This window comes from Gracilibacillus salinarum, assembly GCF_022919575.1.
In the GTDB taxonomy this organism is placed as follows: domain Bacteria; phylum Bacillota; class Bacilli; order Bacillales; family Amphibacillaceae; genus Gracilibacillus; species Gracilibacillus salinarum.
The window spans coordinates 2710559-2825279 of sequence record NZ_CP095071.1 but is presented as its reverse complement, the minus strand read 5'-3'; the positions used below and the strand labels follow the sequence as shown (position 1 = coordinate 2825279).

Here is a 114721-nt window from a genome sequence, read left to right as displayed (position 1 = left end):
AACCGGGTACGATCTGTTCCATAAAATAATCCATTTGATCCTGTGGAATCGGAATTTGATTGGTTCCGGAAGCATCTAACAGCTGGATCAGGTTGGAAAGCTGTTCGTTTTGCTCGACAGCCATTTGGATCAGCTTTCCTTCATATATAACGATTCGATAGGTATTCATGACAATTAAGCGCTGAAGACCGTAAATAGTTAGTTGAAAGTCGCTGTCCATAGCAACAAAATCAAACCTTAGTGGCAGTCTTTGTTCGGACCAGTGAATTCCTTCATAGGTATCCCCGTCATATTCTAACTTCACCAGCGGTGCTCTTGTCAGAGAAGCAATCAGCCGATCAAAGGAGGATGGCGGAATCAATAATTGCTGAGACGTATTAGAACCAGACAGAAAGGTTTGCTCATCCTCGTTTATTTGCAGAAGCTGTTGAAGCACCTCGTCTGTCTCGATTGGAAAACAGTGAAGCTCGGCATCATATGTAAAGGATTTGGATAGAGGGATCAGAGTATGCTCTTTTACCTTTTGCAGAAAATCCCGGATGTCATTCACTTTAATCGGACCGATGTTGATTTCGATCCCGAGCATATATTGTCCTTTATTGATAAAAACAGGCTTACAGGTGAAAATTAGATGAAGCACCTGGCGAGTCTCAAAGTGATACTGATGACCGCTCGATCGTACCGGGTTCGTATTGAAAATGGACTTCAGCCCTTCGGTGAGCGCTGAAGCATCTGTCTCCACTACCGGTGTTGTCCCATGTTGCTTATGCTCCTTTATCGCTAATAAGACCGCTGCAATATGCTGACAATCATGCTTAAAAGAAGGCAAGGTGATACAGGTACAGGCTGTCTGAAACGTACCCTTTTCTTCTTTCTGAATGGTGACATGGAAATCCTCTGTCCCTTTCACGATTGCCTCTGAACGATCTTCTGTGTATGTTTGAAACGTCACTTTGTCCGTCTTCCAAAAAGTCGATCCTTTTTTGAAGGAGATAGAGCCACACATTTCTTTGATGATTTTTTCATTTAATTTTATCTGCATGTGTGTCCCCTCCATTCAACCAGTTATCATCATTATAGAGGATGTACAAAAAGTCACCAAATAATAAGTGGCGAACCTCTTCGTTATTTTTTAGTTTGGTATACGTGTGTTTCAGGATTATTTGTAGGGCCTTCCGGATGAAGATGTGTCAGGTTCAAGTGTTAGGCTGTGATTCGAGTCAGCTTTTGGCTGAAGATGAGCCGAATTCAAGCGATAGGTCCCGATTCAAGGCAGATTTCGCCTGAAGATATGCGGAGTTCAAGCGATAGGTCACGATTCAAGGTAGCTCCCGCCTGAAGATGTACCGATTTTCAATCGTTTGAGTATAAAACAAGTTGCCATCCACCTGAAACTCCGCGCCCTTTATGCGTGTGACCATCATTCAAACTACCTTCCACTTGAAAACCCCTCCACGCAACAGCACAGTCTTCTTACTCAAATCTCCACCGTCGCGACATTCTTGCTATTTACAAATTAATGCTTATCTTCTAATTCTACAATTTTGTTCGTGATCAAGTCCCGCTCTTTTTCCGCGACCTCACTGGAAATGATCTCTTCCCGTAACAAATGGCCAATGGCTTCATACTGGGCATAGAGCGAATGCTTTAATAAGGCGACTTCTTGTTTTTTTCGAAGTTCCGGGTGCTTCTCAAAAAGCTCGTCAATTTCCTCGTGCAAGGCGGTTCGTTGTTGCTCGTATTCCTCGATAATCCCTTTCGCTACCATTTCCGTAACGAACAGGTTCTTTTTAACTTTAATGATTTCCTGAATACCTGTCTCAAGCTGGTGGGCGCGTGCAATCAAGGATTCATATTCCTGATAGCCTTTGTCTTTTTTGTTGACACCTAACCAGGAAATAAGCGGTTTGATCGAAAGTCCTTGAACGACCAGGGAAAACAATACAACACTAAAGGCGAGCAGCAAAATTTCTTCGCGACCTTCAAAATCCCTTGGAAGACTGAGTACGAGCGCAATCGATAACGAACCTTTCAAGCCACCCCAGTTGAGAATATGCTTCCAGGAAAGCGGGATGTTTCTGATAAAGAAAAGACTGCTGTAAACCGCAACACTTCGAGCAATTAGCACGATCAAAATCGCGATGAAAATTAATCCCCAGTTCTCGGCAACGTTGATTCTGGTGATTTCTAAGCCGACCATTAAAAAGACGAGGGAATTGGCAAGCAATGTCGCCACATCCCAAAAGTTGCTAATATTCAATTTCGTTGCAGGACTCATGCCAATCTTGGAACCATAGTTGCCGAAGATCAATGCTGCAACGACAACGGCGATAACCCCTGAAGCATGAACGCTCTCCGCGAGTAAGAAAGCACCGTAAAAGAGAATAATACTGAAGATGATCTCCAGCGGATAATCATCGAAATATTTTGTCAGGCGGGAAAATCCATAGCCCAGTAAAGCCCCGATCATCAGACCTAATGCGACCACTTTAACAAATTCCCAAATGCCGTAACCTGCACCTAAAAGGCCAAGATCAAGATAGGAAATTAAAGAAAAAGCAGATATATTAAATAAGACGACTGCCAGCCCGTCATTAAATAAACTTTCCCCTTCAATGACAGTAGCCAGTCTTTTTTTGACACCGACGCTTTTAAAAATGGACAGCACACTGACCGGATCTGTCGCACTCATCAATGCTGCAAATACAAAGGCGGCAGGTATGGAAAATTGTAAAAGCCACATCGATGAAAAACCGATGATAATAAAGGACAAGAAGGTTCCGCCAAATGCCAGGGCGAGAATCGGCTTCTTATTATCATTCAGATGGGAAATCGGAAGCTTTAACGCTGCTTCCCCTAATAATGCAGGCAAGAACAACGTGATAATCACAAAATTAAAGACTTCTCCTTCGGTAATAAAATCCTTCAATGGTTCCAATACAGGAATGTTAATCAGCCCAATAACAGCCCCGACGATCACGAGCGCTATTGGGTAAGGCTGTTTAAATTTTTTTGCGATCGCTGTTATACCAGCGGCAATCATTACTAATATAAGTCCAAGCTGAAAAATATGATGTAGATCTAAATCATGCATATTTTGTTCCTCCCAAATATCCAGTTTCCTATACAATACTATTCATCATTCCCAATTTAAAGAAAAACTTTTCCTTTTGATTCCAATAAATAAAATCGATATTTTACAACATTTACTTGCGCCTCACGTAACGTTAGGTGATATGATGATAGTAATCAGTGGAAAGGGGCAGTAGTGATGGAGACGGAATGCTTTACGGTTAGTGTATTTGCGGCATATACCGGCGTTTCGATCCGGACCTTGCATTATTATGAGGAAAAGGGACTCATGAATCCCAAGCGGGATAGAATGACGGGTCACCGTATGTATGATAAGGACGATGCCATTCGGTTACATCAAATTGTTACGATGAAATTTCTCGGTCTTCCATTAAAGGAAATCAAATCGTATATACAATCAGACAATTTAGATATACGTTTTAAGGATACGTTAAGGCTGCAAGAGACGAAGCTGAAAGAGGAAAGAGAAAGGATCGACATCGCATTGGAAGCGATTCAACGAACTACCTATCTGATAGAGAAGGAGCAGGAGATAAACAGTAACCTGTTATTTAGCTTAATATCAGGAATGCAATCTGAGAAACAGCAAAAAGAAATGGCTAAGCCGATCATGAAGGATGACGTATTGTCGAAGCTTTTTGATGCTGCAATAACGGAGAAGGGGAGCGGAAGCTGCTTCAATTTTTCAAAGAGGTGAAGCGTTTGTCCGGTAAGCCTGCTGACGATCCTCAAGTAGAGGCGATGCTAGAGCATTTTCTTAACTACCTGCTGGAAAAATTAGATCTGCAAAGCTATCAGGAATTAGAACAAATCTTTAAAATGGATCTGGGACAAAAAGAGAACCAGGAGAAAATCGATCAATACTTGGAAGAGATGGATAAACTGTTCTATATTCCATTAACGACGAAAGAAGAAGCCTGGTTAGGTTACATCATAGAACAATATAATAGAGAAGGATAAGGAGCTATTCATTTATGAAAAATCAATCGGTCAAAGCTTTTCTGCAGCTAATGTTTTCATTAAAGTTACCAAAGTTTATTTTAATTCTCGGCTTAGCAGGCAGTGTGCTAACCACCTTGGTCGGTTTAACGATTCCCTTGCTGACACGGGAACTTGTCGATGGCTTTTCCTTCGCCTCGATCAGTGTAGGATTTATTGCCATGATTGTCGGCATTTTTATCCTGCACGCATTGGTGGATGGTCTGTCAGCCTATGCGCTCACCTATGTAGGGCAGAAGGTAGTTGCCGGCTTGCGTGAGGTGATTTGGACGAAGCTGATTCGGTTGCCTGTCCGGTATTTTGACCAGCAGCCGAGTGGCGAGTCAGTCAGTCGTGTGATAAATGATACCGGTATTGTCAAAAACCTGGTATCACAGCATTTTCCACAATTTATATCTGGTTTAATTTCGATTATAGGTGCAGTCATTATTTTGTTTATTATGGATTGGCGCATGACCTTAATTATGCTGGTGGCCGTCCCGATAACTGTATTGGTGATGGTGCCTCTCGGTTCCAGTATGTCGAAAGTATCCCGCAAGCTGCAGGATCAGACAGCAACGTTTCAAGGGGAAATCCAGCAGACGGTCAGTGAAATCAAGCTGATGAAATCATCCACAGCGGAAGGGGTAGAGCTGGAAAAAGGGAATAAAGGTATCCTTGCTTTACTGCAAACAGGCTTAAAGGAAGCGCGCATATTTGCCGTTGTTGGCCCATTTATGTATATGATTGTCATGTTTGTTATTGTCGTGATCATAGCATATGGCGGAATTCGAGTAGAGGAAGGCTCGATGTCAACCGGTTCATTGGTAGCGTTCCTGCTTTATTTATTCCAAATTGTTTTTCCGATCACGACGTTTGCGATGTTCTTTACGGAGCTCCAAAAAGCAAAAGGGGCGACAGGTCGCATTATGGAAATTCTTGAAGAAGATGTGGAAGAAAATCAGCAGGGGGTGGACCGTTCTATCGAAGGCTTGCCTGTAACCTTTGAGAACGTCGATTTCTCTTTTCAGGAAGGTGAACAAGTGATAAAAGGTGTTTCTTTTTCCGCTGCTTCGGGAGCGATGATTGCCTTTGCTGGGCCTAGTGGTGGAGGAAAAACAACCGTATTCGGCTTAATTGAACGCTACTATAACCCTACGAAAGGCCAGATAGCAGTTGGAGATCAGTCGATAGCGGAATTATCGATGCGCTCCTGGCGTTCACAGCTCGGTTATGTCTCCCAAGAAAGTTCGATGATGTCCGGGACGGTGCGTGAGAACCTAACCTATGGCTTGGATAATGCAGAAAAGGTAACCGATGAAGCACTTTGGGAAGTAGCAAAAATGGCATATGCCGAGCAATTTATTAAAGAGCTCCCGAAAGGATTAGATACCGAAGTGGGCGAAAGAGGGACCAAGCTGTCAGGTGGACAACGCCAGCGTATTAATATTGCCCGTGCCTTCCTGCGTAATCCGAAGCTGTTATTACTGGATGAGGCAACAGCAAGTCTGGACAGCCAATCAGAACAAGTCGTACAGAAAGCACTGCATCGTTTGATGGAAGGGAGAACGACCTTCGTCATTGCCCATCGATTATCCACTATCGTGCATGCTGATCAGATTGTTTTTATCGAAAATGGTGAGATTACCGGGAAAGGAACACATCAGGAACTGTTGGCGAATCATGCGTTGTACCGGTCGTTTGCGGAGCAGCAGTTGACATAAATGTTCGGAAATAATCAAAAGACAGGTATCTCCACCTGTCTTTTATATATGCTAATGGTTAAAAACCAATCCGAATCTGCACTAAATCCTGTATACTGCCGTCGCGTGGACTGCGAGTATAAACCCACAACTCTCCTGCTTGGGCAGTCGGTTGTTGATCAAAGGTAATGGCAGTGGAGAACATTCCATAAGCCGGTGCGCCTGCTGATGTTTGTATAGCTGTCTCCCTTTTTACCAGTTGGCCATTTTGATCGACTAGCTGATAGAGAATGGTTCCTTCAAAGGCACGTGCAATACCTCCAAACATCTGTCCTTCTTGCATAACCGTTCCCGGAAGCGGCTGAAACACAGCGATGTTATTGGAAGTGGGGAGCGGGATAATTAGCTGGTAACCAGGATAAATCACGTCAGGTGAGATGCCCGGACGTTGACGATTAGCTTCCAGCAGTGTGGATAATGAAACACCAAAGCGATAAGCAATCGTATTTTACGTATCCCCTTGTTCGATGACATAAATAAGAGCGGGAACTTGAAGAACCTGATGAGGATAAATAAGATCTGGATTCTCGATCTGATGATTGATTCCTTGGATTAAATCAACACTTGTTGCATATCGCCTGCTAATTTGATTTAATGTTTCTCCATTGCTAACAATGTGATTGACTTGTCTGTTGCCGGGTGTGGAGGTAACTAATACTTGACCGGGATAAATCAGGTAAGGATCGGTCACTGGTGGGTAGATCGCATTTGCTTCCACGAGTAAAGGAACCGTTCCACTTATACCGGTGGCGATCGAATATAACGTATCCCCTTGTTGAACTGTATAAATAAATGACGTCCCATTAACAATAGACATTACTATCACTCCTCCGTTCTATTTGTTGATCATAATCAGTGTATTCGCCTAATTTGGGAGTGGTGATTAATACCCTCATTTTGGCCCCGTTACCATAAGCCTTTCACGTTCATCCACTATTAACCCTATTTCAAAACATAGGTGCTTCCCGCTCCAGGCTACGAACCTCACTAGATGCTCATGTTCTTAATCTAAGGGACATGCGCCATCCAATAGAGACAAATATATCAAGACATCTACCTTTTTTTAAATAGATTAGGAGCAAGTCCAATCCGAATGCTTTATTTTTAATATAGTAAGTAGTGAAAGGTAGTGGAAAGGGGGAAAAAGCTTGGAAAGTATGAATAAAGAGTTGAATAAGTTATCAAAAAGCATAGCAGGATTTACTGTAAGAAATGTGTTACAGAAGCACAATATAACAAGTGATGAGTCTATTATAAATAAACTTTCAGGCGAGCAAAGAGAAGAATTAAGAAATATCGCCGAAAACTTAGACTCACTTGTTAATGATTTTGTTGCTAATAATAATCAAGAATCAGTGGAAAAAGGTGCGGAGTCTGTAGAAAGCCCTATCCGTGAATTGATGAAAAAAATCAATAAAAAGGAGAGTGGTAGATAATGAGTAAAAGAAAACGAGAAAGAGTAATCAATGAATTTTATGGCTGTGGTGGTTATAATAATTCCGCTGCCATTGAGAACACTGCTGATCAAAACTTCCAAAACCTCCAAGGTTCATTTGAATCAATTGAAGTAAGAGATTCATGTGATGTGAATATCACTTCTACTGATACGCAAGTAGCTGTATCTATTCAAGCTGCCTTACAAGTTGCAATCGCCCTTGTGGTAAACATTACTATCGCTGATAGTGATCGAGCGGAACTAGTTACACAAGAATTGTTGCAGCAAGCAGAAATTAATCAAGTCAATCAGCAAAGAATCTTAATTGAAGGGTCTAAGAACGTTGAAATTAGCACGTTGGATACAGATGTAGCTATTTCTCTGCAAGTACTGTTACAAATTCTATTGGCCCTTCTAATTCAACTAGATATCTTTTAAAATACGGAAGTTAATTTTAAAGACACTCCTTCAGATTTGGCCAACTCTGTGGCAGGGGTTGGCTTTTTAACTTACATAAGGAAACTTGCGCACAAAAGCTTTTCACGGATAAATCCTCTGTATGACCCGAGGATTTATCCGTGATGAATAGACTAAATACTTTATACAGCTTTCCGATTAAAATAAACATATCCACCAATGAAAAATAATAAAAAGCTTCCACCAACCACTGTTAGCAATTGATCCCATGGAACAAAAAAGACATCATTCGTACTGCCGCCTACATACATCATCGAAAATGGCTGTGCCCATGGATAGAAAGGACCGAACCGTTCTGAATTAACCGCCAGAATAGCTGGCAGTGTAAAGACAACATTGACGGCAAAAGGTGCGGCGAAGCTCTTGAACCAGATCGACATCCATAATTGTAAGGCAACAAGAGGTAACGTTGCCACCCATCCGCCAAAAATGCTTTTCCATAAAATATCTATTGGAAAGGGATCAGTAAAGCCTTGGATCACGCCAACGGCATACAACGAGCCAAGATACAGCAGCTGTATGATCATAACGAGCAGCATAAGCAGAAGATATTTTGCCACGAACACTCTTCCTCTTGTTACCGGTAAGGCTAATAGTTGCTTCCAGCCTCCAGCCTGGTGCTCATAACGGCAAATAACGCTGGCTAATACCCCTAATATTAATGGTAAAAATAATAAGGCATACGTCAGGTTCATCATCATGAAAGTGAGGTGCCATTCATTTGGAACACCTGATATCCCCATATTTGCTGTTAATCCAATAAGCAGTCCTACAAGTGGACCAACTAACAGTATGGGTAATATGTTTGATTTTTGCAGTTTAAACCATTCCGTCTGTAACAGCGCAAGCATTATTTCACGTCCCTTCTGGCAAAATCAAGCATGCCAATCAGATATAATAAGCACCCTGCACCAATGCCAAGCCCTACATTAATAAGGGGCTGATCCCACTGATTTGTTAAGGATGGCCATTTCCAAATCATCCAGTCTGGCAGGCTAAAAGAAGAATAGGCAAGAATCACCCCTAAAATACCGGTTGTGATCGGAATCCCCTGATTTTGACTCACCGTCGCTATCCAAAGCTGTAACGCCAAGACAGGTAAAACAGCAAAAAAGGGATAGATACTATGTTTCAATATTTCCACATAAGGAACATCACCTAAATCTAAAACCATCCCATAGGCAAGTGTGAAAACCATTAGTAGGATAGATGACACGAATAACAAGCTTGATAATACAGTGAATTTCGCCAAATAGACGCTTAGCTTCGAAACAGGAAGCGCAATAAGCTGCTTCCAGGCATTTGTTTCATTCTCAATGCTTGTCATAAACGAGGTCAGGATGGCGATCCCTAATACGAGTGCAAGCGGTATAAATACCGAAGTATTCATCAGAAAGTATTCCCAATCATTGTCGCTTTGCTGTAATAAATAATCTTTTCTTACCCCGTAATTTACCATTTGCAGTGCGATCACACCAAAGGGGCCTAAAAAAGTTAAAAACCAAAACCCTTTCCGTTTTATTTTCAAAAATTCGACAGTTAATAATTTTTTTATCATCCTGCTTGTTCCTCCTTCGTCATTTGCAGGAAGATGTCTTCGAGTGAACGCTTCTCTTCCTCTACTCGGTAAATCGCGATATCCTTATGGACGAGAAAGCGTATCGCTTCCGCTACTTGTTCGTCCGCGTATTCCGATAAGAAAATTAGGTCGTCTTGATAGTCTGCTTGGATGCCTTTCGCAAGTAAATAACGACATGCTTCTTTACTATTGCTAACCTTGATGGAGATTTTCTGTTTGGCAAGTTTGCGCATGACGTCAATGGAATCCTGAAAAATCATTTTTCCTTTTGTTACGATGCCAACAGTTGTTGCCATTTGGTCTATTTCGGATAATAAGTGACTGGAAATTAACACGGTCATCCCATGTTCAGCAGGTAATTGCTTAATTAATTGACGAATTTCAATAATCCCGGATGGATCAAGTCCATTCGTCGGTTCGTCCAATATTAACAGCTCGGGCTTGTTAAGTAAGGCCGCAGCTATGCCTAAGCGCTGCTTCATTCCTAGCGAAAATCCTTTTACTTTTTTGTTGGCTACGTCCGTTAAACGAACAATAGCTAACACCTCTTTGATTCTCGATTTAGGTACACCTAGAATTTTTCGCCAGGCTTCTAAGTTTTCATAGGCTGTTAAATGTGGATAATAAGAAGGGTTTTCTACTAAAGATCCCACTCGTGATAAGATACTGATACGTTCTTTCTTCAGGTCCTTTTGAAAAATTTGAACCGAACCGGATGAAGGTTTCATCAATCCGAGCAGCATCCGGATGGTCGTTGTTTTTCCTGCTCCATTCGGTCCTAGAAACCCATAAATTTCACCCTTTGGTATTTTCATATCCAAGCCTTCCACTGCTTTTTCTTTTCCAAATTTCTTTGTTAAATTAGTTGTGTTTACGATATATTCCATTATCCTCACCTCACTATCTATCTTATATAAGAAAGGTTAAATGCAGGTTAGGTGGAAGTTTAAATTTTGTTTAAAAATAACGCTGGGTCCGAAAATTTCAGGCAAAAGAGTGATACACGAGGCTCTAATGCATGAAGAGCAGTGGACTTCATGTGTTGGGTGATGCAATAGAACGCCGAGCGCATGAAGAGGGAGGAACTTCAGGCGGAAGGAATAGCAATAGAACGTCCAACGCATGAAGAAGGGGGAACTTCAAGCGTAAGGATTAGCGAGCGAACGCCCAACGCATGAAGAAGAGCAACCTTTATGCGAACTTAATAACATCACCAAACATCATCTGTCAGTACATAGAAAAAGCCTGAAGCTAATAAGCTTCAGGCCTTCCTTTTTTAAGTGAAAATATTCGCTTCGGCTGTAACTCAAGTTTTTACATAGTTTTGTTAGAGTCATCTTTTTTGTAACGCTTGATTTTAATAGTTGTCCCTTTATCGCTTGAATTGATGTCCCAATCCAGCTCCATGCCTTTCACCATCTTATCTACGATGGATAAACCGATGCCGGCGCCTTGCTGCTCAGAGTCATCTTTCATTCCTTTTCCACGATCTGAAATGATAATCGCATCATAAAGATTCGTCGATTCCGTGTGAATGGCTACGTATTTTCCGTGTTTAGCATGTCGTAACACGTTCTGAAAGAGATTATCATAGACTCGGTTTAGCCAAATGGGATCTATCAGCCATGTGTTATTCGCAAAATGCTGAATGTTAGCATCGATATCAAAGTCTTCCTTTTCAAAAACGGGATACCAGGAAGCGATAGATTCCCGCGTGAACCGGATGATATCTGTTTTTTGCAGGTCAAGTTTATACTTACTCGCCATCAATAAGGTATAGGACATTAAGTTTTCGATTAGCCGGTCTATATTGACTACCGAAGCCTTCAGTATTTTCATCGATTCTATCGAATCCCTCGGCAAATCTTTTTTGGCCAGCTTGAACGTTTGTGCATTGATTTTGGTTAAAGGAGTTCGGAGGTCGTGCGATAAATTCGCAATTAGCTCCTGACGCAATCGCTCTTCTTCTTGTTCACGTTCTCTGCTGTTTCTCAATTCCTCTACCATTTGATTAAAGGTTTGCTCCAGTTGCCCAATTTCATCCTTTTTTTTCACATCAATTTGTATCGGAAGACCATCGACATCACGTAATTCCATTGCCTCTTGTAATTGTAATAATCTCTTTCTAATGCCTCTGAAGAAAAGAAAGGAGATACATATAAAGATAAGGATTAATAGAACCATTCCTGCTAGCAAATAGACACCATACCGCTCATTTGCTTGTTGTGCAGGGGGTTGTAGAATTTCTCTGTTAATCTCAAAAACAATAAAACCATTAGACTGATTATTACCAAGAAAGGCGATGACGGTGAAAGGATCATTGTCGTATCTTTCTTTAATAAAATTTGCCGTATAAGCGGATGACCATTGATCCGGCAGCTCTTCACTCACATCCAATTGCTCACGGAGTTTATTTTCTCCATCTACCCAAAACATCGAAGCATCGGGATATTGTTCTTTCCATTCTGCGAAATGGGCAGCAATGTTATTGTCAGAAATAGACTTTATCTGATTTGCTTCCTGATGCCAATCCGCTTCTAATTTTTCAAAATCTGTATCTTCGTCTGTATAAGGGGAATCCATCGTATTCGACACACCTGTGATAAAAAGTGCAATAAACAAGTAGCCGATTTGTACGAGTGAGATGGCCAGAATGATAATCATCATATATTTAGCTAGTAAAGATCGAAAAAAAGGTTTCATTGTTTCACCCGATAGCCAATTCCGCGTATTGTTTCGATGATGGTTGGCTGCGCCGGATTTTCTTCCAGTTTTTCTCGCAAATAGCGAATGTGAACCATTAATGTCTTGTCCCCCTCTAGGTAGGGCTCACCCCAAACGCCTTCATAAAGCTGTTCTTTCGTAAGGATTTGATTTAGGTGACGAATAAAAAATTGGAGCAAATGAAACTGCTTGCCGGTCAATTTTATTTCTTCCTCATTATGTTGATTGATAATCATCATCGATTTTGTATCAATGCGTAAGTGACCAATGTGTATGGTATCCTGATTTTTTTGAAATCTTCTGAGCAAAACTGCCACACGTGCAGATAATTCCTCAGGGTGAAAAGGTTTCGTTAAATAATCATCAGCAAAGCTGAGCCCTTCTATTTTATCTTCCACAGCTGAACGAGCCGAAAGCATTAAAATCGGTAAGTCCTGTGCCTTCTGTTTAATCCGTTTACCGATGGAGAAGCCGTCCAATCCTGGCAGCATAATATCTAAAATAGCAATATCAATATTGTTTATATGCGATTCCAGCCGATCACCAGACTCCAGCCAGGTCACATCGTAGCCTCTTTCTGTCAAGTCCTCTGTTACCCAGCTGCCTATCTCTTTTTCATCTTCTATGTATAAGATTTTAACCAATGGTTGACCTCCTTTTAGCAAGGTTTTCATTCCATTATTTTACACGTTTTGTTTGTAAGATACTATGCTCTCTGTGAAAATTTTTAATAAGAATGTGATCATGAAGGGGGAAAAACTACCATGCATGTTTTCCATCAACATCATTCATACTAAGCAATAGACCATGATACGGAGGTTTGCCAGTTGAAATTAGTAGATGTGTATCGTGTCAAAACATATGTCATACTAGAACATGTCGATCGAGTAGTCGAGGGAATTCTGTCGATTGACGAGTTGAAAGTTGGCAATTACAGAAACGTTATGTGGCAGTCGAGAGATGGTATGGAGCAGTTTTTTCCATCAGAAGAGGCTGTTCCTGCTAAGGGAGCAGCGGGGGCGAAAACGACGCTTACTTCCATTCGTATTGAATTTTCCATTCCAAGAGATGAAGCATTATTGAGAAAGGTGATTGAAGAGGGGATTTACCCGAATCACCCGTGGGATGAACCGGTAGTGCAAGCTTCAGAGGAGAAAGAGGCTAGAAAGCACCAGTAAGAAAAGATAGGATCCTTTAATAAGTGATCCTATCTTTTCGCTTTAAACAGCTTTCGCACTGATTTCCACGTCCATATTGCCATTCGTCGCTCTAGAATAAGGGCACACTTTGTGCGCAGCTTCTACTAATGCAGACGCTTCTTCTTGTGTTACTCCTTCAATTTCTGCATAAAGTTTGGCAGATAAACCAAAACCTCCTGCATCTTTACCAATGCTTACCTCAGCCGTTACTTTAGATGTGATTTTTTTCTTTTGTTGCATCGCGACCATTTGTAAGGCGCTGTCGAAGCAAGCTGCATAACCAGCAGAGAATAATTGCTCTGGATTGGTGGTACCTTCTGCTTCTGTTCCTCCAAGTCCCTTTGGCATGGAAAGGGAAAGATCTAATGTTCCATCTGAAGAAGTAACCTTCCCTTGACGTCCACCCTCAGCAGTTGATTTCGCCGTATAAAGTGCGTTTCCCATTTAAACAACCTCCTAATTATTATTTAAGTTGTTCACAATTAAATTGTACACAACTTAAATGAAGAAGTCAAAAGAAATAATTTTTGCTATAATGGCGATAGGAGTGATGAACGATGACAGATCAGATCATAAAATTAGAAGATCAATTATGCTTTTCGCTATATGCCACCACACGAGAGATGACGAAGCGATACCGTCCATTATTAGAAGAACTGCAAATCACGTATCCACAATATTTGGTTTTATTAGTGCTTTGGGAAAAAGATGGTATTTCCGTAAAAGAATTAGGAACGCGGCTTTATTTAGATTCAGGCACCCTTACCCCGATGCTGAAGCGGATGGAGGAAAGTCAATTACTCGCCCGTAAGCGATCTGCCACAGATGAGCGTAGGGTAGTGGTCACCTTAACCGATAAAGGGCACGAGGCAAAAGAAAAAGCAGCCTGCATCCCAGCACGCTTATTAGAAAATGTCGACGGAGATCCAGCTGAGGTTGAGCAATTGAAGCAAACGTTAATGAAAATGTTGGCATCCTTGCATGAATTGAATGAGAAAGGGTTGTGATAGTAACGTATTTGATATATCTGAATTTTTTCGCTGGTAGCCTTTCCGCTATTCCACATGATTTGAGGAAAAGTTTGGGTGGAATGCTCAAACGGACAAAACGGGCTGTGAGAGTAGCATAAACGTCCGAAAGAAGCGTTCAATCGGACAAAACAGAGTGTGAAAGCCGCGTAAATGTCCAATAGAAATACATTATCGAACAATTATATAAGCAACACTTCCCTACCCCATTAAAGAAAGCCGAACATATCACGAATAGTATACAAACTATTCATGGAATGTTCGGCTTTGTAGAGGTAAATCCTTCAAATCGTTATGTCGTTATCTCGTTATTCACATGATATCGCCCAATTGGTACGACAGATGGAGATCCGGACACAGGGTCATCGATTACCGTACAATGAAGCCTGAAGATATCTTTAATCATGGTACGTGTGATTACCTCGGAAGGTGTTCCCTCTGCTACCAGTTTTCCTTCATGAAGCGCATAAATATGATCCGCATAGCGCGCCGACAAGTTGATATCATGGAGGACCATGACGATCGTTGTGCCGAACTTTCGATTAAGGTCGGTTAATAGATCAAGAATGTCAACTTGATAGGTAATATCCAGGAAGGTCGTCGGTTCATCAAGAAACAGAATATCTGTTTGCTGTGCCAGTGCCATGGCAATCCAGACACGCTGCCGTTGACCGCCAGACAACTCGTCAATATTATGATTGGCAAAACGGGTGATATCCATCAGATCCATCGCTTCTGCTACAGCCTCATAATCCTTTTTTGTCCATCCAGTCATTAAAGATTGGTGGGGGAATCTTCCCCGTCCGACCAAATCGGCAACAGATATGCCCTCCGGAACAATTGGAGATTGTGGTAATAATCCTAAGACACGTGCCAGCTGTTTGGGCGGAATTTTGTTAAGCTGCTTGTCATCCAGGGTAATGTCACCAGATATTGGCTTAATAAGTCGTGCCAGTGTTTTTAGCAAGGTTGACTTACCACAGCCATTTGCTCCGATAATCACACTTATTTTATTACTGGGGATTTCAAGGCTGATATCATGAATGATCGCTTTTTTGTCATAGCCGGCAACGATTTGATCTGCCTTGAAAGTATGTGTTTGTTTCATTATAAATCTCCCTTTCGATTCATTCGGATTAGCAAGTAGATCAGGTAGGGAGCTCCGAGTAACCCGGTTATGATTCCTACAGGATACCTGACTTCAAATGCAAATTGGCCAACCAGATCTGACGCCAGCACCAGATTCACCCCAACAAGCCCCGCTGGAATAATGTTTGAAAAGCCGACACCAACCAGTCTTTTGGCAATGGGTCCAGAAAGAAAAGCGACAAAAGCGATTGGACCGGTGATCGATGTAGCCAATGCAATCATACAGACAGAACTCAGAATCAGCGCAATTCTTGTTTTGTCCGTATGGACGCCTAGAGAAGCAGCTGTTTGTTCTCCAAGCTCCAGCATACTGAGATGTTTTCCGAGCAAAATAATGATCGGAGAAAAAATCAAGACGGTTAACAAAAGGGGCGGAAGCTCATCCATTTGCGATCCATTCAGACTGCCGTTCAGCCAGCGGAGTGCAGCAGGTATATCCTGTTGATCACCGATTAATAGAACATAAGAAATAAAGGCGTTAAGCATGGCCTGAATACCGATTCCGACTAAGATTAAGCGACCAATCGAAAAAGACTTTCCTTTTGATAACAAGTAAATAATCAGCACGGTAATCAGCCCAGCCACAACTGACGCAATCGATACGACCGCATTGCTCGTATGCAGAACGACAATGCAAAAAACCGCCGCCGCACTGGAGCCAGCTGTGATTCCAATTACGTTCGGATTTGCCAGCGGGTTACGTAACATTGTTTGGAAAGTGTTCCCGGCAATCCCGAAGGCAAATCCGGCAAAAAGCCCTGCCAGCATGCGTGGCAGACGTATCGTATTTACTGCAAAAGACGCACCTTGTATGTCCTCACCAGACAGTACGCGAATCACGTCCTGAATCGGATAAATCGTATTTCCAAGTAAAAGCATAGCACATGCGAGCGCACATGCGAGAACAGCTAGGAAACTAGTAACAAGTATCCATCGGCGTCGTCTTTGTCGTATCCCTGACATAATAAATGTAATAGATTCATTCTTCATATTGCACGCACTTTCGCTTTCATAGCTAGAATTATCAGTATGGGCGCTCCGATAAAGGCGGTCACTACACCGACTTCAAGTTCTCCCGGACTGCCGAGAAGTCTGCCGCATACATCTGAAATGGTCAAAATAATCGCCCCTGTGAAAGCAGACATCGGTATAATATAACGTTGATCGCTGCCGAGTATTAATCGAATCACATGTGTCGATAACAGTCCGATGAATCCAATCGGACCTGCCAGTGCCGTTGTTGCCCCACACAACAATACTCCCGCGAAAGCAGCGATTAATCTAAGTACTCCCGTTCTGACACCCAATCCTGTTGCTACCTCATCTCCCAGTGCCAATGCGTTAAGAGCGGCGGCAGATACAATCCCGATCGTAATGCCAATGACGAGAAAAGGAATAAAGGTAGAAATGTTGCTCCAGCTAGATGAACCAACACTGCCAACTTGCCAGAACCGAAACTGATCCATGACATATGAACGTGGAATCATAATCGCAACGACGAGTGAAGAGAGGGCGGCACTTGTTGCGGCACCTGCCAAAACAAGCTTAAGAGGCGTAGCACCGCCACGCCCCATTGAACCAATTCCGAATACAAAAATCGCCGTAATGACTGCACCAGCTAAGGCAAACCAAATGTATTGATTTGCCGTAGTGATGTTAAAAAAGGCAATACCGCACACAACGAACAATGATGCTCCAGTGTTTACGCCAAGTATACTTGGATCTGCAATCGGATTACGTGTGACTGCTTGCATAAGTGCTCCAGAAACACCAAGCGCTGCCCCGCAGAACAAACTGAAAATGGTACGGGTAATGCGCTGGCGCACCACGTTGGCATCATAGGTGTCGACTTCTAGATGAAATAAACCATCGATCAGTTCGTTAAACCCCACCAATCGCGATCCGAGAGCAAGTGATAATACGATGCAGAAAGCGAGTAAAACAAAGCATAAAACGAGAACCTTTGTGAAGTGTTTCGGAATATATCGATTCAGCTCTTTTCCTTTTGTTTCTACTAGATTATTCATCGATCTTACGGATAGCTTCTCCAATTAATTCAAGATATTGGTCAATGGTATACTCGATGGAAAGTGGATTCGGGTTTCCGGACGCTGCTAAAGGAGTACCATTACCAATAAATACAACAGAGCCGCGTTCAATCGCTGGAATTTTGCCAAGCAGCGGGTCCGCTTTTACTGCTTCATATAAGTCTTCGCCACCATATCCAATAATAATATCGGCATCGTTAAGCACATCTGCATTTTCTGCGCTTAATTTTAATGAATAGCTAGATTCATCTTCGATTTGATTTGTGACACTTTCAGGGTACTCCATGCCTAACTCAATTAGGAAAGCACCACGTGGATCTGTTGGTGTATAAAGGTGCAGTTGTGACATGTCATCGGCTGAGAAGTTCACCCAGACCACTTTCTTACCGTCGATTTCAGGATATTCACTTGCTTTTTCCTCGATTAATTGTTCGGTATCAGCAATAAGTTGCTCTCCTTCTTCTTCCATGCCCATACCTTTTGCGTTTAACAGTACTTGTTCACGCCATGTTGTTACCCAAGGACCAGATTGATAGGCAACTACAGGAGCGATTTCACTTAGAATATCATAATCTTCCTGTGTAATCCCTGAATATGCAGCAAGGATTACATCCGGGTTCGTATCGGCAATCGCTTCAAAATCAAGTCCATCTGTATCTTGGAATATGTTAGGGTCTTCTGCACCTAATTCATCCAGTTTTTCTTTTGTCCAAGGCAGAAGTCCACTATCGTCCTGAACCCCATAATTAGCTGCTGAGAAACCTACCGGTACTACGCCAAGTGCAAGCGCCACATCGTGGTTCGCCCATTGAATAGTAGCAACACGTTCAGGCTTTTCTTCAATAACTGTTTCACCAAAAGCATGCTCGATGACGATAGGATATTCAGAAGCCGCTTCTTCGGTATCAGTAGATTCTGTTTCCGTTTCTTCTGCATTTGCTGTATTATCATCAGAATTAGCAGTCTCCTCATTATCAGATGAACAGCCGATTAACAAGAACATCATCATTGTAAAAAGTAATAAAGAACTAAGTGCGAGTTTTCTTTTCATTTACATCCCAACCTTTTATGTAATTAAGTTTTATAAGAAGATAGTTCGAACGTCACAACAAAATAAATACTATGCATTTCCTCCTTGATAGTAGTTTTGAATTATTTGATAATGATTATCATTGTTAATAGTATGCGAGCGCTTTATATTTGTCAATGAGAAATATTGTAAATAAAGATAAGAAATTAGTAGATAGAGCCTATGCTTATTATGGTTATTAAAATAGTTTACTATTAAACTATTTAGCGTTAAACTATATGAAAAAGTAGAGAGAAGGTGTGTGTACAATGGGAAGAGTAGAAGGTAAAGTAGCATTAGTAACCGGCGGAGCATCCGGAATAGGTTTGTCGAGTGCACGTCTTTTGGCAAAAGAAGGGGCAAGAGTTGTCATCGGTGATTACAATGTGGAGGGGGCCAAGGCTGCTGCGAAGGAAATCGAAGAAAACGGTGGCAGTGCATCCGCTATTTTTCTCGATGCTTCTCAGCAAGCATCTATTAAAGAAGCGGTAGAGTTTACCGTTAAGACCTATGGAAAAATAAACGTGCTGTTTAACAATGTTGGATTAACAAACTTACAAAAAGACCTGGATGTCGTCCACATCGATTTAGAGGAATGGGACCGTCTGATGGATGTGAATCTAAAAAGTGTTTTATTAGGAAGCCGCTATGCTATTCCTTACATGAAAGAGGCTGGCGGAGGTTCGATTATTAATACGGCCTCGATGGCTGGTTTTGCATCAGATGCGATTCGTTCCGCATATGGTGCAACGAAAGCGGCAGTTGTCAATTTAACATCGTATATCTCGACTCAATATGGTAAAGACCACATTCGTTGTAATGCAGTAGCTCCGGGGTTAATTTTGACACCTGCTGCTGAGAAGAACCTGCCACAGGAAGTACAGGATATTTTTCTGAAATTCAACGCGCTTCCGTATAATGGAGAGCCAGATGATATTGGTTATACGGTCTTGTTTTTAGCTTCAGATGAGTCGAAATACATTACGGGACAAACGATAAAAGTAGAAGGTGGCCACTATATCGCGAATCCGTCTATTGCGGATTTTAATCAATATATGCAGCAGGGGGAATAGACATTAGGCTGAGGTAATAGCTGGACAATAAAAAGCCGAAGCTAACACGTCGAACAAGATTCGTGCTAGCATCGGCTTTTCGGTTATGCCTAGCTGAGAAAGTTTTGTGCTGTAGCGTCCATTCGATCAAAAGGACCGTATGAGAAGCGCGTAATGAACGAAAGCGCGCGCCATACATCCACTAATACGCTACCTCAAAATGCATCATGATCACAAAGGTCTGCAAATTACATGCACACGATTAAAGCCATAAACTAAGGGCAAACTGTCCAAGCTTCCCTTTTTCCGATTTTTTCATAACTTTAGTATCCCTGCATCGTCTGATTCAATTCATCCGCTAATTCTGCAACCTTTGAGCCAACTTCTCCAATTTCCTGGAGGATTTGAATGAAGTTCAGCATTTCCTGGTTGTTGCGTTCGTTTTGCTCTTTATTGGTTAAGCTCGATGCGAGAATATCTTCAAAGTTTTGAATCGTTTCTTGTACATATTCATTTACACTCAGTGACTTAGCGTTGATCTCATTGATTCGTCCAACGAGATCTGCAATATGATCGGTCGTCGAATGGATCATAGTCGTAATATTGCTGGATGATGCTTTGGTTTGTTCCGCGAGCTTTCGTACTTCAGAAGCTACTACAGAGAAACCTTTACCGTGTTCGCCAGCTCTTGCTGCTTCAATCGCTGCATTTAGTGCTAAAAGGTTGGTTTGTTCCGCAATTTCGGTAATGACGGCCACGATGTCACCTATTTCTCTGGAGTTCGCTTCTAAGGAACTGAACCTTGTTTTGATCTCGTTGACACTAGAAGTTAGTGAATCCGTTTCTGCCATGACCTGATCAAGCTGTTTTCTACCGGTTTCCGCGGTTTCCTGTGTCGCATTGGACGAGGCCAGGCCTTCGCTTAAATCATGCTGAATACTGCCCGAGCGGTCAACAGCATCCTCAACAGAGGCACCGACTTCTTCGGACATCCCTGCTAATTCTTCAGTAATGGAGCCAATCGAGTGTTTGACACCTTGCTTCGCCTGATTTTCCTTATCAGCAGCAGCTTCTTGCTGCAGTTCCTGCAAGGCAGATAGACATAGCTGTAATTCCAAATTGAGAACTTTACTTACTACTTTCGTTGCGAGGGAATAACTTTCTAAATCTTCCTTATATACCTCTTTTAAAATATCAAAAATATGATTGGCCATAATTTGATTCGTACAGATATACCATCTGACTTCCACGCCAACTTTTAAATAATAGCTGCTGATTCGATAACGTTTCTCAGCAAATGCATCATTAATAATACCATCGAAAAAACTGATCACATAGTTTTGGCAGCCTTCTAAATCAATGCCGATTGCTGTCATATCGACTACTTTTCGGATTCCTTCCGAGCGATGGTAATAAATCGGGTTATAGATGTCCGCGATATGCTCCTGAATCAGTGGCTGAAGCGTTCTTGCCACAGCTAGATCCTCAAGTGTTAACTCAATAATTTCCATTTGTTCGAGCAATTGAGTATCCTTTTGTATGTCTATCTTTACATGTGGTCTCTCTTTTTCTGCTGCTGCTAATAATGTGGTTGTTTTTTGCTTTTTGGTAAAAATACTCATGATAAACTCCTTCAGTTACATAATCTTGTAGTATGATTATCGGAAAAAAAGCAGTAAATCTGAAGAGTAAGCAAAAAATTTCTAATAATTGGATTTGTTCTCTTGTGTGGTCTTCGTTAGAAATAAAGTGATAATAAGTATTAACTCAAAACCGTTGGTAATCGCTGCACTATTAATGGGGATATTTACTATGCTGCCCATGGACATGAGCAATACACCAGCAAACATCCACGGCCAGCGTCGGCGCATCCAAATGACCAAACTGGTAATCAATAGAACCATCGTAACGATTAAAATCATGAGCGGTGGACCATTGGAGTCCTCTATTGGTGCATAACGTAATACACCATACTCCCATTGCGGCTGTATAGATAGATGGAGAACCTCAAATCGAATCTCAAACAGAATTAAACAGGTCGTAACAGCAAGGAAGGCAACAAACAAAATTGTCCTGAGCCTGCCCTTTATTTGCAAAATGCCAAAACAGTATAGCACCAGTGTTGGAGTAAACAATGCATGACTCCAATAGCGCAGAAGGTTTAAGTTTTCTAATATCGGTCCTTCCCCAATAAATTTTCCAAAAGCTAAGACGACATTATCGAATACAAGGCCAATTATAACCAGGAACAAAAAAGAGCCCCATGACCAAATGCGGGCAGTGGGTGTAACTAGCAATCCGTAGATGAATAAGGCGGCATATACAACAGCGTACAAAAGATAGAGGTAATTATCCATATTTTCTCTCCTTGCCAGACAGTATTAGTGGTCATCTAACCAGCTTAATAGTACTTCGGATATGATATCTTGCTGCTCGGACACTGAAATAGAGGCTTGCTCATCCCCTTTTTGGGGACCATAAATGCCAAATTGAGCATGATTACCACCCTCTATCTCAACCAGTTTCGCTTCCTTCGATAATAAATCCTGTGTTTCATTGATTTTTTCTATAGTGGTTAAGCCATCGTTTTCTGCATAAATAGATAACATTGGTACTGATGTATCTGAGAAATCATTACTATTTGCAGGATACGATCCGAGAAAAAAGATACCAGTAATGATATCAGGATTTTCATCTGCAAACTTCGCCGCTGCAACCCCACCCAATGAATGGCCACCAATAAACCAATTATCAATGGCCGGGTATTGTGCGACTAAATCCGCCGCTTTATTTGTTTCTAGAATCGGGAAATTGAGTCGTATTTTAGGTATAGCAACGAAATAGCCCTCATTAGATATTGTTTGTCCATAGTAACTGTATGCTTCCGGCTCTACCTTGGCACCAGGGTATATTATGATCCCTTTTCTTGCTTCCTTAGAGGTGGGTTCAAAAAGCAGCCAATCTTCATCATATTGCAAGGAAGTGGTGTCTACAAGTTCATCAAGTGTCTCAGAAGGTGAATAGGTTTGCTGGGACCAATAATAAAAAAATGCCAAACCTGTAATAACGAATAAGGCAAGTAAAATTAACATTCTTTTCAACCATTTTTTCATATGAAATTCTCTCTCCATTTTTATAGTATGAGTTATCTATTATATTATGGTTAAAGGCAGCAAAAGAAAAGAAAAACGCGATATCATGGGTACTTGCAAATGATATCGCGTTACTTATACAGAATTTTTTACTTAAAGTCTACTGTTTTTGGCGTATCCAGCTCATCATCATTTAATAATTTGATTTCATTCGGTGTCATCTTCAATACGATTAGTTCCGGATCGTCTTTCGATTTGAAATAGGTCTTATCTTGATTTTCCCAGATCCAGTCAATTGTTTCTTGGTCCTCTACTATTTCAGCTCTTCCGGCAAATTCCACAAAACTGTGATTTTTCGTTTCTTCGTAGCCTAACAAAATATGCACATGTGGATTGCTTTCGATTTCATCCACTTTGAGAGAATCTTTACTTGTCTTCGTGTATAACACCTCTTCATCATTATAAAACATCATATAACGACTGTTTGGAAGGTTATCATGAATGGTGGACAGCACGCCTACTTTCGAAATATCCAGCACATCTTTGATGGCTTTGATTGCTTTTTCTTTACTCATCTATATCACCTCTGTAAGGAGTATTCCCTGAGAAAAAAGAAAAAAACGTTCATCTGTTATGGACATTGAAATACTTAAGGAAAACCTTGCTGTATCAATAATATGTTGAAGTGCAACTTTATTAATTTTTTCCCTGTAGTCCAATTAAATAAGAAAAATTTGTTGACATCGTTTTCTTTCCTTGCTATTATCTTTTTTAGATACAACTTAGATCTAAGTTAGATTTTATGGTGGTGAGTGAGATGAAAAGACATATTTTAGGGTTTTATGGTGACGATTTCACTGGATCCACGGATGCAATGGAAGCACTTAGCCAATATGGTTTGAAAACGATTCTTTTTTTGAAAGTTCCTGATCAAGAAAGACTGAACCAATTTCAACATGTGGATTGTATTGGTGTAGCAGGAACAGCTAGGGCAAAGGGATTCAAAGGTATGGAGGAGGAAATTTCTCCAGTGTTTGAATTTCTTAAAAAATGCAATCCATATTTTGTTCATTACAAAGTTTGTTCTACATTCGACTCCTCCCCAGAGGTTGGAAATATAGGATTCGCAAGTGATCTGGCGAGAAAATACTTCGCGGATGGAAGTTATCCATTATTGGTAGCAGCACCTAATTTAGGTAGATACACCGTGTTTGGGAATCATTTTGCCAAGTTTAAAGATGAAATTTATCGATTAGACAGGCACCCCGTTATGGCGAAGCATCCTGTGACTCCTATGGATGAAGCAGATTTAGTGAAACATTTATCAACACAAACGAATCAAAGAATTACTAATGTAAGTGTAATGGATTTAGAAGCGAAGTCAGCGTCAGAAATTAACCAGCAAGAGGCTAATAATGCAGAGGTTGTCCTCTATGACGCATTGAACCATTCACATATGAAGAAAGTATCTGAAATATTGTGGGAAAAACGAAAGGAAACGACTCAATTTGTCATAGGTTCTTCCGGTGTAGAGTATGCACTAGGAGATGCTATGCAACGTCATGGCCACATTGAAAGAGTGGAGCAAGAAGCCAAGCCCAATAACGTAAATAAGATTTTTGCAGTTTCCGGCAGTGTATCTGAGGTTACGAAGCAACAGTTGGACAATGCAGAAGAGGCTGGTTTCCGTTTGTTGCGAATACCGTATGAATTATTTACAGACGAAGAGAAGGTACAACCATTTTTATTAAATATTGCAAAACAAGTGGATCAACATAAAAAAGTGATTATTTACACAGCCAGAGGCGCAGATGATCCACATATTGCAAGGACTAGGGAGCATTTGTTCAAAAATGGTGTAAAGAAACAAGATATTGGTATTTATATTGGGGAGAAACTAGGGCGATGGACAAAGCAAATGCTTGATTTAGTGGATCTGCAACGAGTAATCATTTCTGGTGGCGATACTTCTGGGTTTGTGACATCAAATCTTGACATTTATGGCTTAGAAGTGATCGATTCTATTGCGCCGGGAGCACCTTTATGTTTAGCATATTCAGAGAGAGCTAAATTTGATGGACTGGAAATTTCGTTAAAGAGTGGTCAGCTAGGTGGTCCAGCGTTTTTTGAAAAGGTCTATCAATCTGGCTCTAAATAAATCTAAAGGATGGACATGATTATGCTATTAAAAGATGTTGCCTACCAAAAAATAAAAGCCAAAATTCTAGAAGAACACTATGAAGCAGGACAATTCTTATCAGAACGTACCTTAATCGATGAATTAGGAATGAGTAAAACGCCGATAAAAAATGCACTTGTACGCTTAGAATCAGAAGGGTTTGTTACGGTTTCTTCTAAACAAGGAATTATTGTAAATGATATTTCTATTGAGAGAATAAATGATATATACAGCTTACGAATTGCTTTGGAGACGTTTAATTGCCAAGATATATACCAAAGAATTTCAGATGAACAATTAAAAGAGTTACAAGATATTGTAGATGCTACCGAAAAAGCAGCAGAAGAAAAAGATGTAAAGCTTTTCGCGACATTAGATCATGAATTTCATTTGGCGATTAGTGAGTTTGCTGGAAATAATGAGATAACAAGAGTGCTATTAAATTATCAAGATCATTTACGACGTATTACGCTACGTCATTTGAAAAAGGACCCTTCAAGGGTACAGAAATTTTACACAGAGCATATGGAAATTCTACATGCATTAAAAAATAGAGATGAAACCTGCTCTGACTTAATGAAACGACATCTATTGGAATCGAAGATGATGTATTTTCAATAACATCAGCAGGAGATAAGGGAGAGATTTAACATGAAAGCGGTATTTGTAGAGGCTGCAGAACAAATTAGCATCAAGGATATAGAAGTCCCAACATTAAAAGCAGATGAAATGCTTATTAAAGTAGCAGTAGCTGGAATTTGTGGCTCGGACATTCACACGTATAAAGGATTACATCCGTTCCGTAAACCCCCAGTCGTTATTGGACACGAAGTAGCTGGTGAAGTAGTGAAGATTGGCGACTCTGTTACAAAATTCAAAGTCGGGGATCGTGTTACCGTAGAACCACAAATCGGTACAGGTGAGAGTGAAGGTATTATGACAGGCAATGTCAATTATTCTGATCAACGCTTGGCTCCTGGAATGGGGGATTGGTTAGGAACAATGGCTGAGTATTTCGTTTCTCCAGAAGCACAGGCAGTGAAATTGCCTGATTCTGTTAGCTATGACCAAGGAGTATTAGTGGAGCCGTTAGCAGTTGGTGTACACGCTGCTTATAAAGCAGATATCAAACCTACTGATCGTGTAGCTATTTTAGGTGCTGGCCCAATTGGGTTACTTACACTTATCGCAGTAAAGGCAAAAGGCGTAACAGATGTCGTGGTGACAGATGTACTAGATTACTCTTTAGATGTAGCGAAAGATATGGGTGCATCAAACGTTATTAATAGTAAAGACAATGCAGATTGGATTAACGAAGCAAAACAGACATTAGACAAAGGGTCTTTCGACAAAGTATTCATAACGGCAGGTGTTCCTGGAATTATAAATGATTCTTTAAATTTATTAAGAAAAGGTGGACGTGTTGTAACAGTTGCTATGTTCCATGGCCAACAGTCTGTTGATATTGAACAATTGCAACAAAATGAAAAAGAAGTAGTGGGTTGCATGACTTATAATCGTCCAGATACGGAGGAAGCATTAGAGATTATTGCTAAGGGCGACTTAGATGTGGAGAAAGTTATCTCACATAAATTGCATTATGAGCAAGCAGGTGAAGGATTTACAATGGTCAACAAAAAGCAAGACAATTCTGTGAAAGTACTCGTTTCATTTGAATAGGGGGACCAAAAATGAAATCAAAAATCATTCTTTTACTTTTATCGATTGTCGCTTTGGTGTTAACTGCTTGTAATCAAGGTACAGCTAGTGCAGAAGATCCAACGGTGTTGCGTTTGGGACACATTCAGAGTGAATCAAACGCATGGCATAAAGGTTCTGTTAAATTTGCTGAATTAGTCGCAGAAAAAACAAACGGAACAGTCAAAGTAGAGGTTTATCCAAGCTCTACTTTGGGTTCCGACCGTGATCTTGTAGAAGGAATGCAAATAGGATCAGTGGACTTTGCGTTAGTTGCTGGTGTCATGTCGAATTTTTATAAACCATATTCCATTCTGGAACTGCCGTATTTATTTGAAGATTTAGATCACCTTGAAGAGTTTGTATACGGCCCTAATGGTAAGCGATTGCAGGAAGACATGTTAGAGGCTACAGGAGTCCGTGGTTTGGAATTTTGGTTGCGTGGTCCTCGTGAATTAACGACGAATAAGTTAGTAGAATCTCCAGAGGATCTAAAGGGTGTGAAGATCCGTGTACCCAATATAGAAGCCTCTGTGGAAGGGTGGACAGCTATGGGAGCTAGCCCGACACCAATGAATTTCGGAGAGGTGTACTCGTCACTGCAAACAGGTGTCATTGATGCACAAGAGAATCCGATTGCGTTTACGGCAAGTGCTCGTATCCATGAAGTGCAGGATTATCTGGTGAAGACCGATCATGTATTTGGTTATGTACAGCTATTAATGAGTGAAAAGACCTTTCAAGGTTTAACGGAGACTGAAAGAGATGCTGTATTAGAAGCTGCGAAAGAGGCCAGAGAATACCAAAATGAACTCGTTTTCGCAGAAGAGGAAGCAGCACTTCAGGATATGCTGGACGAAGGTGTGGAAGTGATTGAAGTAGATCAGGAGCCGTTTAGAGAAGCGGTGCAAGAAGTAAATGAAAAGTTAGCAAATAAGTATGGTAGAGAACTTTATGACACCATTAAGGAAATGAGGGAGTGAAGCCAATGAATACGTATTTAAAAATCATCGACAACGTTAATAATTGGGTAAAAGTGTTGGTTTCATTCTTGTTAGTTATTCTAGCGGTATTGGTTGTATTGCAGGTCACTACTCGTTTTGTCATTAATGTACCACTTAGCTGGACAGAAGAGCTGGCGAAGTATCTGATGATTTATATTGTGTTTTTAGGTTCGGGATTAGCCATGAGACATAATCAGCACATTGCAATTGATTTTTTATTTGAGATTGTTCATGCAGCAAATAAGCGAAGATTACAAAAAATAGTTTTATGGATAAGCGGAGTTTTCAGCCTCTTATTAGCCTATTATGGTGCACATTTAACCTATATCGTTATTGGACAATCAACACCAACTTTACAATATTCCATGGCTTGGGCTTATGCTGCCATCCCATTGGGCTCTGTACTCATGCTTTGCAATGTTATTGCAGTATTGCTGAGTCCAGACCAAGATGATCCGGAAGAAACGGCAGGTGAGATCCTATGATATTTGTGTTGCTCCTATCATTAGTTATTTTATTTCTAATAGGTGTACCAGTGGCTATTTCATTAGGGCTATCGTCAAGTTTAGCGCTATTAGTGGCGGGGGACATTCCTTTGCTTACTTTAGCACAGCGAGCATTTGTGTCACTTGATTCATTTCCATTGTTAGCGATTCCGCTTTTTATTCTGGCAGGAGCGTTAATGGAATATGGAGGAATATCTCAGCGACTAATAAATCTGGCGAATGCAATTACAGGACATGTTCCAGGTGGATTAGCAATTGTAACGGTTGTAACAACGATGTTTTTTGCTGCTATATCTGGCTCGAGTGTTGCGGCAACAGCTGCACTTGGTGCGATTTTAATACCAGCTATGACGAAGCGTGGATATGATAAAGAGGTTGCATCTGGAGTTCAAGCCGTATCGGGAACGTTAGGTATCATCATTCCACCTAGTATTCCGTTGATTTTATATGGTACAGCTGTTGGTGCTTCTATTGGGGATTTGTTTATAGCTGGAATGGTGCCAGGTGTAATTATTGGAATCGGTCTTATTATTACCGTAGTTATACTAGCTAAAAAGCGAAATTATTTAAAAGAGCAGAAGAAATCAGGGAAAGAAATTTGGAGTGCATTTATAGAAGCAATACCTGCCATTATTATGCCTGTCATAATATTAGGTGGTATATACAGTGGTGTTTTTACCGCGACAGAAGCGGCAGGTGTAGCTGTTGCCTATGCATTTTTAATTAGTATAGTATTCTATAAAGCTATTAATAGAGATAATATTAAAGAAATATTAACACAGGCGTCTGTTACGACATCTACTATTATGTTTATTCTTGCTACAGCAGGCTTGTTTAGTTGGATTCTAACGATTGAGAATATACCGCAACAAGTTGCTAGTCTAATTACATCATTTTCAGATAGTCCAATGGTATTCTTAGGAATTGTCGTGATTGTTCTGCTATTAGTAGGGATGTTTATGGAGACAAATGCTTCTATTATTATCTTAGCTCCAATTCTTGTACCAGTTGCTGTAGAGCTTGGATTGGATCCCGTGCACTTTGGTATCGTAATGATTGTCACGCTAGCTATCGGAATGGTAACACCACCGCTTGGGCTAAATCTTTTTGTCGTATCGAAGATCGGAAAAGTGAGAATCGATCATCTAACGAAAGGTTTAATCCCATTCTATATTGCAATTCTCATATGTTTAATTATTATTACCTTTATTCCTTCTGTAACAATGAGTCTTGTTAATTGGTTGAAATAAATAAACACAATAGGCAGGAGTGGACAAAAATGGATAAACAACTAGTAAAAGATCTTCAGCGAACAGGAAAGTTTATGATGGATAAAGATTTAGCCTGGGGCACTGCCGGCAATATTAGTGCTAGACATGAGGATGGCTATCTCATATCTGCCACGGGAACCTATTTAGGCGAGTTAGAGATGGAGGATTTTTCTTATTGTGTAAAGGGAGAGCATCTGGATGGTAAAAAGCCATCAAAAGAATTCTTAATGCATGAAGGCATTTATCAAGAACGACCAGAAATTAATGCGGTATTGCATGCTTCACCTTTTTACAGTACATTAATAGCTAATTCGAACTTAGAGCTTCCTTCCAATTACTTTGTGGAATCTATGTATTATTTAGAGCGTATTACCAGAATTCCTTTTTATAACCCTGGCAGTAAAGATCTTGCTATAGCGGTAAAGGAACAAGCCAAAGAGGCAAATGTATTCTTATTAGAGAATCATGGGATAATCGTTTGTGATGTGAATTTAAAAGAAGCTCGTACGGCATTGCAAACGTTAGAGTATACGGCAAAAATGCATATAACAGCACTGGAAAAGAATATTTCGATGAATGGACTTAGTGAAGAGACGGTCTATAACTTCATTCATCATTCAGGGTATAAACCAGTTCGTAACTGGCATAAATAATTGGTTAAACCAAATAATGAAAAGAAAAGCCACCTTTCTGCATGGTAATAAATGCTTTAGTTCAGAAAGGTGGTTTTTCTGTATAAGAAAAAAGGTTCACTACATTTATACTATCTTCCTATTCAATATATGAAAAATATGTCGAAATATATACCATAGGCAATATTTTATATTTGAAAGGGGAAACTATGTTAAAACTACTAAAAAAGCAAACCGTTAGAAAAAAAATGATGACAACCTCCTTATTGTTATTGATTCTGCCATTGGTGATATTAGGATATCTAACTTTCCATCAAAGCCAGCATGCATTAAATGAGCTTGGCGAAACCAACTTGAAGAATAGTGTTGTGTTAACGTTGGAGATGATAGATTCCCTGAATAAAGAAGTCGAAGAAGGAAATTTAGACCTGGAAGCGGCACAAGAGCAAGTGAAAGAATCTATTTTGGGTGAAATGCAGGGAGATGGCACAAGACCGATTAACACGGATATCGACCTAGGAGATAATGGTTATATATTTATAACGGATGAAGAAGCCACTATGCTTGCCCATCCGAATTTAGAAGGTCAAAATTTTTGGGAGTCAAAAGATTCGACTGGTAATTTCTTTACACAGGAATATACGGAAAAAGCGTTAAATGGTGGCGGGTATACGTATTATGAATGGCCGTTGCCGAATGATGAAAATCAGCTGGAGGAGAAAGTAGTGTATTCCGCTTATGACGAAAATTGGGGATGGGTTGTAAGTTCGAGTACTTATTTAATAGATTTTAATGCACCAGCAAACACATTACTCTATCAAATCATTTTTATTACGGTATTATTTATTATTATTGGCATTATTCTAACTTGGCTTTTCTCTAACAGTATTACCAAACCTTTAGCACAGGTTACCAATCGGATGCGAGAATTGTCTGAGGGGAATTTATCTAACGATCCGGTTCGCGTAAAAACAAAGGACGAATTAAAGACATTAGCGACAGAGATGAATCATATGCAGGACAATTTACGCAGTATGATTACAAATATATCGCAAGCTTCTGTATCATTAAGCAATCAAAGTAATGCATTGACTAACTCTTCTAATGAAGTAAGAGAAGGCTCCGAACAGGTAACAACCACTATGCAGGAATTAGCGTCAGGTGCAGAAGTGCAGGCAGATCATGTAAGTACGTTGTCAGAAATGATGGAAAACTTCAAAGATATTGTAGCAGAAACGAATCGAGAAGGGCTGAATGTTGGCAATGCATCTAGGCAAGTATTAGATCAAGCTGAATCTGGAAGTGGCTTAATGCAATCATCTGCTAATCAAATGAAGAAAATTGATGACATTGTAAAAAATGCCGTAGAAAAAGTAAGAAGCTTAGATGCACAATCACAAGAAATTGGCAGATTAGTAGCAGTGATTCATGATATTGCCGAACAAACCAATTTATTAGCATTAAACGCTGCAATTGAAGCAGCAAGAGCTGGGGAGCAAGGAAAGGGATTTGCCGTGGTAGCGGATGAAGTTCGTAAGTTAGCGGAGCAAGTGTCGGAATCTGTGTCAGATATTACAGGCATTGTATCAAGAATACAATCGGAATCGACCGGTGTTTCCGACTCACTTGAAGAAGGGTACCAGGAAGTAGAAAAAGGAACCTCCCAAATTCTTATGACACAGGACACTTTTACAGAAATTAATGATTCTGTGAAAGATATGGCAGATCGCATGGAAAATATATCGAATAATTTAGCGAATGTTTCAAATCGAACAGCGGAAATGAATGAATCGATTCAAGAAATAGCGTCTACTGCCGAAGAGTCTGCGGCTGGTATTGAAGAAACCTCAGCTTCAGCGGAGCAATCAAGCAGTTCAATGGAAGAAGTGTCCAATCAAGCGAGAAAATTGGACGGCTTATCGACAGAATTAAAGAATATCGTTCATCGTTTTCAGTTAAAACAATAATAAGAAAGCTCGTTCCTATCTACAGGTACGAGCTTTTTTGTACAGTAAGAAAACTAAAATGGTATCAGCGTAGTAATTTTTTAACAAAAATATAAAAGGGGTTGTTTCCAACTAAGTAGTTCCGATAATGTGGAGAAAACTTACAAAAACATTGGAAATAACATACCAAAAGGCATTGCAAATCACACTAAAAATCGCATACAAAAAAGCTCGTCATATCGACGAGCCTTTTTTTTTTTTATTATTTATTATTCCAGTCTTTTGCTAATAAACTATACGTCACCAAGTCTTCATAATGGTCATATATCCATTGTCCATCTCTTGTGATACCTTCCTTAGAAAATCCTAACCTTTCTGGAACAGCTATGCTCTTAACGTTATTTACAGCACATTGGATTTCCACACGATTGATATTCATTTGTTCAAATAGATAAGTTAATAGGGATGATACCGACCTTGTTATAATACCTTGACCTTGTGCTTCTTCAGAGAGAAAATACCCAACACTTGTAGTGCTGTTTTTCCAATCTATATAGTGGAGTCCAATCATACCAACTAATTTTCCATTAAATCGAATTCCAGCGTCAAAGCCATTATTATCAGCGTAGTTTCTTATCCAAATCGGTATGATAGGTTCGAAATCTTCTGCTGACTTCCTTTTATCTACCCACAGTAGCCATTTTCTTAGATGCTCACGATTTGTGTCTATGAGGTCGTATAATTCTTCCTTATGATGTTGCTGTAATAATTCGATGGATACTTCTTCGTCTACTTTGAATGAAAACATCTAATTACCCCCTTATATATTTACAAAATTATACCATAGTTTTCTGAACATTTAAGGCTTATTTTCACTTTTATCTAAGGTAGATTATATCTCTTAAATCAAAAACTTTATCAGTAATACCTAATCGTTGTGCAGGAGTAAGTTCTTTTCCATCGGCTGATTTATAAGTCTCACAGAAGTTATAGAATGTCCTTAATATGGTTAAAGCGTATTGAGCATATTTAGGGTTAAAATTGGCGTAGATATAGCTTTTCCCATCGCCTCTTGCGGTCATCAATGGTCTTTCAAGAATAGATAATCTTCTTCGTATCTGTTGAATGAAACTATTTGTTGCATTGTCATTAACATTCATAACCATTTTCGCAATTTCCTTTGGTTCGTAAGAAGATAAATCCGTTCTGCAATCCACTTTATGAAAACCTTTATCCCTCGAAGCCAACGGGTGGATTATAGGATTTTCAGCCCAATCTTTATAAGTTTGTTTTGGTGTTGATATTTCCTTATGAAATTTATGATTTTCAAAATGCTCTTTTAACATAAAGTAGGCTAACTTACGTAAATTCTTTGTTTCGTATCCTTTGTGAAATCCCCAATCTAATAAATCAAGTTTCGCATCCTCAAACTCTTCTAAACATTGCTTTCTACTCTTGTTCTTATCAACCGAACAAATGAAATGGTGTGCATCAGATAATCTTACTTCCTTCGAGAACACTCGGAAAAATGCCGATTTTATGGACGGGTCATTATCACTTATCATTCTCCACTCATTAGCATTGACCATTTTTTTAATTAACCAAAAGTGAGCCATTGTCGTATAAGTTGGATTAACGTGAAGTCCATCTACATACTGCATTCTCTTATTGAATTCATTTAATTCCTCTCGAAATTGGTGTAGTTTTTGATTATCTTTTGGTGATGGTTCTTGAGGGTAATATGAAAAGTCCAATCGGTTATTTTTCTTGCTGAAATCGTTCAAATGGTCTTCTTTATAGATGACAGTATCGTACTTTAAATCCTCGACTGTCATTTCCCAATCATATGCGACATCCACTCTGAACACGTATCTTGAAATTGCATCCGCTGAAACTACCACATAGGTCTGCACTTGATTATCTTCCAGTCCTGCATACTTTTTGCCACCTTGACCTTTCTTTCGAACGTTATTGAGGTTATAGTGCATTTTATCGGTGTTTAGCCACATTTCTTCGAAAGATTGGTTATTTAAATGGGGAGTTTCATACTTGTCCAAGAATTCCAAACAACATCGGTATAGCCATTCTAATTTATGATAATAAGTGCTAACCCCGATTTCTAAAATATCACAAGTACGGTTGATAGGCATTTTATTCAAAAGCAATTTTGCAAACATTGGGAGAATATCATTTCGTTTTTGACGATAGGTTGTTGATTGTCGTTTATTCGGAAGAACACTTGTCTTTTTCTTACAGACTTTACATTGCCAACGTTGAGCATTATTTAACGTCTTGCCTTGCTTGTAAAACCTATAAGGATTATCAAATGGAGTAAAGTGTCCAACAACACAAGTATCCTTATGAAAGCTATACTTTGGCTCTACATCTTGTGTCTGATTGATACGAATTAGTCTCGAAATTTCTTCTGCAACCGACCAATTCGAAACAGCAGTCGAATAACAATTTAATGTCATACCTCTATTTGGGTGGATAGGGTCTGGATTACACACAAGCGACTTCTTACTACTCGTTCCACTGATTTTATATCGTGATGGTTTCCCTTTAACTGTTTCAAATTTAACTTGTTCCTGACCACACCATTTGCAGAAGGGGTTAGTGCAGAAATTGTATTGGATTTTGTGAGACTTGTCGTTCCAAGTAAATTCAACGGGGAGATAAAGCATATGATTATATCGAGTAGCAAACTGTTTGTCTGACAGTAGTAGATATTGCTCTTTTCTATCTTTTAACTCTTCTTCATTAACTGGATTATGAACAACAACGATGCCATCTTCTCTTGTAGCTAATCGCTGTAATTTAGCCAATTTTTTAGTCCTCCATTCTTTCTTCTAATCCCATTTTTTTAATCATTCGTTTGTTGTTTCTTATTCCATTAACCCAATCAATAAATTTCTTATCATCTATTAGATTTTTTAAGAACTTATCAACAACTTCACTTTCATCATACTCACAGTATTCAGCATAATTCTTCACTATCTCTCTAACTTGTTCAGATATCAACCAATCAACTTTATCAGCGTTTTTGTTTTTAGGCTCTATGAACTGCATTTTATCGCCTCCCAAGAAAATAGTAAAATCATCATAGTAATTAACGCCTATTTTAACACTATAATTTACACCTTGACAACAGTTATTGTCACTCTGTTATTTATTTTGTTATTTATAATGCTATTTTATATGTTAATTTAATCAAATTGTTGATATAACAATAAAAATGGCATATCAATTTACTTTGCGATTTGGTATGCCATTTCATATGCTATTTATACTGTTTCTCCACAAAAACGGAACTACTTAGTTTCCAACGGCTTCTTTATTTTTGGGCATAGGTTATCCCCAATTCATAAGCCTTCTCCATCCAATAGTCTGCATATCCCGGCTATCAATAATTTCTGTTTGATGACCTGCATCACGAAGTCCTTTGACAAACTGATAGGCAATCTGGAAGGTTAACGAATCTTCTCTGGGGTGAGTGACAATGGTTAATACTTTCATCTGATTTGCTCCTTTTTCGTTGTATCATACATTTAGTTTATAATAGATATATAATTCAGTAAAATTGATATTTTAGATATGTTAGTTCAATAAAAATGATAATGAGGTGATCGAAATGGAGCTGCGGCATTTGATAACGTTTAGAACAATCGTGGAAAAGGATGGCTTTAAAAGAGCAGCAGACGCATTAGGCTATGCGCAATCATCTGTTACCGGACATATTAGGGAATTGGAAGAAGAGTTAGGACACCCTTTGTTTGATCGGTTAGGTCGAAGTATATCATTAACACAAGCTGGAAAGAGCTTTTACCCTTACGCGCTGGAAATCATTAAGTTGTATGCACAATCTAAAGAGGTGATGCATGCATCCAATGAGCCATCAGGTCAATTGATCATTGGTGCTAGTGAATCGGTTATGATTCATTGGCTGCCAGCGATTATGATGGAGCTAATCGAAGAATATCCGAAAGTAGAATTAATCCTAAAATCAGTCGATTATAAGAACTTATCTACCCAACTAAAAAACGGGGAAATAGATGTGGCTATGTTAGTAGAAGCATCCAATTGGGAAAGGGAGGATTTACACATAAGAAAAATTCAAGAGGAGAAGCTTTCTCTTGTCCAGCAAACAAATACAGGAACGAACCCTCACCATACCAAAATGCTGGTGACGGAGTATGCCTGCAGCTGGCGCCCGGCTATAGATCAATATTTAAAAGAACAGGGGAGCTACAATAACTCTGTAATTGAATTGCCAAGTGTCGAAGCCATCAAGAAATGTGTACTGTGTGGATTGGGACAATCAATTCTCCCTTCTTTTGTCATCAAGGATGAAATAGAAAAAGGCCTGGTAGAAGAAAAAACGTTTAACGCAGACGACTATTCATTAAGTCTGTTTACTGCGATCCATAAAGATAAATGGATGTCACCAAATTTAAGTCTATTTTTACAGGCAGTAGAAGATAGACCTTTCGACACAGTATCATCTCTAAATTAATTCGAAAGTAGCCTTTAAAATGATCATGATTGGTAATAAACATCTAAGTTTACCTTTATTAAACATTTTTACTGGATTTTTAGTGGGTGTTTTCTTTACAATAGATAGTTAGAGGTATATAACTTTGTTGGCAGAGATACTTAGTTTAATAGAGAAAAAAATCTAAGGAGGTAAATAAAATGAAAAGCACTGGAATTGTGAGAAAGATTGATGAACTAGGTAGAGTGGTTTTACCGAAAGAGTTAAGAAAATCATTGAACATTCAAGAAAAAGACCCTATTGAAATTTTTGTGGATCAGGAAAGAATTATCCTGAGAAAGTATTCCTCCGCTTCTGCTTGTATGGTTACAGGAGAAGTGACGGATGAGAACTTCACCCTATTTGATGGCAAAATTACGCTTAGTCCAGAAGGGGCAAAGCAGATTGTAGACGAACTTCAGCAAACGAGTAAGTAACATAATAAAAGAAGTGCCTGTCGCAGTAGGACAGGCACTTCTTTTTATCAGTCAGGAAAGTATAAAAGTACAGTCACGGGAGAAATCATATGGAACATGAAGTTGATTTCCTATAATATGGATTATGTAAACTAAGCATTACTAGCCAAGCAGCCATATTGAGATATTTAATGTGCTGGGATACCGCTTCAGCCAACCACTCCGCGTCCTGCGGGGCACGGCTGGAGCTAACTTTGTGAAGGAGGGCACTTCACAAAGTGGATCTCCAGCACCTGCCTGATCCCGCGGGAGTCTCCGTGGTTAGCCTACGCTAGGATGGGGCTCTACAAATTTTGGAATTGCTAGCATATTGAATGCACCATAAATATCAGCTTTTGAATAACATAATGCCTAGAACTACTGCTTTTTGCTGTTCCATACGTTGTAGCACTTCCCTCAAGCGTAGGAAATAGGCGGAGACTCCCGTGGAATCAGCGCGAGCTGAAGATCCACTTCATTTGTGCCTGTGTCTTCTAGTATCGCTTCGAGGTAAGCTTCCTCGGCACAAGGCAGCACAGATGTATTTCAAGTAGTAGCCTAGCTGATGCCGTTCCCACAGGACGCGGAGCCTATTTCCGGAGCTTTGCTAAGCAGATAAAATATATCAAAATTACCACTATGTCAGACAGTTCTACTTTACATAATCCATATTATAGGAAGTTGTTTATTAATTAAATCAAATAGAACCGGGCGGGTTATGCCCGGTTTTTCCTATTCTATTTCTTTTCTAACTGTTCGATTCCCTTGGTAATCAATTCTCTGCCTGCAACAACAGTACTTCGTTTGAAGCTGTCGGGGAAACTGCTTAAGAACTTTTCAGGGAATTCACCATTTCTTTTGACTGCTTCGTTAATTTCATCTGTAAATAAATTAGCTCCTGAATTGAGTGCAGATACAAATACAGGTGTGACTTGTTCTCTTAATTCTTGAACGACGGCTTTGATCGTCTCTTTAGACATAGATGCCACCTCCTTTCATGTATCTTTTCTAAAAGCGCTTCAATTCGTGTTCTGTCGCACGTAATGTTCGTTTTACCAAATAAGTCATGGGATTTTCGCTATCTGCTGTATATTCAATGGCCGGCTTGCCGGCCAATTCCTTTAATCTCAGTCTGAGAAGGTAACGAAAGTCATCGTCTTCTGTCTTTTTTTCTAGCGACTGAAAACAATGCCGCGCATCCTCATTGCGGCCAATCCGGTTATAGACATTGCCAATCTGATACGACATTTCTACATATTTATAAGGTGGAAGAAAATCCTCCTCGTCTTCACTGTGATTAATCAAATAGGTGAAATCCCCAATAGCTGTAGTTCCGCGGTGAAAGTGCTTTTCAGGCAGGGTATAGGCTACTTTCCCTCTTAGCAACCGAATTTTGCTATCCTCCGGCGAGGCAGTGACTGCTTCATCTAGCAGCTTTAAGCCTTCTTTTGCCCACTTTAATCGCTCCATTACCTTCGTCTCATTCCGTGAAAATATCATCATCGTACTGCCGTGGTAGGCAGTTAACAGTGCATTGTTGGGCTGATTACTTCGTGCGGTTTCCAATAGAGCTGGTGTAATGCATTCCCTGATGCATCGTCACCATCATATGCCTTCTGGTGTAATGTTTTGATATGAGTTAGTAATTGGATCATATTCTTATCTTCTTCTGTTAACAACGTCCATCCTCCTCTTACTTAACTGCCAATTCTTTTAATTGTTGCAGGACATGTTTCGCCTGATCGGACTGTTCGATTTGAGCAAAAGCATTACGCAATTCCTGATGCATTTCTTTTAGCTGTTGCTTCGATAAATAGTTGGGATTTTTCTTGTATTGCTGGAGTAAATAGCTGTAGTCTTCGATTGCGATAGGCGAGCACTGAAAGAAAGAATCTGGCAGGTGCAAACAAACATTGGCTCGTAATAAGCGAATCTCTTTGTGATTAGGGTCCATCGAAATCGCCTTATTCAACGAATCAAGTCCTTCTTGTGCGAAGTCAGCTTTTTCAATAGGTTTGGTTGCATCCCGTCCTAATAGTGCCAATGTACTGCCATAATAGGCTTCTATCAATGCATTGCCCGCCGCCTCTCCACGAAGCGAGGAGAAAATCTCATGAGCGCGTTTGACCGCTTTTTTATCGCCATCAACGCTCTTCAATAAATAGCTTCTTCCTTCTTCTAACTGTGTCATTAACGATACTCCTTTCAAACCGGTGTATAAGTCTAGTAAAGATAGTCATCTATATCGGATGTAAATTACATGAATCTCGGATGCTAATTACCATATGTTCTTTTAATAGAAATCGCATGGATAAAATACCTTATTTTCAAAAAAATACATGATTGTCCGAGTCAAATGCTAGTTTTTTTGCATTTCATAAAACATAAAGGAAGGAGGATAGCGATAACTAGTTATGATTGTCTGATAGAGAAATGCCTAGTAGAGATAGATCCACTAGAAAAAAGGAATGGAGGATAATAATGAAGATGTTTCAAACCCATAAGATGACTGTTTCCGTTGATGAGCATTCATCTCATCTTGAACAATTTCAAGCTTTTTATCAGCAATTAGATGATGAAGGAAAAACAATTGAAAAACTTCCTCGTGAATTAATTGACGACTACCAGCTTAAAGCTGTTAATGCCACACTCGCCCATGTGTGGAAAAATAATGCCTATTACCGTTCGATGATGGAAGAGAAAGGTTTCACAACCCCGGAATTGGCGAGCCTTGATCAATTAGCATCCGTACCCATGCTGCAAAAAGATGTGATCAGAGGCGATAAAGAAAAAATCTTGAGTGTTGATCCAAAAGAAATCGGTCAAGTTCACCTCACCAGCGGAACATCAGGCAAACCAATTTATACCGCGTATACGTTAGCAGATCAATATGTATACGATTTACTGCCGAAGTATTTGGAACTGTTTAAAGAAAAAGACGATGATGTAGCGGCCGTTGCTTTACCTTACGAGTTCGCACTTCCTGGTCTTGGCTTCCAGCGATTATTCCAATTTGCCTTCGGTACAGCGATTTTATCCCTTGGAAAAGGCGGGTACATGGCGCCCGTAGATAAATCGCTGGAATTAATGAAGGAATATCAGGCAACAGTGCTTGCCACAACTCCTTCCTATGCTGCACTCCTAGCAGAAGAGAGCGAAAAGTACGGTATCAAAATCGGAGAAGATATTCCGATGAAGAAAATCTGGCTGACTGGTGAAGGGTGTTCGGCAACCTTTCGTGAACGGTTAGAAAAATGGTGGGGATGTGAAGTTTCCTTTTTCTACGGTTCGACCGAATGCGGTGTTATCGGGGTAGAATGCAGTCAGCACAATGGTTATCACATCATGGAAGGTCACGTGAAAGTCGAGATCATTGAGCCAGAAACCGGGGGTGTTATGCCATACGGTCGTACCGGCGAAATTGTTGTCACCACACTATTACGTGAAGGTATGCCGATGGTACGATACAAAACCGGGGATCTTGGTGCCTTGCAAAAGTCACGATGCAGCTGTGGCTTGGTAATGGATGTACTTCAATTGCGCGGAAGAATGGAGCACATGCTTCACATTGATGGGGAAGCGTATTCACCATTCATGATCGAGCATTTTTTAATGGAATTGCCAGAGGTAGGTTTATGGTATCATTTCCTGCTTGATCAGGGTTCGTTAACGATCGAAGCGGAGAAATTCCGTACAGATCTGAGTGATGATGAATTGGCAGCCAAAATCAAAAAGCACATGGCGGATCGGATCGGTATTACGTGTGATGTTGTGATCAGAGACGACATTCCACGAACATTCGGAAAAGCACAACGAGTTTTCATGTAACCATCAAGCAGTAGAGAGAGGAGGTGCCATCATGAGTGACATCGACAGAGAAAAAGCAGAAAAGTTTGCAAATATGTATACACGTATACAAAAAGCGCCGTTATACAAGAAGAAATTAGCTTCCTTTTCTAGCGAAGAGATGAGAATCGATCAGCTTTCCACACTCCCATTTACAACGAAGCAGGATCTGCGGGAGGCTGGTATTTTTGGTCATCTTGCGGTTGATAAGAAAGAGGTAGCCCAGTACCATGAGTCTACCGGAACAACAGGGGAACCGGCTGCCTCCTGGTTTACCCAGGAAGATTTAATAACAGGAGGAAAGCAGTTGAAGGATTGCGGGGTGCAGCTGACAGCGGACGATCTTGTGCTGATCCGCTTTCCTTATGCACTAGCTCTGCCAGCCTTTCTTATGCAGCAGGCAGCTTGGCAGACAGGCGCAGGTGTAGTACCTGCCAGTGGACGTACGGTCGTCACGCCTTATCCGCGCGTCATCAGCCTGATCAGAAAGCTTTCTGTTACCGTTCTGGCAGGTTTGCCACGGGAAATGGAGCTGTTAGCGGAGGCTGCACGTTTAGAAGGAGCAGATCCAATTAAAGACTTACCATCGTTGCGCGCGATCTGTGTAGCAGGTGAATTGATGAGCGAGCAGCGAAGGAAGCATATCGAAAAGTTGTGGGGTGTTCCTGTTTTTAATATGTACGGTTCCACGGAAACAGCTAATATTGCAACAATGTGTGAGCATGGCGTTATGCATATTGTTGAGGAAGATTTTCTTGTAGAGGTAGTATCGGAAGACGGAACAGAGTCCGTGCCACAAGGGAAAAAGGGCTTCGCGACGATTACCACGTTAACACATCAGGCCTCACCGCTTTTGCGTTATTTTAATGAAGATATTATTGCGGTGGAGCATGTCAGCTGTCCGTGTGGTCGATCCGGCGCGAAGCTGACGCATTACGGTCGCAGCCGAGAGCGTATCTATTGTCGTGACCAAGTAATAGAAGCGAGTGATTTGCAGGAAGCGATTTATTCACTGTCCCCGGTTCCGACAGGATGGAAAGTAATAGAGCAGGAAGATGGATTACACGTATTACTTGATTCAGACCAGGCAGATCAATGGCCGGAGGATGACATCCCCTCTCAGCTATCCTCTCAACTGCAAGTACCAGTCACCGTGGAGATCGCGCGCCTGCTCGATCGTGCCAGACTGATCGATAATACACCATCGACAAAACCGGTCTATATCCAAAAAAGAAAGGATGGTTAGCCTTGAGTGACAAACAAAAGAAATCAGCATTGCTCGTGAGCCGTGACCATAAGAGTGAAGATACCGTGATTAAGGTGAAGCAGACCGAAATTGGAGGCAAAAGCCATACGTTGATTGCGGGGCCATGCTCGGTTGAATCCAAAGAGCAGCTCGAACAGGTAGCATCCACATTAAAAAAAGCGGGCGTATCGGTCATGCGTGGCGGAGCATTCAAACCAAGATCTTCTCCTTACAGTTTTCAAGGATTAGGAGAAGATGGTCTAAAATTAATGAAAGAGGTAGCGGACGATCATGAATTAGTAACGATTAGCGAAATCATGACACCGAGCCAAATCGAGATTGCAGCGCCTTATATTGATATCTTCCAGATTGGTGCACGTAATATGCAAAACTTCGATTTATTAAAAGCGATCGGGGAATCCGGTAAGCCAGTCTTACTAAAGCGCGGACTCTCTGCAACAATTAATGAATTTATTTATGCAGCTGAATATCTATTGCATCATGGCAATGACCAGGTCATGTTAATCGAACGTGGCATTCGCACGTTTGAAACAGCAACGCGTAATACACTGGATATATCAGCTGTCCCGATTTTGAAACAAGAGACACATCTTCCGGTGTTCGTGGATGTCAGTCACGCCACAGGCAGAAAGGATATTTTCTTACCATGTGCGAAAGCAGCTCTGGCAGCTGGTGCAGACGGGGTGATGGTCGAGATTCATCCAGACCCTTCCCATGCACTTTCTGATAAGGAACAGCAATTGAATATGGAGGAGTTTCAAGCATTTTGGGATAGCCTTACCGACTCAGGATGGTACCAATAGTCCGCCACATTAAGCCTGGCACTGGCAAAATGGCTTTAATGGAGGTGAGAGTATGATAGATTCCCCATTTGATAAGGAAGCATGCCAATTATTACAGGGCTTATTACTCGATCTACTGTTAGTAACAGACGGCCGGACTACCGACTTACTGGAAGTATTGGTTAACGAGAAGATAGTCGTAGAAGTGATTCAGCAGGAAAAAGTGAAAGAGACGTATTATATACGTGAATCCGTATTAATTGGAGAGAAGAGTGGTTTTATTGTCTCACACAACATCGCACTAGTTCATGCCGAGCATGTGCCTGCAGAATTATTTGAGAGTATGGCAAATCGACAGGAAGGCATCGGTAAAGCGATGAATTCCCTCGGCTTGCGCTCCTTTCGTAAGGTAGAAGATGGAGGGTTTCTCAATAAAGCGGATGCACGAGATGTATTCCAGAAGCCGGTTTCGCTTCGTTTCAGGGACACCGAGGATAAGGTACCATACAAAAGGTACAACATGTATTTTGGTAGTGAACCAGGCATCGAAATGATTGAATATTATCATCCAAATTTGATTGAGCATCGTTTAGAACAAGAAATAAATAAAGAGAAATTAAATGACTAAGCAATGACTGGCTCAAAGTATACCTTCGAGTCAGTCAGAGGCTGTTTTTTTACATATTATGATTTATTCTTATGCTTCGAGTCTTCGATCATCGCGATGCCGAATTGTATCATTTGCTCTGCTGCATGGAGTACACCAAGCATGATGGCACTGAATAATTTTTTTGCCATGAATTCAACCGGCTGTTCTCGATCTTTTGCAATAGCCAGAACTTCTTCTTCCGCAACTGCTGCGCCATTTTTGACCGCTCTTATATACGCTTCTGCAAAAATCCTGGCACCTTGATGGAATTTCTTCAACATTTTCGAAAACGCCGGATTTTTCTTTCTAGCCAATTAATTCTCCCCCTCCCAGAATGCCAATAATGCCACGCCAACTCCGGCAGTAAGCACAAACAATAGTACACCGCACAACGTCATACCAAGAATAAATAAGATCCATTCGGGAATATCCATGTGATTGTGTTTCATCTATTATTCACTCCTACTTTTGTAGACTAATTCAGTATATGACGAGCGTTCCGAGATTCTATAGGTCATAGACTTGCATTCTATAAAATCCACTACAGTCTACACGGATAATGTGCGATGACATATATATAGGAATAAAATGAATTTTGTAAGGAGGTTCGAGTCATGGACGACACTATCAGGAAAGTAGATTCAAATCAGATGGCATCTTCTCTTGGAACCTTTGTTGAGAGGAGACCGGTTGAAGATAGGATTAGTTCAACAGTGGAAATATTGAAGAAAAGAGCGGATATTGGTGATTATCGGAAAGAACAAAAGAAAAACGATCAACGAAAAAGCGTAAGGAAAGAACTTAATATATATAAGACGATGAAGAAAGAACGGCGAAAAGCATTATACCAGAATATTTACCGATAGGGATGAATACAGATGGCAGAAACCTTATGGCGAAAACTGATCGCGTTACTAATATTTTCGACCTTTTTCCTCGTTCTTGTTGTGGATTATGGATGGCTGATCGGTTTGTGGGCGTTAGCTGCAGGTGCGTGCTCTTTTGATAAAACGATGAGGGGGTTTGCCGTAACGGTGGCAAGCTTCGGACTGGGATTTTATCTGTATCACACTATACATGTTCACTTGATTGCTGACATCTCCATCGCTGAAGTGCGAATTTTGCTGCAAAGATTTTCGCTGGTTGTCGTCGTACTGAGCATGGCTACGGTGACGCGTCCTTTAAGGAGTTTTTTGAAAAGACCACTATGGCAAGCGTCGGTATGGGTTCCTTTGATTTGGGCAGGGTTCCGTGAAACGACTGTACGCAGTTATCTCTTTATTGCCTTGCTGATAAGCGGGCTTGCTTTTTTGCTGCCTTTTATTCTTTTGCAAAACGTTCACTTTTCCTGGGAAATAGTGGCGTTCACGCTGAGCTTCTCCTTGGTGAATGCTTTGTTGGAAGAAATCATCTGGAGGGGAGCCCTGCTGAGTCGCTTCGTGACGAGCTTCGGTACACGCTGGGCCGTGCTGCTGACAAGTATCGGATTCGGACTGCAACATGCCTTGCTCGGTATGTCCTGGCTGAGCTGCTTAGCCTTCAGCATAGGCGGCTTCTTCTTCAGCGCCATCACCATTAACGCCAAAAGCATCCTGCCAGCGGTAATCTGGCATGGGTTTTTTAATGTTTTGATGGTGTTGGGTGGGGGGATTTTGTAGGGGGAGGTTAAGAGGGTTATGGATCAGAGCAAACGCTTGATGATGGTGGAAGTTCAGGAGGAAGAGGATGTTAGAAGAGAGCAAACAACCGAAGATGATGCAAGTTCAACCATAAGAAAAACCAGTAGCAGAAAAAACACTAAACACACGGTTATCAGAGCTAAAGAAAGTAGCTTCACTCGATGTCCCATCTCCTGTAGCAGTCAGTTCATACCAAACGAAGCAGTTTTTAATTCTCTATCTTCCATTTCTAATTAATCGTAGCATATATCCCTATGATTCCATTGGAAAATATAGTATATTATAATATGTGAAAAAAATTTGAATTGGAGGAATAAATGATGATTGTCAAGGAGAGGCAAATGCCCAATGAGTTAGTTATGTTAGAACTGCTTTCAAGGCGCAAGAAGTTGAGTTCAGAGGAGTTCAAACGGTATCAAAATTTATCGCGTGGGTTTGAAGGCGAATTACAATTTGATTCGATTGTTAGAAATTATGGAAATAACTTAACGGTGATAAATGATTTGCGCTTGAAAAATAATAATAAAAACTTCCAGATTGACTCCACTGTAATAACAAACGATACTATTTACCTTTTCGAAATAAAAAATTTCCTGGGCCAATATTATTTTGATAATGAAATCCTCTTTAAGCTTCCTAATATTGAGATCGAAAATCCAATCTACCAGCGCGATCGTGCAACCTCGTTGTTCCGCAGATATCTTCACTTGAAAGGTTTTGATATAACGATCAAGTCATATATAGTTTTTATTCACCCCGAATGCATCGTTTACCAAACCCCTCTATCACAAAAAATTTTATTCCATGCAAACATACGAACATTAATTTCTCGGTTAAATGAAAATTCGCATAGCAGTAAAAATGGACAAAATGTAGTTAATACACTTCTAGCTTCTCATTCGCAAGAGTTGCCTGTGAGTACTACATATACCTTTGACGAATTAGAAAAAGGTATACCATGTTGTCAATGCGGTTCAATGTCCACTTACGTAGAGGGGCGAATCATTATTTGTAACGAGTGTCACGTATATGAAAAAGCAGATGCATCGATAATTAGAAATATTGAAGCATTCCATCTTTTATTCCCAAATGAAAAATTAACAACAAAAGGAATTGCAGAATGGTGTGGGAAAGGCATTTCTGAAGATAGATGTAAACGCCAGTTACTGAAGCATTTCGTCAAGCAAGGAGTAACGAGCAACACCTATTTCACCAACAAAAAAGAAGTAAAATAAGCATTTTACTTCTCCCTCACTAAATAATAAGCCGTCACCGCTGCGGCGATTGGAATTACCAGTGCAACCCCCATTCCTGCGGTCAAAATCGTGATCATCTCACCGCTGAACACTTTGGAATTAACAATCTCTCCCATGGAATAGGACAAGTCCTTGAACCAGATAATCAGTCCCATATAACCGCCGAAAAAGGCGAAGAACAGCGTGTTACTGCTGGTGCCGAGGATATCTCGCCCAATGCGCATGCCTGACTTAAATAGATCTTTCCGTGAAATATCCGGATTTTGTTCGCGAATTTCCTGCATCGGTGACGTGATCGAAATCGCGGCATCGACAATGGCCCCGATCGTACTCATAATGATCACGGAAGTAGCCACTTTGATAAAATCAATGCCGATATAGACCGAGAACGTCACCAGGCTGTCGGATTCCTCTTCACTGAAGCCTTGAATCATCGACTTTTCGGTGATGATGAAGATAAAGAATAACAGTGCCAATGTCGTCAAGATCGTCGCCAGGAAAGCCATCTTTGTTTTGCTGTTGATTTCATTGATATAGAAAAGACTGACAGCGCTGATGATGCCACAAGCCACCAGTGTGAGCACAATTGGATTGGCATTTGGGTCGTTCATCATCAGGACCGTTCCAATCACGACAACAAAATTGATCAGAATCGCGATAAATGACTTGATTCCCTCTTTTCCACCGACAACGGCCATCAGTATAAAAAGAATTGCTGCTAATAAAACTAATGCATTCATTGTCTCGCCTGCTTTCTTTTAATAAAGAAAATAGAAATGTAGAGTGTAATCGGAATGGTTATCACAATCCCGATTCCTCCCGCCAATGCCCTTGCCAATTCAAGCGAAAGATTCATCGATAGCGTGAATCCAAGTGGCATGGCATTCATGAAATATAATAATAATGCTGGGATGGTTCCACTTACGTAAGCAAAAAACAAGATATTCGTCATCGTACCCATAATATCTTTTCCAATCTCCAGCCCTGATTGCCTTAACGTACTTATTTTGATCTTATTGTTTTTATCAAATAATTCGAACATAGACGATGTCATCGTGATCGCGACATCCATTACAGCACCAAGCGATCCGATCAGCAATCCACCCATGAAAATGAGATGAGGATTTCTGGTCAAAAAGGACATTTCTTCATAGCGAAGTCCCTGCTCGTCAGTGACCAGAAGCGCCAGATAGGCAATCAGTAACGATGCGAACGTGGCAATCAGCGTCGCGATAATCGCGGTCAGTGTTTTCTCGTTCCAGCCACTCGCCATAATTAACGACAATATCGTAAAAAGAATGATACTGATGCAACAAATGATCAGTAAGCTGTTATCAGAATTTCGTATGTAAATATCCAATGCTACAGACAATATCACAGCATTAACAGCAAGACTGACAACAGACCAGGCCCCTTGCTTGCGCCCAACCCATAACAAAACAAGCACAAATAACCATGCTACAAAAAGTAAGTATTTGTCCCGTTTAATCGTTCCCACACTTTCTCCGTCATTAGCAAGAAAGAATTCGGTTCCCTCTTTCAAACGAAAATGGATCGACTGTGATCCCGAATATTGATTTTCAACTTCCATGGTCTCGCCCTTGTCCGCCCCATTCAAAATGCGGGCAGTAATTTGCTGCGTCACCATATAATCTTCGTTATCGTTCTGGTCTTTTACTTCTGATTTATCGGATTCGGTAACATCCGTTACTTGGACGATCGTGCGGTCATAGAGCTCGTGATTGTTGTTGACGAAGATAATCGAAGCAACAAAACTGACGAGCACGAGCAAATAGATTAGATATTTTTTCATATGTTTCACTCCAGAAATTCATTGCGGTATCTGTTGTAAAGTATAGAAGAGGAAAAGGCGATTGTCTATTAAAGGGCTGTGAAGAAAAACGCGCAACTGTCACATAAAAGAGTTGCGCGCTTGCGTTAGAGCTATTCTTGTGGAACTCGAACCCACCAGGCACTTTCATCCTCGGCAGGTGCAGGTGGAAATGTTTCCCCTTCTGCTAATTCGATCGTGGTATCGTTGAAGTAATCCTCACTTTGATAATCACTTGTTAATTTTTCAACTTTGTATATGCCTGCTTCAGGTGCTTTTTCTCCTGTTTTAAAACGTTGCGCGTCTGTCAATGGTAGTCCTCCTGTAGTTAAGATTATATTTTCTATATTCTCTCAAATGGTAAAATTAAAACATACGATTTAAAAAAAATGCAATTGACAACGGAGAGCTTCTCCATTATGATAAGAAAGAAATAAATACCTGTGCGGAAGAGGTTCATAGCTGATACCCTCTATAAAAAACTATGGATCAACCATGTCCATTGGATGTGGTTTTTTTTCGTTGCTATGACACCTCTTCCGTGAACAACTATAGAAGAGGTGTCATCTTATGTTAAGAGTATTTTTATATTTAATTTCCATTGTCACTGCCAATGTGGTCACAGCGGCTTTTATGCCATTACAAATAGGGATTTTCCTTATTCCGATGGGGACGCTTTTTATTGGGGCAACCTTCATTTTTCGTGATTTGGTACAAAATAAATATGGACGTGGCAAAACCTATGCCTTCATTCTGACAGCACTGATTTTATCAGCATTCGTTTCCTTTTTACTCGGGGATACCTTGATGATCGTGGCAGCATCCGCACTTTCCTTTATCCTGTCCGAATCCGCCGATACCGAAATATACACCCGTCTAAAACTGCCAATCGCCTGGCGCGTTTTTTACAGTGGATTAGCGGGAGGTTTTCTCGACTCTGTCGTCTTCGTGCTTATCGGTTTAAGCCCAATCGGAGCAGGCATGTTGCCATGGGAAGCCGTACCAGCCGCGATCCTGGGACAGATCATCGCAAAAACGATGATCCAGCTGCTTGGTGCATTGGTGTTGAATCAGGTCTATCTGGTGAAACAAAAACGAGTAGCGGTAGAATAAGAAGGAAGAAGCTATTTTCTTGGGAGGATAGCTTCTTTTTTATTGATTGGGGAGGAGGATTGCGGTTCAAACGGACAAAATCCTGGAGGAGAAGCGCCCCAATGTCCGATAGCCCCCAATCACCCCAACACAAAAGAACTGTGGCAAAATCATCTGCCACAGTTCGATCGCAAAACTTACTTACTATTAATAAACACTTCCTCGAGTGACTGTTGTTCCATGCTGATTTCGTATAATTGAAAGCCGGATTGCATCAATTGCTGCGATAATCGGGGCAGGTCATCCTCACTGCTAACATGGACGACGGTGTAGGGTTTTTTCGATGCAACAAATGTCACATTAAAATCCCACGCTGCTGATAGCTCTGTTAATTTATCTGAGGTTAAAGCAGGCGCTGTCCGAATCGCGACACTGATTTCATTCACTTTGTTCACTTTCAATTCAGCAGGTGTGCCAAGCCTCGTTATTTTTCCGTTACTGATGATACCGACACGGTCACTGACTTTATCAATCTCGTCCAAGTTATGAGAGGTGAGCAGAATCGTTTTTCCTTGCTGCTGTAAATCGGCAATCAACTTGCGAATGTTAATCGCTGATTCCGGGTCTAGACCTGATGTTGGTTCATCCAGGATAATGAAGCTCGGATTGCCTAAAAGGGCCTGGGCAATACTAATTTTCTTTTTCATCCCAAATGAATAGGATTTTATTTTTTTCTTCTCGGCACCTTCTAATCCGACATCTTTCATTAGAGCCGCGTACTCCTGCTTGCTGCGGTGATCCCCAGCCAGTTTTCCCATATAGCTTAAGAACTGAATCCCACGCATTTGATCATATAAATTCGAAATATCGGGCATAACGCCAATTTTTGCTTTTACCTGATCAAGATCTTGGTCAGAAGCACCTAACATCTTGAAAGAACCACTGCTTTTATTGATGATCCCAGTTATTGTATTGATAAAAGTCGATTTACCAGCCCCGTTATGACCGATAAAACCAAATACTTCCCCTTCATAAATCGTTAAATCTATCCCACTCAGCACTTCTGTTGCACCGAATCGTTTGGTCAGATTGGTTACGTTCATCACTTCATTCATTTACAGATCCCTCCGTCTCATAATGAGGATACTTACACCTAGATAGACAACGCCGATCAGCAGCGGCACGAGCAGTTTAGCCGAGTTATCTTCTACATAATAATAAGGCAGCAGATACTTGAACGGTATCAAGTACCATTTTTCAGAGAGGACGCTGATAAATCCCACGATAGGGAGGGCAAGTCCAAGCAGAATCCCCAGAAACATTGTCAGTTTAGTCTTAGGAATAACGGTGGAAATGAACAGAACTAAGCCAATGGCATAGAACAAAAAAAGCAGAGTGCTGAAGTAATCGAGAAAGCTCCATTCTCCGGAAATGGCAAGCAGGATAGCGTATGAAATGGAGATGGTCACAATCCAAAACAGTAAGATCCCAAAGAATTTCCCGATCATGATCTGCCATCTTGGGATTTTGTTCACAAGTAAGCGGATGGTCCGCATTTCGATTTCTTTATTGATGACATCATGCGAAATGGCAAACACAAACAAAAAGCCGAACATGAGTACAATAAAGGAAATAGCCAGTGTATAAACGGATCCCTGATCACCGCCGTATGTAACGATTTCTTCTGCTAATAACGGATTATCTGCCAAAAAAACAGCTGATTGATAGGAAATAAACGTTACAAACAGGATAATGAGAATCGATCGAATGCTTTTAAAGGAATCTGTGAATTCCCGCCATAAAATATGTACCATGTGAAGTTTCCTCCTCTAATTTATATCATGCATTTTCATTTTTGCTAATTCTTTTTCCGTTTTCTCTTCCAAATACTTGCGGCCACTCTTCCATTCAGCGTACAGAATCAACCAGCCAATCGGCACTATAATGATACAGGTCACGATGTTATCAATGTCATTGGTTGTATACCGCCAAAGTATCCATCCTAAAAACAAGAAGGGAGCAATGAAGCCTAAGTATGGATTACCCCTTGTGGCAAGGTAATATTGAAGCGCCAGTATTGCTACTATAATGAATACAGGATAAAGATCATTCATCTTGATTCCCCCTTTCCATTGTTTTGTATTTCTCAATGATCAGCTTGGCATCTTCCACACTGATTCGGTCATCGATGGACAAGGTCTTGATGAAAGAAATGAATGCTTCTTTTTCTTCTGCATCATTCGCTTTTATTTTTTCAATTAACCGATTTAATTTGATCCTCACGGTTGGATAAGATACGTCATATATGTTCGATATCTCTTTAAGGGAGCCTGAATTAACTACAAAATTCTTAATAAATTCCAGATCTTCTTTTTCCAGGGCTAACAGCCAATTTGGAAATTCTTTCTCATCCATATATTACCTCCTTTATTTTATCTTGTTATAATTTAACATATAATTAAACAAAGTTAAAGTTATTTTTAATAAAATTAAATAAAACAACAAATAAATAATTAAATGTTCATTTACACAGAGCTTATAATGGGAATAAGTAAGGTTTCCGCTAAAGAGGAAAAAGTATAACTTAATAAAATGTAAGCACTTACTTATACTAAAAGCAGAAAGGAGCAAATGAAAATGAAGCTACAAAGTAAAAGAGAGGTAGAAATTCTTCATTTGTTACACAGTAGTAAGGGGGTGCAGACGGGTAAGAGTCTTTCCCTGCTGTTAGAGGTTACCACACGAACTATCAGAAATGACATTAAAAAAATGAATGCAATCTTATCGAAGCATGGTGCAGAGATTGTGTCACACAAAGGAAAAGGATACGAGCTGGAGATAAGCAAGGGGGAAGCTTTTCAAAAGTTATATGCCAATCACATCACAATCATTCAGAACCAAGCAACGGTAAACATGCACAGATCAGAAGGGAATGATGTCGAGGAACAAATTATTAGAAGCATCTTAATGAATTGTCTGACAGATACAAGTATTTATCAGGAAGAATTAGCTGAAGAGTTATTTATCAGTCTTTCTGCATTAAAAAGTTATCTTTCATCAGTAAAAGAGAAAATCTCCCGATATGGACTAGCGCTTGTTACGGATAGATTTAATGGAATAAAAGTTACAGGTAATGAAGATAAAATAAGGTTTTGCATTTCCCAATATCTGTTCAATCATCAAAGCATCGGTGTTTATAATGAACTATTTCCTGATAATGAAATAAAGCAATTAAAAGATATTATCTTGCAAGTATTGTTAAAAAATCAATTGAAACTAACGGATGTTGCGCTCGAAAATCTGATTATTCATATCGAAATAACGATAAGACGATATCTAAACAATAGACTATTAGATTATCAGATGAAGATCACAGAAAATTTAAAGGCTACCAAAGAATACAAGGTTGCCCATGACATTATACAAGAAATAAGGGTGACATTAGGCATCAACATCGAGCCGGAAATCTTTTATATTACACAACATCTTCTTGCAAGCAGCAGGTTCTATAGCAAAGACATTGATGACCAAGAATACAAAAGAATGGAAGGCATGCTAGCAGCAGTGCTCGAGGAAATTAATAAGAAAACATCCATTCAATTGAGTGGGGATCAAAAGCTGATAGAAGGGTTAATTATCCACCTAAGTATTTCTTTAAAGAGAATCGAGTATCAAATGAATATTCGAAATGAAGTGCTGAACAGTATCAAGAATAACTATCCGCTTGCATTTCAGCTTGCCGCTATAGCAAGCAATAAAATCAGTGAACTGACCAATTTAATAATAGATGAAAATGAAATAGGGTTTCTAGCTATTCATTTTGGGTTGGCTTTGGAGAAAAAAGGTTTAAACAATCAAAAGGTCAAAAAAATCATGATCGTTTGTGGTTCCGGCGTTGCTACTGCTTCCTTAATTAGAGAAAAATTACTTAATAACTATGGAAAGCAAGTAAGCGTAGTAGAAACGATCAGTTTATCAGAATTTGAGATATCCTTATTGGAACGTGTAGATATAGTCGTCTCCACTGTTCCAATTGACATAGAATCGGATAAAATTTTTACCGTTAGTCCTATTCTAAGTTATACCGATCTATCTCTTATTAAACGCAAAGTAATGGAAGATAAACTCGAATCAGATGTTACGGAGTTTAGCAATATATTCAAAAGAGACCTGTTTGTTAAAAATTTGGAGCTGCAAACGAAAGAAGATGTCTTGGACTATATGACAGATCTAATGTACACAAAAGAATACATCGATGAATCTACCAAACGATCAGTATATGAAAGGGAAAGAATGGCATCGACAGAACTGAGTAATCTGCTAGCGATTCCACACCCATTAGAAAATAATATGTCTGAAACGAGCATTGCTGTCTGTATTTTAAATAAACCAATTGTTTGGGATCGAGAAAAAGTACAGGTCATCATCGTATTAAGCGTCCCGAAGGAAAAACAAAAGACATGGGAAGTCATCTTTAAGCAGCTTTACCATTTCTTAATAGAAGAATTTGGCATCACTAAATTAATATCTAACTATAATTACGAGGATTTTATTAGAAATTTAAGCAAATACAAGGAGAAAAGCTTATGACAGAAACTTATTTCACCGAGGATAATGTTCAATTTAATGTGGAGGTAAAGGATTGGAAGGATGCGATATACAAAAGTGTTGCATTGTTAAGGAAGAATGGCCTTGTAACGCAGCATTATGCAGCAGAAGTCATTAATAATGTAAAAGAATTCGGACCATATATTGTCATATCTCCCGGTATTGCCATCCCTCATACCAGACCAGAAAACGGAGCATTAAAGGTGGGGATGAGTTTAATAACGTTGAAAACGCCAGTATATTTTAAGGACACGGCAGCGCCTGTCAAAATCATGATTAGTTTCTCAGCAACAGACGATGAGCAGCATTTAGAGATTATTAAAATAATTGTCAAGATCGTAGAAAATGGCTTGATCGATACAATATCCACGATGAATTCACTAGCCGACTTAAATGATTTGATAGGAGATGGTGTCTCATGAAAAAAGTCGCCCTTATTACAAGTGGTGGGGATGGGGCTGGTATCAATGCAACAATAGAGATGATGGCAAACCATCCACACATCGATTTATATGGCTTTTCCGGTGGATACAATGGTATTTCCATCAATGAACCTATTCATTTAACACCACAGTTTGTAGAGAATAAATCACTTGCTGGTATTCATTATGTGCAAACAGGTAGAAGTGATCTTCCCTATACGCAAGAGGGAAGAGATAAACTGCACCGAAAATTGAAGGCAGAAGGTTTTGAATGTTTGACCGTATGTGGTGGCAATGGTTCACAAAAAGCAGCACAATTACTTCATAAAGAAGGGACGAATACGATCTTTATACCGATGACGGTAGATAATGACGTAATTGGTAGCGATTACAGCATTGGCTTTGACACGGCGCTAAATAAATTAATGGATCTTTTATATGGACTGCATGATACAGCTGCTAACATGCCAGGAAGGATATTTATGGTCGAAGTGTTAGGTGGTAACTCAGGCAACCTTGCCTTGGAAAGTACCGTCGCAGGTGCGGGTGATCTAGCAATCGTACCAGAATATGTAACCCAAAAGCGTGCAATCACCAAAGTGGTAAAGGAAAAATTAAAACAAAAGCAATCATTAGTCATTGTATGTTCAGAATCTGCCTATGAAGATAAAAACTATCAATCTGGCAATCAAGGGGTATCTTTTGAAATTGCAGCAGCTATCGAAGAAGGGACGGGGATCAGAGTGAGAAAATCAATTGCAGGTTTTTATATTAGAGCAGGTCGACCAACATTTAAGGACGCATCCATTGCCGCAAAAATCGGAGCAAAAGTGGCGCAGTGTGTGAGCGATAACCAATTTGGTGTAATGGTCGGTGTAGGGAATGACCGAATTCAAGCACTCCCCTTTCAGCACTTAAGAAAACAATATAATAGTCTGCATCCCCAAACGATGGAAATAGCTAAACAATATAACAAGGTAATCTATTAAAGGAGGTGAGCGCATGTTACAAATATTAGTCGTATGTGGAGCAGGATTAGGCAGCAGTTTTGCTTGTCAGATGAGTGTGGAGAGTGTCCTCCAGGATATTGGTGTGAAGGCATCAGTGGACCACTCTGATATTTCATCTGCTGCCGGGACAAGAGCTGACATTATTATTTCAGGTAAAAATTTCGAATCACAATTTCAAAGATACGATCTTCCGATGGACCTGATTTTCTTAGATCGTCTAGTAGACAAAAAGGAAATTGAGGAAAAACTAGTTCCCGTTTTAAAGGCAAAAGGAGCGTTATAAATAAAGGGGGTTATCATAATGGCAGTCATTGATTTTATTATCAACAGTATCTTAACACAAGCTTCCATCACCATCGCATTAATTGCGTTTGCTGGACTTTTATTACAGCGTAAGCCTTTTGGTGAAGTGATGTCAGGCAGTTTCAAGACGATGTTAGGCTTTCTGGTTTTATCTGCGGGGTCCTCGATCATTGTTGGCTCGTTACTATATTTTGGCGACATCTTCTCTGAAGGCTTTGGAATGGAAGGGATTGTTCCATCTATTGAAGCCATAAATGGGCAAGCAATGAATGATTTAGGCTTAGCAAATCAAATTGCATTAACTTTCCTGGCCATATTTATTTTTAACATTCTATTAGCTAGATTAACAAGATGGAAATACATTTTTCTAACAGGTCAGGCGTTGTTGTGGATGGCTACGATGACCACGGTATTTGGAAGTGCAGCAGGCCTTAGTGGAATAGGATTAATTCTTGCCGGAGGTTTAGTAGGTGGTATTTTTGCCGTAGCGATGCCCGCTATTGCCCAGCCGATTGTGAAGAAAATTACGGGAACAGATGATATTGCACTTGGTCACTTTTGTACGATTGGCTATATGTTCGCAGCAGGAATCGCAAAAATGACCGGGAAAAATTCAGACTCTACTGAAAATATTAAATTTCCAAAAGGGTTAGGATTCCTATCTGATACGTATCTTTCTGTAGCGATTGTGATGGTCCCGTTATACGTTGTTACCTCCATCTTTGCCGGAGCTGAATTCGGAACAGAGTTATCTGGGGATGTCAATTATATCGTGTATGCCTTCTTACAAGCGGTTCAATTTGTTGTCGGTGTTTACGTATTACTTTCTGGTGTTCGCTTATTATTAGCTGAAATTGTACCAGCATTTAGAGGGATCGCATTAAAAGTCGTACCAGATGCAAAGCCGGCATTAGATTGTCCCGTATTGTTTCCATATGCCCCAAATGCAGTAACGGCAGGGTTCATTACGACAACAATAGGTACAGTCATCGCGATGTTTGTGCTTCCATGGTTTGGATTGGCTATGATCTTACCTGGGATGCTGACCAATTTCTTTGCTGGTGGAACAGCAGGAATCTTTATGAATGCCGTCGGAGGAAAGCGAGGCGTATTAATCGGTGGTATTGCGCATGGATTCTTTATTACGTTACTGCCAGCACTACTCGTACCTCATTTTAATAGTTTGGGGTTTGTCAATACAACGGCAACCGATGTGGATACTGTAACAGCTGGTCTATTATTTGAATGGTTGATTCATCCGATCATGAATTTATTTGCCTAAAGGAGAGACACGATGCTATTTTTTAAAAGGAAAAGGAAAGAAAAAGATGCAAAGTCAGAAATGCAGCAGGAAGTGAAAAAAGAGCATCTCTCAGAACAAATAGAAGAATATTTATCGAAACTGGAGAATGCTGAAAAGGAAGATGAGATTCCTATTTTAAATATGTTAGGCAGTTTATATTTTGAAATGGAAGATTACGATCATGCGATTACGTATTATGAGAAAAGTATTGATCAAAATAAAGCCTTAGGAAAAGCTTTTACCGATTTAGTGAAACTTTACAACATGAAACGAAAAGAAGCTTCTAAAGCGGGAGATAGGGAAGCTGTTCAAGTATATTTGCAAAAATCGGATGATCTTATGAAACTTACAAAAGATACCATAAGGGGAAACATGTAGAGAGGGGAATAATCATGTTAAAAAGTTTGGATCAATTATTTGAAAAATACGAAGGTAAACGAGCAATAGGCTCTTTTAATGTCCATTGTCTGGAAATGCTGCCAGCCATGTTAGAAGGTGCAAAGGAACTAAATGCACCGATTATTATTCAGACATCACCTGGAACAGCTGAATATATTGGACTTGATTTATTAGTATCAAGTATGGAGACTTTATCCGACAGATTGGAGGTAGATGTTTGCCTGCACATGGATCATTGTAAGTCTATCGAGGTTCTAAAAAAAGCAATCGATGCAGGATATACTTCGGTGATGTATGATGGTTCCAGTCTAGACCTTGAGGAGAATATTAACAACACCAAAATAATAACCGATTATGCCAGATCTAAAAATGTGTCAGTCGAAGGTGAAGTGGGAACCATCGGTGGGGCAGAAGATGGTTTGGTGGTAGCAGAAGAAGACGCTATTTATACCCACCCTGAGGATGCATATCAATTCGTAAGAGAGACCGGTGTGGATGCCATCGCGGTGGCAATAGGAACAACACATGGTCAGTATAAATCAAAAGCAAAATTAAATTTTGAATTACTAGCAGAGCTTTCCACTAATATGAAAGATGTTGGGTTGGTACTCCATGGAGGAACAGGTGTATCGGATGAAGACATGAGAAAATGTGTGTCTCAAGGAATGAAAAAAGTAAATGTTGGAACAGAATTGAACAAATCTTATATTGAAGAAGTCAATAAAACATTCTCTCAGGCAACGCCATTGACTTCCTTACGAAAACTTCTATTACCTGCCAATAATAGAATAAAAGAAATTGTGATGGAGAAATCAAAACTGTTCCAACTGATGTAAAGGTTAGTATATCATGAAATTCAAATTATTTACAGTAGGAAAAGCAACCTATTTACAATAAGTAGGTTGCCTTTTTTGTGATTCGAAAGTAATAAGACAGGTCTATTATATTAGTAAAATCCAACCATTTTTATACAAATCCTCCATTTTCACTGGATTAATTTTCAATATTCTCTTTATAATGAGTAGTTGAATGAACTTTTCTGGGAAGAATTAAATGAACATAGCCCAGATGATGAAAATCAATATATTAGAGGAGTTGTTTTAATATTTTTCTAAAGAAATCAAATGTTTCAGAAGAAGCTGTAAACGGTCATCCTTTTTTGTGACATAAGTGCTAATACGAATAAGACTTTTGGTTTGCACGAAATGATACACATGTTATGTCTTACTATTTGCTTCTGCGGGCATGAAGAAGAAAGGTAGGGCGTCTACTGGAAAGACAGAAAAATCACAGTTATTTCAAGTCTCACCGTAACATCCATACTTACACACTTACACTCATAGATGCTTCCATTACTCCAATACATAAACAACTTAGAGGAAGAGAAAAAATGAATAAAAACAAGAAGAACTCAGTTATATCCAACTAAGTATTTTGTAATACACAAAATTCTTTGAAAGGAAATGTTTTACAAGGAAAGTGATGGGTATAACATAATAAGACGAAAAACCTAAACTCTTTGTAGGATAAGGAGAAACACGCATGATAGATTCGAAGAAAAGAGCCGGAATATTTTTTATTTTAGCATTTATTTTAGCGTTAATTGCTGGTTACCTAGTTTACGAGAAAGTCAAAGAATTAAATGCAGAATTAGGAGGGATGACCGAGATCTACGTTGCGAAAGGAGAGATTCCTTCGCGTTCGCTGTTACAAGAGAGTCAACTAACGGTAATGGAGATTCCGAATAAATTTGTTACAGAGTCCCACATAACAGATTTCTCGGAAATTGAAAATCGTGTTTCCGTTGTTCCCTTAAGTGAAGGGGACATTATTACGTCCAATATGATAAAACCGGTTTCCAACTTAAAAGATGAGAATCACCGATTAGTATCGATACATCGCCAGGAAAATATTCAGTTTGATCAAGTGATTGAAGCGTTGGACCGTGTAGATATCATCGTTTCATCTGAGGAAGAAACGTCCACTTTTCTTACAGACGTACCGGTAGTCTATGCGCAAGGAACGAATGAAGATTTCTCGGGTATTGCCGTAGAACTATCCAAAGAAGATGCTGAAAGATTAATTCATGAACAAAATTATGCCGAATACATTCGTATATTAAAGGCTAATGTTGGAAAAGGTGACGCAATGATGACGGAAGAAGAAGCTGCCAGCGAGGAATCAGAAGAGGCTTCAGAAGAGGAAGAATAAAAAAACTTCGAAATGGGAGAAGGTAGTCAAGGAGAGAAATAATGAGTGATCAATTTGATATTTTAATAGTTAGTGAAGAAGACTCGATTACGACGCAAGTACTAAATGCGATAGATCGAGACGAGAATAACGTAACTGTAATCGGATCGAAGGACGTATCACGTGAAATTAATCGTCAAACTAGAGACTTTGTAATTTTCATCCAGGAAAATACTGATTATGTGGTGGAACAGGTTCAGTATGTGAAATCGATACACTCCCCTACATACGTCATATTCCTCGCAACAGATTCTGATATCGGTTTACTGCGTAATATTATGCGCGCAGGTGCAGAGGAATTCTTTATCCTGCCTGATGAACTAAGCTTATTCTTTAGCCGTTTTCCCACTATGCAAAAAAATTATAAATTGCGTATGGAAACGGATAAAGATAATGCGGTCGTATTTGGACGAGGCAGAGGTCAAATTCATGCATTCTACAGTGGAAAAGGCGGCACAGGGAAAACCGTTATCTCTTCTACTTATGCGCAGACGATCAAGCTCGAATCAGCAGCAGAAGTGATATTAATTGATTTAAATGTTCAATTTGGCGGGATCGAAACGATTATGTCACTGGAAACGAATCGCTCGCTCATTGACCTGCAGCCTGTAATAAATGAATTAAATGAAAGTCACATTCGCAATGTCTCTCAAACAGAGCAGCACTCGAAATTGGAAGTTCTAATAAGTCCGACTGATGCTGGTGTCGCGGAAACGATAGATGGTGAGTTTATCAGTCGTTTACTACGTGCCTGCAGGCGTTCATTTGATTTTTGTATCATTGATCTGCCATCTTTTGTTAATGAGAATACCGTAACAGCTATCGAAGAAGCGGACAAAATTTATTATGTCTTACAACCCGATACCCCTTCTTTGAAAGTATTAAAACATTTTGAAGAAATAAGTGAACGGTTAGGTATTGATTTAAAAACGAGTATGCAAATCATCCTTAATAACATGTCGAAGGAAATGGAATTAAAAGAAAAAGATGTAAAGGATTTAGTGCGGTATCCTATTGCAGCCACGGTAAGAAGGGATTACAAAAAGCTGCAAACCTTTATTAACAAGGGAGATACCATAAGAAAAGCACAAAAGGAAAAGCTGATTCCTTTTTCCAAAGATATTCGCAAATTTGCGAAGTCGGTATTGAGTTAGGAGGTGGTACTAATGGCTTCGTTATTTGACCGGAGAGTGAATCAGGCATCAAAGGCAAATGCAGTAAGTAACGAACATAACCAGTATATCGAAGGGTTAGTTGAGCATTACAAAAGTCGGTTGTTGCGTGATACAAATCTGGAAGCATTGACCAGTTTGAGTCAAGGTGAGATGAGACTAAAGATCGAACAGTTAGTCTCACAATTTATGTCAGAAGAAAAAGTAATCATCCCAAGACAGGAGAAAGATTTACTAATCAGTCGGATCCTGGATGAATCGGTTGGTTTTGGACCATTAGAGCCACTTATTTCTGATGAATCGATTACAGAAATATTGATTAATGGCCATGATGAAGTGTATATCGAGCGCTTTGGGAAGCTGGAGCTTAGCAGTATTTCTTTTCGCGATGATGATCATGTAAGACATGTGGTCGACCGAATTGTGGCACCTATTGGCCGGAGAATTGATGAGAGCTCCCCAATGGTCGATGCCAGATTGCCAGATGGAAGCCGTGTGAATGCGGTAATCCCTCCTGTCAGTCTCAATGGTACGCTAGTTTCGATCCGTAAGTTCCGTAAAGAACCATTTCAAATGGACGATATGCTGAAGTTCCAGACGCTAGATGATAAAATGGCAACCTTTTTACAGGCGGTGACCAAATCGAAATTAAACACCTTAATATCCGGAGGTACAGGTTCGGGTAAAACCACGTTATTGAATGTGTTAGCCGCAGACATCCCTCACGGTGAACGGGTGATCACGATTGAAGATTCAGCAGAGCTTCGGTTAGACCGTCCCAATGTAATTGGCATGGAAGCAAGATCGGAAAACGTCGAAGGACAGGGTGAAATAACGATTCGGCAGCTTGTCCGAAATGCGTTGCGGATGCGTCCTGACAGAATCATAGTTGGTGAGGTTCGTAGTGGGGAAGCATTTGATATGCTGCAGGCGATGAATACAGGTCACGAAGGCTCCATTACGACGGTACACGCTAACTCCACGGATGATGCATTACGACGTGTCGAAGCGATGGTTGTCATGGCAGGCCTGGAACTGCCAGCAAGAATTATACGTGAATATATCGTAGGGGCACTTGATATCATTATTCAAGTCACACGTCTTACAGATGGTACAAGAAAAATTGTAGCTATTTCAGAAGTAGTGCAAGATGATGATGGTGAACATCAGATCAAGGAAATTTTTAGATTTAAACGGACGAATATGACTGATAAAGGTGAAATTGAGGGCTATTATACGCCAACAGGCTATGTGCCTAGATGTTTAAACAGGTTGAATACCTTTGGTCATCGAATCTCTGACTCGCTCTTTATACCAGCTGAAGAGGAGGTGCATTTATGATTGCGACGATTATGACGATCTTGGCGACACTTTGCTTTATCCTCTTTCTGGCCTACTGGTTAGATTACCGTAGAGCTAAGCGTAATTGGCGTAAGAGTACAGAAGACTTCTATAAACCGGATCAGGAACGAAAAAGTTTTATTGTTTTAATAGGCGATCGCTATGACCACTCTGAAACGGCACAACCGATGTTTGAAAAGCTAAAGCAAGCCAACATTCCGTTCACTCCTTCAGAATTTATTGCAGCACAGTTTGTAGCATTCATGGGTATTATTTTATTGCTGGTCAATATGTTTAATCTGAAATTATTGATAAGTGCGTTTCTTGCATTGCTTTTACTTGAAGGTGGGAAGCGGATTATGTTTGCTGTTCGTAAGAATAAGATGCATGAAAGGTTAGTCGATCAGCTTCCTGAAATATGCAGGATTTTAGCGAATTCTACTCGGTCAGGTATGACTTTAAATCAAGGGATTCAGATGGTTGCACAGGAAATCGCTGCACCTGCCAAGACAGAGTTTAAACAATTAGCACACGAATTATCATTAGGGATTCCTTTTGACATAGCCATTAAGAAGATGGAATCACGTATTGATAACAAGGAGTTCAAACTATTTGTTGCCACCGTGTTAATTCAAAAGAAGGCCGGTGGGAATATTTCATCTATTCTGGATGAAATGAGCCAGACATTAGAAGATCGCAAACTATTAAAGCAGGAAATCAAGACGATGACAGCGGAGCAGCGTTATGTAGCGATTCTGGTCCCGATTATACCGATATTCCTTGTTTTAATGATGAATAATATTATTGATGGTTTTTTGGATCCTTTATTCACAGGGATCGGGATACTGTTACTGTTGTTTTTTATTCTTGGAACCGGCCTGACGTTCTGGTTAGTGCGTAAGGTTACCAATATAAGGGTGTGAGCAAATGGATGGATTAATTGTATTATTTTTATTACTCACTCTCTTTTTCACAGGATTAGCTCTTCGATATACCTATGTATATGTTGTGTACAAGAGCGAATTGAAGAAACAAGCGAAAGAGGATCATTATAAAGAGGATATCTTCGAGAAGAAGCAAACACGTAAAGAAAAGGTGTTATCGAAAGTATTCCACTATGCAGATGATTTTTCAACAATCGGTCAACGAATCAATTTTTATAGTGAAGATCACGATGTAGAGAAATGGTTAACAGAGGCAGGTCATCCTTACCGTCTGACAACGGCGAGGTTACAGGGGCTGAAAATATTCTTTATGATCGTCGGTTTGATTATTGGCGGTATTTCCATGATACTCAGACTTCCTTTCAGTGAGCTTACTGTCATTATCTATCCGATTGTTGGCTATCTGGCTGTTGTTTTTTGGATCAAATCCAAAGCAAAAAAGCGTCAGGAAGAATTGACCTATCAATTGCCGGATTTCCTCGATACGATGAGTGTGACGTTAAAAGCAGGTGTCAGCTTAGATCAGGCATTACGAGATATCGTCCCTTATTTTGAAGGTCCTGTTCAAGAAGAGTTTGGTCGCTTTATCCAGGAAATCCAGGTTGGGGTGCCAAGATCTTCTGCGTATGAAATGCTGCTGAAGAGAAATACGAGCAAAGAATTTCAGCTTTTGATTAAGGCCCTTATTCAAGGGGAAAAACTGGGGATTCCCATTTCAAAAACGTTCCACCAGCAATCATTAGAAATGCGCAAAATTAAGAAGGAACTAATTAAAGAACAAGCAGCAAAGGCATCTCCAAAGGTTACCTTGATCACGACTTTCGTAGTATTGCCCTCTGCATTAGTGTTAATTGGTGGCTTGATGGTAATGAATATGTTCAGTCAGAACAGTAATATATTTGAATTGTTTCAATAGAGATTAAAACAATGGCTAAACAGCCGTTTTAATAAAATAATTTTTAAAAATAAAAGGAGAGATTTCAATATGAAAAAGTTAACAGAATTTTATGTGAAGGCTACTCAGCAGTTGAATAACGAGAAAGGTGCACAGTCATTAGAATGGTTAGGTATAGCGGCGTTGTTGATTTTGGTGTTGGGGATTGTTTCTTCGGCGATAAGTGATCAGAGTGATGGGATTGGTAAAATTATATCGGATATTATTACTAAAATTTCTAATATGGTAGGGTAAGTAAGTTAATACAAGCACGGCTAACAAGGGGGGTTCTGGTTGAGGAAATTATTAGTCATGGGTTTACTGCTTTGTACTCTTTTAGTAGCATGTTCAGAGCAACCAAATAACGAGAATGAATCAGATGAATCGATGGAGGCAGGAACTGTTATAACACCAAGTGATGAAGGAGACCATCAGGAATCGGAGAAAACAGAAAATACAGAAGAGGAAAAAAGCCAACCAACTAATGACGAGAATGCTACGCAACAGTTTGAAACAGATCCATTGCCCAAAACGGTAGAAGAACTAACAGCTATAGAGCAAGGGAAATTTGCGAGAGAAATTTTTACTAGAAAAGATGGGGCAGAACGTGAAGGTTCTGAATTACTTAATTTCCTTGGAGATGACTTGCCTGAATTAAGTGATAACCCCAGCGAAGCAGAGCTCCATTATTTTTATCGAGAAACTTTAAAATTGGTTCAGGATGATTATGTAGGTGAAGAAGAAATCTTGAAAGAATTAAAGTTTCAGTTATTAGGCTCTCCTGAAATAGAGGATCCTAGATACCAATTTAAGGAACAATTAAACATAGCAATTCTATTAGATGCATCTGGTAGTATGGCGCAACAAATAGATGGTAAATCCAAAATGGCTGCTGCAAAAGAGTCAATTACTACCTTTATGGAAGAATTACCAGAAGAAACCAATGTTGCACTAAGGGTCTATGGTCATAAAGGTACAGGGGCAGACAGTGATAAAGAATTATCCTGTAGCAGTTCTGAGATAATTTACGGATATAGTCCCTATGAAGAAGCAGCGTTTTCTGATGCTTTGAATTCCGTTCAACCAGCAGGCTGGACTCCGAATGGATTAGCTTTATCAAAAGCACAAGAAGATTTGGCTGAATTTAAAGGGGAGGAAAACACAAATATTGTTTACTTGGTGAGTGATGGTATAGAAACGTGTGAAACAGAGCCTGTGAAGGTAGCTAAACAATTTTATGATTCCAATATTCAGCCTATCATCAATGTGATTGGTTTTGATGTAGATAGTGAGGGACAGAATCATCTAAAAGAGATTGCAAATGCCGCAGAAGGACTTTATCAAACGGTGCAAGATGAAAATGAACTGGCAAATGAGTTTGATAAAATCAGAGAGATGGCAGAAGCTTGGGAAAAATGGAAGGTACAAGGGGAACAAGCAATTGATTTGAAAGAATCGCAAAATAATGTCGATATTTTTGTTTATACAACTACTAACCTAGAACGTCTTTCTGAAGAAGATGCATCTATAGACTATATTATTGAAGCATTAGAATCAACCGGGAAAATCAGCAAGGAAACATACTTACAATTAGATGCGTTAAATTCTGAATACCATAATGATATGAATGCTGAAGTTGAAAAGCTTGAGGATAAGCTTGATGATTGGAACGAAAACTCTTATAAAGAAGCCTTACAAAAGCTAGAAGACAAATACCAAGAAAACCAAACAAATTAAATTCATCAATATTTTAAATCATTGAAGTACTGGCGAGGGGATGGCATGGGAAGAAGACAATACACTTGGCGTTGTATAGCGTTATTTGGCTGGATTCTGTTTCTTCTTCTTTTATTAGCAGCATGTTCTGGAGAAACAAAAGAAGAAGAATCTCTGGAAGCGGGAAAGGTGATCACACCTAGTGAGGAAGAAGAGCCACCAGAAGAACAACCAGAACCGACAGATGAAAAAGAGGAAAGCGTAAGCGAAACAAACTATTCTGAAGAGTTCGACACGGATCCGTTACCAACAACAGTGGAAGAATTAGCAGCATTGGAAAAAGGGAAATATGCACGGAAAATATTTAATAATAAAGATGGTGCAGAACGAGAGGGATCTGAATTATTAGACCACCTCGGTGAAGATATGCCGGAAATTAGTAATAATCCTAGTGAAGCAGAGCTTGATTATTTTTTTAGAGAAACCTTGAAACTGGTGCAAGATGATTATTCTGGAGAAGAGGAAATCCTTAAAGCGTTAAAGTTTCAATTATTAGGAAGTCCTGAAGTAGAGGATCCTAGATATCAATTCAAGGAACATTTGAACATCGCAGTATTACTTGACGCATCAGGCAGTATGGCACAAGAAATCAATGGCAAAACCAAAATGGAAGCAGCCAAAGAAACCATTACAGCCTTTTTAGAAGAATTACCGGAAGAAACCAATGTTGCCCTTCGTGTCTATGGTCAGGAAGGAACAAGTGCTGATTCAGATAAAGAACTATCCTGCAGTAGCTCAGAGATCATTTATGGATACAGTCCCTATGAGGAAGCAACATTCTCAGAGGCTTTGAATTCCGTTCAACCAGCAGGCTGGACACCTAATGGATTAGCTTTATCCAAAGCCCAAGAAGATTTAGCTGAATTTAAAGGGGAGGAAAATACAAATATTGTATATCTTGTGAGTGACGGTATTGAGACATGTGATACAAAACCAGTGGAGGTAGCGAAACAATTTTATGACTCCAATATACAGCCCATTATCAATGTGATTGGTTTTGATGTCGATAGTGAAGGTCAGAATCATTTGAAAGAAATTGCGAATGCGGCTGAAGGTCTTTATCAAACAGTGCAGGATGAAGATGAATTAGCGAATGAATTAAATAAAATTAATGAGATGGCAGAAGCGTGGAATGAGTGGAAAGAAAAAGGAGAGCAGGCATTTGATTTAAAAGAAACGCAAAATAGTATAGATATTTTTGTTTATACAACACAAAATCTAGCTAAATTATCTGAGGAGAAAGAATCAGTAGAATATATTTTAGAAGCATTGCTTGCAACTGATAAAGTTTCAGACGATATATTCTATCAACTTAAAGAAATAAATTCTAACTATCATACAGAAATGAGAACTCAAGTTGAGCAGCAAAAGGATAGATTAGAAGAATGGAACGAAAACTCTTATAAAGAAGCCTTACAAATGCTAGAAGACAAATACCAAGAAAACAAAGAGTAATAAAAGAAGATTTAACACCATGTCCGTTTTCATCTAATATATGGAGAGGATAAGCAATGAAAAGAGTGAAATGGAATCGGCGGATCTCTATTGCGTTAATCGGTATTATTCTGTTCTGGAATATACTGCCTGTAGCGGCTGTGGCGGCGAATTTCATTACTCCTGGTCAGGCAATCACTCCGGGAGAGTCGATAACTCCTGGAGACCCGATTACAGGTGGCGAGTTTATTGCTCCCGGGGAGGTATACGACTACGGAGAAGCCTATAATGATGGAACTGCTGCCGAATCTGGTGACAGTTTAAATTCAGGTGAACCTATTATCGAAGGGGATCCCGTAACAAATGGTCAATTTATCGCTCCAAATGCACCTCCATCTTTTTCGATCATAATTACTGGGGATGCAATTCATCCAGGGGAGAATATTCAAAGTGGTAATCAAATCGATGCAGGCAATGCAGGATCCGCTGGTAATGCAGTGGAAGGTGGATCAGCCGGCAACAGTGGAAATAATCCTTCCAATGGTTCTACTATTAATGGTGGCAATACAAATGCCAACGGATCTCCAATAGAATCTGGTCAGTCCGGTTCAAATGGATCTAATGTAGTCGGCGGTCGAGCAATTAATGACGGAGATGGTGCCAATGCAGGTAATGTCGATGCCAATGGCAATCCCGTAGTTGGTGGAAATAGTAACGCTAACGGAAATGCGGCAAATGGTAACAATTCAAATGCCAGTGGAAATACAATTAATGGTGGCGATGGTGCCAACACAGGCAACGTCGATGCTAATGGAAACCCCGTAAATGGTGGAAGTAATAATACCAATGGAAATGCAGCAGAAGGTAACAACCCCAATGCTAGCGGTAACGGTTTTAACAATGGATACGGATTCGGTAACAACCTTTTTGGTGGTAATACCTTGCTTGGCGAAGGATCAGCTAATGGCGGTGCAAGTTTTGGCAATGGTTCTCCGGGAGGAGGTAATGGATCCTCAGGAAATGATTTACAACCTGGGGAGAGTGGTCAGGGAAATTCTTCCGGTGAAAATACTAATACGATTGATAGAGTTATTGGTGCTGTGAATGAATTTAAAAAATATGGATTAGGTTTAGGAGATAAATTAGCTCAATCTGCGGCAGCAGCATATGCAGGTTTTGATTTTGATAATGTTAAAAATGTTGACTTTTGGCACACTGGGGAGAGAAGACTTAAAAATCCAATTGGTAACTGGTTCTATGAACGATACAAACAATATGATCTTGATGGCAAAAAAGTTACATTAACCTCGGGAGTGTTTGATAAACAAAATTATAATGCTTTTATGCAATCAAAAGGATTGGGTGGAAGCGGAAATGTATTTCAAAATGCATGGAAATCAACTAAATCTGCTTTATCTAGTTCTTGGGACGCTTCTTCGAAAAGTTTCTGGAAGCCATCCACATTAGGAAAATTGAGTGGTCCTATTGGTCTAGGGCTAACCTTTACTAGTTCCATTTCCAAGCACTCTGATGGTTATGAAGACTTAAGTGGTTTAAAATCTACTGCTTTTGCTGCTGATTTAACTACGGATGTTGCGGTTGGAGCAGCTACAACGGCAGTTGGAAGCTTTGCTGGTAGTATGGCAGTTGGTGCTACTATTGGTTCTGCTGTGCCAGTTGCAGGTACAATTCTAGGAGCAGCTGTAGGGTTAGCTGTAGGAGTATTAGTTAATGAAACAGCTTGGGGCAGAAGAGGTAAAAAAGCTATTTCAAAAGGTATTAAAAAGGTGTATGACGCAGGAATAAAAGGCGGAAAGGCAGTTATAGATGGAGCAATAAAAGGTGGAAAAACAGCTATAAGTGGGATTAAGTCAAGTATATCAAAGATTGGGAATTTATTTGGCGGATAAATTTTAATTTCCCATTGCTAAAATGTTTATAATACAGGGTGTTTAAAATATGAATGAAGGTTTGATAAAAATATGACTACAGAAGTAACATCTAAACAAAATCGTATTATTGGAACGACATTGTTGTTGATATTTACAGGATTCTTAACAGGATCTATGCCTACCATAAATATGGTACTAGTAATATCAAATATTTTATTAGCTGTCATATCTAGTTTTTTGTTCTATATCATTTGGAAAAAAACCAAACATGATAGTAAGCGATACTTTTCACTTTTTTCATATGTAATGTTCAATTGTATGGCTATTCATTTCGCCACTCCATTTTTGCGGCTAAGTTTTTTGACTATTAACTTCTGGGTAGCGATTCTTGTGTTGTTATTAATGGTAACAATACCTTACATCTTTTCTCGAAAAATAGTGTTTGGTATACAGAAGCCCAATAAATCTAAGTTAGGAAAAATCTATTTATTATTTGTATTTCTATTCCTTGCTTTTGGTTCAGTAATGTATACAAATTCTGTCTATTATGATGGTCAGAATGCAATGGGAGCAAGTATTTTGGGGATATCGCTTTCTTTACTAATATTATTTATTACGCCTGTTATGCTAATTAAACCAAAAGAAGTGAAAGAAATAACCAAAAGAGATTATTAAAATTACTCTAACATTGAGTGTGCTTCAAAATATTATAGAACAAAGAAAATAACAATCAACAATACACGCCCTACACACCAAGATCAAAGCGTGTATAGAGAGGAGATGGCATGAAAAAAAGAAAAAACAATCGGCGGATATCCATTGTATTGATTGCTGTTATCTTGTTTTGGAATGTACTGCCTGTTGTTGGAGTGGCTGCGAATTTTATCACTCCTGGCCAGGCCATCACGCCAGGTGAGTCGATCACTCCTGGAGACCCGATCTCTGGTGGTGAGTTTATTGCACCAGGAGAGGTCTATGATTATGGGGAAGCTTATAATGATGGAACTCCAGCGGAAGCAGGTGGCGGATTAAGTTCCGGTGAACCTATTATCGAAGGGGATCCTTCTTCAAATGGACAATTTATTGCTCCGAATGCGCCACCCTCTTTTTCCATAATTGTTGCGGGGGATGCTATTCAACCCGGCGACAGTATCCAAAGTGGTAATCAGAATGGTGCGGGTAATGCGGGATCTAATGGCAATGCAGTGGAAGGTGGCTCGGGCAGCGACAGTGGAGAAGCTGGATCCAATGGGTCTGGTATCAATGGCGGCGACGGAAATTCCACTGGTTCTGCAATAGAATCGGGTCAATCCGGTTCAAACGGATCTAATACAGAAGGCGGCCAAGCAATTAATGGTGGCGATGGTACCAGCTCTGGCAGTGGTGATGCCAATGGCAATGCAGTCGATGGTAACAATTCAAACTCCAACGGAAATGGTAATGGATCCGGAGACGCCCTGAACGGTGGCAATGCTGCTAATGGTAATGCCGTTGATGGCAACAGCTCATCTGGTGGCGATGCAGTTTCAGGAAATGGTACACAGGGTGGTAATGGAACGAATGGTAATGCAACAGAGGACGGTGAACCGCCGTCTGTGTTAAATTTATTATTTGGATCTACAAAAGACAGTGACAGTATCATTGATACGGTTTCCAATGTTGCAGGTGACGTGAAGAAATACGTGCTTAGTTTTGGCGATAGTGTGGCACAGGGATTGATTGCAACGGGTGCCGGATTCAAATTTAAAGAATTGGCAGATGGAAAGTATGCTGTCTATGGAAAAAATAGTTTGAACAGTTCGATCGGAAATTGGTTCTATGAACGGTATAAATCCTATAATTTTAATGGAAGCAATGCGGAGTTTGGGCCGAACGCTCGTCGAGTAGGTGAGGCCAGATACAATGCATTTATGCAATCGAAAAATTTAAGAGGAACTGGTGGATTATTAGGAACAGTAGGCAGTGCCACCAAATCTTCTCTAAATAGTTCATGGAACGCATTTTCCAAAAGCTTTTATAAACCTTCTAATATGTTGAAATTAGGAGGACCAGTCGGAGTCGCACTAACGTCTGTTAGCTCGGTTTCTAAATTCTCTGATGGTTTTACTGATTTTAGCGGATTGGCATCTACAGATTTTGCTGCCTCGTTAACAACTGATGTGGGAATCGGTGTAGCCTCTACTGCGATAGGTAGTGTAGCTTCTAGTGCTGCGGCAGGTGCTTTGGCAGGTTCTGTTGTTCCTGGACTGGGTACAGTAATTGGTGCAGGTGTAGGTTTGTTTGCCGGATTTGCTACAACTTATCTGATCAACGGTACAGCAACCGGCAGGAAAATCAAATCAGCCGTTACAAATACCATTAAGAAAGGGTATGACGGAATAGTGAAAGGTGCCAATGCGATCAAAGATGGCATTTCCTCTGGTATTTCAAAATTAGGGAGTCTTTTTGGAGGATAAATTTATCCTCCTCTCCTCTTGTTCTTTGAATAAAAAAGGGATGTCTTGATATTCCCAAAAAAATGATGAAGGGGAGATACTTTATGAATAAAGAAGTAACATTTAAAGAAAGTCGAATCATCGGGACAACTATTTTATTATTAGGGATCGGGTTCTTAGCAAGTGTGATTCCTGAAGGTAACATCCCGCTATTGTTGTTCAATATAGTATTAGCATTCATTTCTAGTGCACTATTTTATTATTTCTGGAAAACGACTAAGCATCAAAGTAAACGGTATTTTTCATTGCTATCATTTGTCATGGTAAATGTATTAGCGATTTATTTATCTATCCCGCTATTAAGAATGTACTTTTTAACAGTGACTTTTTGGATTGGGATTGTCATGTTACTTATTATGGTAACCTTACCTTACTTCTATTCCAGAGAGATTGCCCTTGGTGTCCAGAAGCCTGCTAAATCAAAGTTAGGAAAAATTTATTCCGTTTACACAGTATTAGTAATCGTGTTTGGTGCGACTGCATTTATGGGTTCTTTAGCTACTTCAAATCCGGATGCGATTGTTTTAGCTGTTTTAGCATTTCTTTTAGCCATCTTGTTTTTCTTCGTAGCTCCCGTTTTGTTAATTAAACCAGCCGAAATGGATGAAATAACGAATGGCTGACAGATAATAATGGAGGTTCATATGTTTAGTTTTAGAGGTTTTATTCAAACAATTGGTGTAAGTCTTCTTATTATCATTGCTTATACCTTTATAATAGGTTTCTTTAATGTCTTGTCAGTTGAGTGGGTCATCTTTACGACATTCATTGTTTCGTATGGAAGTGTTGGTATTTTGGCTCCATTATGGAATAAACAAACACCGTATTCTGCTGCATTTCTGTCGGCTATCGTGATGTCTGTGATTAATATAATGTTTTCGATGATCGTTTTGCAGATTCCGGTTCTGATTGAACCAAATACGATAAACGAGAATTTATTTTCCAGTACGGTCTTCTCATTAGTGACTGCATTTTTGTTTTTGCAAATAAATAAAAGAATTGGGCGAGAAAAAGATGATTAAAAATAGTTTTGAAATTTACAACAGACACCTTTTGAAGATCATGACGATTAGTCTGGTGATCGTGATACCCATATCTTTATTCCTGTATTTTGCAACGTTCTATGTCTATGACTCTTTAGAAACAAATCAATATCCCAACTTATATATGCTGTTTTTCATCATAATGAATTTTGTCTGCATTATACCGATGTATCGTAAATTAGCACAAAGTGATGTCGAGGACGAAGAAGAACCAACCATTTGGGAGTTAATGAAAGAGTTTATCAAACACTTTGGAATGGTCCTTGTTATTAGTCTGCCACTCTATGTTATTGCATTATTTGGAGCGCCTTTGGCATTTATTCCGACAGCTATATGTGGTGCAATTATGCTGGTATTTCCTTTTTGTGTGCATAATGTCGATTTAAAAAAAGTCCTGGCAAAAACAGGCGGCATATTGAAAAGAGAAAATATATTTATCTTGTTCGATCTAGTCGTAGTGGTATCATCACAAATTTTAATTTACAGTGTGCTCATGCAAGCCTTTGTCAATTTTGACAATAATTTTTATGTATACAGCATTACTAGGGCGATTGTGAATGCTGCTATATTTCCCTTTTTGATTTTTTACCTGACACAACGTTATATAATTGATGAATAAAGGACGGAGAACAGATGACGGAAGTATTAAAAAAGAAGAAGTTATGGATAGTGATATTGCTCTCAATTGTCACATTGGGCATATATGTTGGTTATTGGTTTCTATCTGCAAAGTCTTCATTTCAATTGATAAATAAGAAAAACTATATACCGTTTAAATGGTGGATCGTCGCAACAATTTATTTGTCCCTTTCACTAATTATCAGTGTTATTGGTGAGTTTGTATTAACCATTTACGGGTTGTATATGCTTGATTCGATGGATCTGATTCTTACTTATTTCTATCTTGCTTTACTATATTACTCTATTTATCGAGTGAAAGAATTGCTCGAAGAATACGATGATGAAATAGAATTGAATAAATATTTGTTGTTTTTCTTTCATATCTGGTACATCCAATACAAAATGAACCAGGCGGTAAACAGGGGGTTGGCAAATGAAAAAACAGCTTAAAAATGAAAAAGGTGCGCTAAGCATTGAATTTTTAGGTATTTTGCCATTCTTCTTTATGTTCTTCCTCTTATTATGGCAGGTAGTCGCTTCCGGATATGCCTTGCATACAGTGAAAATGGCGACTAATGCAGGTGCGAAAACATATGCAGCAACGACGGATATTGATGAAGCAAAAGATACCATTACAGAAGCGATCGGAAGTTCCTCGGTTATCGATTATCAGAGTATGAATGTGGTGCCGCTTAATAACGGTAAGTTTGAACTGAATCTGGAGGTAAGTCATTCATTAATTTTTGTTCCGGATGAGTGGAAACCGAGTACTTCGATTACTTTAGATGAGAAAGTAGTGAGTCAGGTGTTAGTAGAATGAGAGAGCAATTTACTAATGAACGAGGCAATGCAGCATTATACTTGGTATGGTTGTTAAGTATCATTGCAATTATATTTTTAATTGTCATTAATATATCGAATGTTTTTGTCACCGGCGCCCAGTCTTCCAATGCAGCAGAACAAGCCGCCATTGCAGGTACATCCGTCGTCGTTAATGAGACCAAAGAAGCGATCAGGCAATATGACAATGATCCTTTGTCAATTACAGAAAGACTACACCATGACATGAAGACCATGACAGAAGTAATTGAAGATAAGCAACATGATTATCAGGCAGACGGCGACTCGGCAGATCAAGCCTATATTAAAGCCCTGAATCAAGTGTTACCAGGTGAAATTCAAGCACACCCATTATTAAAGTCAACGATTCAGGATCATTTTAGCAGCATAGGTTTAACGAATAAAATTAATGCGGCAGCTAGATCTATTATCGAAGAAAATCACGGGAATGGAGCAGATACTATCGTGAGTTTTTCCTATGACTGGCAAATCGAAGTGAAATCCACAGTCGATTTTAACAGTATATCAGATAATAAGTATATCCCTGAATTCACAGAAAAAATTGATGGAGAAGGCTTGGGGCCAGCGCTTGAATATTTGAGCTCTGTTGATTACTAATGTGTATTTTGAACGAAAGCGTTGCATATTCGGTCCAAATGGTATCGCAGGAATGGAGAAATGAACGAAAGCAGTTCGCATAGAAAAGCGCAAACGGAAAAAAGGGAGTCGGAGAATCGCTCAAGTGTCCGATAGATAGGACTTTCGTCAGCACCTAGCAGAGCATCCTCGCTCACACTGACTTAATCCCCGCTCCACACAACGGTATAATGACCTTTTCCCCAGGTGCCTGCTTATATTTCAAGTAGCCAGCATAGTTTACAGCTGAGGTCATTTCCACATAATAGCCTTTCGCGCTAAGTTGAGCACGCGCGTTGACAATCTCTTCTTCTTCAATCTCCATAAACGTACCATTGGTATGGCGGACAGCTTCTAAGATTTGTTGCGAACGTGCTGGTGCCGCAATCGCTATTCCTTCCGCTAAAGTACCGCTATTCGTAACAGGCTGTGCCAATTCCTCCCCGGTTCGGTAAGCATGCGCAAGAGGTGCACAGTTCTTGGCTTGAATGGCAACGATTTTCGGAATGTTAGTAATTAATCCATTTTCAACTAATTCTTTAAATCCATAATACACACCCAGAAGAAGCGTCCCATTGCCAACTGGCACAATGATAGTATCTGGTGCAGCCTTTAATTGTTCATATAGTTCATAGGCATATGTTTTCGTTCCTTCATAAAAATAAGGGTTGTACACATGACTTGCGTAGAAAACGTGTTCCTCGTCCACTGCTTTTTGTGCAGCAGCAGCAATGTCCTCTCGTGTACCTCGTATTTCTTTTATCGTTGCCCCATGTGCTTTTATTTGCGCTATCTTTTTTGGTGACGTTTGATCACTTAAATAGATATCACAGGCAATATGACAACGTGCTGCATAAGCCGCGATCGCGGTTCCTGCATTACCACTGCTATCCGCAATCACTTTCGATACGCCTAATTCTTTTGCCTTTGTCATCAAAACAGCGGCACCACGATCTTTAAAGGATAACGTCGGCATCATATAATCCACTTTTACATACGTAGTAGGCTCGGCAGGATCCAGCATGATCAGAGCGGATTGACCTTCTCCCATTGTCACCGATTCCCATGTTTTAGAACCTTTAGCAAAAGGCATCGTCTCCACATAACGCCATATGGAGTTTGGATAGTTATTCCATGCTGTAACATCGATAATTGGTGTATCTTTTACTATATTCAACACCCCGCCACATTCACATTTCCACCGCGTTGGTGTTATATCATATGTTTTGCCACAACTTTTACAAATAAATTGCTTCATCCTGTATCCACCCCTTTGACGAATGTCTAAGAATACTGCTTACAGTTTAGCATAACTCCTAGCTAGGAAAAATTAGATAGACTTATGTCTCATCCAAAATTGCCAATGTGCGCAGGATTCATTTTGCAGTTCCGAATGTTAGACATGACTGCTAAACAACATCAGCCAAAAGATATTTCAAATTTATTATGTTATGTGGTACTCTATTATTGTTAACCAAAAAAAATAAAAGTTAACAATAAGGTGTGAAGTTCGATTAAGCTATCGTGTAAGCAAATGTAAATAAGGCTTGCTCACTTGCAGCCTAAGGTTAGGAAGGAGAAACGAATATGGATTACAGTAAATTGGCAACAGATGTTTTAAATGGTTATGAACTGACAGATGAAGAAGCACTAAGCATATTGGAGTCGCCTGATGAGAGTCTTTTGCTGCTGTTAAACGGCGCCTATCAGATTCGCAAGCACTACTATGGCAACAAAGTAAAGTTGAACATGATCATCAATACCAAATCAGGCAACTGCTCGGAAAACTGTGGCTACTGTGCCCAATCGCGGGATTCGAGCGCCCCAATTGACACGTACCGGATGCTGGACAAGACAGCCATTGTTGCTGGTGCGGAGAAAGCAGAGCAGATGCGTGCCGGTACATATTGTATCGTAGCCAGCGGCAGAGGCCCGACAAATCGGGAGCTGGATCATGTCGTGGAAGCAGTTAAGGAAATCCGAGCAAAACATGACGTCAAAATTTGTGCATGCCTCGGCATTTTGAAGGAGGGCCAGGCGGTGCGACTAAAGGAGGCGGGAGTGCACCGTTATAACCACAACATCAACACCTCAGAAAATCATCATGATACGATTACCACAAGTCATTCCTATCAGGACCGCTTACGAACGGTAAACGAAGCCAAGAGGGCTGGGATTTCACCGTGCTCAGGTGTTATTGTCGGCATGAAGGAAACGAGACAGGATGTGGTACAAATGGCAAAAGCGTTAAAAGAATTAGATGCAGATTCGATTCCGGTTAATTTCCTCCATGCAATCGATGGCACCTTGCTGGAAGGCACCGATGAGCTCAATCCGTTATATTGCCTAAAGGTGCTCGCGATGTTCCGCTACGTTAACCCTACAAAAGAAATACGCATCTCAGGCGGTCGCGAAGTAAATCTGAAGAGTCTGCAACCGCTTGGACTGTATCCCGCCAATTCAATCTTCATCGGCGATTATTTAACAACGCTAGGTCAGGAGGATACAGAAGATCATCGAATGCTGCGTGACCTCGGTTTTGAAGCGGATGTGATGTAAATGCTACATGGAAGGATTTGTAGATTATGTCATATGGCTGAAAAGATGTTCCATCACGTAGAAGGTATCATGGAAAAAGCCCCGAAACTTTGGGGCTTTCGCATGTGAATCTTTCTTACTTATGTTGACTAAGTTCCCACAATTCAGGGATTGTAACAAATTGATACCCGTGTTTTTTTAGCGTGGGAATAAGTTTATTTACCGAATCAACCGTGCCACTTAAATCTTGTGTCCAGTGGCCCGCACTATGCATTAAGATAATTGCTCCGGGATGAACATGATTAATGACTTGATTCGTTATCGCACTTTCCCCTGGGCTCTTCCAATCCTCTGTATCAAGTGACCAGCCAATGCCTTTGTACCCGAGGCTTCCAAGCATTAATACCTGCTTTTCGTTTAATGCGCCATATGGGGCTCTAAACCATGACGATTCTTGACCGGTCACATGTAATATTTGTGTGCTGGTTTTACGAATTTCCCATTGCATTTTCTGTATATCTGATTCCGCTAAGTTAGGGTGCCAGAAGGTATGATTTCCAATAGCATGTCCTTCCGATACAATCCGTTTGGCTATCTCTGCATGTTTTTCTACCCGCGTTCCCACTAAGAAAAAAGTAGCCTTCACTTGGTTTTTCTTTAAAATATCCAAAATTTCTGGTGTGTATCGCTGGTCTGGGCCGTCATCGAACGTGAGAGCAATGATCTTCTCATCTACTTCACCTTCATACAACATGAGATTAGGGAATTTAGCTTGTAACGGATACTTGGTTGATTGGGCATGAGAGGTTATAGCGAAATGACATGTTAGAAGTAGTGTAATTCCTAATAAGATAAAAATTCGAGGCAACATGGACAGCACTCCTTCCTTTTTTCATCCTTATGTATTTTTTAACTATTTCCAGTAAAATATGCAGAGTATCCTATGTCTAGCGCTTTGTACAATATCAAAGGCGTTCATCATGAAATATCCTGTCTGCATTACTTAATAGCAAATGGCTGTAGCAATCAGAGGGATGGCATGGAGCAAAAATAACATGCCATCCTATCTTGCCAATATGTTTTGCCTCATTTATGCCACTTTACATGCTGTTCCCCATAAAAATTTTTCAATATATACGCACTCGCAGGCACGCGTAAGGTCTGAAAGGCTAATAAGAAATCTTTGTTGTCATAGGCTACTTCCTTGAAGGAAATGTCCATTTGCCCTTCATTTCCGATCTGTATTGTTGCGTAGGGCGCAAAGGGGTGGTGGTTGCAGCCTAAAGCACCAGGATTCAGGTAGAGCTTTTTATTGGATTGGAAGTGATGAATGACATGATGGTGTCCGAAACAAATCACATCAGCCTTTGAGTGCTGATAGAGCGTATCAAGCTTCTCGGCAGAAGGATGACAATCAATCGGTGAGAATTGCTTCTTCTCCTGTATGTGATAATGCAGGAATAAAAAATGCTTTCCGTTAATGGTTTGCTCTCTGGTCATCGGCATATGTAATAAAGCGGGAACGAATGCTTTGTCTAAGCGCTCGGCAATCCAATAATGATGTTTTCGTTCTTCCCCTGTACTGAGCGGCTCCTTGCCCTCGAGAATTCGCAATACAGACTCTTCATGGTTGCCTCTGATAAAAGAAATATCTGTACGTGACAATAACAAATCCAATACCTCATTGGTTTGATGACCTATTCCGATTAAATCACCGAGACAATAAATGTGTGCAACTTGTTTATCTTGATCAATATCATCCAAAACCGTTTGTAAGGCTGCAGCATTACCGTGGATATCGGTGATTATTGCTATTTTGCTGGTCAAGAAAATCACATCCTCATGTTAAAAGTCATCAAGCACAAACATCGAAAAAATGATAAACATAACGATCAGAGAAATTATGCTGATCAAATTGCTGTATTTTAGTATGCTGGTCTCATCTCTTTAAAATACAAGAACAGTAAAAACAGAAAATAACGTTAGGATAAAGGTCTGTTCGGAATGCTTATCTTTCCATGCGTCTTCCTCCCGAAAAGAATTGCCATTTGGATCATAATATAATGAGGTGGGATAATTCTCAAGTTCAACCATACATAAAAGAATAACTCCCAATCATGTGTTAAAATGTATCGATACGACACGTTTATGATAGTGAGGCCGTGCCAGCAAGCCGTGTCGTGTTAGCGTACCAAAAAAGTGTAGAAGGTGCGCAGACTGGCCAAAGTTATGAAGTGTATTAAAGCGTAAGTACCCATCTATAAGTTGAATTCATGCATGTTTATCAACCTTCTGTGTTATAGTACTCAAGTATAATACATACAACAGGAGGTTTTATCATATGGAAAAAAGCAAATACCAGCAAGGCCTAGATAAATTAATGGAATACACACTTGAAGGCAATGATGAAGTGTCCACGCACCTGAAAATTTCAGAGGATCTGGAAGATATCGCCCCAGATGTCGGCAAGTATATCATCGAGTTTGCATACGGTGACATCTATTCCCGTGATGGACTGGAGAACAAACAACGTGCACTTGTGACGATCGCATCCCTTGTTACACAAGGAACCGAGCCACAAATCGAGCTACATATTAACACAGGGCTTTCAGCAGGATTAACGAAAAAGGAAATTGTCGAGAGCATTATTCAGCTGATACCATACACAGGCTTTCCACGTGTCTTAAATGCCCTGACTATTGCGAAAAAGGTGTTCGAGGTAAGAGAGGAAGAAAGTGCTGAATAAGCTGAATCATGTCTGAAAAAAGATGTATCATATGGTGATTACGTTTGTAATTGGTCAATAGACGAAGGGGTTTTCCAAAAAAACGGTATTGATTTTTGGGATCACATTATACTTAATTAGTAGGGCAGGGGAAGGACTCGTTAAATTTGTATTAGGAATTTTAAGAGCGGTAGTCGAATATTAGCATTGGGGGTTAAAATTATGCAAAAGGTAGTTGAGAGAATAAATCATTGGATAAAAACATTACCAGAAGTGTATAACACGATGTCTGAGGAAGAAGTTTCAAGTCGACCATTGCCAAATAAATGGTCTAAAAAAGAAATAGTAGGACATTTGTGTGACTCTGCAATATTGAATATGGAGAGGTTTATAAAAATTCAATACGAAGAAAGTGTTTATATTGTTGAATCATATGATCAAGACCAATGGGTAGCAGTACAGAATTATCAAGATACAAAACTCGGCGAAATAGTTAACCTTTTTCAAACCCTAAATAATCAAATATTAAATATTGTTCAACATATTCCTAATGATAAGTTATCCAACCTTTGCGACATAGGAAACAATCAACATAGGACACTAGAATGGTTAATACAAGACTATCTTGAACATATGGAACACCACATTTACAATCAAATCTTAATACAAAATAAAAACGAATAATTTTAAATCAGTTTTAACTAAGAGGCGCGCATATTTAACATGGCGTCTTTTTTGTACGGTAGGAAAGCACTCCTGTAATAAAGACTATCATGCATTATAAACAAAATGAGAAGATATTACAACTATCAGAGTAAACATTAAACGTTGAGGTAGATATTGCCAAAGAAAGGCATGTTGCCCGCGCTCAGGATTATCGAGGTATACAATTTGTGAAGCCATTGTATTTTAATAATAGTTTGGAAGGATCCAACGATTTGTGTGTTGGGGAGAAGCGTTAACGTTACAACATAATAAAAGTGATTGGATCATCGGTATGGAATCTACTGGCCACCATTTGCCTATTGGTTAATGGAAAAGCAATATAAAGTTGTAGTTGTTAATCCTGCACATGTGAAGAGGTCAAAAAAGCTGGATGATCATTCGCCAACGAAGAATGATATAAAATGGCGTTGACAAAAAGGACAGGCCTCATAACCATTACTCTTTTTGAATAAAATCAACTAAGACAGTAAGCAAAGGATGATGTACATGCCTCGAGCCAGAAGTAAAAAAACCAAACAAAAAGGAATCGTTTACCTAATATTATTCTTGATCGTTGCTGTGGTTGCGTTCTTTATGTACTTTACACAACAGCCAACAGAAAACGATCAAACGCAGGAAGACATAACAAATACTCCTGAAACAGAAAAACCAGCAAAGAATACTGATCAAATCGCTAACACGATCGAACAAATCCATTCCGCAGCTGGAAAAGGAACCGTTCCTAATATCCCATTTGTTGCAGGAGAGACAAGTTATCAGCAAGTGCAGGATGAATGGGGAGATCCTGATCAATCATCGCAAGTGAATGGTGCAACCTATGCAGTGTTTGCAGACAAAACAATTGGCTATCAGTATGAGGTGGTCTTTGACATTCGCTCTGCGGCAGGGTCCATCCAAACTATTACGTATCAAGCGATTACCAAAACATTAGGAGAACCGACCGATACGCGTTATTTTCAGGATGATACGCATAATCAAGTTATCTTAGTCTACCACACAGAATCCGGATACGAGCTGAAATGGATTTTACCTCAACCCTCTGAATCAAACGAAGATCCGACGGTTGATCATATATCCGTTTATAAGGAGCCATCAGCACCCAGTAATGAGAAAGCTAGTATTTCGGATGTAGTTGCGGAGATGAGCCTGCATGAAAAAATAGGACAAATGATTCTCGCTGGAGTTTCTGGAACAACACTTGATGCAGATACCCAGAACCTGATCACAGAACAACAAATCGGCGGTTTTATTTTTTATGCGAATAATTTAGAGACACCAAAGCAAACGGTGCAGTTGATCAATCAGATAAAAAGGAAAAATGAGAGTAATCGACTTCCACTATTTCTAAGTGTCGATCAGGAGGGTGGAGAGATTGAGCGGCTGCCAGGAGAGCTAATCCCTTTTCCTACTAATCAGGAGATTGGCGAGAGCAATAATAAACAGTTCTCCTATCAAGTCGGTGTTCTGTTAGGGCAGGAGTTAAACGCATTCGGATTCAATCTCGATTTCGCCCCGGTCATGGACGTCAACAGTAACCCGGACAATCCGATTATCGGCAACAGATCGTTCGGCGATAATCCAGAGGTCGTCAGTAAGCTTGGGGTGGAGACGATGAAAGGAATCCAGTCACAGGACATTATTTCTGTGATCAAACATTTCCCGGGACATGGCGATACCTCTGTCGATTCCCATTTGCAGCTTCCAACCGTTAATAAAGAGATGGCCGAATTAGAACAATTGGAGTTAGTGCCTTTTGAACGGGCAATTGCAAACGGGGCAGACGTAGTGATGGCGGCACACATTTTATTACCTGCGATCGATCCGGAATATCCGTCATCGATGTCCCGAGCAGTGATCACAGACATGTTGCGGGAAAAATTAGCATTCGACGGTGTCATCATGACAGATGATATGACGATGAAGGCAATCACCGACAACTATTCAATTGGAGAGGCAGCGGTCCAATCAGTGAAAGCGGGCAATGATATGCTGCTGATTGCGCACGGATATAATAACGTTGTGGAAGCGATTGAGCAGGTAACCGAGGCCGTTCAACAAGGCGACATATCCGAGGAAAGAATAAATGAAAGTGTAAAAAGAGTGATCCAATTAAAAAGGAAATACGAACTCAAGAACGAAAAAGTCGATACAGTAGATATCGATAAGTTGAATCAATCGATTGAAAAGGTACTTGATTAAATCGCGAGTTTGTATCGTTCGCGAAAGGTAGTCTATCGGACAATCTTTGTTTAAAAAGGAGAGAGGGCGTCCGATAGCCCCCCACTCGGCCAAAAGTACACGAGAAAAGCCCCCACGCACCAAAGTCCCAGCAGCAATCCCGCCCACGCCGTTCCACGCAAAAAAAACGGACGAAGAGTAAATCATTCCTCTCCGTCCGGCTTCTCACCCATCAACTTACTAAAACAGGTCCAACCAAAAACTCTGGTTTATTCCCGAGTGCGAGCTTGCAGATGTTGTCATAACTGATTTGTTTGTGATCTGATAGCAGCTGGCGTACTTCGGAAAATTCGGCGTCTTTTTTCAGCTTTTCCATTTCGCGTTCGTAGATGGAAAGGACGTAGCTGATTTGTGCTTGTGGCAAGAAGCGGTACGCGTCCTCTCCCATGATTAAGCATCCCATATATTGAAAGCCATATTGCAACTGTCTCGTTAATTTGATGGCATTGATGAATTTCGTAAACTGATTTGGATAATTATTTTGTAACTTGGCTAAATCTGTCTTTACTACATGCAGATCCTGAAAACTTGATGTAACAATCATTGTTTATACCTCCTATTAGTCCCAAGGTTTTTCTAGTGACATCTTCTGAATTAACGCAATGTTCTGCTCGCGCTTGGCATTTCGGATTTGGACACGTTCACTGCTGGTCTCATGCAAATACTGTTCCTCCGGTGTGTCCGGTATAACGGGAGGGACGCTTGTCGGCTTGCGATTATAATCTAAGGCAACAAAAGTGAAAAAAGCTGTCGCAGCAAAACGGCGTTCACCTGTTTCCAGATTTTCTGCGATGACCTTGCAGAAGATTTCCATCGAGCTTTTTCCTGTGTTGGTCACAAACGATTCGATACAAACCGAATCAGATTGCAGAATTGGTTCGATGAAGTTAACCGAATCGGTCGATGCCGTCACACATTCCTTTACTCGGGAATGTCTTCTCGCCGACAAGGTGGCACATGCATCCATCTTCTTCATTAATACGCCGCCGAAAAGGGAATTATAATTATTTAAATCATTTATAAGAACTTGATCTGTTTGCACAACTCGAGTATCTTTCATTTTCATTGCTTCCACAATCATTCATCTCCTGCTTATTAGGTTAGACAAGATAGTCAATACGAGCGTCCTGTTGCGCTGTTTCCATGGACGCTTCGTGCTTTGTTTGCTTCGACTAAATTATAACGCCAGCTTTCCGCATAAGTACAATGCCAATCTTTCATGGTATATATAACAAAAATGTATGGAAGCGAACACAAAAAAATCTGCTATCGATGCGGGTAATCGATAGCAGATTTACACCAATCTATCCTTGGCGTAGGAGATAAAGGTTTTATTCGTTTGTGAAATATAGGTATCTTTTTTCCAGATGAATGCTAAGTTCCATTCCACGACAGGCTGTGAGATCGGGAGGCTTTGGACATTCCCGGACAATGCATTACTGGTACTTTCCGGTAATAAGGTAATGCCCAGCTCAGAGGCGACCATTTCTTCGATGAAATCCAATTGCGATGTTTCGGATGTGATTTTTGGCTGGAATCCTACTTGGTTGCAGGCATCGAGTATAATATTACGTAATTCAAAATCCTGATTAAACATAATGAAGGCATCGTCTTTCAATTCATCTAACCGTATATGCTCGCGACCTGCCAGCGGATGAGACGGATGCACGACCGCGGATAAAGGTTCAGCGACAAAAGATACACAGTCGATCGCATGATTTTTCCCATTTAATACGATGACACCGCAATCCAGCTGTCCGTTCATGACCTTTTCTTCGATAATTTTCGAGCCGTTCTCTTCCAACTGAAAGGTAATCGCAGGATATTCGAGATGAAAAGCGCCTATTAATTTCGAGAAGAAAAAAGAATGAATGAACGTCGGGAGTCCGATGCGGATATGCCCGGTATGAACAGTGTTGAGAGAGTGGAGATCTTCCTCCAGCCTGTCCATTTTCTCTACAATCGGAACGGCGTGGTTCTGTAATAATTCCCCGGCATCGGTTAACAGAATCTTCTTCCTCGTTCGAATAAACAGGGAGTTCTGCAATTCCGCTTCCAGTGATTTAATCGCACGGCTGAGAGCGGGCTGTGTGATGTATAAGTTCTCGGCAGCCTGTGTGAAGCTTCTCGTCTTCGCTATTTCTAAAAAATATTTAAGGTGTTTAATATCCATTGGATGACCTCCCTTTCAGATGACGTTGTGTTATAACCATCATAGTCACTTTCCATAGCGTGAGCAAGTAAATTTTTTGAAAATAGTACATTGTTCCACATGAATCATCAAATTCCGAGTGTTTTTGACAAAATATGATTCTAGCGAGCTCTATTTTGCTTCCGCATCGCTACAATAATCCAGCAAATCCCCAAGGACCACGCTGTAAAAATGAAATTCCAAGCTGTTAAATGAAACGATGGCTCAGGATAATAAAACAGGCCACACCACACTTCATATAAAACATTTATTAGCAAGGTTACGGCTGGTCCGAGCAGTATCTTGTTTGTCCATACCGTTATCATAACGCCTGTACCAATAACCACCAGCGGCACAATGACGAGCTGTATTACAAAAGGATCGATACGTTGACGCTAATTCCAATTATTAACAGTAGTCTATCGTTATCATATAAGAGGGTCTCTGCAAAAAGCAACCCTATCTTATGACAGCCAGTTAACAGATAAAGTAAACCATAATAGTAATTAAATCAGCGAAAATTTTGTTACTTATTAATCATTTTATTTTTTAACAGTTAAAATATTGAGTTAATTATATATTTATAGTAATCTTATTTTAGAAAGCTTTGTAAGCGATTTACTAACTTGTCACAGTAAAAAAGGAGGCATGCTTATAGCGTGAACAAAAAGCATAACAAACAGGCTGATCGCTAGGTGAATACGGTACATGGCGTATCTGGCAAAATAAGAAAAATGAACACGCTCTCATAACAAGGGACGAGCGAAAGGAGAAGAATGGAATGATCAAGAGTTGGAAAAAAGTATCTATTATCGGTCTATTATTAATCTTAACCATTCCGGTAACCGTGCTTGGAGACGAGCAAACAGAGCCAATCAATTTTGACCGTGCTTCTGTACACGATCCATCTATTATTAAGGCGGATAATGGCAAGTATTACGTGTTTGGTTCCCATATCGCCGTTGCAGAATCCAATGATTTAATCAACTGGAATTCGACTATGGATCAGGAATACCAAATGCCTGAGAATAACCCGATCTATGGCAACTTATCTAAAAATCTCGCGGAATCATTCGAATGGGCAGGGGAAGATGACGCTGACAGTACAGGCGGTTATGCGGTCTGGGCACCGGATATTTTCTGGAACAAAGACTATGTCTGGGAGAATGGTGACACGGGTGCGTACATGCTCTATTACAGCGTGTCTTCCACTTATATCCGCTCCGCTATCGGTATCGCGGTATCCAAAGATATCGATGGACCGTTTAAATATACCGACACGATTATGTACTCCGGTTTTACCAACTATGAAACCTATGACAATAATAGTGATGTGAACAAGCATTATGAAAATACCAACATCGCTGATCTGATTGAGGATGGTACGATCGAGGAAGCCAATCCGGATTGGTTTACCGAAGATGGCAACTTCAACAACGCGCTATACACGAATGCGATCGATGCCAATATTCTCTATGATGAGAATGGTGACTTGTATATGACGTACGGCTCCTGGTCAGGCGGTACCTATATTTTAGAATTGGATAAAGAAACAGGTACACCGATCTATCCAGGCGAAGATGGCACAACGGAAGACGGCAGAATGATCGATCGCTATTTTGGTACGAAAATTGCGGGTGGCTACGGACGCTCCGGCGAGGGAACCTATGCCGTTTATGATGATGAAACCGGCTATTATTACCTTTACATCACGTATGGCGGACTAGCTTCTGATGGCGGTTATCAAATGCGCCAGTTCCGATCAGAAAGCATTGACGGTCCTTACCTAGATGCTGCAGGAAACGAAGCTGTTTTTCCTGAAGAATTCGATATTGGTGTAGGTAATTTCCCAGGGAATGATGATCACAAAAATATTGGGAATAAGATGATGGGGAACTTCCTGTTTAAGCGTGACTATGGGGAAGAAGGTACAGGAATCGGTACCGGCTATATGGCGCCTGGTCACAACTCATATTTAATTGATGAAGAGCTAGGAAAAGAATTTATCGTGACCCACACACGTTTTCCAGAACAAGGGGAAATGCATCAGGTCCGCGTGCACCAAACATTTAAAAACAGTGATGACTGGCCAGTACCAACGCCATATCACTACGCAGGTGAAGAAATCGAAGCAGTTTCCGAATCAGATGTTACCGGTGACTATAAATATATCAACCATGGCAAAGAAATCACCGGTGAGTTAACCGAATCGACATGGGTGCAATTAGAGGAAGACCATAAGGTGACGGGGGCGGTTACCGGTACATGGAAGCTCTATGATGACTACCGTGTGGAAATCACTGCCGACGAGAAAACGTACGATGGTGTCTTCATTCGCCAGTATGATCCGACAGCCGAGCAATGGGTGATGACGTTCAGTGCGATGTCTGACGAAGGTGTCGTGATCTGGGGAAGCAGAACGGAAAGTAAACCCGATCAGGAAGTAGTGGACGGCATTAAGCAAGAACTAAGCGAAAGCCTTCCGGAACGTGCTATTTCCGACATCAACCTGCCAACAATGGCAACACAGGGAACGGAAATTACATGGAAATCATCGCATCCGGAAATTATCTCAGCAGAAGGTGTTGTCAATCGACCGTCGGCTGGATCGGATGACGCCAATGTAGAATTGACAGCGACCATTACGTTAGGCGAGGTGACAGAAACCTTTACGGTAACAGTAACTGTCCCAGCTAGAGAAGAAGGCGGCTTGTCCGCTTATTATGATTTCAGTGATAACTTTTCTGATCGATCAGGAAATCAGGAAGACGCTACTGTCACAGGTGATCGCATCCATAACACCGGCGGAGAAATTACTTTTGCAGAAGGTATTGCCGGTCAGGCAGCGAAATTTGATGGTACATCCGGATTAAAGCTCGCGAATGGGTTAATTTCCGGTGATCAATATTCGATCTCGCTATGGATGAAACCAGAAGAAATCACGGAATTCACGACCACCTTTTTCGGTGCAAGAACGGAAAATAACTGGATCAGTGTGGTACCGAATGCACAGAGCATTACCAAGGTATGGTCTCATAACGGCGATGACTGGTATGATGCCGCATCCGATGCAATTATTCCAGCAGGAGAGTGGACCCATTTTGCTTTCACAGTCGATCAAGGCCAAGCAACCGTCTATATTAACGGCGAAGAGAAGTTTTCCGGTGACAATTTCCCGGATGTTTTTACAACAGAAAATGTCCAATTCAGTCTAGGCGTCAACTACTGGGATACACCATTTAAAGGGTTGATGGACGAGGTTCGTGTTTATGATGGTTTAGTACTTCCAGCAGAAGACGTGCAGGATCTCTATCAAAACCCTGAAACAGATGAAGACGGAGATGACAACGGTGGCCAGCAAGAAGACACTACCGTAATCGGCAAGTTAGATGATCTAGAAAAAGAGGAGAACAGCTACCAAGCGCAAGTCGATAATAACAAGACGATTATCAAAAAAGAGGTAGTCGATCAGCTGCAGGATAGCGATTATATTGTTCTGCAATTCGAGAACGTCCAAGTGAAAATCCCGGTATCGATTTTAAAAGGGAAAGGTGATATTGCCTTCGAATTAGGTGAGGTATCAGATACGGTTCAAGCGAAATATGACCATGCTGTCAGTGACTTGTATGACTTCACGCTGACCGCCAATGGCGAAGCAATCAGCCTCGATTCACCAGTAACGCTGACATTCACCGTCGATCAGGAAAAAGTGTCCGACTGGGATAACCTGCAAGTAGCGTATATCGATGAGAATGGCGAACAAAAAGAAGAAATCGCGCCAACCAGCGTGAATAAAGATACGGCTGAGGTAGTGGCAGATGTCGAGCAATTCAGTATTTATGGCGTATTGCAAGTAGACGATGATGGCACAAATACTGGCGGAGGTTCCACAGGAGATGGAGACGAAGGTGGAAGTGATGGCTCAGAGTCTGATGGTGACGAAACTGAGGATAATGGAGCCACAGAAACTGGTGATGACACAGGCGACAACGGCCAATCCACCGGTGGAGAAACACTGCCAGAGACAGCGACGAATCAATATAACTTGCTGATAGCAGGACTACTGTTCATTGCAGCAGGTGCTGGTGTGTTTTTCATGGTAAGAAAAAGAAAACATATGACGAATTAATGGCGAAAACCCCTTCATAGCAGAGGGGGTTTTTTGCTGTGTGCAGGGAGTGAAAGCCGTTTGCGTTTAGGAGTTTAAAAGAATAGACGATAATGAGAATAAAAAAGCCGAATTCGTGACAAACTAATAATAGTAAGTAATTCACGCCACAGGGGCATCCTGCAATTGCTGAATGAACACATAAAAAAGAGACTCAGCACCTTACTTTCTATTACGGACTTATCATCATATCTGAAATGAATGGGCATGTAAAAAGGCTAACAACCACAGTGCTACTACTAGATAACTCTCCTATTCTTGTACTTATAACAGGTAATACCCCTCCCCCTTTGCGAAAGGATTACTTACATAAATAGAGCGCAATATCGAGATGAGAAAATAAAGCAGGACATTAGCCTATCCATGCGAATTGCCGGGGAACAATCGGGACGATCCATCCTGTGTAACTGTAATCACGACAAATACAAAAGTAAAAATCATCCTACAATTGGCGCAAAAGATACAGACGAGGACGAAATACGCGTTGCAACGGAATACGTATCTGATCCACTGGATAGGCCAGCACTTTTAAGACTTTCAAAGGAAGGAGAGCTGGCAAATATGATGACAACGTATGAGGCTCTGATGTTAACGATCTCTTTTGGAGCTTTAATTGTAGCGATTTTATCTTTTGCGCACAGAAAGTAAAGGTAAGATTTTCCTTTGATACCCGTTAGAAAAGAAAGAGAGAACACATATGGAGACAAATTGTTAAGGTTTATGAAACCAATTTGTTAACCATGTGTGTTTTTTTATTGGAAACAGAGGGCATTCGAACATAAGGGAGGATAGAAGGAAGTCTAGTGAACGAAAGTGGGTGCTATTTGATCATGATGAACGGGTTTATCATGCAAGGCATAAGTGAAATCTTAACTATACTTGATGCTAAAAACTAAGAATCTTATAAACTGTTTGGGTAACATTTTATTAATGATGGAAAAGTGTTAGGATATGCGTATACCTTAGCATCAGAACAGGCTGAATTTCCTGAAAGATTACTAACAAAGAGTATTCGACTATTACAGAGAGCACGGAAAATATGTCATGCTAACTAATTCCTAAGAAGGGAGGATAAAATGATTGAGTCAGGCTGGGATATACGAGAGGTTAAGCGTTTGAAAAAAATAAAATTAGTCCAAACTAATCTGCTCCTGCTGTTTTGTTTCGCCTTGTATATAAGTATAGTCGAAATGGGAGGAAATTCCCATTTTGTGTTTGGATCTTTAAGTGTAAGTGGCTGGGTCGTAACAGCAATGATGTTATATACCTTAAAAACGGGAAAGACAATCGGAACCAAGGTGGTGAAGCGTGTATCGGCCTTTGATAAAGATTTTCGCGGCGAGGAGCGCTGGAGGCGGCGAACAATGATAGAAACAGTCATAGTAGGGGGAATGAGTGTTGCTTTCACCGTTTGCTTGTTTGTTCTGGATTTCGGCGGTACGGAGTTAGACTATCCTAGCGATATTCTGCCCTTGATCGGGTGCTGGGTTGGCCATAATATTGGTGAGATCGTTAGATTGCTTGAATTGTGAAGAAGGAGTAAGTGTATGGACTATTTAGGAAGTATTGGCGGAAGGGAATAGCCATTCTGCCGATAAAAAGGGGGAATATAGGTGAAGCGTACTCTTGTCGGGATTTCATTACTATTCATTGCTGCCGTTATATACGCAAGTAAGTTAATCAGCACCGCAATATTAGTTGCAAGCAATGACATCGCAACCTCAGGAAATTGGATAGCTATGCTTGATATGGCTCCAGTCACCATTGATATTGTGATCTGGATTTCTCTAATATTGGGAATTTTATTCATTGTCTTAGAAGCGTTTCGCAATCAAAAACGTTAAGAAAGCATCTTTACAAGAAGATGCTTTCAGAGCGATCCGCTACAGTGATGCTTGGATCCTTTCATTTCCCAAAGCATTCCTGGCACAAAATATCGCTTTCCTTCTTTAAATAAGCTTTAATCTCCACCATGATTTTATGTTTGGGAGCCTTCATTTTTGCATAGATGTCTTCTCCAGCTTCTATTTCTTTATTACAATCGGAACAATACAGCTTTCGTTCAAGCATGTCCATCCTCCTAAGCGTTTTTACTGAGATTTTATCCAACAACACCTTCATTTTAAAATAATTCCCATTATTTATCAGTAATTACTACAATTTTTTTCCTATATTATGTACACTAAACATGGAATAATGATCACGTCATACTGTAAGCTTGGAGGCTGCTATTGTGAAAATTCGAAATCTCCTTATCTTTGTTGTCTTAACTGTTTTTTTAGGAGGCTGTCAAATGACAAATAATCAAAATGCGAAACCATCTGAAATGAATGCAACGGATTTACCTGATGTGCCAGCATTTCAGGATGAATTTACACGGGGATTTATGGAATCAACTGAACCAACGGAAGAAGGCTATTATTCTTTTGTCTCCAAGACCGGGGCATATCAAATGAACTTTCCCGAAGATATGACGATCAGTGAGAAAAGTTATAATATTGGCCCGGATAATCGCAGTGAGTTAGTAAATATGGAAACAAAAAACTTTGAAAATATATATGTAGGTCACCAGGTAGAATACTATAGCTTCTTATCCGACGCAGCGCATGGTAAAGAAGATATAACGTCAAGGATGGGTGTCGATTTAAGCTTTGAAGAAATTCCTTCTGCGTTTCAAGATCAGCATGTAGAAATTGCAGAATATAAATATGATGATGTTACGGAACTTGCTACATTAATTCGGAAAGAAGAGCAGGGACAACAAATTCACATTTTTACAGATATAAGATGCTCGAAAGAACTAGGCGCTAAAGCGTGTGAAGAAAAACGGATTGCCAAAAAAGAAGAAATAGTCGAATGGTTAAAAAATATTCAGTTGTTTGATAAAGAAGGTGGGTGATGGTAATGGAGAAAGATATTATCTCTAGCCCGGCATTTAAAATGAGATTGATTGATATCGGATATCAGGATCTTTCACCGGAAGAGTTAGAGAATAAAATCAGACAAATTTATTTAGAAGAATTCTACCAATTAATTGATTCCATCATTGTGAATGAAGATCAAAAAGGGGAGATCATCGATTCGATGCTTGAGCAAACACAACGGCTCAAACAGCATAATTTGCAGATTCTGGAGGATACGGATCAACAAATCAGCAAGATGGTTACCAATATAAATGACCAGGTAGAAGATATAAACGAGCAACAGATGACGTTGACTTATCGGGATAATATTTGATGTAAAAATGACACAAGGAGCATCCGATGAAACTAAAAAGAATCTACGACCAACCAACCAAAACCGATAACATACGCATACTAGTCGACCGCGTCTGGCCAAGAGGCGTCTCCAAAAAGGCTGCAAAGCTGGACTTATGGCTGAAAGAAATTGGCCCGTCGCCCAGTCTCCGTAAATGGTTCGGCCATGATCCAGAGAAGTTTGCCACATTTCGAACCGAATATCTGCAGGAATTAAGAGATGACGGGGAGAAGAGAGAAGCGTTGGCGAAGTTAAAGGACTGTTACGAGGAGCATAATGGAGAGATCACGCTCCTTTTTGCCACGAAAGAGCTGGAGTATAATCATGTGATGATCTTGAAGGAGCTGCTCGAAACATAAGCAGCAGGCATTCACAAAGAATCCAATCTGTGTCATAATATGTATATAAAATACATGTTTTGCAAAATACGGTGTGGAGGGGATTTTCTGTGAAAAAGGCAGGTATTGTAGGCGGGCTTGGCCCAGAATCAACCGTGGACTACTATCAAACATTTATCGCAAAATATCAAGACAAGTTGAACAGCAAACAGGTGCTGCCAGAGCTGTTCATCAACAGTATTAATATGTATAACATTTTTGCTTGTATTAGTGAAAACAGATTGAATGACTTGACCGAATACGTAGGGGAAGCAGTACAAAAACTGGAAGCAATAGGCGCAGACTTTATCGTGATCTCGGCCAACACCCCGCATATTGTCTTTGAGGAAGTCAGCCAGCTAACAAAGGTACCGATGATCAGCATCGTGGAGGCAACTTATGAAAAAGCCGCAGAACAAGGACTAAAGAAAGTAGGACTGCTCGGTACCAAATTCACGATGGAGCATGACTTCTTTAAAAAGCCATTCCTGGAAAACGGAAAAGAAATCGTCGTTCCAAGTGAACAGGACCAGCTCTTCCTACATGAGAAAATTGTCGAAGAGCTAGAAAATGGCATCGTTAACCCGGAGACGAAGCAGTCTTTTCTGGCAATTATCCAGAAGATGATAGCGGAAGAACATATCGATAGTCTCATTCTGGGGTGCACGGAACTGCCGATGATACTGAAAGAAGGCGACGTTGATCTTGCGCTGTTAAATACGACCGAGATCCATCTTGATAAAATGTTGGAACAGGTTTTCTTGTAATTCTCTTAACCCTGCTATTACGTTGAATAGCAGGGTTTTTTCTGGGTGAATGTCAGTCTAGTCCGTTTAAATCGATGTGGCGGAGGATAGCAGATTGTTTCTGTCCGGATATGATTTGTTATGTCATAGCGCATCAGATAAAATAAAAGTAGAGCAGAATCATGTCGAAAAAAAAGCAAACAAGGAGATAGCAATGAATTGGCAATTTTGGCGTAAGAATTCAGACGAAAAAGAAAATAAGCATGACGAACTGGAACGTCTGCAACAACAAGTGGATGAGTTACAGGAGCATGTGTTGAAAGTGACCGATCAATTGAAAAAATTGTCCAGACACCAGGTGAAAACGAGCAAGAACATCGAAGAAAAACTGGACAACTTACCATCTGTCCTGTCTATACAGACGGAACGTGACAAGCTATCAAATGAAAATAACCAGTATCAACATCGGCAAAAGCAACAGATAGAATCCCATTTGGCGATGATTGATGAAATGGATCACGTATCATCGGGAATTAAGGAAGCAGATAAACAATGGGAAGAAATGCTCAAGCATTGGATACAAACTATGCTCACTGACCTGAAGAACATAGGCGTATATGAAGTGGAAGTCTTGGGGAAAGGCTTTGATCCACAGCTAGCAGAATCCATGCAAACGGTTGCCAAATCAGAACTGGCTAGTACACCAAGCGTTCCATATCAAGTAGTCGAGGTGCTGAAAAGAGGGTTTGTTAACGAGCAAGGCAAAGTGATCCGCAAGGCACAGGTCATAACAGTAGAGGGGGATGTACATGAGTAAGGAAGATAAAAATCAGGGGTTTCGTCCGATCGTCGGGATTGACTTAGGTACTACGAACTCAGCGGTGGCTCATATTCATCAAGGTAAACCAGAAATAATCCCCGCTAAAGATGGCAGTGAGATTGTTCCGTCCGTTGTGCTGATCGATCCTAATCAGAATGTGATCGTGGGGGAAGATGCCCGCGCCGCCCTGATAGGGATGCCAGACAGAACGAAGGCCACCGTGAAACGGGAAATGGGTGAAACAGCCAGCATCCCGATTTCCGGCAAAAACTACTTACCGGAAGAAGTGTCGGCAATGATCCTGCAGAGCTTGAAGGAGCAGGTAGATGAGCGATTAGGTGAAGGAGAGAAAGAGGCAGTCATTACCGTACCAGCCTACTTCACCGACGAACAACGAAAAGCAACGAAAAAAGCAGGAGAACTGGCAGGTTTCATCGTGGAACGAATTATCAATGAACCAACGGCTGCTGCGCTAGCTTATGGATTGCAGAACCTAGAGGAAAATCGTCACATACTCGTTTATGACTTAGGTGGCGGGACGTTCGATGTCTCCGTCGTGGAAATGATGGATGGTATCCTGGAGGTAAAAGCATCGACCGGAAATAGCAAGCTGGGCGGGGAAGATTTTGATTGGCTGTTAGTAGAATGGCTGGCAGAAGCGATGCTGTCAGAACATGGCGTAGACCCGCGTCAGGATGTTCGCGGAAAGGCTTTGTTGAAAGAGGAAGCAGAAAAAATAAAAAAGCAGCTGTCTGCTGAAGAGCAAGTTGATATCGCCATCCCGGTTGTCGTAATGAAGAACGAGAAGCCATTAGGATTATACAAAACCATAACTCGTGATAGCTTTGTCACCTTGATCTCCCCATTACTTGATGAAACGATGGCCAAGGTGGAAGATGTGTTAACAGATGCAGAACTGGCTGCAGATGGAATTGATAACGTATTACTGGTCGGCGGCTCGACAAGGATTCCGAAAGTACATGCCTTAATTGAGGACTATTTCCAACAATCGCCGCAGAGCAATATCGATCCGGACCTGACCGTTGCTTATGGTGCTGCTGTCCAGGGTGGATTGAAATCTGGTGCATTGTCGGACAGTGGGATGATTGTGACGGATGTAGCCCCATTTTCCATGGGTATCGCGGTGATCGAAGACGTCATGGATGAACTGTTAAGTTACAAGGCCATTATTCCGAGAAATACAACCATTCCGGTAACGCGTTCGGAATCATTCTGTACAGTGGTGGACCATCAGACAGAAGTGCATATCCAAATTTTCCAGGGCGAACACGAGTTAGCCAGAGACAATCACTTTTTAAATGAATTTGTATTAAAAGGACTGCCAGCTAGTCCCGCTGGTGCGGAGGCAGTGGAAGTCACTTTCCGTTATAATCTGAACGGTATTTTAGAAGTAACAGCTGCCAGTGTATCGACAGGTGAATCGATGACAGTAACGCTGCAGGATGCGATGGACCGCAGTTCGGAAGAAGCATTACAACAGAGCAAGGAAAAAGTAGAAGCAGCCTATCAAGGAGAGGACGAGCTGCCGGAATTTGATCAGCCGGACTTATTTGATCTGCTGGATGAGGATGCCGAGCTGGAGGAGTTGCTTAAAGAGGCAAAACAATGGAAGAACCGTTGCAAGGAAGCTGAAAAAACGTTATCCGGTGAGGACAAGGTACAAGTCCAGCATTGTTTAGATGATCTAAATGAGGCCATAGCCGTAGTCGACGAGGTGTTATTAGAAGAGGCTATTGATGAGGTAACAGACTTATTTATGGATCTTGAGTTATAAGGAGGTTGTCGAAAATGGCGAAAGAAAAAATCGAAAATTATTATAAAATTCTAGGAACCACTGCCAATATTGGACAGGGCAGAATTAAAGAGAAATATATTAAGGCAGTGAAAGAGCATCCACCCGAAACAGACCCAGAAGGCTTCGAAAAGGTGCGAAAAGCGTATGAAACGCTAAAAGATCCGATCAAACGAAAAGAATATGACTTCTTACGCAAATACGGAGGCAAGGAAGAGGATTTGCTGGAAAATGCTCTATCCGCAATCGAGCAGGGTGATGCCAAGAAAGCAGAAGATCTGCTTCAACGGGCAGACAAGCTAACTTCTAACAATTTAATCGTGAAGGCCGGATTTATGCAATTAGCCGGCTTAAAAAACGACCTGGAGGAAGTAGAAAGCATATTTACGGATATCTTAACCTCTGTTTCCGATCCTGAAGAAGTGGCAATTATGCACTCGGTAAAAGTAAAAGTGTTAACCGATATGGAATGTATGGAGGAAGCGATTGAAACGCTGCATCAAGGTATGGAGCGGGTTCCAGAGTACACGCCGGTTTTGGCGATGTCTCTTGCGGTCCTTTATGCTGAAATAGGGAAATTTAAGAACGCGATGAAAACGATGGAGAATTCCGTTTCGGAGGACGGTACCGACACAATAAATGACGGTCCCATTTATCTCTTATGGCTGGAAATGGTCGTCGTGTCCAGAGAGTGGTCAGCCTTATCGAAAGTACAGAGTAAATTTAAAAAACATATGAAAAATATCACCAATCAAGAAGACAGAGATGAGTTGTACGAGCAGTTAATGGCTAGTTTTAGCGGGCATTATCAGCTTGCGGAATATAGAGAAGCGGAAGTCTATATTAACTTGCTTACATTCTTATCAGATAAGAACGATCCTGAACTGAAACAATTACAATTTGAAGTAAAGAACAACGCACGGGCCCAGAAGGAATTAGACAGACTTGGCGGGGATGAAGACATGTTTCCGCTGCTTTATCTGAAAGGATTCCAATGGTTTTATGCCGACAAATTGCCAGCAGAGGAAGTAGCGTCCGTACTTGATGGCATCCCACTGTCTGTTGTAGCAGAATTTGAAGAAGAGAAAGAAGACTTCGCAGCCGGAATCATTAAGCTGCGCAAAAAATATCCGGTACTGTATAAGCAGTTCAAAGATAGTTGGGATAGCTTGTTTGATGAGTTAACGGAAGGGTTTAACCGGCAAATGAAACGCGATTTGAAGAAGGTTAAATAGTGTTAGGTGCCTGTCACCACAAAAAGACAAATTGCAGGTTATGTCCAGCCGGGGAGTACAGTGTAAATGAAGATACTTGTAGGAAGATCATTTATTGAAATGTTCTCACACAGAGGACAAATTAGTGGTTTTGTCTTTTTAGGGTGCCTGGCACCTGTGCACAATTATGTTAAAGTAAGAATATAGAGATAACTAAAAAAAGAAATGTACAATAAAAACTAATTTTTATTATAGATCTTGAGGAATTATTATATCTAGCCACGACAGCTAACACTATAAAATATAATACTGATATAAACAAGGTCATGAAAATATAAATAATCCACCTTTGATGTTCTACTAAAATAAAAAGATCTCCAGTAACTCCAAATGAAAGAAACAGGATAATTAGTAATATTTCTATTATTGTAAAAATAAAAGGTGCTTTATTCCAAAAATTATGATTAAAGAGATGTTTGTGTTTCTGGATTTGAAAAAAAAACATTAGGTAATTAAATCCTAAAAGTACCAATATAATTAATGCTACACTTATTTGTATTCCTATCCTATGGTCAGATGATACAAAAGAAAGAAAAAAATCATGACCTTTAGTTTCTACAAAAAAGAAAAAACTACCTAAACATATTATGCTTATTATTTGATATACACACCATTTATTAATAAATTACACCTTCTTTGTTTTTGTTTAATTCTTCAAGGGATGTAATTCAAGAATCCCTTGATATGATGTTGGAAATGGTTTTTGTTTTTGTATCAGTGCTCTGATATCTGCAAGAATATTTTCTTCTCTATTATTAGTAACCATAATATATTGCCGCATATCTTGAGCGTACATATCATTAATAACTTTGTCGCTTATAGAAATATAGTTTTCTTTATTTTTTTCAACAGACACATTTTCTTTTATTAATGATGAATTACCATATTCATCAAAAAGTAATATATCAACCTTTGTACTATATGGTATTGCATCTAATTTAATACCTTTCACAGGTCTCTTACTAAAGAACTCGCCCTTGTCTGATATAAATTTTATGTCATTTTTGTTTTCATCAAACCAAGTAGGTGTTGGTAGAAGATTTTTTAAAGAATTAATTTCATTATCATTTAATTTGAATGATTGTTCTTCTAAGGATTTATTCTTTATCGTAACATCATCTAGTTGTAAGAAAAAACGAGAATTAGTAATCGTTTCATTACCTAACTTTTGGTCACTCGGTACTTTTTCTATTGGTATAAATGAGAACTCTTGAAAACTTTCTTTATCAATTGTGATTTCGACATTGAGACTAATAGAGGTTTTCGAGGGAACTTGAAAATTCAAGGATCTTGACCACTCTACTGCTTCTTTAGGCCTCACTTTAACAGAATTATTGCCTTGCATGAAAATTACTTGAAGTTCAATATCTTCATTCTTAGCGTTTTCAACCACGATTTCTCCAGTGATACTATTTCTACCATTTGGGACTTTAAGATAAGTAAAGCTCTCCCCCTTTTGTATAGTTATCTTATTTACAAACTCATCATCTGGAAAAAAGGCTTTTGCTACTGTAAAAGGGACAGAGGAAGTAGCCATCTGATCCGATTGATTTAATAATTCTAGTTTTTCTGACCTGTTTAATACATCACTCTTGCTAGATAAGAATTTCACATCACTATCACTATACTGTTTGTTTAATTCATTATTAGAACAACCTATAGTCAAAAAAGTAATACTTATTAATATGATTAGTGTTTTTTTCAATATATTTATCCTTTCTAACTAAATTGCACTAAGCAAGAATTGCTTAGTGCAATTTTCAATACTATTATTTCAAATATTTCATAAATGCGTCAAAGAATCCGCCGTTCTAGCTTCATATAAAATTCCGGAATCTGTAGCAGTATGAATAGTTAAACCCCAATAAGAATTTAAAGAAATAGCCGGAATTGTAGCTGTGGATTCTGCTGTAAACTTAGCTATCGCAGTACTTTTATCACCGTTTACTGAAACTCCAGTATTAACGTCTTTTACACTAGTAGTAGCTGAAGTAACTGTAGTGAGAACTTTACCTTTTGATGTACCAGTGCTAGTTACCGTGTTATTCACATAGTCAGAAGAAGTATTTGTTTTCCCGGTAGATAAGGATCCCCAACTTCGAGAAGAGACTTGTCCACCGCTACCAGAAACACTTCCAAACTCAATTGAACTGTCTAAATCACCTTTGCTATTCCATTCTGTTTCCCAATTGATTTGGTGTTCTTCTGTTAATTTTTCATTTTCATTTGTGTCTGCGCTTACACCCGTAGAAAATAATGTGAGTGATACGAAGGCGATTCCAATTGAAGAAATGATTTTGCTTCTTTTCATAAATTATTACAGTCCTATCCAAAATTTGTATAATAATACCGTAACATGTTTTTTTTTTTTTTGTCAATGTGCATTTTCGAATCTTTCACATGAGAAAATTGTCGAAGAGTTAGAAAATGCATCGTCAACCCAGAAACGAAGCAGTCATTTTTTGGTATTTATCCGTATGATGATGGAGGACGAACATATCGACAGCTCATTCTAAGGGGTAGGGAACTTCTGATGATTCTTTAAGAAGGTGATGTTAAACTTGTTCTGTTAAATACAACAGGTAATCATATTAATAAAATGGAGGAAAAGTTTTATATAATTCCTTCCTCCTGTTATTACCATTGAATAGTAGGGTGTTTTGGGAAATTTCAGCATATCTAGAGTTTAAATGTTTATTCCAGTGATAATAGAATGGTAGAATACCTCTTTTGTTAGTAAATGATTGGTGGATAAGTCCAACATCATTTACTGCCATTGCAGGTATGGATTTTGTGTTATAAGGAGGTTCTCAAAAGTGACGAAAGAAACAATCGAAAATCATTATGAAATCCTTGGAATCAACGCTAATATTGACGAGAGTAGCATTAGTGAGAAATATAGGAAGGCAATACAAGAGTATTCGCCCGAAACAGACCCAGAAGGATTGGAAAAGCTACAGAAAGCATATGAAATATTAAAAGATCCAATCAAACGGAAGGAATACGATATCTACCGTAAGTACGGAGATAAGGAAGGGTCTTTGATAGAGAATGCGCTATCCGCGATCCAGCATAATGACAGCAAGAAAGCTGAAGACCTGCTTCAACAAGCAGACCCTGACAATTTAGTAGTGAAGGCTGGATTGATGCAAGTAGCCGGCTTGAGAAAAGACAGACAGGAAGTAGAAAGCTGGTTTGCGGATATTTTCACAACTGTTTTATATCCGGAAGAAGCGGCCATTATGTTCTCCATAAAGGCAAATGTTTTATTTGGGATGGGAGATATAAAGGAAGCGATTGAAACGTTACAGCAAGGAATGGAGAGTATTCCAGAGCACACGCCGGTTTTTGCGATCACCCTTGCAAACCTTTATGATGAAATAGGAGAAAGTGAGAAGGCGCTGGAAACGCTGGAACATTCCGTTTCAGTGGATGGTAATGATACGTTAAATAATGGTCCCCTTTATATATTATGGTTGGAAATGGTCATCATGTATAAAGAGTGGTCTGCCTTATCAAACGTACAGCGTACATTCGAAAAATTTATAAAACATGTAACGCGTCAAGAGGACAGAGATGATCTGTACCATCAGTTAATGTTGAAATGCAGCGAGCATCATAAGCAGGAGAAATATCGAGAAGCGGAAGTCTACTTGAACTTGCTTACATTCTTAACAGATAAAAACGATCCGGAGATCAAGCAGTTACAAGATGATATAAAAAACAACGCACGGATCCAAAAAGAGCTAGGGAAAGTTGCCGGTGATGAAGATATCTTTCCGATGGTTCATATAAAGGCAGCGGAATGGTTTTACTCGTATAAATGTCTGCCAGAGCACATAGCAGACTTGCTGAATGAAGAATCACCATCTACTATAGAAGACTTTGAAACACATAAAGCAGAATATGCCGCTGGAATTGTAAAGCTGCGCAAGAAATATCCGCTTCTTTATAAACAGTACAAGGAAAAGTGGGATAGTATATTTGCTGAGTTAACAGCAGATTTTAACCGGAAACTGCGCCGGGATTTGTTGAAGGTTAAATAGTCACTTGTACCTGTGGCCCTGCGTTGATGAGTGGAAGCAAAAATCCGATACATGCAGTAACTAAAAATCTTGCTGCTGTTTATAATGGGAACGGGACCAATGGCACTATTGCTATAAGAAAAGCAAAACACCAAAAGAAGCCGACGTCTCAAAGAAATGGAGCCATTATTCATCTGCAAAAAGACAAAGTAATAATGGATCGTTTATAATCAACATGTCATAATGGAAGTTGAATCTATCTATTAATGCTTGTGTAGGTTCATTGTTACATTTGTGTAAGACGAATGGGTCTGTCCCAATTGCCTGAATGGGAAAAGATCGACTATGTAGAATAGGAGGTCCATCATTGAATTTAAATGATTTTGAACAATATAGTAACGAAGTAATTGTGTCGCGAGGCAAGGACTATTATGAATGGCAACATGTAAATGCTGTTCAAGAGTCAAGGCCGGGCCATTATACCGCTATAGTCAACGGTTCTGAAGAGTATCATATTGAGGTAAAAATGGATGAAGCGGAAAACATACAATATTCCAGCTGCAACTGCCCGTATGATGTTGGTGATATATGTAAGCATGAGGCAGCTGTTTTCTTTGCATTGCGAAATAGAAATGCTTCTTTTGCTTATGGTAAAGATAGGAAGGAACCAGCATTACAAGATCTCTTACAAGGTTTGACGAAGCAAGACTTAATTCAAATAGTAGTGGAATATGCTGATCGTAATGCTGAAATGGAACAAGAGCTGCGTCTTCACTATGGACCTCAGAAGAGTGGAGTATCAGCATCTAAGGAATTAATTCAGCAATATATTGAACTGGCTGAAGTAGATGGATTTGTTCATTTTCGAAATGCCAGTCGTGCAGTAAAAGGTGCAGAATTGGTACTAGAAAAAATGGAAGAAAGTATAGATGATGAGGAAATCAAAATGGCGGTTCTACTTGGTGAGACCGTCTTGTCTGAAATGATAGATTTATTGCAATATTGTGATGATTCCGGTGGTGATGTCGGTATGGTCATTGAAGAGGCACTAGATAAGATAGATATCGCAATATTGCGAGGCGAAGATATTCTGAGCGATTCTGAAAAAAGAGAGATCGTTCAAAAGCTGATAGAAGTAGCAAGACAGGATAAGTACAAAGGCTGGAATGATTGGCGGTTTACCTTACTTCAATGTTGTGTCCCGTTTTGTCATCTTACAGACTGCCGGACCATGCTGGAAGAAGAGCTTGAAACGATTTTAACTGAAAAAAACAGCGACAACTGGAGTGCTTCTTTTGATCGTGAACAGATAAAACTTATTCAGTTGGATTTAATTGAACAATTTGATCCAGTAGAAAAACGGGAGGCATTCCTGGAAAGCAACATAGATTCATCTAAATTCAGAAAGCGTGTGATCCATGATAATGTTGATCAAGCAAACTATGAAAAAGTAGTAGCGTTATGCTTAGACGGTGAAGAGAGAGACAAGCAATATCCTGGCCTTGAACGTCAATGGCAGGAATATCGTTATCAGGCATATGAAGCGTTGCATGATGAACCCAATCAAAAATCATTAGGTATGTCATTATTACTGAATGGAGATTATGACTACTTTCTAAAGATAAAGCAGTTATACAGCGAGAAAGAATGGCCGCAAGTCCTAGAGTATATCACGGACCATTTATCGCAAACGGGTTTTAATGGTAACGTCTATGTCCGTATTTTAAAAGAAGAAGGGTTAACCGAAAAGCTTTTAGCGTATTGCCAGAATCACCCTGGTACTATTGCAGATCTCTATCCTCATCTACAAAAGGAGTATCCAGAACACGTAACTGATATTTTTATAGAATTTATACATGTAATGGCTGAAAGATCCTCAAACAGGAAAGGATACCGAGATGTGTGCAGGGTCATAAAAACATTCAGAAAAGCATGTGGGCAAGAAAAAGCTAATGTTATCATCAAGGAGCTAGAAAGCAAATATTATAGAAAACCAGCATTTTTGGATGAATTGGCACGGGTGTGATGGAACGTTCACTCTAGTGTTTGGTGCCTGTCACTGAGTGGGAGATCGGTGACAGGCATTTTTTAATGACTCTACATTTCTTTCAGATTTGAAGAAATCTCCGCCACATGTAGTAGCTCAAAATCTTGCTGCTGATGCATGTAGTTGTCAAAGAAGCTTGATTCAATACCTGTTATCCGGTGTAAGAACGTTATATCTACCATCCAATCTCTTTCAAGCATCTCGCGGATGTCAATCAATTTCTTTTTCACTACTAGATCAATAATCGATTTCATCTTTTGTGGCTTTTGGATCGGTATTGTTTCATCGAGAGGTTCTCTCTTGAGATAGCCTTTACGATGAAGTGCTGCATAAAAGTTGCGATGTTTTTTGGCATCTAAGATTTTTAAATGAACGGCTCGGTAGCCTAATACCTGCAGTGACGTTTTCCATTTCTGCTTAAGATCGATATAGGCATCAGGATTGGTAACAGAGACGATGTGTTGCATGTCTTCTGCAAATGCCTCCTCAGGTAATAAGAAAGCCCCGGCAAACATATTAGCTTCTTGCTCCAAAGCTTTGTGCTCTTTGCGATCTAAGGTGGTAAATTCAACTTTGTAGTGAAGTAATAAGTGACCAAGTTCATGTGCCAGATCGAAATTTCTACGAACTGCTGACCGTTTTAAACTTCCTAAAATAATGAATGGCCGATCTTGCTTTGTCCACAAACTATACGCATCAATTTCCTCACCAATCGCCTTTTCAAAAATAAATATTCCGCTCTTTTCTAAATGAAACAACAAATTATCATTTGTATCATTACGAAGACTTAATCGTTGGCGTGTAAGCTTAGCGACTTTATTTATTTGTGATTCTCGATCCTCATTAGAAGTATTTAAATAGTGAATGACTTCTTCTCTTAATTGGATAATCTGTTGTGATGGTAATGATAAATGAGCCGTTATATAGTTTACAAAACTGTCTACATATTCAAGGTGTTTTGCTTCTGCTTGTGTTCTAGATAAGACATTTATGATCTTTGACCCGTAGGCAATATTCATAACAGGTATAGTATCTAATGCTACGTAACGATTTAAGATATCTTTTTGATAATAATATTTACTTTTAACATGGAAAATCGTTTTTAAATCATTTACTATTTGCATTTTTGGAGATGTGTAATTATTTTCGTACTGCCATACTGCTTGTTCTGTAACGTTTAACATGTCAGAGAGCTGTTTGCGTGAATAGCCATGCATGATACGAAGATTAGTTAAATTTTCACCGATAAACATGTTGCTCCCCCTCTGTAATCCATCAAGCTTTAATTGTTATCTTCTTTTATGTTGAAAACCGCAGGAAATCTCCTCTAATAGTTAACAATATTCTCTTATATCTATAATCAAGGAAAGTCCAGAATAAGATAGGTTCTCTTTCAATTATTTCTGAGAAAGCTAGCTGATACATAACTGCGAAGTACGATGAATAGAAGCGAGGAAAGTCAGTGATGCATATTGGCTTATTAAAAAAGTGATTTCTCAAGAAGTCGATAAAGTTCCATATCAACCACCATACAAACAGGAAGAAGATTATTTTGCCTACTGTAGAGAAATTACTGTATAGAAGCAAAAGACCGATAAATGGAAGAATCATAAATCCGTAGTAGTTCTTCCACCAGATTATAAAATGGTGCATGAAATCATGCCCTTTATGCTTATTTATCCATTGTACTGGTAAAAATTGAATAATACAACAAATGTACCAAACTACAAAGACAAAAGTCCTAATCAAATGTTACAATTACTTAAAGCCTATGCTATTATTCTAACAAAAAAGGAAGATATTTGATGAGTAAATTAAGTAATTGCCTGCAAATGATTCAAATTCTGATGGCGCGGCCAAAGATGAAAATTGATGATTTGGCAAAAGAGCTAGATGTGAAACCGAGAATGATACGTCATTACCGTGATGAATTAGAAAAGGCCGGTATTTACATAGAGAGTGAACGTGGAGTAAATGGTGGATATTCTTTGGACAAAAGATCGATTCTACCGATTCGAAACTTTAATTCTACCGAAGTGCAGGAGCTGCAAATTGCAATCAAAGCTTATATATCCAGACAGCCTGAAGAGGACGGGACATTAAGTAATGCATTAGAAAAGATCAAGGCAGGTCAGCGTGATCAGTCATTAAGCAGCAAGCATTTCTATTTTGCCAATGACTATTTGATTAATACGGAAGTGGGAAATGAATCAGAGCATTATAAGAAATTATATCAAGCGTTCTACAATCGTCAGAAGGTGATGATTACATATGAAGCAGCATCGACGAATAAAGTAACGGAGCGCATGATAAATCCCTATGCTTTTGTTGTATATGATGAGAATATCTACTGTGTGGCATATTGTGAGCACAAGTTAGATATGCGGACATTCAAGATTATTCGTATTCATCAGGTCGAAGCCTTGGAGGATACATATGATATACCGGCAGATTTCGATATTCGTGAGCAGTTCCCGCAGCTAGGGTTTATCCGGGAACCTATGGAAGTGGAGCTGGTGATTGAGACACCTTTCTCCAATCAGGTCAAAGAATCGATTTACAGTGAAAATCAAGTGATTGAGGAGCTGCCCAATAATGCTATACGATTCAAGGCGACATTGAATGGTTCCCACTCAATCAAGAGATGGATCCTAGGCATGGGACCGAAAGCAACCGTCATTGGCCCCGATGATTTAAGAAAAGAAATTGAGTTGGAAGTGGAACAGATGTTACAGCAATATAAAAGATAGCTTCATCTAAGCATGTAATGCCCTTGATATGGGGTGATTGCATGCTTTTTTATATCCCGCTCTGCACCGCCTGATAGCCTGGTCAAATTATCACCATGCAAAAAGTCTCAATAAATTTGAAAAAGTTTACTAACTGACATCAATAGTACCTCAATAGCTCCTATACTGATATTTGTATTGCTAATACGCAAGAAAAGGGGCATGCAATCCATGTTTGAAAAATTGGTATACTCACGAATGGTTCATCCAGAAATGCATGCGGGAGTGGATGTCGTTGTCCATCAGGATGGCAGTGCTGAAATAGCGAATAGCTTGTATAACAAGCATCATGGAAAGACTCAATTTGAGGTGAATCAGCAGCAAATGATCCAACTAGATCAGCTGCAACAAGCCTTTGATTTCCGTGACTTCATCTATCCCGTTTGTAAGACGTTTCAGACAGATCAACCGTGGTGCTTTATTTCCATTATATATCAAGATGGATTTGTGAAAGAGGTGACCCATAACCTCGGAGATTCAGCAGAAGAAGGGACAGATACACATAGAAAAATTCTATCTCTTAAGCATTTTGAGTATCAAATCGAACGCATTCTTGGATTGCAACAGTTTACTGATTAAAAAAATTCATGAGGAGGAGATGTAAATGAAGATTTGGGTAGCAGTACTATCCATCTTAGGTGGGCTATCAGGTATTGTCAGCGGGTTTATGGTAACAGCAGGAGGTGCACTGTTCGATGATGCTTCGATGGCTAATGATGGATCTGCCGTGTTCTGGCTGTCTGTCATTGCGATATTCTTAGGGTTTTTAGCTTGGAAATGGAACAAAGTCAGTGGCGCCGGATTATTGATTATTGCACTTTATGGTTTTTACGCAAATGGTTTATTTTTCACGATTGCATTTATCTTTTTACTAATTGCAGGAATTCTGGCGTTCAGAATGAAACCGAAAGCACAACAACAGGAAGCATACTAAAAAGGAGGAATTAGAGATGAAAGGTTTTTTAAAATGGGGAGCGATTATTGTTATTGGACTTATTGTATTAGGGGCATTATTTGATACGGGTGATGGTGAAGGCGATGGAGTAGAAGTAACCTCGGGCGATGCAGATGTTGAAGTGAAGGCAGAAACAGAAGACAGGGGAGCGGAAGAAGAGGCTGAGTCTGAAGCTGTCAAACGAGCTGGTGTTGGTGATACAGCGACGATAGCGGATGTGTCGTTCACAGTAAATTCAGTGGATACGACGAATGAAATAAGTGCTGGGAATGAGTTTATCGAACCAGCTACCACAAGTGGGCAATTTGTTATGGTTGATGTAACGATCAAAAATGACAAAAAGGAAAGCATTACGATTGATTCCTCTTTCTTTCAGCTCCTAGCAGCAGACGGTACAGAATATGACCCGTCAACAGATGGCAATGTGATGATGAATACCGATCCGGAGTCCGATTTCTTCCTGACACAGCTTAATCCTGGGATTGAGAAGTCTGGCACGGTTGTGTTTGAAGTTGGGGCGGATTTTAATGTGGGAGAGGCTGCTCTTAAGGCTCAGACAGGGTTTTGGGGGACGGAGAGTATTGAGATTGGGTTGGAATAGGGGAAAAGGCCGTTTGTGACGGCCTTTTTTGAGTATATCGGTATATTTTTGATCTAATGCTATTTACGTCTTCTATTATTTAGTACAATAGTATTATATGTAATTAGTGTTTGTAATGAATTGTATTTTTTATTTTCTTTGAAAGGATGTTATTAATGAACTATTGGATATTCCAAGGTAATCCAAAACGTTTCTTTATAGATGAGGATCGTTTCCCTGACATTCATAATATTAATGAGTACGTGGAAAGTGGTAAAGTAATTGATTGGAGCGTTCGACAAAAACATCATGAACCCGAAATGGGGGTAGGTGACAAAATCTTCATTTGGCGATCTGATGGAGGAGAGAAGGGGACTGGTGGAATTATTGCGCATGGGGAAATTGTTAAAGCTCCTTATGAAACAGATTCCCCTTATCCAAAAGTAGACTTAAAAATTGACAAAGCCCGACTAAATGAAGAAAGTGGAATAATTTTGAGGCATCATCTTAAAGCATTACCTGAGATGGGAAACCTTCTAATTATGCGTCTTGCACAGTTAACTAATTATAAAATAACGGAAGAGGAATACCAATTATTACTGGCGTATTGGAATTCTCCTGAACTACTACACAATAAAGTCAATAAATCCAAATTAGAATTATACTTAGAATTCTATAAAAATAATGTAGAACATTTTGAGACTGATTTTGAATACATCCATAAAAGCTATCAATATTTTTCGGATTTTCGAGACCCTTCATTTATAAGCTCTATGGAATGGAGCGACTTTCAAAAAATCGGTGAACATGTAAATGCTTATAGAATGGCGATTGCGAGAAGTAGAGCACTAGGTAATATGAATGCCCCGATTGATAAGTACCGGGAAAGTTTTGTGTATCTTTTACACGGTGAAGACCAAGCACCTATTGAAAAACGGATTGATCAGTTTTTAAATAATCCAGAGTATAAATTATTCGGTATTGGAATAAATGCAGTAAGTGAAATTCTTGGTTGTGTGTTCCCGGAAAAGTATTGTTTTTATAATCAACGAGATAGAGTAGCTTTAGAGAATGTCTTAGAAATTAATCCCGATTATCAACGAGGTGACAGTTTAGGGGTTAGATACATTAAATTTCAAAAGACCATACAAGAACATAACGTAGCTAACTTTTATCTAGAAATTATAGGAAAGCAAACGGACCTGCCGTTATTGTTTGAAGTTGATCAATTTTTTAGTTTTATTTATGAAAATGTTCAAGGAGCACAAGGTGAAGAAGATGAGTTAGAATCGGAAATAAATTATTGGACGATAGCAGCTGGTGAAAATGGGGTCCTATGGCCAAAATTTAAAGAAGACAATCAAATTTCCATTGGATGGCGAGAATTAGGTAATTTAATGGATTATAATACTGAGAATGAAATAAAAAATGAGTTAAAGAAAATATATGAATATGAACATCAGCCACATAATGATGCACTTGCCAATTATCAATTTGCGCATGAAATAAAAGAAGGGGATCTTGTATATGTAAAATACGGCACTAGTAAAATCTTGGGCTTAGCCAGAATTACTTCTCCCTATAAATATAGTGAATCAAATGGTGAGCACTATTCCTATCGAGATGTAGAATAGATAACCACTGGTGACTGGGATATATCGGATAGCAACATTAACACGAAGACATTAACAGATGTTTCAGAATATGCTGAATGGTTACAAAAGATGGAGCAACGTATTGTTAGTAAAGAACCAAGTGCTGAGTATCAAATTGAAAGCAATGTTAAAACAATTGATTACGGTATAGAAGATATTCAAAAGGATCTATTTATGTCTTCAGAAAAAATAGAAGATGCAAAAGATGCGCTAGACTATAAACAAAACATAATCCTGCAAGGACCACCAGGAGCTGGGAAAACATTTGTTGCTAAACGGTTAGCATATTATCATTTAGGTGAGAAAAGGCCAGAAAATGTAGAAATGATTCAATTTCACCCTTCTTACTCATATGAAGAGTTTATCCAAGGCTTTAAGCCAAATAGTGATGGTAAATTTGTTTTGCAAAATGGTGTCTTCTATCGTTTCTGCGAAAAAGCAAGAAAGAAACCAGAGGAAAATTTTTATTTTATTATTGATGAAATTAACCGGGGTAATCTATCTAAAATCTTTGGTGAAGTTATGATGCTAATAGAAAAAGATAAACGTGGAAACGAGTTTGGTATTCAAACAACCTATATGAAAGGTGACGATCGTTTCTATATACCTAAAAATTTATACCTTATTGGTACCATGAATACAGCAGATCGATCATTAGCAATGGTAGATTATGCATTAAGACGGAGATTCGCATTTATTGACGTCGAGCCTGGGTTCGAATCAGACACATTTAATGAGTTCTTGCAATCCAAAGGGGTTAGTCATGGTTTTATCCAAGAAATTTGTAATTTAATGAAGGAAGTAAATAATGAGATCATCAATGATAGCATGCAATTAGGCAAAGGATATGAAGTTGGTCATAGTTATTTCTGTCCTAATGAAAAAGTAACAGATGAGAGTAGCTGGTTTGAACGAGTAATTCGAATGGAAATAGAACCCTTACTCCGCGAATATTGGTTTGATCAGGAGGATAAAGTAAATGAACTCCTACGGAAGTACATCTAATATCCCTATTAAAAATATATTCTATATGTTGGTTTATGCATGGGAACACCCACAAGAGAAAAGGATGATCCCGGTTAATCAAAAAGATGAAAAGGATCTAATTAATATTCTTGCGCGTGTTTTGATAGATAAGATACAGTCGCTTGTTAAACGTGGGTTTTATCGAGAGTATAAAGATTTTCAAGAGGAATCCGGTATCATTAGAGGAAAAGTAAAATTCAAAGAATCGTTAAATAGTTTTTCTTTTCAAAGAGGTAAAGCTCATATTGAGTATGAAGAATTATCCTATGATATCTTACATAATCAAATTATCAAGGTTACCCTTTTACGATTGCTTCGTTATCATAATTTAAGTAAGGAAAATCAAGCAGCTATTCAAGTGCTATTAAAATATTTTCAGGGTATTTCTGAGGTGAGTTTAACTGCCTCATTGTTTAAGGAAGTCCAAATTCATCGTAATAATTATCACTACAAATTTATTATTTCCGTTTGTAAATTTATTTTTGAACAATCGTTATTACATGAAGATGAAAAAGAGTTATCATTTAGTGACTTCTCTCGTGACCATATGAAATTAGCCCAGTTATTTGAAAAGTTTGTGAAGAAATTTTATTACTATGAATTCCCAGGTTCAAAAGCTAGAAGTGAACTATTAGATTGGAATGCGGTCGGTGAGCACACCGAGGCATTACCAATAATGAAGACCGATATCTCAATGGAATTACAAGAACAAAAATTCATTATAGACACAAAGTTCTATCAACATGGATTAATTAATTTTTATGGGTCCGATAAAATAAGAAGCAACCATCTGTATCAATTGTATGCATACTTACAGAATGATTATAAGAAAAGAAAGGATAAAGCAATTGGTATTTTGCTATATCCGAGAGTTAACCAAAGCTATAGCTTTGCGTATGACATCCATCAATTCACGATAAGAGTTGAATCGATTGATCTTGATCAAAATTGGCAAAAGATTGAGGATAAGCTTAAGAGGATTATTTTCTTCTAGTAGGTTAAGTGCGTGTGATTTGTTTATTAATATTATTATGAAAATACTCTAATTCTGTCTGAAGGAGGTACTTCCTATCAATAAGTCTGAATTATTACAACGCATATCAAATTTAGCAGTGTGGAAAAAAGGAGACCAACGTGCCCCGCATAAACCACTGCTGATATTATATGCATTAGGTCAATGGCAGTTAACATGTCAGAAGCGTTTTTTATACGTCGATGCTAGACCGAAATTAGTAGAATTACTGATAGAATACGGTCCAAAGCGAAAATCTTATCATCCTGAACAACCTTTTGTCCGATTAGCACGTGATGGCATTTGGGAATTAGATAAGCCGATACTTATGAGTAGTTCCTTTAATAAAGCGTTGATAGACGATGGTGTATCTGGCGGATTTACCGAAGAGATCTATCAGCTTCTAGAAAAAGATGGTACTTTGGTTGATCAAATTGTTAATACATTATTAGAGCATCATTTTCCTGAAACGTTACATAATGAAATACTACAGGCGACTGGATTACAATTAACGTATTATCGTCGCAGAAAAAGAGATCCTGAATTTAGAGAAAGAGTTCTAAGTGCCTATCAACATCAATGTGCGATATGCGGGTTTCAAGTAAAGCTTAATCAACAGCTGATTGGTATTGAGGCGGCACACATTAAGTGGCACAATATTGGCGGTCCTGATAGAGAAGAGAATGGATTGGCGTTATGCTCTTTGCATCATCAATTATTTGACCGTGGTGTATTTGCTGTTTCACAGAATTATAGAATACATGTTTCAGAGCAAGCGGTGGGGAATGAGGCGTTTTATGATTATGTAAAGCGCTTTGATGAGCAATTGATTCATAAGCCGGTGCAGCAAATTTATTTGCCGAAGGAAGAATTTATTTATTGGCATGTGAAGGAAGTGTATAAGGGGGATGTTGGGGATTTTATATAAGCTTTGAAGAAATTTCAAAAACTCTAATCACAACAAGGAGAGTCTCAATGATCGACAAAAGACTAATTACAAATAACAATACTGGAAATCTGTTAAAAGAAATAGCACAAAGTATACAAGAATGTGAGCGGTTTTATTTCAGTGTGGCTTTTATTAATTTCAGTGGCCTTCAACTTCTTTTAGATCCGCTAAAACAAGCTAATAAAAGAGGAATAAAGGGTAAGATCATTACCTCTACTTATCTAAATTTTACGGATACCAAATCTTTAGAGAAAATAAATATATTTGAAAATATTGATCTAAAAGTATTTGTTACAGATGAAAGAGAAATAGGTTTTCATACGAAGGCTTATATTTTTGAATATAAGGATTTTTATAAAATTATTATTGGTTCGTCTAACATAACGCAAAGTGCATTAAAAAGTAATGTAGAGTGGAACGTGGAAATCATCTCTAAGCATAATGATGAGTTTGTGAAACAGGTATTAAAAGAATATGACTCTATATGGGAACAAAGTACAGTTGCAGATGTTGAATTTATAAAGCGTTATGAAGAGCTACTAGAAAGCATTGAACATATTGTGACAACGAAGCAGCAATTCGTCGCTGAAAAAGGGAGCTACATTGTACCCAACAATATGCAACGACGAGCTATCGAGAATTTAGAACGGCTGCGAAGCTTTGGCGAAAATAAAGCGTTGGTCATTGCAGCTACAGGTACTGGGAAAACCTATATGTCTGCTTTTGATGTGAAAAAGGTAAAGCCGAAACGATTGCTCTTTCTAGTACATAGAGAGGAAATACTTCGTAAAGCAAAAGAAACCTATGAAGCACTACTGCCAAACGAGAACCTAACATTCGGCTTATTGACAGGGACAAATAAAGATACAGTTGCTGACTATTTGTTTGCAAATATTAATACCATGTCTAAATCGTATCTAGCATTTGATCCCACTACTTTTGATTATATTGTTTATGATGAAGCGCATCATGCTACAAGCCCGAGTTACCAAAAAGTTATGGATCATTTTAAACCAAGCTTCACATTAGGTATGACAGCTACTCCAGAACGTGCCGATAATGAAAATGTATTCGATTTATTTGATAATAATGTAGGGTTAGAGGTTCGATTGCATGAAGCACTGGAAGAGGAATTAGTGATACCATTTCATTATTTTGGTGTAACAGATATTGATTCTATTGATCTTAGCGATGTGGATATTGATGATGTTGCTGAAATTACAAAAAGGTTAAAGCTGAATGAACGGATCGACTTCATTATCGAAAATATGGAGTTTTATGGTCATGACTCTGAGAAACGTAAATGTATCGGTTTTTGTGCGAGTCGGGAACATGCTACCTATATGGCAGAAGAGTTTAATAAAAGGGGCTATTATAGTATTGCTCTAGATGGAAATGATTCCAGTGAGAAACGAAACACATTTATTAGTAGGTTAGAAGATGATAACGATCCATTAACTGTGATCTTTACCGTAGATATTTTTAATGAAGGTGTAGACATTCCATCGATCAACACTGTGCTAATGCTAAGACCAACTAACTCGCCTATCGTTTTTATTCAGCAACTAGGAAGAGGTTTAAGAAAGCATCCACTAAAGAATTTCTTGACTGTTCTTGATTTCATTGGTAACCACAGTAAAACATTCTTAATCGCCTTAGCTTTAAATGGAAATCGCTATTATGACAAAGAAAGTATCAAGGTAGCTATATCTACCGGTTTTGCTAATATACCAGGTAATACTCATGTACAACTTGATGAAATCTCTCAGGAAAGAATCCTAGCTCAAATCGATCAAGAAAACTTCTATTCGATGAAGTATCTAAAGGAAGAATATTTTGAGTTCAAAAAGATGAACAGTGGTAGAGCACCATTATACCTGATGGATTATATAAAATTTGATGGTTCGCCTGATCCAGTTAAATTCATTGAAAACGCAAAGACGTACTTAGGTTTTGTTGCCAAGGTTGAAAAAGATGATCAATTAAAGTTACTTTTGTTTAATGAAGGTTTCGAAGGTGTACTAAAAGAGCTATCTAGTATGCTACCTTTAAAGCGAGTTTATGAGTTTGTCATTT

Annotated in this window: 123 protein-coding genes, 2 pseudogenes and 1 riboswitch (2 of these 126 cut by a window edge); of the genes and pseudogenes, 79 read left to right on the top strand and 46 right to left on the bottom strand. The window is 39.6% G+C overall.

Features of this window, described 5'->3' with window-relative positions; all coding sequences use genetic code 11:
• Both MUN87_RS13165 and MUN87_RS13160 read right to left on the bottom strand, forming a co-directional pair.
• Positions 1–1042 carry the 5' end (the start) of a DEAD/DEAH box helicase gene (locus MUN87_RS13165; RefSeq protein ID WP_244740795.1) on the bottom strand. The gene continues 2135 nt to the left of window position 1, outside the view, so only the first 1042 of its 3177 coding nucleotides appear in the window; its start codon is at positions 1040–1042; the stop codon falls past the left edge of the window.
• A gap of 474 nt (positions 1043–1516) precedes the next feature.
• Positions 1517–3094 (bottom strand): cation:proton antiporter, encoded by a 1578-nt coding sequence (locus tag MUN87_RS13160; protein ID WP_244740793.1) that lies wholly within the window; start codon positions 3092–3094, stop codon positions 1517–1519.
• Positions 3095–3271: 177 nt separating this feature from the next.
• Between MUN87_RS13160 and MUN87_RS13155 the strand changes: the two genes are divergently transcribed.
• The 3 genes from MUN87_RS13155 to MUN87_RS13145 are packed head-to-tail and all read left to right on the top strand — an operon-like array spanning position 3272 to position 5795.
• Entirely contained in the window at positions 3272–3790 is a 519-nt protein-coding gene (locus MUN87_RS13155) for a MerR family transcriptional regulator (RefSeq protein ID WP_244740792.1), read from the top strand.
• 5 nt (positions 3791–3795) lie between these two features.
• On the top strand, positions 3796–4053 hold the full coding sequence (locus MUN87_RS13150; RefSeq protein ID WP_244740790.1) for a hypothetical protein: 258 nt from the start codon (positions 3796–3798) through the stop codon (positions 4051–4053).
• A gap of 14 nt (positions 4054–4067) precedes the next feature.
• Complete coding sequence (locus tag MUN87_RS13145; protein ID WP_244740789.1) at positions 4068–5795, top strand: ABC transporter ATP-binding protein; 1728 nt, start codon at positions 4068–4070, stop codon at positions 5793–5795.
• Positions 5796–5853: 58 nt separating this feature from the next.
• On the opposite strand, the gene MUN87_RS13140 is transcribed toward MUN87_RS13145, so the two are convergent.
• Together MUN87_RS13140 and MUN87_RS13130 are read right to left on the bottom strand one after the other, a co-directional pair.
• Positions 5854–6102 (bottom strand): Gmad2 immunoglobulin-like domain-containing protein, encoded by a 249-nt coding sequence (locus MUN87_RS13140; protein WP_244740787.1) that lies wholly within the window; start codon positions 6100–6102, stop codon positions 5854–5856.
• A gap of 180 nt (positions 6103–6282) precedes the next feature.
• Positions 6283–6651, bottom strand: coding sequence for a LysM peptidoglycan-binding domain-containing protein (locus MUN87_RS13130; RefSeq protein WP_244740785.1), 369 nt, complete (start codon positions 6649–6651; stop codon positions 6283–6285).
• Positions 6652–6982: 331 nt separating this feature from the next.
• On the opposite strand from MUN87_RS13130, the gene MUN87_RS13125 reads away from it, so the two are divergent.
• Complete coding sequence (locus tag MUN87_RS13125; protein WP_244740784.1) at positions 6983–7270, top strand: hypothetical protein; 288 nt, start codon at positions 6983–6985, stop codon at positions 7268–7270.
• Positions 7270–7707 carry a spore coat protein gene (locus MUN87_RS13120; RefSeq protein WP_244740781.1) on the top strand — a complete coding sequence of 146 codons (438 nt, stop codon included), beginning with the start codon at positions 7270–7272 and terminating at the stop codon, positions 7705–7707. Before MUN87_RS13125 ends, MUN87_RS13120 begins: the two co-directional genes overlap by 1 nt.
• Positions 7708–7868: 161 nt before the next feature.
• Here MUN87_RS13120 and MUN87_RS13115 read toward each other — a convergent pair whose 3' ends face one another.
• From MUN87_RS13115 to MUN87_RS13095, 5 genes are all read right to left on the bottom strand, one after another.
• Complete coding sequence (locus MUN87_RS13115) at positions 7869–8597, bottom strand: ABC transporter permease (RefSeq protein WP_244740778.1); 729 nt, start codon at positions 8595–8597, stop codon at positions 7869–7871.
• Entirely contained in the window at positions 8597–9304 is a 708-nt protein-coding gene (locus MUN87_RS13110; RefSeq protein WP_244740776.1) for an ABC transporter permease, read from the bottom strand. Before MUN87_RS13110 ends, MUN87_RS13115 begins: the two co-directional genes overlap by 1 nt.
• Entirely contained in the window at positions 9301–10212 is a 912-nt protein-coding gene (locus MUN87_RS13105; protein ID WP_244740775.1) for an ABC transporter ATP-binding protein, read from the bottom strand. Before MUN87_RS13105 ends, MUN87_RS13110 begins: the two co-directional genes overlap by 4 nt.
• A gap of 427 nt (positions 10213–10639) precedes the next feature.
• A complete protein-coding gene (locus tag MUN87_RS13100) occupies positions 10640–12028 on the bottom strand; it encodes a sensor histidine kinase (RefSeq protein ID WP_244740773.1) in 1389 nt (462 codons plus the stop codon).
• Positions 12025–12693 (bottom strand): response regulator transcription factor, encoded by a 669-nt coding sequence (locus tag MUN87_RS13095; protein WP_244740771.1) that lies wholly within the window; start codon positions 12691–12693, stop codon positions 12025–12027. Before MUN87_RS13095 ends, MUN87_RS13100 begins: the two co-directional genes overlap by 4 nt.
• A gap of 183 nt (positions 12694–12876) precedes the next feature.
• Between MUN87_RS13095 and MUN87_RS13090 the strand changes: the two genes are divergently transcribed.
• The gene (locus MUN87_RS13090) at positions 12877–13227 is read left to right on the top strand and encodes a YqfO family protein (protein WP_244740769.1); all 351 of its coding nucleotides are present in this window, start codon (positions 12877–12879) and stop codon (positions 13225–13227) included.
• A 42-nt stretch (positions 13228–13269) separates the two neighbouring features.
• On the opposite strand, the gene MUN87_RS13085 is transcribed toward MUN87_RS13090, so the two are convergent.
• On the bottom strand, positions 13270–13692 hold the full coding sequence (locus MUN87_RS13085; protein WP_244740766.1) for an organic hydroperoxide resistance protein: 423 nt from the start codon (positions 13690–13692) through the stop codon (positions 13270–13272).
• A gap of 113 nt (positions 13693–13805) precedes the next feature.
• Between MUN87_RS13085 and MUN87_RS13080 the strand changes: the two genes are divergently transcribed.
• Positions 13806–14255: a MarR family winged helix-turn-helix transcriptional regulator gene (locus MUN87_RS13080; RefSeq protein ID WP_244740764.1), complete on the top strand. Its 450-nt coding sequence runs from the start codon at positions 13806–13808 to the stop codon at positions 14253–14255.
• 313 nt (positions 14256–14568) lie between these two features.
• On the opposite strand, the gene MUN87_RS13075 is transcribed toward MUN87_RS13080, so the two are convergent.
• The 4 genes from MUN87_RS13075 to MUN87_RS13060 are packed head-to-tail and all read right to left on the bottom strand — an operon-like array spanning position 14569 to position 18524.
• A complete protein-coding gene (locus MUN87_RS13075) occupies positions 14569–15384 on the bottom strand; it encodes an ABC transporter ATP-binding protein (RefSeq protein WP_244740762.1) in 816 nt (271 codons plus the stop codon).
• Positions 15384–16415: a FecCD family ABC transporter permease gene (locus MUN87_RS13070; protein ID WP_244740761.1), complete on the bottom strand. Its 1032-nt coding sequence runs from the start codon at positions 16413–16415 to the stop codon at positions 15384–15386. The genes MUN87_RS13075 and MUN87_RS13070 overlap by 1 nt, the downstream gene beginning before the upstream one ends.
• Positions 16412–17452, bottom strand: coding sequence for a FecCD family ABC transporter permease (locus tag MUN87_RS13065; RefSeq protein ID WP_244740759.1), 1041 nt, complete (start codon positions 17450–17452; stop codon positions 16412–16414). Before MUN87_RS13065 ends, MUN87_RS13070 begins: the two co-directional genes overlap by 4 nt.
• Positions 17445–18524, bottom strand: coding sequence for an iron-siderophore ABC transporter substrate-binding protein (locus tag MUN87_RS13060; protein ID WP_244740757.1), 1080 nt, complete (start codon positions 18522–18524; stop codon positions 17445–17447). The genes MUN87_RS13065 and MUN87_RS13060 overlap by 8 nt, the downstream gene beginning before the upstream one ends.
• 287 nt (positions 18525–18811) lie before the next feature.
• Between MUN87_RS13060 and MUN87_RS13055 the strand changes: the two genes are divergently transcribed.
• Positions 18812–19615: an SDR family NAD(P)-dependent oxidoreductase gene (locus tag MUN87_RS13055; protein WP_244740755.1), complete on the top strand. Its 804-nt coding sequence runs from the start codon at positions 18812–18814 to the stop codon at positions 19613–19615.
• A 302-nt stretch (positions 19616–19917) separates the two neighbouring features.
• Here MUN87_RS13055 and MUN87_RS13050 read toward each other — a convergent pair whose 3' ends face one another.
• From MUN87_RS13050 to MUN87_RS13035, 4 genes are all read right to left on the bottom strand, one after another.
• Positions 19918–21216: a globin-coupled sensor protein gene (locus MUN87_RS13050; RefSeq protein ID WP_305037393.1), complete on the bottom strand. Its 1299-nt coding sequence runs from the start codon at positions 21214–21216 to the stop codon at positions 19918–19920.
• Positions 21217–21297: 81 nt separating this feature from the next.
• Positions 21298–21951, bottom strand: coding sequence for a hypothetical protein (locus MUN87_RS13045; RefSeq protein WP_244740753.1), 654 nt, complete (start codon positions 21949–21951; stop codon positions 21298–21300).
• Between the two features lie 24 nt (positions 21952–21975).
• A complete protein-coding gene (locus tag MUN87_RS13040) occupies positions 21976–22707 on the bottom strand; it encodes an alpha/beta hydrolase (RefSeq protein WP_244740752.1) in 732 nt (243 codons plus the stop codon).
• Between the two features lie 128 nt (positions 22708–22835).
• Positions 22836–23261: a pyridoxamine 5'-phosphate oxidase family protein gene (locus MUN87_RS13035; protein WP_244740750.1), complete on the bottom strand. Its 426-nt coding sequence runs from the start codon at positions 23259–23261 to the stop codon at positions 22836–22838.
• Positions 23262–23503: 242 nt separating this feature from the next.
• Here MUN87_RS13035 and MUN87_RS13030 point away from each other — a divergent pair, with 242 nt between their 5' ends.
• From MUN87_RS13030 to MUN87_RS12995, 8 genes are all read left to right on the top strand, one after another.
• On the top strand, positions 23504–24844 hold the full coding sequence (locus tag MUN87_RS13030) for a four-carbon acid sugar kinase family protein (RefSeq protein WP_244740748.1): 1341 nt from the start codon (positions 23504–23506) through the stop codon (positions 24842–24844).
• 21 nt (positions 24845–24865) lie between these two features.
• A complete protein-coding gene (locus MUN87_RS13025) occupies positions 24866–25486 on the top strand; it encodes a GntR family transcriptional regulator (protein ID WP_244740746.1) in 621 nt (206 codons plus the stop codon).
• Positions 25487–25516: 30 nt separating this feature from the next.
• Complete coding sequence (locus MUN87_RS13020) at positions 25517–26545, top strand: zinc-dependent alcohol dehydrogenase (protein ID WP_244740744.1); 1029 nt, start codon at positions 25517–25519, stop codon at positions 26543–26545.
• Positions 26546–26556: 11 nt separating this feature from the next.
• Entirely contained in the window at positions 26557–27546 is a 990-nt protein-coding gene (locus tag MUN87_RS13015) for a TRAP transporter substrate-binding protein (protein WP_244740743.1), read from the top strand.
• A gap of 5 nt (positions 27547–27551) precedes the next feature.
• The gene (locus MUN87_RS13010) at positions 27552–28052 is read left to right on the top strand and encodes a TRAP transporter small permease (RefSeq protein WP_244740741.1); all 501 of its coding nucleotides are present in this window, start codon (positions 27552–27554) and stop codon (positions 28050–28052) included.
• Positions 28049–29323 (top strand): TRAP transporter large permease, encoded by a 1275-nt coding sequence (locus tag MUN87_RS13005; RefSeq protein WP_244740740.1) that lies wholly within the window; start codon positions 28049–28051, stop codon positions 29321–29323. The genes MUN87_RS13010 and MUN87_RS13005 overlap by 4 nt, the downstream gene beginning before the upstream one ends.
• A gap of 29 nt (positions 29324–29352) precedes the next feature.
• Positions 29353–29997, top strand: coding sequence for a class II aldolase/adducin family protein (locus tag MUN87_RS13000; protein WP_244740738.1), 645 nt, complete (start codon positions 29353–29355; stop codon positions 29995–29997).
• A 188-nt stretch (positions 29998–30185) separates the two neighbouring features.
• On the top strand, positions 30186–31943 hold the full coding sequence (locus tag MUN87_RS12995) for a methyl-accepting chemotaxis protein (RefSeq protein WP_244740737.1): 1758 nt from the start codon (positions 30186–30188) through the stop codon (positions 31941–31943).
• A gap of 241 nt (positions 31944–32184) precedes the next feature.
• Here MUN87_RS12995 and MUN87_RS12990 read toward each other — a convergent pair whose 3' ends face one another.
• From MUN87_RS12990 to MUN87_RS12975, 4 genes are all read right to left on the bottom strand, one after another.
• On the bottom strand, positions 32185–32730 hold the full coding sequence (locus MUN87_RS12990; RefSeq protein ID WP_153403054.1) for a GNAT family N-acetyltransferase: 546 nt from the start codon (positions 32728–32730) through the stop codon (positions 32185–32187).
• Between the two features lie 70 nt (positions 32731–32800).
• Positions 32801–34747 (bottom strand): insertion element protein, encoded by a 1947-nt coding sequence (locus tag MUN87_RS12985; RefSeq protein ID WP_153403056.1) that lies wholly within the window; start codon positions 34745–34747, stop codon positions 32801–32803.
• A 4-nt stretch (positions 34748–34751) separates the two neighbouring features.
• Positions 34752–34991, bottom strand: a complete 240-nt coding sequence (locus MUN87_RS12980; protein WP_153403058.1) for a hypothetical protein — start codon at positions 34989–34991, stop codon at positions 34752–34754.
• Positions 34992–35273: 282 nt separating this feature from the next.
• Positions 35274–35438, bottom strand: a complete 165-nt coding sequence (locus MUN87_RS12975; RefSeq protein ID WP_244740735.1) for an NAD(P)H-dependent oxidoreductase — start codon at positions 35436–35438, stop codon at positions 35274–35276.
• A 130-nt stretch (positions 35439–35568) separates the two neighbouring features.
• On the opposite strand from MUN87_RS12975, the gene MUN87_RS12970 reads away from it, so the two are divergent.
• Positions 35569–36435 carry a LysR family transcriptional regulator gene (locus tag MUN87_RS12970; protein ID WP_244740733.1) on the top strand — a complete coding sequence of 289 codons (867 nt, stop codon included), beginning with the start codon at positions 35569–35571 and terminating at the stop codon, positions 36433–36435.
• A gap of 179 nt (positions 36436–36614) precedes the next feature.
• Entirely contained in the window at positions 36615–36890 is a 276-nt protein-coding gene (locus tag MUN87_RS12965; protein WP_244740731.1) for an AbrB/MazE/SpoVT family DNA-binding domain-containing protein, read from the top strand.
• Between the two features lie 755 nt (positions 36891–37645).
• Here MUN87_RS12965 and MUN87_RS12960 read toward each other — a convergent pair.
• From MUN87_RS12960 to MUN87_RS12945, 4 genes are read right to left on the bottom strand one after another with little or no spacing between them, the layout of a single operon-like run.
• Positions 37646–37888, bottom strand: a complete 243-nt coding sequence (locus MUN87_RS12960) for a hypothetical protein (RefSeq protein ID WP_244740729.1) — start codon at positions 37886–37888, stop codon at positions 37646–37648.
• 28 nt (positions 37889–37916) lie between these two features.
• A complete protein-coding gene (locus MUN87_RS12955) occupies positions 37917–38378 on the bottom strand; it encodes a hypothetical protein (protein WP_244740727.1) in 462 nt (153 codons plus the stop codon).
• Positions 38379–38431: 53 nt separating this feature from the next.
• Positions 38432–38587: a hypothetical protein gene (locus MUN87_RS12950; RefSeq protein ID WP_244740725.1), complete on the bottom strand. Its 156-nt coding sequence runs from the start codon at positions 38585–38587 to the stop codon at positions 38432–38434.
• A 14-nt stretch (positions 38588–38601) separates the two neighbouring features.
• Complete coding sequence (locus MUN87_RS12945) at positions 38602–39099, bottom strand: hypothetical protein (RefSeq protein WP_244740723.1); 498 nt, start codon at positions 39097–39099, stop codon at positions 38602–38604.
• Positions 39100–39389: 290 nt separating this feature from the next.
• On the opposite strand from MUN87_RS12945, the gene MUN87_RS12940 reads away from it, so the two are divergent.
• The 4 genes and pseudogenes from MUN87_RS12940 (at position 39390) to MUN87_RS12925 (ending at position 43431) form a co-directional block, all read left to right on the top strand.
• A complete protein-coding gene (locus MUN87_RS12940; RefSeq protein ID WP_244740721.1) occupies positions 39390–40736 on the top strand; it encodes a phenylacetate--CoA ligase family protein in 1347 nt (448 codons plus the stop codon).
• Positions 40737–40767: 31 nt separating this feature from the next.
• A complete protein-coding gene (locus MUN87_RS12935; RefSeq protein ID WP_244740719.1) occupies positions 40768–42000 on the top strand; it encodes a phenylacetate--CoA ligase family protein in 1233 nt (410 codons plus the stop codon).
• A pseudogene (locus MUN87_RS12930) lies at positions 41997–42824 on the top strand (bifunctional 3-deoxy-7-phosphoheptulonate synthase/chorismate mutase); the annotation flags it as partial. The gene MUN87_RS12935 and the pseudogene MUN87_RS12930, both read left to right, overlap by 4 nt.
• A 52-nt stretch (positions 42825–42876) precedes the next feature.
• Positions 42877–43431 carry a 4-hydroxybenzoate synthetase gene (locus tag MUN87_RS12925; RefSeq protein ID WP_244740717.1) on the top strand — a complete coding sequence of 185 codons (555 nt, stop codon included), beginning with the start codon at positions 42877–42879 and terminating at the stop codon, positions 43429–43431.
• Between the two features lie 56 nt (positions 43432–43487).
• On the opposite strand, the gene MUN87_RS12920 is transcribed toward MUN87_RS12925, so the two are convergent.
• On the bottom strand, positions 43488–43766 hold the full coding sequence (locus MUN87_RS12920; protein ID WP_244740715.1) for a hypothetical protein: 279 nt from the start codon (positions 43764–43766) through the stop codon (positions 43488–43490).
• The gene (locus MUN87_RS22310) at positions 43767–43901 is read right to left on the bottom strand and encodes a hypothetical protein (protein WP_255840630.1); all 135 of its coding nucleotides are present in this window, start codon (positions 43899–43901) and stop codon (positions 43767–43769) included.
• A gap of 165 nt (positions 43902–44066) precedes the next feature.
• Here MUN87_RS22310 and MUN87_RS12915 point away from each other — a divergent pair, with 165 nt between their 5' ends.
• The 4 genes from MUN87_RS12915 (at position 44067) to MUN87_RS12900 (ending at position 46366) form a co-directional block, all read left to right on the top strand.
• Entirely contained in the window at positions 44067–44318 is a 252-nt protein-coding gene (locus MUN87_RS12915) for a hypothetical protein (RefSeq protein ID WP_244740713.1), read from the top strand.
• Between the two features lie 12 nt (positions 44319–44330).
• Positions 44331–45110: a CPBP family intramembrane glutamic endopeptidase gene (locus MUN87_RS12910; protein WP_244740712.1), complete on the top strand. Its 780-nt coding sequence runs from the start codon at positions 44331–44333 to the stop codon at positions 45108–45110.
• A gap of 18 nt (positions 45111–45128) precedes the next feature.
• Positions 45129–45368, top strand: coding sequence for a hypothetical protein (locus MUN87_RS12905; RefSeq protein ID WP_244740710.1), 240 nt, complete (start codon positions 45129–45131; stop codon positions 45366–45368).
• Positions 45369–45448: 80 nt separating this feature from the next.
• Positions 45449–46366 carry a nuclease-related domain-containing protein gene (locus tag MUN87_RS12900; RefSeq protein ID WP_244740709.1) on the top strand — a complete coding sequence of 306 codons (918 nt, stop codon included), beginning with the start codon at positions 45449–45451 and terminating at the stop codon, positions 46364–46366.
• Positions 46367–46371: 5 nt separating this feature from the next.
• On the opposite strand, the gene MUN87_RS12895 is transcribed toward MUN87_RS12900, so the two are convergent.
• From MUN87_RS12895 to MUN87_RS12885, 3 genes are all read right to left on the bottom strand, one after another.
• Positions 46372–47127 (bottom strand): YibE/F family protein, encoded by a 756-nt coding sequence (locus MUN87_RS12895; protein WP_244740707.1) that lies wholly within the window; start codon positions 47125–47127, stop codon positions 46372–46374.
• Positions 47124–48200: a YibE/F family protein gene (locus MUN87_RS12890; protein WP_244740705.1), complete on the bottom strand. Its 1077-nt coding sequence runs from the start codon at positions 48198–48200 to the stop codon at positions 47124–47126. The genes MUN87_RS12895 and MUN87_RS12890 overlap by 4 nt, the downstream gene beginning before the upstream one ends.
• 131 nt (positions 48201–48331) lie before the next feature.
• Positions 48332–48529: a YjzC family protein gene (locus MUN87_RS12885; protein ID WP_244740703.1), complete on the bottom strand. Its 198-nt coding sequence runs from the start codon at positions 48527–48529 to the stop codon at positions 48332–48334.
• A 134-nt stretch (positions 48530–48663) separates the two neighbouring features.
• Positions 48664–48710: riboswitch (PreQ1 riboswitch) on the top strand.
• A 78-nt stretch (positions 48711–48788) separates the two neighbouring features.
• Between MUN87_RS12885 and MUN87_RS12880 the strand changes: the two genes are divergently transcribed.
• Positions 48789–49331 carry a VUT family protein gene (locus MUN87_RS12880; RefSeq protein WP_244740701.1) on the top strand — a complete coding sequence of 181 codons (543 nt, stop codon included), beginning with the start codon at positions 48789–48791 and terminating at the stop codon, positions 49329–49331.
• Between the two features lie 176 nt (positions 49332–49507).
• Here the strand turns inward: MUN87_RS12880 and MUN87_RS12875 are convergent, their stop codons facing one another.
• The 4 genes from MUN87_RS12875 to MUN87_RS12860 are packed head-to-tail and all read right to left on the bottom strand — an operon-like array spanning position 49508 to position 51725.
• Positions 49508–50425, bottom strand: coding sequence for an ABC transporter ATP-binding protein (locus tag MUN87_RS12875; protein ID WP_244740699.1), 918 nt, complete (start codon positions 50423–50425; stop codon positions 49508–49510).
• Positions 50426–51124 carry an ABC transporter permease gene (locus MUN87_RS12870; RefSeq protein WP_244740697.1) on the bottom strand — a complete coding sequence of 233 codons (699 nt, stop codon included), beginning with the start codon at positions 51122–51124 and terminating at the stop codon, positions 50426–50428.
• Between the two features lie 15 nt (positions 51125–51139).
• Positions 51140–51424 carry a hypothetical protein gene (locus MUN87_RS12865; RefSeq protein ID WP_244740696.1) on the bottom strand — a complete coding sequence of 95 codons (285 nt, stop codon included), beginning with the start codon at positions 51422–51424 and terminating at the stop codon, positions 51140–51142.
• The gene (locus tag MUN87_RS12860; protein ID WP_244740694.1) at positions 51417–51725 is read right to left on the bottom strand and encodes a DUF2089 family protein; all 309 of its coding nucleotides are present in this window, start codon (positions 51723–51725) and stop codon (positions 51417–51419) included. Before MUN87_RS12860 ends, MUN87_RS12865 begins: the two co-directional genes overlap by 8 nt.
• A gap of 222 nt (positions 51726–51947) precedes the next feature.
• Here MUN87_RS12860 and MUN87_RS12855 point away from each other — a divergent pair, with 222 nt between their 5' ends.
• From MUN87_RS12855 to MUN87_RS12740, 24 genes are all read left to right on the top strand, one after another.
• Positions 51948–53900, top strand: a complete 1953-nt coding sequence (locus MUN87_RS12855; RefSeq protein WP_244740692.1) for a BglG family transcription antiterminator — start codon at positions 51948–51950, stop codon at positions 53898–53900.
• Complete coding sequence (locus MUN87_RS12850; RefSeq protein WP_244740690.1) at positions 53897–54340, top strand: PTS sugar transporter subunit IIA; 444 nt, start codon at positions 53897–53899, stop codon at positions 54338–54340. Before MUN87_RS12855 ends, MUN87_RS12850 begins: the two co-directional genes overlap by 4 nt.
• The gene (locus MUN87_RS12845) at positions 54337–55329 is read left to right on the top strand and encodes a 6-phosphofructokinase (protein ID WP_244740688.1); all 993 of its coding nucleotides are present in this window, start codon (positions 54337–54339) and stop codon (positions 55327–55329) included. The genes MUN87_RS12850 and MUN87_RS12845 overlap by 4 nt, the downstream gene beginning before the upstream one ends.
• A 13-nt stretch (positions 55330–55342) precedes the next feature.
• Positions 55343–55633, top strand: coding sequence for a PTS sugar transporter subunit IIB (locus MUN87_RS12840; RefSeq protein ID WP_244722372.1), 291 nt, complete (start codon positions 55343–55345; stop codon positions 55631–55633).
• Between the two features lie 18 nt (positions 55634–55651).
• A complete protein-coding gene (locus MUN87_RS12835; protein WP_244740686.1) occupies positions 55652–56935 on the top strand; it encodes a PTS sugar transporter subunit IIC in 1284 nt (427 codons plus the stop codon).
• Between the two features lie 12 nt (positions 56936–56947).
• Positions 56948–57334, top strand: coding sequence for a tetratricopeptide repeat protein (locus tag MUN87_RS12830; RefSeq protein WP_244740685.1), 387 nt, complete (start codon positions 56948–56950; stop codon positions 57332–57334).
• Between the two features lie 14 nt (positions 57335–57348).
• Positions 57349–58191 carry a class II fructose-bisphosphate aldolase gene (locus tag MUN87_RS12825; protein WP_244740683.1) on the top strand — a complete coding sequence of 281 codons (843 nt, stop codon included), beginning with the start codon at positions 57349–57351 and terminating at the stop codon, positions 58189–58191.
• A gap of 706 nt (positions 58192–58897) precedes the next feature.
• Positions 58898–59566 (top strand): Flp pilus assembly protein CpaB, encoded by a 669-nt coding sequence (gene cpaB / locus MUN87_RS12820; protein ID WP_244740681.1) that lies wholly within the window; start codon positions 58898–58900, stop codon positions 59564–59566.
• A 41-nt stretch (positions 59567–59607) separates the two neighbouring features.
• Positions 59608–60759 carry a CpaE/TadZ family protein gene (locus MUN87_RS12815; RefSeq protein ID WP_244740679.1) on the top strand — a complete coding sequence of 384 codons (1152 nt, stop codon included), beginning with the start codon at positions 59608–59610 and terminating at the stop codon, positions 60757–60759.
• A gap of 12 nt (positions 60760–60771) precedes the next feature.
• A complete protein-coding gene (locus MUN87_RS12810; protein ID WP_244740678.1) occupies positions 60772–62118 on the top strand; it encodes a TadA family conjugal transfer-associated ATPase in 1347 nt (448 codons plus the stop codon).
• On the top strand, positions 62115–63041 hold the full coding sequence (locus MUN87_RS12805) for a type II secretion system F family protein (RefSeq protein WP_244740676.1): 927 nt from the start codon (positions 62115–62117) through the stop codon (positions 63039–63041). The genes MUN87_RS12810 and MUN87_RS12805 overlap by 4 nt, the downstream gene beginning before the upstream one ends.
• 4 nt (positions 63042–63045) lie before the next feature.
• Complete coding sequence (locus MUN87_RS12800) at positions 63046–63978, top strand: type II secretion system F family protein (protein WP_244740674.1); 933 nt, start codon at positions 63046–63048, stop codon at positions 63976–63978.
• Between the two features lie 69 nt (positions 63979–64047).
• On the top strand, positions 64048–64251 hold the full coding sequence (locus tag MUN87_RS12795) for a hypothetical protein (protein ID WP_244740673.1): 204 nt from the start codon (positions 64048–64050) through the stop codon (positions 64249–64251).
• A 39-nt stretch (positions 64252–64290) separates the two neighbouring features.
• Entirely contained in the window at positions 64291–65733 is a 1443-nt protein-coding gene (locus MUN87_RS12790) for a VWA domain-containing protein (protein WP_244740671.1), read from the top strand.
• A gap of 45 nt (positions 65734–65778) precedes the next feature.
• The gene (locus MUN87_RS12785) at positions 65779–67227 is read left to right on the top strand and encodes a vWA domain-containing protein (RefSeq protein ID WP_244740669.1); all 1449 of its coding nucleotides are present in this window, start codon (positions 65779–65781) and stop codon (positions 67225–67227) included.
• 56 nt (positions 67228–67283) lie between these two features.
• The gene (locus MUN87_RS12780; protein ID WP_244740667.1) at positions 67284–69116 is read left to right on the top strand and encodes a hypothetical protein; all 1833 of its coding nucleotides are present in this window, start codon (positions 67284–67286) and stop codon (positions 69114–69116) included.
• A 372-nt stretch (positions 69117–69488) separates the two neighbouring features.
• Positions 69489–69773, top strand: a complete 285-nt coding sequence (locus tag MUN87_RS12775; protein WP_244740665.1) for a hypothetical protein — start codon at positions 69489–69491, stop codon at positions 69771–69773.
• 110 nt (positions 69774–69883) lie between these two features.
• Entirely contained in the window at positions 69884–71554 is a 1671-nt protein-coding gene (locus tag MUN87_RS12770) for a hypothetical protein (RefSeq protein WP_244740663.1), read from the top strand.
• Positions 71555–71637: 83 nt separating this feature from the next.
• Positions 71638–72216, top strand: coding sequence for a hypothetical protein (locus tag MUN87_RS12765; RefSeq protein ID WP_244740661.1), 579 nt, complete (start codon positions 71638–71640; stop codon positions 72214–72216).
• Between the two features lie 21 nt (positions 72217–72237).
• Positions 72238–72615 (top strand): hypothetical protein, encoded by a 378-nt coding sequence (locus MUN87_RS12760; RefSeq protein ID WP_244740660.1) that lies wholly within the window; start codon positions 72238–72240, stop codon positions 72613–72615.
• Positions 72608–73255 carry a hypothetical protein gene (locus MUN87_RS12755; protein ID WP_244740658.1) on the top strand — a complete coding sequence of 216 codons (648 nt, stop codon included), beginning with the start codon at positions 72608–72610 and terminating at the stop codon, positions 73253–73255. Before MUN87_RS12760 ends, MUN87_RS12755 begins: the two co-directional genes overlap by 8 nt.
• 14 nt (positions 73256–73269) lie before the next feature.
• Positions 73270–73707, top strand: coding sequence for a hypothetical protein (locus tag MUN87_RS12750; RefSeq protein WP_244740656.1), 438 nt, complete (start codon positions 73270–73272; stop codon positions 73705–73707).
• Positions 73691–74077: a pilus assembly protein gene (locus tag MUN87_RS12745; RefSeq protein WP_244740654.1), complete on the top strand. Its 387-nt coding sequence runs from the start codon at positions 73691–73693 to the stop codon at positions 74075–74077. Before MUN87_RS12750 ends, MUN87_RS12745 begins: the two co-directional genes overlap by 17 nt.
• Complete coding sequence (locus tag MUN87_RS12740) at positions 74074–74715, top strand: pilus assembly protein TadG-related protein (RefSeq protein ID WP_244740652.1); 642 nt, start codon at positions 74074–74076, stop codon at positions 74713–74715. The genes MUN87_RS12745 and MUN87_RS12740 overlap by 4 nt, the downstream gene beginning before the upstream one ends.
• A 172-nt stretch (positions 74716–74887) precedes the next feature.
• On the opposite strand, the gene MUN87_RS12735 is transcribed toward MUN87_RS12740, so the two are convergent.
• Positions 74888–75991, bottom strand: coding sequence for a threonine synthase (locus MUN87_RS12735; protein WP_244740650.1), 1104 nt, complete (start codon positions 75989–75991; stop codon positions 74888–74890).
• A gap of 329 nt (positions 75992–76320) precedes the next feature.
• Between MUN87_RS12735 and bioB the strand changes: the two genes are divergently transcribed.
• Positions 76321–77292 carry a biotin synthase BioB gene (gene bioB, locus MUN87_RS12730; RefSeq protein ID WP_244740648.1) on the top strand — a complete coding sequence of 324 codons (972 nt, stop codon included), beginning with the start codon at positions 76321–76323 and terminating at the stop codon, positions 77290–77292.
• A gap of 115 nt (positions 77293–77407) precedes the next feature.
• Here bioB and MUN87_RS12725 read toward each other — a convergent pair whose 3' ends face one another.
• A complete protein-coding gene (locus MUN87_RS12725) occupies positions 77408–78142 on the bottom strand; it encodes a polysaccharide deacetylase family protein (RefSeq protein ID WP_244740646.1) in 735 nt (244 codons plus the stop codon).
• A gap of 215 nt (positions 78143–78357) precedes the next feature.
• A complete protein-coding gene (locus MUN87_RS12720; protein WP_244740645.1) occupies positions 78358–79098 on the bottom strand; it encodes a metallophosphoesterase family protein in 741 nt (246 codons plus the stop codon).
• 329 nt (positions 79099–79427) lie between these two features.
• Between MUN87_RS12720 and MUN87_RS12715 the strand changes: the two are divergent.
• From MUN87_RS12715 to nagZ, 4 genes and pseudogenes are all read left to right on the top strand, one after another.
• Positions 79428–79514, top strand: a pseudogene (locus MUN87_RS12715) (short chain dehydrogenase); the annotation flags it as partial.
• A 98-nt stretch (positions 79515–79612) separates the two neighbouring features.
• Positions 79613–80017 (top strand): carboxymuconolactone decarboxylase family protein, encoded by a 405-nt coding sequence (locus MUN87_RS12710; protein WP_244740643.1) that lies wholly within the window; start codon positions 79613–79615, stop codon positions 80015–80017.
• 201 nt (positions 80018–80218) lie between these two features.
• A complete protein-coding gene (locus MUN87_RS12705; RefSeq protein ID WP_244740641.1) occupies positions 80219–80680 on the top strand; it encodes a DinB family protein in 462 nt (153 codons plus the stop codon).
• Positions 80681–81208: 528 nt separating this feature from the next.
• Positions 81209–82921, top strand: coding sequence for a beta-N-acetylhexosaminidase (gene nagZ / locus MUN87_RS12700; RefSeq protein ID WP_244740639.1), 1713 nt, complete (start codon positions 81209–81211; stop codon positions 82919–82921).
• A gap of 211 nt (positions 82922–83132) precedes the next feature.
• Here the strand turns inward: nagZ and MUN87_RS12695 are convergent, their stop codons facing one another.
• The 4 genes from MUN87_RS12695 to MUN87_RS22560 form a co-directional block, all read right to left on the bottom strand.
• Entirely contained in the window at positions 83133–83504 is a 372-nt protein-coding gene (locus MUN87_RS12695) for a hypothetical protein (protein ID WP_244740637.1), read from the bottom strand.
• A gap of 15 nt (positions 83505–83519) precedes the next feature.
• Positions 83520–84035 carry an acyl-CoA thioesterase gene (locus tag MUN87_RS12690; protein ID WP_244740635.1) on the bottom strand — a complete coding sequence of 172 codons (516 nt, stop codon included), beginning with the start codon at positions 84033–84035 and terminating at the stop codon, positions 83520–83522.
• 219 nt (positions 84036–84254) lie between these two features.
• The gene (locus MUN87_RS12685; protein ID WP_244740633.1) at positions 84255–85133 is read right to left on the bottom strand and encodes a LysR family transcriptional regulator; all 879 of its coding nucleotides are present in this window, start codon (positions 85131–85133) and stop codon (positions 84255–84257) included.
• A gap of 140 nt (positions 85134–85273) precedes the next feature.
• Positions 85274–85477 (bottom strand): hypothetical protein, encoded by a 204-nt coding sequence (locus MUN87_RS22560; RefSeq protein ID WP_500796459.1) that lies wholly within the window; start codon positions 85475–85477, stop codon positions 85274–85276.
• Between the two features lie 455 nt (positions 85478–85932).
• Here MUN87_RS22560 and MUN87_RS12680 point away from each other — a divergent pair, with 455 nt between their 5' ends.
• From MUN87_RS12680 to MUN87_RS12665, 4 genes are all read left to right on the top strand, one after another.
• Positions 85933–89280, top strand: coding sequence for a LamG-like jellyroll fold domain-containing protein (locus tag MUN87_RS12680; RefSeq protein WP_244740631.1), 3348 nt, complete (start codon positions 85933–85935; stop codon positions 89278–89280).
• A 402-nt stretch (positions 89281–89682) separates the two neighbouring features.
• Complete coding sequence (locus MUN87_RS12675) at positions 89683–89967, top strand: putative holin-like toxin (protein ID WP_244740629.1); 285 nt, start codon at positions 89683–89685, stop codon at positions 89965–89967.
• Positions 89968–90395: 428 nt separating this feature from the next.
• Positions 90396–90851: a hypothetical protein gene (locus MUN87_RS12670; protein ID WP_244740628.1), complete on the top strand. Its 456-nt coding sequence runs from the start codon at positions 90396–90398 to the stop codon at positions 90849–90851.
• 81 nt (positions 90852–90932) lie between these two features.
• Complete coding sequence (locus MUN87_RS12665; RefSeq protein WP_244740626.1) at positions 90933–91163, top strand: hypothetical protein; 231 nt, start codon at positions 90933–90935, stop codon at positions 91161–91163.
• 61 nt (positions 91164–91224) lie between these two features.
• On the opposite strand, the gene MUN87_RS12660 is transcribed toward MUN87_RS12665, so the two are convergent.
• Entirely contained in the window at positions 91225–91389 is a 165-nt protein-coding gene (locus MUN87_RS12660; RefSeq protein WP_244740625.1) for a Fe3+ hydroxamate ABC transporter substrate-binding protein, read from the bottom strand.
• A 223-nt stretch (positions 91390–91612) separates the two neighbouring features.
• Here MUN87_RS12660 and MUN87_RS12655 point away from each other — a divergent pair, with 223 nt between their 5' ends.
• The 7 genes from MUN87_RS12655 to MUN87_RS12625 all read left to right on the top strand — a co-directional run bounded on the left by MUN87_RS12655 (position 91613) and on the right by MUN87_RS12625 (position 97568).
• Positions 91613–92218 carry a YvcA-related protein gene (locus MUN87_RS12655; protein ID WP_244740623.1) on the top strand — a complete coding sequence of 202 codons (606 nt, stop codon included), beginning with the start codon at positions 91613–91615 and terminating at the stop codon, positions 92216–92218.
• 5 nt (positions 92219–92223) lie between these two features.
• Entirely contained in the window at positions 92224–92556 is a 333-nt protein-coding gene (locus MUN87_RS12650) for a hypothetical protein (protein ID WP_244740621.1), read from the top strand.
• 26 nt (positions 92557–92582) lie between these two features.
• Entirely contained in the window at positions 92583–92936 is a 354-nt protein-coding gene (locus tag MUN87_RS12645; RefSeq protein ID WP_244740620.1) for a DUF488 domain-containing protein, read from the top strand.
• A gap of 89 nt (positions 92937–93025) precedes the next feature.
• Positions 93026–93721 (top strand): aspartate/glutamate racemase family protein, encoded by a 696-nt coding sequence (locus tag MUN87_RS12640; RefSeq protein ID WP_244740618.1) that lies wholly within the window; start codon positions 93026–93028, stop codon positions 93719–93721.
• Between the two features lie 193 nt (positions 93722–93914).
• Complete coding sequence (grpE, locus tag MUN87_RS12635; RefSeq protein WP_244740616.1) at positions 93915–94517, top strand: nucleotide exchange factor GrpE; 603 nt, start codon at positions 93915–93917, stop codon at positions 94515–94517.
• On the top strand, positions 94510–96315 hold the full coding sequence (locus MUN87_RS12630; RefSeq protein WP_244740614.1) for an Hsp70 family protein: 1806 nt from the start codon (positions 94510–94512) through the stop codon (positions 96313–96315). The genes grpE and MUN87_RS12630 overlap by 8 nt, the downstream gene beginning before the upstream one ends.
• 14 nt (positions 96316–96329) lie before the next feature.
• The gene (locus tag MUN87_RS12625) at positions 96330–97568 is read left to right on the top strand and encodes a J domain-containing protein (RefSeq protein WP_244740612.1); all 1239 of its coding nucleotides are present in this window, start codon (positions 96330–96332) and stop codon (positions 97566–97568) included.
• 685 nt (positions 97569–98253) lie between these two features.
• Here the strand turns inward: MUN87_RS12625 and MUN87_RS12620 are convergent.
• Positions 98254–99312, bottom strand: a complete 1059-nt coding sequence (locus tag MUN87_RS12620; RefSeq protein ID WP_244740610.1) for a hypothetical protein — start codon at positions 99310–99312, stop codon at positions 98254–98256.
• Positions 99313–99390: 78 nt separating this feature from the next.
• Positions 99391–99918 (bottom strand): hypothetical protein, encoded by a 528-nt coding sequence (locus MUN87_RS12615; protein WP_244740608.1) that lies wholly within the window; start codon positions 99916–99918, stop codon positions 99391–99393.
• 505 nt (positions 99919–100423) lie between these two features.
• Between MUN87_RS12615 and MUN87_RS12610 the strand changes: the two genes are divergently transcribed.
• The 3 genes from MUN87_RS12610 (at position 100424) to MUN87_RS12600 (ending at position 103658) form a co-directional block, all read left to right on the top strand.
• A complete protein-coding gene (locus MUN87_RS12610) occupies positions 100424–101653 on the top strand; it encodes a J domain-containing protein (protein WP_244740606.1) in 1230 nt (409 codons plus the stop codon).
• A gap of 26 nt (positions 101654–101679) precedes the next feature.
• A complete protein-coding gene (locus tag MUN87_RS12605; RefSeq protein WP_244740603.1) occupies positions 101680–101862 on the top strand; it encodes a hypothetical protein in 183 nt (60 codons plus the stop codon).
• A 137-nt stretch (positions 101863–101999) separates the two neighbouring features.
• Positions 102000–103658 (top strand): SWIM zinc finger family protein, encoded by a 1659-nt coding sequence (locus MUN87_RS12600; protein ID WP_244740601.1) that lies wholly within the window; start codon positions 102000–102002, stop codon positions 103656–103658.
• A gap of 71 nt (positions 103659–103729) precedes the next feature.
• Here the strand turns inward: MUN87_RS12600 and MUN87_RS12595 are convergent, their stop codons facing one another.
• A complete protein-coding gene (locus tag MUN87_RS12595) occupies positions 103730–104932 on the bottom strand; it encodes a spr1629 family repressor/antitoxin (protein WP_244740599.1) in 1203 nt (400 codons plus the stop codon).
• A 552-nt stretch (positions 104933–105484) separates the two neighbouring features.
• Here MUN87_RS12595 and MUN87_RS12590 point away from each other — a divergent pair.
• From MUN87_RS12590 to MUN87_RS12550, 9 genes are all read left to right on the top strand, one after another.
• Positions 105485–106429 (top strand): helix-turn-helix transcriptional regulator, encoded by a 945-nt coding sequence (locus tag MUN87_RS12590; RefSeq protein WP_244740597.1) that lies wholly within the window; start codon positions 105485–105487, stop codon positions 106427–106429.
• A 210-nt stretch (positions 106430–106639) separates the two neighbouring features.
• Positions 106640–107047 carry a DUF6438 domain-containing protein gene (locus MUN87_RS12585; RefSeq protein WP_244740595.1) on the top strand — a complete coding sequence of 136 codons (408 nt, stop codon included), beginning with the start codon at positions 106640–106642 and terminating at the stop codon, positions 107045–107047.
• Positions 107048–107072: 25 nt separating this feature from the next.
• Positions 107073–107402: a hypothetical protein gene (locus tag MUN87_RS12580; protein WP_244740594.1), complete on the top strand. Its 330-nt coding sequence runs from the start codon at positions 107073–107075 to the stop codon at positions 107400–107402.
• A 16-nt stretch (positions 107403–107418) separates the two neighbouring features.
• The gene (locus tag MUN87_RS12575; RefSeq protein WP_244740592.1) at positions 107419–108024 is read left to right on the top strand and encodes a DUF4352 domain-containing protein; all 606 of its coding nucleotides are present in this window, start codon (positions 107419–107421) and stop codon (positions 108022–108024) included.
• 155 nt (positions 108025–108179) lie between these two features.
• Complete coding sequence (locus MUN87_RS12570) at positions 108180–109637, top strand: DUF8426 domain-containing protein (protein ID WP_244740590.1); 1458 nt, start codon at positions 108180–108182, stop codon at positions 109635–109637.
• Positions 109638–109727: 90 nt separating this feature from the next.
• Complete coding sequence (locus MUN87_RS12565; protein ID WP_244740589.1) at positions 109728–110663, top strand: AAA family ATPase; 936 nt, start codon at positions 109728–109730, stop codon at positions 110661–110663.
• The gene (locus MUN87_RS12560) at positions 110638–111678 is read left to right on the top strand and encodes a 5-methylcytosine restriction system specificity protein McrC (RefSeq protein WP_244740587.1); all 1041 of its coding nucleotides are present in this window, start codon (positions 110638–110640) and stop codon (positions 111676–111678) included. The genes MUN87_RS12565 and MUN87_RS12560 overlap by 26 nt, the downstream gene beginning before the upstream one ends.
• Before the next feature lie 76 nt (positions 111679–111754).
• Positions 111755–112624 carry a phosphorothioated DNA-binding restriction endonuclease gene (locus MUN87_RS12555; protein WP_369414029.1) on the top strand — a complete coding sequence of 290 codons (870 nt, stop codon included), beginning with the start codon at positions 111755–111757 and terminating at the stop codon, positions 112622–112624.
• 47 nt (positions 112625–112671) lie between these two features.
• Positions 112672–114721: the 5' portion of a DEAD/DEAH box helicase gene (locus MUN87_RS12550; RefSeq protein WP_244740584.1), read on the top strand. 770 nt of this gene lie beyond the right edge of the window; 2050 of the gene's 2820 nt are visible here — the first part of the coding sequence; its start codon is at positions 112672–112674; the stop codon falls past the right edge of the window.

Excerpts from the sequence above, each read along its gene's own strand:
- MUN87_RS12605 (WP_244740603.1), top strand. The coding sequence starts at position 101,680 with ATGAGTGGAAGCAAAAATCCGATACATGCAGTAACTAAAAATCTTGCT.
- MUN87_RS12880 (WP_244740701.1), top strand. The coding sequence starts at position 48,789 with ATGTTAAGAGTATTTTTATATTTAATTTCCATTGTCACTGCCAATGTG.
- MUN87_RS12825 (WP_244740683.1), top strand. The coding sequence starts at position 57,349 with ATGTTAAAAAGTTTGGATCAATTATTTGAAAAATACGAAGGTAAACGA.
- MUN87_RS12570 (WP_244740590.1), top strand. The coding sequence starts at position 108,180 with ATGAACTATTGGATATTCCAAGGTAATCCAAAACGTTTCTTTATAGAT.
- MUN87_RS13020 (WP_244740744.1), top strand. The coding sequence starts at position 25,517 with ATGAAAGCGGTATTTGTAGAGGCTGCAGAACAAATTAGCATCAAGGAT.
- MUN87_RS12765 (WP_244740661.1), top strand. The coding sequence starts at position 71,638 with ATGAATAAAGAAGTAACATTTAAAGAAAGTCGAATCATCGGGACAACT.
- MUN87_RS13000 (WP_244740738.1), top strand. The coding sequence starts at position 29,353 with ATGGATAAACAACTAGTAAAAGATCTTCAGCGAACAGGAAAGTTTATG.
- MUN87_RS12960 (WP_244740729.1), bottom strand. The coding sequence starts at position 37,888 with ATGTCTAAAGAGACGATCAAAGCCGTCGTTCAAGAATTAAGAGAACAA.
- MUN87_RS13070 (WP_244740761.1), bottom strand. The coding sequence starts at position 16,415 with ATGAAGAATGAATCTATTACATTTATTATGTCAGGGATACGACAAAGA.
- MUN87_RS12905 (WP_244740710.1), top strand. The coding sequence starts at position 45,129 with ATGGATCAGAGCAAACGCTTGATGATGGTGGAAGTTCAGGAGGAAGAG.
- MUN87_RS12795 (WP_244740673.1), top strand. The coding sequence starts at position 64,048 with ATGAAAAAGTTAACAGAATTTTATGTGAAGGCTACTCAGCAGTTGAAT.
- MUN87_RS12670 (WP_244740628.1), top strand. The coding sequence starts at position 90,396 with ATGATTGAGTCAGGCTGGGATATACGAGAGGTTAAGCGTTTGAAAAAA.
- MUN87_RS12850 (WP_244740690.1), top strand. The coding sequence starts at position 53,897 with ATGACAGAAACTTATTTCACCGAGGATAATGTTCAATTTAATGTGGAG.
- MUN87_RS12575 (WP_244740592.1), top strand. The coding sequence starts at position 107,419 with ATGAAAGGTTTTTTAAAATGGGGAGCGATTATTGTTATTGGACTTATT.
- MUN87_RS13110 (WP_244740776.1), bottom strand. The coding sequence starts at position 9,304 with ATGATAAAAAAATTATTAACTGTCGAATTTTTGAAAATAAAACGGAAA.
- MUN87_RS12745 (WP_244740654.1), top strand. The coding sequence starts at position 73,691 with ATGAAAAAACAGCTTAAAAATGAAAAAGGTGCGCTAAGCATTGAATTT.
- MUN87_RS13035 (WP_244740750.1), bottom strand. The coding sequence starts at position 23,261 with ATGAGTAAAGAAAAAGCAATCAAAGCCATCAAAGATGTGCTGGATATT.
- MUN87_RS12865 (WP_244740696.1), bottom strand. The coding sequence starts at position 51,424 with ATGAATGATCTTTATCCTGTATTCATTATAGTAGCAATACTGGCGCTT.
- MUN87_RS12750 (WP_244740656.1), top strand. The coding sequence starts at position 73,270 with ATGACGGAAGTATTAAAAAAGAAGAAGTTATGGATAGTGATATTGCTC.
- MUN87_RS12785 (WP_244740669.1), top strand. The coding sequence starts at position 65,779 with ATGGGAAGAAGACAATACACTTGGCGTTGTATAGCGTTATTTGGCTGG.
- bioB (WP_244740648.1), top strand. The coding sequence starts at position 76,321 with ATGGATTACAGTAAATTGGCAACAGATGTTTTAAATGGTTATGAACTG.
- MUN87_RS13105 (WP_244740775.1), bottom strand. The coding sequence starts at position 10,212 with ATGGAATATATCGTAAACACAACTAATTTAACAAAGAAATTTGGAAAA.
- MUN87_RS12755 (WP_244740658.1), top strand. The coding sequence starts at position 72,608 with ATGATTAAAAATAGTTTTGAAATTTACAACAGACACCTTTTGAAGATC.
- MUN87_RS12815 (WP_244740679.1), top strand. The coding sequence starts at position 59,608 with ATGAGTGATCAATTTGATATTTTAATAGTTAGTGAAGAAGACTCGATT.
- MUN87_RS12925 (WP_244740717.1), top strand. The coding sequence starts at position 42,877 with ATGATAGATTCCCCATTTGATAAGGAAGCATGCCAATTATTACAGGGC.
- MUN87_RS13080 (WP_244740764.1), top strand. The coding sequence starts at position 13,806 with ATGACAGATCAGATCATAAAATTAGAAGATCAATTATGCTTTTCGCTA.
- MUN87_RS12680 (WP_244740631.1), top strand. The coding sequence starts at position 85,933 with ATGATCAAGAGTTGGAAAAAAGTATCTATTATCGGTCTATTATTAATC.
- MUN87_RS12870 (WP_244740697.1), bottom strand. The coding sequence starts at position 51,124 with ATGGTACATATTTTATGGCGGGAATTCACAGATTCCTTTAAAAGCATT.
- MUN87_RS13085 (WP_244740766.1), bottom strand. The coding sequence starts at position 13,692 with ATGGGAAACGCACTTTATACGGCGAAATCAACTGCTGAGGGTGGACGT.
- MUN87_RS12595 (WP_244740599.1), bottom strand. The coding sequence starts at position 104,932 with ATGTTTATCGGTGAAAATTTAACTAATCTTCGTATCATGCATGGCTAT.
- MUN87_RS12565 (WP_244740589.1), top strand. The coding sequence starts at position 109,728 with ATGGAGCAACGTATTGTTAGTAAAGAACCAAGTGCTGAGTATCAAATT.
- MUN87_RS12845 (WP_244740688.1), top strand. The coding sequence starts at position 54,337 with ATGAAAAAAGTCGCCCTTATTACAAGTGGTGGGGATGGGGCTGGTATC.
- MUN87_RS12710 (WP_244740643.1), top strand. The coding sequence starts at position 79,613 with ATGGAAAAAAGCAAATACCAGCAAGGCCTAGATAAATTAATGGAATAC.
- MUN87_RS13100 (WP_244740773.1), bottom strand. The coding sequence starts at position 12,028 with ATGAAACCTTTTTTTCGATCTTTACTAGCTAAATATATGATGATTATC.
- MUN87_RS12650 (WP_244740621.1), top strand. The coding sequence starts at position 92,224 with ATGGAGAAAGATATTATCTCTAGCCCGGCATTTAAAATGAGATTGATT.
- MUN87_RS12660 (WP_244740625.1), bottom strand. The coding sequence starts at position 91,389 with ATGCTTGAACGAAAGCTGTATTGTTCCGATTGTAATAAAGAAATAGAA.
- MUN87_RS13030 (WP_244740748.1), top strand. The coding sequence starts at position 23,504 with ATGAAAAGACATATTTTAGGGTTTTATGGTGACGATTTCACTGGATCC.
- MUN87_RS12855 (WP_244740692.1), top strand. The coding sequence starts at position 51,948 with ATGAAGCTACAAAGTAAAAGAGAGGTAGAAATTCTTCATTTGTTACAC.
- MUN87_RS12990 (WP_153403054.1), bottom strand. The coding sequence starts at position 32,730 with ATGTTTTCATTCAAAGTAGACGAAGAAGTATCCATCGAATTATTACAG.
- MUN87_RS13075 (WP_244740762.1), bottom strand. The coding sequence starts at position 15,384 with ATGAAACAAACACATACTTTCAAGGCAGATCAAATCGTTGCCGGCTAT.
- MUN87_RS13015 (WP_244740743.1), top strand. The coding sequence starts at position 26,557 with ATGAAATCAAAAATCATTCTTTTACTTTTATCGATTGTCGCTTTGGTG.
- MUN87_RS12615 (WP_244740608.1), bottom strand. The coding sequence starts at position 99,918 with ATGAAAAGAAGCAAAATCATTTCTTCAATTGGAATCGCCTTCGTATCA.
- MUN87_RS12630 (WP_244740614.1), top strand. The coding sequence starts at position 94,510 with ATGAGTAAGGAAGATAAAAATCAGGGGTTTCGTCCGATCGTCGGGATT.
- MUN87_RS13155 (WP_244740792.1), top strand. The coding sequence starts at position 3,272 with ATGGAGACGGAATGCTTTACGGTTAGTGTATTTGCGGCATATACCGGC.
- MUN87_RS13115 (WP_244740778.1), bottom strand. The coding sequence starts at position 8,597 with ATGCTTGCGCTGTTACAGACGGAATGGTTTAAACTGCAAAAATCAAAC.
- MUN87_RS13050 (WP_305037393.1), bottom strand. The coding sequence starts at position 21,216 with ATGAGTATTTTTACCAAAAAGCAAAAAACAACCACATTATTAGCAGCA.
- MUN87_RS12995 (WP_244740737.1), top strand. The coding sequence starts at position 30,186 with ATGTTAAAACTACTAAAAAAGCAAACCGTTAGAAAAAAAATGATGACA.
- MUN87_RS13130 (WP_244740785.1), bottom strand. The coding sequence starts at position 6,651 with ATGTCTATTGTTAATGGGACGTCATTTATTTATACAGTTCAACAAGGG.
- MUN87_RS12760 (WP_244740660.1), top strand. The coding sequence starts at position 72,238 with ATGTTTAGTTTTAGAGGTTTTATTCAAACAATTGGTGTAAGTCTTCTT.
- grpE (WP_244740616.1), top strand. The coding sequence starts at position 93,915 with ATGAATTGGCAATTTTGGCGTAAGAATTCAGACGAAAAAGAAAATAAG.
- MUN87_RS13160 (WP_244740793.1), bottom strand. The coding sequence starts at position 3,094 with ATGCATGATTTAGATCTACATCATATTTTTCAGCTTGGACTTATATTA.
- MUN87_RS12840 (WP_244722372.1), top strand. The coding sequence starts at position 55,343 with ATGTTACAAATATTAGTCGTATGTGGAGCAGGATTAGGCAGCAGTTTT.
- MUN87_RS22310 (WP_255840630.1), bottom strand. The coding sequence starts at position 43,901 with ATGAAACACAATCACATGGATATTCCCGAATGGATCTTATTTATTCTT.
- MUN87_RS12800 (WP_244740674.1), top strand. The coding sequence starts at position 63,046 with ATGGATGGATTAATTGTATTATTTTTATTACTCACTCTCTTTTTCACA.
- MUN87_RS13055 (WP_244740755.1), top strand. The coding sequence starts at position 18,812 with ATGGGAAGAGTAGAAGGTAAAGTAGCATTAGTAACCGGCGGAGCATCC.
- MUN87_RS12590 (WP_244740597.1), top strand. The coding sequence starts at position 105,485 with ATGAGTAAATTAAGTAATTGCCTGCAAATGATTCAAATTCTGATGGCG.
- MUN87_RS13120 (WP_244740781.1), top strand. The coding sequence starts at position 7,270 with ATGAGTAAAAGAAAACGAGAAAGAGTAATCAATGAATTTTATGGCTGT.
- MUN87_RS12875 (WP_244740699.1), bottom strand. The coding sequence starts at position 50,425 with ATGAATGAAGTGATGAACGTAACCAATCTGACCAAACGATTCGGTGCA.
- MUN87_RS13140 (WP_244740787.1), bottom strand. The coding sequence starts at position 6,102 with ATGTTTGGAGGTATTGCACGTGCCTTTGAAGGAACCATTCTCTATCAG.
- MUN87_RS12740 (WP_244740652.1), top strand. The coding sequence starts at position 74,074 with ATGAGAGAGCAATTTACTAATGAACGAGGCAATGCAGCATTATACTTG.
- MUN87_RS13065 (WP_244740759.1), bottom strand. The coding sequence starts at position 17,452 with ATGAATAATCTAGTAGAAACAAAAGGAAAAGAGCTGAATCGATATATT.
- MUN87_RS12685 (WP_244740633.1), bottom strand. The coding sequence starts at position 85,133 with ATGGATATTAAACACCTTAAATATTTTTTAGAAATAGCGAAGACGAGA.
- MUN87_RS12910 (WP_244740712.1), top strand. The coding sequence starts at position 44,331 with ATGGCAGAAACCTTATGGCGAAAACTGATCGCGTTACTAATATTTTCG.
- MUN87_RS13060 (WP_244740757.1), bottom strand. The coding sequence starts at position 18,524 with ATGAAAAGAAAACTCGCACTTAGTTCTTTATTACTTTTTACAATGATG.
- MUN87_RS12945 (WP_244740723.1), bottom strand. The coding sequence starts at position 39,099 with ATGACACAGTTAGAAGAAGGAAGAAGCTATTTATTGAAGAGCGTTGAT.
- MUN87_RS12900 (WP_244740709.1), top strand. The coding sequence starts at position 45,449 with ATGATGATTGTCAAGGAGAGGCAAATGCCCAATGAGTTAGTTATGTTA.
- MUN87_RS12780 (WP_244740667.1), top strand. The coding sequence starts at position 67,284 with ATGAAAAGAGTGAAATGGAATCGGCGGATCTCTATTGCGTTAATCGGT.
- MUN87_RS12645 (WP_244740620.1), top strand. The coding sequence starts at position 92,583 with ATGAAACTAAAAAGAATCTACGACCAACCAACCAAAACCGATAACATA.
- MUN87_RS12955 (WP_244740727.1), bottom strand. The coding sequence starts at position 38,378 with ATGGAGCGATTAAAGTGGGCAAAAGAAGGCTTAAAGCTGCTAGATGAA.
- MUN87_RS12695 (WP_244740637.1), bottom strand. The coding sequence starts at position 83,504 with ATGATTGTTACATCAAGTTTTCAGGATCTGCATGTAGTAAAGACAGAT.
- MUN87_RS12965 (WP_244740731.1), top strand. The coding sequence starts at position 36,615 with ATGAAAAGCACTGGAATTGTGAGAAAGATTGATGAACTAGGTAGAGTG.
- MUN87_RS13045 (WP_244740753.1), bottom strand. The coding sequence starts at position 21,951 with ATGGATAATTACCTCTATCTTTTGTACGCTGTTGTATATGCCGCCTTA.
- MUN87_RS13040 (WP_244740752.1), bottom strand. The coding sequence starts at position 22,707 with ATGAAAAAATGGTTGAAAAGAATGTTAATTTTACTTGCCTTATTCGTT.
- MUN87_RS12980 (WP_153403058.1), bottom strand. The coding sequence starts at position 34,991 with ATGCAGTTCATAGAGCCTAAAAACAAAAACGCTGATAAAGTTGATTGG.
- MUN87_RS12805 (WP_244740676.1), top strand. The coding sequence starts at position 62,115 with ATGATTGCGACGATTATGACGATCTTGGCGACACTTTGCTTTATCCTC.
- MUN87_RS12810 (WP_244740678.1), top strand. The coding sequence starts at position 60,772 with ATGGCTTCGTTATTTGACCGGAGAGTGAATCAGGCATCAAAGGCAAAT.
- MUN87_RS12830 (WP_244740685.1), top strand. The coding sequence starts at position 56,948 with ATGCTATTTTTTAAAAGGAAAAGGAAAGAAAAAGATGCAAAGTCAGAA.
- MUN87_RS12975 (WP_244740735.1), bottom strand. The coding sequence starts at position 35,438 with ATGAAAGTATTAACCATTGTCACTCACCCCAGAGAAGATTCGTTAACC.
- MUN87_RS12580 (WP_244740594.1), top strand. The coding sequence starts at position 107,073 with ATGAAGATTTGGGTAGCAGTACTATCCATCTTAGGTGGGCTATCAGGT.
- MUN87_RS12705 (WP_244740641.1), top strand. The coding sequence starts at position 80,219 with ATGCAAAAGGTAGTTGAGAGAATAAATCATTGGATAAAAACATTACCA.
- MUN87_RS22560 (WP_500796459.1), bottom strand. The coding sequence starts at position 85,477 with ATGATAACGGTATGGACAAACAAGATACTGCTCGGACCAGCCGTAACC.
- MUN87_RS12770 (WP_244740663.1), top strand. The coding sequence starts at position 69,884 with ATGAAAAAAAGAAAAAACAATCGGCGGATATCCATTGTATTGATTGCT.
- MUN87_RS12625 (WP_244740612.1), top strand. The coding sequence starts at position 96,330 with ATGGCGAAAGAAAAAATCGAAAATTATTATAAAATTCTAGGAACCACT.
- MUN87_RS12585 (WP_244740595.1), top strand. The coding sequence starts at position 106,640 with ATGTTTGAAAAATTGGTATACTCACGAATGGTTCATCCAGAAATGCAT.
- MUN87_RS12935 (WP_244740719.1), top strand. The coding sequence starts at position 40,768 with ATGAGTGACATCGACAGAGAAAAAGCAGAAAAGTTTGCAAATATGTAT.
- MUN87_RS12895 (WP_244740707.1), bottom strand. The coding sequence starts at position 47,127 with ATGAATGCATTAGTTTTATTAGCAGCAATTCTTTTTATACTGATGGCC.
- MUN87_RS13005 (WP_244740740.1), top strand. The coding sequence starts at position 28,049 with ATGATATTTGTGTTGCTCCTATCATTAGTTATTTTATTTCTAATAGGT.
- MUN87_RS12560 (WP_244740587.1), top strand. The coding sequence starts at position 110,638 with ATGAACTCCTACGGAAGTACATCTAATATCCCTATTAAAAATATATTC.
- MUN87_RS12890 (WP_244740705.1), bottom strand. The coding sequence starts at position 48,200 with ATGAAAAAATATCTAATCTATTTGCTCGTGCTCGTCAGTTTTGTTGCT.
- MUN87_RS12735 (WP_244740650.1), bottom strand. The coding sequence starts at position 75,991 with ATGAAGCAATTTATTTGTAAAAGTTGTGGCAAAACATATGATATAACA.
- cpaB (WP_244740681.1), top strand. The coding sequence starts at position 58,898 with ATGATAGATTCGAAGAAAAGAGCCGGAATATTTTTTATTTTAGCATTT.
- MUN87_RS12725 (WP_244740646.1), bottom strand. The coding sequence starts at position 78,142 with ATGTTGCCTCGAATTTTTATCTTATTAGGAATTACACTACTTCTAACA.
- MUN87_RS12835 (WP_244740686.1), top strand. The coding sequence starts at position 55,652 with ATGGCAGTCATTGATTTTATTATCAACAGTATCTTAACACAAGCTTCC.
- MUN87_RS12675 (WP_244740629.1), top strand. The coding sequence starts at position 89,683 with ATGCGAATTGCCGGGGAACAATCGGGACGATCCATCCTGTGTAACTGT.
- nagZ (WP_244740639.1), top strand. The coding sequence starts at position 81,209 with ATGCCTCGAGCCAGAAGTAAAAAAACCAAACAAAAAGGAATCGTTTAC.
- MUN87_RS12655 (WP_244740623.1), top strand. The coding sequence starts at position 91,613 with ATGACAAATAATCAAAATGCGAAACCATCTGAAATGAATGCAACGGAT.
- MUN87_RS12860 (WP_244740694.1), bottom strand. The coding sequence starts at position 51,725 with ATGGATGAGAAAGAATTTCCAAATTGGCTGTTAGCCCTGGAAAAAGAA.
- MUN87_RS13025 (WP_244740746.1), top strand. The coding sequence starts at position 24,866 with ATGCTATTAAAAGATGTTGCCTACCAAAAAATAAAAGCCAAAATTCTA.
- MUN87_RS13010 (WP_244740741.1), top strand. The coding sequence starts at position 27,552 with ATGAATACGTATTTAAAAATCATCGACAACGTTAATAATTGGGTAAAA.
- MUN87_RS13145 (WP_244740789.1), top strand. The coding sequence starts at position 4,068 with ATGAAAAATCAATCGGTCAAAGCTTTTCTGCAGCTAATGTTTTCATTA.
- MUN87_RS12915 (WP_244740713.1), top strand. The coding sequence starts at position 44,067 with ATGGACGACACTATCAGGAAAGTAGATTCAAATCAGATGGCATCTTCT.
- MUN87_RS12940 (WP_244740721.1), top strand. The coding sequence starts at position 39,390 with ATGAAGATGTTTCAAACCCATAAGATGACTGTTTCCGTTGATGAGCAT.